The sequence below is a fragment of the Rhodococcus sp. KBS0724 genome (genome assembly GCF_005938745.2).
In the GTDB taxonomy this organism is placed as follows: Bacteria; Actinomycetota; Actinomycetes; order Mycobacteriales; family Mycobacteriaceae; genus Rhodococcus_F.
Genome location: NZ_VCBX02000001.1, coordinates 115,343 through 229,883 on the forward strand (window position 1 = coordinate 115,343; position 114,541 = coordinate 229,883).

The 114,541-nt window shown below is 61.9% G+C and carries 107 protein-coding genes and 2 pseudogenes (2 of these 109 cut by a window edge); 61 read left to right on the forward strand and 48 right to left on the reverse strand.

Annotated elements, in window-relative coordinates; all coding sequences use genetic code 11:
• Both FFI94_RS00500 and FFI94_RS00505 read right to left on the reverse strand, forming a co-directional pair.
• Window positions 1–184, reverse strand: the 5' portion of a protein-coding gene (locus tag FFI94_RS00500; RefSeq protein WP_138871270.1) for a Glu/Leu/Phe/Val dehydrogenase. 1,076 nt of this gene lie to the left of the window's left edge; the window shows 184 of its 1,260 coding nt (coding positions 1–184); its start codon is at window positions 182–184; its stop codon lies beyond the left edge, outside the window.
• Window positions 181–1,533, reverse strand: a complete 1,353-nt coding sequence (locus FFI94_RS00505; protein WP_138871271.1) for an aspartate aminotransferase family protein — start codon at window positions 1,531–1,533, stop codon at window positions 181–183. The genes FFI94_RS00500 and FFI94_RS00505 overlap by 4 nt, the downstream gene beginning before the upstream one ends.
• A gap of 311 nt (window positions 1,534–1,844) precedes the next feature.
• Here FFI94_RS00505 and FFI94_RS00510 point away from each other — a divergent pair, with 311 nt between their 5' ends.
• The 5 genes from FFI94_RS00510 to FFI94_RS00530 all read left to right on the forward strand — a co-directional run bounded on the left by FFI94_RS00510 (window position 1,845) and on the right by FFI94_RS00530 (window position 6,641).
• On the forward strand, window positions 1,845–2,582 hold the full coding sequence (locus tag FFI94_RS00510; RefSeq protein WP_138871272.1) for an SDR family NAD(P)-dependent oxidoreductase: 738 nt from the start codon (window positions 1,845–1,847) through the stop codon (window positions 2,580–2,582).
• Entirely contained in the window at window positions 2,579–3,481 is a 903-nt protein-coding gene (locus FFI94_RS00515) for an ABC transporter permease (protein ID WP_138871273.1), read from the forward strand. The genes FFI94_RS00510 and FFI94_RS00515 overlap by 4 nt, the downstream gene beginning before the upstream one ends.
• A 29-nt stretch (window positions 3,482–3,510) precedes the next feature.
• On the forward strand, window positions 3,511–4,548 hold the full coding sequence (locus FFI94_RS00520) for an ABC transporter substrate-binding protein (RefSeq protein WP_260683760.1): 1,038 nt from the start codon (window positions 3,511–3,513) through the stop codon (window positions 4,546–4,548).
• Window positions 4,545–5,369 carry an ABC transporter ATP-binding protein gene (locus FFI94_RS00525; protein ID WP_138871275.1) on the forward strand — a complete coding sequence of 275 codons (825 nt, stop codon included), beginning with the start codon at window positions 4,545–4,547 and terminating at the stop codon, window positions 5,367–5,369. Before FFI94_RS00520 ends, FFI94_RS00525 begins: the two co-directional genes overlap by 4 nt.
• Window positions 5,370–5,453: 84 nt before the next feature.
• Complete coding sequence (locus FFI94_RS00530) at window positions 5,454–6,641, forward strand: lipase family protein (RefSeq protein ID WP_397495548.1); 1,188 nt, start codon at window positions 5,454–5,456, stop codon at window positions 6,639–6,641.
• Between the two features lie 22 nt (window positions 6,642–6,663).
• Here FFI94_RS00530 and FFI94_RS00535 read toward each other — a convergent pair.
• Window positions 6,664–6,939: pseudogene (locus tag FFI94_RS00535) on the reverse strand (long-chain fatty acid--CoA ligase); the annotation flags it as partial.
• A 177-nt stretch (window positions 6,940–7,116) separates the two neighbouring features.
• On the opposite strand from FFI94_RS00535, the pseudogene FFI94_RS00540 reads away from it, so the two are divergent.
• A pseudogene (locus FFI94_RS00540) lies at window positions 7,117–7,506 on the forward strand (oleate hydratase).
• Between the two features lie 14 nt (window positions 7,507–7,520).
• Here the strand turns inward: FFI94_RS00540 and FFI94_RS00545 are convergent.
• Window positions 7,521–7,898: a DUF5313 family protein gene (locus tag FFI94_RS00545; RefSeq protein WP_138871276.1), complete on the reverse strand. Its 378-nt coding sequence runs from the start codon at window positions 7,896–7,898 to the stop codon at window positions 7,521–7,523.
• Window positions 7,899–7,929: 31 nt separating this feature from the next.
• Entirely contained in the window at window positions 7,930–8,901 is a 972-nt protein-coding gene (locus tag FFI94_RS00550) for a GlxA family transcriptional regulator (RefSeq protein WP_138871277.1), read from the reverse strand.
• A gap of 70 nt (window positions 8,902–8,971) precedes the next feature.
• Between FFI94_RS00550 and FFI94_RS00555 the strand changes: the two genes are divergently transcribed.
• The 4 genes from FFI94_RS00555 (at window position 8,972) to FFI94_RS33520 (ending at window position 12,861) form a co-directional block, all read left to right on the forward strand.
• The gene (locus tag FFI94_RS00555; RefSeq protein ID WP_138871278.1) at window positions 8,972–10,297 is read left to right on the forward strand and encodes an MFS transporter; all 1,326 of its coding nucleotides are present in this window, start codon (window positions 8,972–8,974) and stop codon (window positions 10,295–10,297) included.
• A 33-nt stretch (window positions 10,298–10,330) separates the two neighbouring features.
• Entirely contained in the window at window positions 10,331–11,884 is a 1,554-nt protein-coding gene (locus FFI94_RS00560; RefSeq protein WP_138871279.1) for a succinic semialdehyde dehydrogenase, read from the forward strand.
• Between the two features lie 8 nt (window positions 11,885–11,892).
• A complete protein-coding gene (locus FFI94_RS00565; RefSeq protein WP_138871280.1) occupies window positions 11,893–12,354 on the forward strand; it encodes an SRPBCC family protein in 462 nt (153 codons plus the stop codon).
• Between the two features lie 201 nt (window positions 12,355–12,555).
• Window positions 12,556–12,861 (forward strand): hypothetical protein, encoded by a 306-nt coding sequence (locus FFI94_RS33520; protein WP_185993099.1) that lies wholly within the window; start codon window positions 12,556–12,558, stop codon window positions 12,859–12,861.
• Window positions 12,862–13,040: 179 nt separating this feature from the next.
• Here the strand turns inward: FFI94_RS33520 and FFI94_RS00575 are convergent, their stop codons facing one another.
• The 4 genes from FFI94_RS00575 to FFI94_RS00590 all read right to left on the reverse strand — a co-directional run bounded on the left by FFI94_RS00575 (window position 13,041) and on the right by FFI94_RS00590 (window position 17,152).
• Entirely contained in the window at window positions 13,041–13,856 is an 816-nt protein-coding gene (locus FFI94_RS00575; RefSeq protein WP_138871281.1) for a siderophore-interacting protein, read from the reverse strand.
• Window positions 13,857–13,936: 80 nt separating this feature from the next.
• Window positions 13,937–15,265, reverse strand: a complete 1,329-nt coding sequence (locus tag FFI94_RS00580) for an HNH endonuclease signature motif containing protein (protein ID WP_138871282.1) — start codon at window positions 15,263–15,265, stop codon at window positions 13,937–13,939.
• Between the two features lie 70 nt (window positions 15,266–15,335).
• Entirely contained in the window at window positions 15,336–15,953 is a 618-nt protein-coding gene (locus tag FFI94_RS00585) for a response regulator transcription factor (RefSeq protein WP_138871283.1), read from the reverse strand.
• Window positions 15,950–17,152, reverse strand: coding sequence for a sensor histidine kinase (locus FFI94_RS00590; RefSeq protein ID WP_138871284.1), 1,203 nt, complete (start codon window positions 17,150–17,152; stop codon window positions 15,950–15,952). Before FFI94_RS00590 ends, FFI94_RS00585 begins: the two co-directional genes overlap by 4 nt.
• 114 nt (window positions 17,153–17,266) lie before the next feature.
• Between FFI94_RS00590 and FFI94_RS00595 the strand changes: the two genes are divergently transcribed.
• The 3 genes from FFI94_RS00595 to FFI94_RS00605 all read left to right on the forward strand — a co-directional run bounded on the left by FFI94_RS00595 (window position 17,267) and on the right by FFI94_RS00605 (window position 19,600).
• Complete coding sequence (locus FFI94_RS00595; protein WP_185993100.1) at window positions 17,267–18,313, forward strand: ABC transporter permease; 1,047 nt, start codon at window positions 17,267–17,269, stop codon at window positions 18,311–18,313.
• Complete coding sequence (locus tag FFI94_RS00600; protein ID WP_138871286.1) at window positions 18,310–19,050, forward strand: ABC transporter ATP-binding protein; 741 nt, start codon at window positions 18,310–18,312, stop codon at window positions 19,048–19,050. Before FFI94_RS00595 ends, FFI94_RS00600 begins: the two co-directional genes overlap by 4 nt.
• A 94-nt stretch (window positions 19,051–19,144) precedes the next feature.
• Window positions 19,145–19,600: a PAS domain-containing protein gene (locus FFI94_RS00605; protein ID WP_260683764.1), complete on the forward strand. Its 456-nt coding sequence runs from the start codon at window positions 19,145–19,147 to the stop codon at window positions 19,598–19,600.
• 2 nt (window positions 19,601–19,602) lie between these two features.
• On the opposite strand, the gene FFI94_RS00610 is transcribed toward FFI94_RS00605, so the two are convergent.
• Entirely contained in the window at window positions 19,603–20,241 is a 639-nt protein-coding gene (locus FFI94_RS00610) for a TetR/AcrR family transcriptional regulator (RefSeq protein WP_138871287.1), read from the reverse strand.
• Window positions 20,242–20,294: 53 nt separating this feature from the next.
• On the opposite strand from FFI94_RS00610, the gene FFI94_RS00615 reads away from it, so the two are divergent.
• From FFI94_RS00615 to FFI94_RS00635, 5 genes are all read left to right on the forward strand, one after another.
• Window positions 20,295–21,227: a sugar nucleotide-binding protein gene (locus FFI94_RS00615; RefSeq protein ID WP_185993101.1), complete on the forward strand. Its 933-nt coding sequence runs from the start codon at window positions 20,295–20,297 to the stop codon at window positions 21,225–21,227.
• Between the two features lie 31 nt (window positions 21,228–21,258).
• Window positions 21,259–22,500 (forward strand): MFS transporter, encoded by a 1,242-nt coding sequence (locus FFI94_RS00620; protein ID WP_138871288.1) that lies wholly within the window; start codon window positions 21,259–21,261, stop codon window positions 22,498–22,500.
• A gap of 85 nt (window positions 22,501–22,585) precedes the next feature.
• Window positions 22,586–23,653 carry an iron ABC transporter permease gene (locus FFI94_RS00625; RefSeq protein WP_138871289.1) on the forward strand — a complete coding sequence of 356 codons (1,068 nt, stop codon included), beginning with the start codon at window positions 22,586–22,588 and terminating at the stop codon, window positions 23,651–23,653.
• Entirely contained in the window at window positions 23,650–24,444 is a 795-nt protein-coding gene (locus tag FFI94_RS00630) for an ABC transporter ATP-binding protein (protein WP_138871290.1), read from the forward strand. Before FFI94_RS00625 ends, FFI94_RS00630 begins: the two co-directional genes overlap by 4 nt.
• Complete coding sequence (locus tag FFI94_RS00635) at window positions 24,441–25,364, forward strand: ABC transporter substrate-binding protein (RefSeq protein ID WP_260683765.1); 924 nt, start codon at window positions 24,441–24,443, stop codon at window positions 25,362–25,364. The genes FFI94_RS00630 and FFI94_RS00635 overlap by 4 nt, the downstream gene beginning before the upstream one ends.
• Window positions 25,365–25,463: 99 nt before the next feature.
• On the opposite strand, the gene FFI94_RS00640 is transcribed toward FFI94_RS00635, so the two are convergent.
• The 3 genes from FFI94_RS00640 to FFI94_RS00650 all read right to left on the reverse strand — a co-directional run bounded on the left by FFI94_RS00640 (window position 25,464) and on the right by FFI94_RS00650 (window position 27,485).
• Window positions 25,464–25,754, reverse strand: a complete 291-nt coding sequence (locus FFI94_RS00640) for an SHOCT domain-containing protein (protein WP_138871291.1) — start codon at window positions 25,752–25,754, stop codon at window positions 25,464–25,466.
• Window positions 25,751–26,188 (reverse strand): DUF6325 family protein, encoded by a 438-nt coding sequence (locus tag FFI94_RS00645; protein ID WP_138871292.1) that lies wholly within the window; start codon window positions 26,186–26,188, stop codon window positions 25,751–25,753. Before FFI94_RS00645 ends, FFI94_RS00640 begins: the two co-directional genes overlap by 4 nt.
• Before the next feature lie 82 nt (window positions 26,189–26,270).
• Window positions 26,271–27,485: a hypothetical protein gene (locus tag FFI94_RS00650; RefSeq protein WP_260683766.1), complete on the reverse strand. Its 1,215-nt coding sequence runs from the start codon at window positions 27,483–27,485 to the stop codon at window positions 26,271–26,273.
• A 108-nt stretch (window positions 27,486–27,593) separates the two neighbouring features.
• On the opposite strand from FFI94_RS00650, the gene FFI94_RS00655 reads away from it, so the two are divergent.
• A complete protein-coding gene (locus FFI94_RS00655) occupies window positions 27,594–28,181 on the forward strand; it encodes a DinB family protein (protein ID WP_138871293.1) in 588 nt (195 codons plus the stop codon).
• Between the two features lie 7 nt (window positions 28,182–28,188).
• Here the strand turns inward: FFI94_RS00655 and FFI94_RS00660 are convergent, their stop codons facing one another.
• Both FFI94_RS00660 and FFI94_RS00665 read right to left on the reverse strand, forming a co-directional pair.
• Window positions 28,189–29,751 (reverse strand): YfcC family protein, encoded by a 1,563-nt coding sequence (locus FFI94_RS00660; protein ID WP_138871294.1) that lies wholly within the window; start codon window positions 29,749–29,751, stop codon window positions 28,189–28,191.
• Window positions 29,748–31,124, reverse strand: a complete 1,377-nt coding sequence (locus FFI94_RS00665) for a M20/M25/M40 family metallo-hydrolase (RefSeq protein ID WP_138871295.1) — start codon at window positions 31,122–31,124, stop codon at window positions 29,748–29,750. Before FFI94_RS00665 ends, FFI94_RS00660 begins: the two co-directional genes overlap by 4 nt.
• Before the next feature lie 607 nt (window positions 31,125–31,731).
• Between FFI94_RS00665 and FFI94_RS00670 the strand changes: the two genes are divergently transcribed.
• The 3 genes from FFI94_RS00670 (at window position 31,732) to FFI94_RS00680 (ending at window position 37,285) form a co-directional block, all read left to right on the forward strand.
• Window positions 31,732–33,207 (forward strand): hypothetical protein, encoded by a 1,476-nt coding sequence (locus tag FFI94_RS00670; RefSeq protein ID WP_138871296.1) that lies wholly within the window; start codon window positions 31,732–31,734, stop codon window positions 33,205–33,207.
• 93 nt (window positions 33,208–33,300) lie between these two features.
• Window positions 33,301–33,981, forward strand: coding sequence for a class F sortase (locus FFI94_RS00675; RefSeq protein ID WP_260683768.1), 681 nt, complete (start codon window positions 33,301–33,303; stop codon window positions 33,979–33,981).
• Between the two features lie 82 nt (window positions 33,982–34,063).
• Window positions 34,064–37,285: a carboxyl transferase domain-containing protein gene (locus FFI94_RS00680; RefSeq protein ID WP_138871297.1), complete on the forward strand. Its 3,222-nt coding sequence runs from the start codon at window positions 34,064–34,066 to the stop codon at window positions 37,283–37,285.
• Here the strand turns inward: FFI94_RS00680 and FFI94_RS00685 are convergent.
• From FFI94_RS00685 to FFI94_RS00705, 5 genes are read right to left on the reverse strand one after another with little or no spacing between them, the layout of a single operon-like run.
• Complete coding sequence (locus FFI94_RS00685) at window positions 37,236–38,177, reverse strand: CopD family protein (protein WP_138871298.1); 942 nt, start codon at window positions 38,175–38,177, stop codon at window positions 37,236–37,238. The two genes, FFI94_RS00680 and FFI94_RS00685, sit on opposite strands and share 50 nt — an antisense overlap.
• Window positions 38,178–38,181: 4 nt before the next feature.
• Window positions 38,182–38,730, reverse strand: coding sequence for a copper resistance CopC family protein (locus FFI94_RS00690; RefSeq protein ID WP_138871299.1), 549 nt, complete (start codon window positions 38,728–38,730; stop codon window positions 38,182–38,184).
• Window positions 38,727–39,395: a YcnI family protein gene (locus FFI94_RS00695; protein WP_138871300.1), complete on the reverse strand. Its 669-nt coding sequence runs from the start codon at window positions 39,393–39,395 to the stop codon at window positions 38,727–38,729. Before FFI94_RS00695 ends, FFI94_RS00690 begins: the two co-directional genes overlap by 4 nt.
• A 48-nt stretch (window positions 39,396–39,443) precedes the next feature.
• On the reverse strand, window positions 39,444–39,971 hold the full coding sequence (locus tag FFI94_RS00700) for a hypothetical protein (protein ID WP_138871301.1): 528 nt from the start codon (window positions 39,969–39,971) through the stop codon (window positions 39,444–39,446).
• A 10-nt stretch (window positions 39,972–39,981) separates the two neighbouring features.
• Window positions 39,982–40,635 (reverse strand): DUF6474 family protein, encoded by a 654-nt coding sequence (locus FFI94_RS00705; protein WP_138873531.1) that lies wholly within the window; start codon window positions 40,633–40,635, stop codon window positions 39,982–39,984.
• A 124-nt stretch (window positions 40,636–40,759) separates the two neighbouring features.
• Here FFI94_RS00705 and FFI94_RS00710 point away from each other — a divergent pair, with 124 nt between their 5' ends.
• Both FFI94_RS00710 and FFI94_RS00715 read left to right on the forward strand, forming a co-directional pair.
• Entirely contained in the window at window positions 40,760–42,316 is a 1,557-nt protein-coding gene (locus FFI94_RS00710; RefSeq protein WP_138873530.1) for a TM0106 family RecB-like putative nuclease, read from the forward strand.
• Window positions 42,317–42,484: 168 nt separating this feature from the next.
• On the forward strand, window positions 42,485–44,851 hold the full coding sequence (locus tag FFI94_RS00715; RefSeq protein WP_138871302.1) for a bifunctional diguanylate cyclase/phosphodiesterase: 2,367 nt from the start codon (window positions 42,485–42,487) through the stop codon (window positions 44,849–44,851).
• Here the strand turns inward: FFI94_RS00715 and FFI94_RS00720 are convergent.
• Window positions 44,799–45,566 (reverse strand): SDR family NAD(P)-dependent oxidoreductase, encoded by a 768-nt coding sequence (locus tag FFI94_RS00720; RefSeq protein WP_138871303.1) that lies wholly within the window; start codon window positions 45,564–45,566, stop codon window positions 44,799–44,801. The genes FFI94_RS00715 and FFI94_RS00720 overlap by 53 nt on opposite strands.
• 165 nt (window positions 45,567–45,731) lie before the next feature.
• Here FFI94_RS00720 and FFI94_RS00725 point away from each other — a divergent pair, with 165 nt between their 5' ends.
• From FFI94_RS00725 to FFI94_RS00735, 3 genes are all read left to right on the forward strand, one after another.
• Window positions 45,732–46,322, forward strand: a complete 591-nt coding sequence (locus tag FFI94_RS00725) for a hypothetical protein (protein ID WP_138871304.1) — start codon at window positions 45,732–45,734, stop codon at window positions 46,320–46,322.
• A complete protein-coding gene (locus FFI94_RS00730; RefSeq protein WP_138871305.1) occupies window positions 46,315–46,974 on the forward strand; it encodes a DUF6308 family protein in 660 nt (219 codons plus the stop codon). Before FFI94_RS00725 ends, FFI94_RS00730 begins: the two co-directional genes overlap by 8 nt.
• Before the next feature lie 121 nt (window positions 46,975–47,095).
• Window positions 47,096–48,334: an HNH endonuclease signature motif containing protein gene (locus tag FFI94_RS00735; protein WP_138871306.1), complete on the forward strand. Its 1,239-nt coding sequence runs from the start codon at window positions 47,096–47,098 to the stop codon at window positions 48,332–48,334.
• Window positions 48,335–48,385: 51 nt separating this feature from the next.
• On the opposite strand, the gene FFI94_RS00740 is transcribed toward FFI94_RS00735, so the two are convergent.
• Window positions 48,386–49,069 carry a TetR/AcrR family transcriptional regulator gene (locus tag FFI94_RS00740; RefSeq protein WP_138871307.1) on the reverse strand — a complete coding sequence of 228 codons (684 nt, stop codon included), beginning with the start codon at window positions 49,067–49,069 and terminating at the stop codon, window positions 48,386–48,388.
• Between the two features lie 102 nt (window positions 49,070–49,171).
• Between FFI94_RS00740 and FFI94_RS00745 the strand changes: the two genes are divergently transcribed.
• The 5 genes from FFI94_RS00745 to FFI94_RS00765 are packed head-to-tail and all read left to right on the forward strand — an operon-like array spanning window position 49,172 to window position 54,844.
• Complete coding sequence (locus tag FFI94_RS00745) at window positions 49,172–50,362, forward strand: lipid-transfer protein (RefSeq protein WP_138871308.1); 1,191 nt, start codon at window positions 49,172–49,174, stop codon at window positions 50,360–50,362.
• 42 nt (window positions 50,363–50,404) lie between these two features.
• A complete protein-coding gene (locus FFI94_RS00750; RefSeq protein WP_030535858.1) occupies window positions 50,405–50,836 on the forward strand; it encodes an SRPBCC family protein in 432 nt (143 codons plus the stop codon).
• A gap of 6 nt (window positions 50,837–50,842) precedes the next feature.
• Complete coding sequence (locus tag FFI94_RS00755; protein WP_138871309.1) at window positions 50,843–51,733, forward strand: MaoC/PaaZ C-terminal domain-containing protein; 891 nt, start codon at window positions 50,843–50,845, stop codon at window positions 51,731–51,733.
• A gap of 41 nt (window positions 51,734–51,774) precedes the next feature.
• On the forward strand, window positions 51,775–52,641 hold the full coding sequence (locus tag FFI94_RS00760) for an SDR family oxidoreductase (RefSeq protein ID WP_138871310.1): 867 nt from the start codon (window positions 51,775–51,777) through the stop codon (window positions 52,639–52,641).
• Window positions 52,642–52,645: 4 nt separating this feature from the next.
• Complete coding sequence (locus tag FFI94_RS00765) at window positions 52,646–54,844, forward strand: acyl-CoA dehydrogenase (protein ID WP_138871311.1); 2,199 nt, start codon at window positions 52,646–52,648, stop codon at window positions 54,842–54,844.
• Window positions 54,845–54,864: 20 nt separating this feature from the next.
• On the opposite strand, the gene FFI94_RS00770 is transcribed toward FFI94_RS00765, so the two are convergent.
• The 4 genes from FFI94_RS00770 to FFI94_RS00780 all read right to left on the reverse strand — a co-directional run bounded on the left by FFI94_RS00770 (window position 54,865) and on the right by FFI94_RS00780 (window position 58,051).
• Window positions 54,865–56,277 carry an amidase gene (locus FFI94_RS00770; RefSeq protein WP_138871312.1) on the reverse strand — a complete coding sequence of 471 codons (1,413 nt, stop codon included), beginning with the start codon at window positions 56,275–56,277 and terminating at the stop codon, window positions 54,865–54,867.
• Window positions 56,278–56,363: 86 nt separating this feature from the next.
• The gene (locus FFI94_RS33525) at window positions 56,364–56,537 is read right to left on the reverse strand and encodes a hypothetical protein (protein WP_185993102.1); all 174 of its coding nucleotides are present in this window, start codon (window positions 56,535–56,537) and stop codon (window positions 56,364–56,366) included.
• 144 nt (window positions 56,538–56,681) lie between these two features.
• The gene (locus tag FFI94_RS00775) at window positions 56,682–57,332 is read right to left on the reverse strand and encodes a sterol desaturase family protein (RefSeq protein ID WP_138871313.1); all 651 of its coding nucleotides are present in this window, start codon (window positions 57,330–57,332) and stop codon (window positions 56,682–56,684) included.
• Window positions 57,329–58,051 (reverse strand): FadR/GntR family transcriptional regulator, encoded by a 723-nt coding sequence (locus tag FFI94_RS00780; protein ID WP_138871314.1) that lies wholly within the window; start codon window positions 58,049–58,051, stop codon window positions 57,329–57,331. Before FFI94_RS00780 ends, FFI94_RS00775 begins: the two co-directional genes overlap by 4 nt.
• Window positions 58,052–58,189: 138 nt before the next feature.
• On the opposite strand from FFI94_RS00780, the gene FFI94_RS00785 reads away from it, so the two are divergent.
• Window positions 58,190–59,230, forward strand: coding sequence for an ABC transporter substrate-binding protein (locus FFI94_RS00785; protein WP_260683772.1), 1,041 nt, complete (start codon window positions 58,190–58,192; stop codon window positions 59,228–59,230).
• A complete protein-coding gene (locus tag FFI94_RS00790) occupies window positions 59,227–60,240 on the forward strand; it encodes an ABC transporter substrate-binding protein (protein WP_138871315.1) in 1,014 nt (337 codons plus the stop codon). The genes FFI94_RS00785 and FFI94_RS00790 overlap by 4 nt, the downstream gene beginning before the upstream one ends.
• On the opposite strand, the gene FFI94_RS00795 is transcribed toward FFI94_RS00790, so the two are convergent.
• Both FFI94_RS00795 and FFI94_RS00800 read right to left on the reverse strand, forming a co-directional pair.
• Complete coding sequence (locus tag FFI94_RS00795; RefSeq protein ID WP_260683773.1) at window positions 60,169–60,912, reverse strand: TMEM165/GDT1 family protein; 744 nt, start codon at window positions 60,910–60,912, stop codon at window positions 60,169–60,171. The genes FFI94_RS00790 and FFI94_RS00795 overlap by 72 nt on opposite strands.
• 294 nt (window positions 60,913–61,206) lie before the next feature.
• On the reverse strand, window positions 61,207–61,734 hold the full coding sequence (locus FFI94_RS00800; protein WP_138871316.1) for a peptidase: 528 nt from the start codon (window positions 61,732–61,734) through the stop codon (window positions 61,207–61,209).
• A 144-nt stretch (window positions 61,735–61,878) separates the two neighbouring features.
• Here FFI94_RS00800 and FFI94_RS00805 point away from each other — a divergent pair, with 144 nt between their 5' ends.
• From FFI94_RS00805 to FFI94_RS00835, 7 genes are all read left to right on the forward strand, one after another.
• Window positions 61,879–63,210, forward strand: a complete 1,332-nt coding sequence (locus FFI94_RS00805) for a DUF1254 domain-containing protein (RefSeq protein WP_138871317.1) — start codon at window positions 61,879–61,881, stop codon at window positions 63,208–63,210.
• 18 nt (window positions 63,211–63,228) lie between these two features.
• Window positions 63,229–63,801, forward strand: a complete 573-nt coding sequence (locus FFI94_RS00810) for an HdeD family acid-resistance protein (RefSeq protein WP_138871318.1) — start codon at window positions 63,229–63,231, stop codon at window positions 63,799–63,801.
• On the forward strand, window positions 63,791–64,981 hold the full coding sequence (locus FFI94_RS00815) for an AI-2E family transporter (protein ID WP_138871319.1): 1,191 nt from the start codon (window positions 63,791–63,793) through the stop codon (window positions 64,979–64,981). The genes FFI94_RS00810 and FFI94_RS00815 overlap by 11 nt, the downstream gene beginning before the upstream one ends.
• A gap of 72 nt (window positions 64,982–65,053) precedes the next feature.
• A complete protein-coding gene (locus tag FFI94_RS00820) occupies window positions 65,054–65,917 on the forward strand; it encodes a polyphosphate polymerase domain-containing protein (RefSeq protein ID WP_397495549.1) in 864 nt (287 codons plus the stop codon).
• The gene (locus FFI94_RS00825) at window positions 65,918–66,595 is read left to right on the forward strand and encodes a DUF4956 domain-containing protein (protein WP_138871321.1); all 678 of its coding nucleotides are present in this window, start codon (window positions 65,918–65,920) and stop codon (window positions 66,593–66,595) included.
• Complete coding sequence (locus FFI94_RS00830) at window positions 66,595–68,283, forward strand: CotH kinase family protein (RefSeq protein WP_138871322.1); 1,689 nt, start codon at window positions 66,595–66,597, stop codon at window positions 68,281–68,283. Before FFI94_RS00825 ends, FFI94_RS00830 begins: the two co-directional genes overlap by 1 nt.
• Before the next feature lie 46 nt (window positions 68,284–68,329).
• The gene (locus FFI94_RS00835; protein ID WP_138871323.1) at window positions 68,330–69,685 is read left to right on the forward strand and encodes a hypothetical protein; all 1,356 of its coding nucleotides are present in this window, start codon (window positions 68,330–68,332) and stop codon (window positions 69,683–69,685) included.
• Here the strand turns inward: FFI94_RS00835 and FFI94_RS00840 are convergent.
• The gene (locus FFI94_RS00840) at window positions 69,682–70,305 is read right to left on the reverse strand and encodes a superoxide dismutase (protein WP_138871324.1); all 624 of its coding nucleotides are present in this window, start codon (window positions 70,303–70,305) and stop codon (window positions 69,682–69,684) included. The two genes, FFI94_RS00835 and FFI94_RS00840, sit on opposite strands and share 4 nt — an antisense overlap.
• A 233-nt stretch (window positions 70,306–70,538) precedes the next feature.
• On the opposite strand from FFI94_RS00840, the gene FFI94_RS00845 reads away from it, so the two are divergent.
• The 3 genes from FFI94_RS00845 (at window position 70,539) to FFI94_RS00855 (ending at window position 73,070) form a co-directional block, all read left to right on the forward strand.
• Window positions 70,539–71,738: an acyltransferase gene (locus FFI94_RS00845; protein ID WP_185993103.1), complete on the forward strand. Its 1,200-nt coding sequence runs from the start codon at window positions 70,539–70,541 to the stop codon at window positions 71,736–71,738.
• Window positions 71,656–72,369, forward strand: coding sequence for a peptide-methionine (S)-S-oxide reductase MsrA (gene msrA / locus FFI94_RS00850; protein WP_138871325.1), 714 nt, complete (start codon window positions 71,656–71,658; stop codon window positions 72,367–72,369). The genes FFI94_RS00845 and msrA overlap by 83 nt, the downstream gene beginning before the upstream one ends.
• A gap of 107 nt (window positions 72,370–72,476) precedes the next feature.
• Window positions 72,477–73,070, forward strand: a complete 594-nt coding sequence (locus FFI94_RS00855; RefSeq protein ID WP_260683775.1) for a hypothetical protein — start codon at window positions 72,477–72,479, stop codon at window positions 73,068–73,070.
• A gap of 10 nt (window positions 73,071–73,080) precedes the next feature.
• Here the strand turns inward: FFI94_RS00855 and FFI94_RS00860 are convergent, their stop codons facing one another.
• Window positions 73,081–74,010, reverse strand: a complete 930-nt coding sequence (locus FFI94_RS00860) for an LLM class F420-dependent oxidoreductase (RefSeq protein WP_138871326.1) — start codon at window positions 74,008–74,010, stop codon at window positions 73,081–73,083.
• 26 nt (window positions 74,011–74,036) lie between these two features.
• Entirely contained in the window at window positions 74,037–75,809 is a 1,773-nt protein-coding gene (locus FFI94_RS00865) for a hypothetical protein (RefSeq protein WP_138871327.1), read from the reverse strand.
• Window positions 75,810–76,253: 444 nt separating this feature from the next.
• On the opposite strand from FFI94_RS00865, the gene FFI94_RS00870 reads away from it, so the two are divergent.
• The 4 genes from FFI94_RS00870 to FFI94_RS00885 are packed head-to-tail and all read left to right on the forward strand — an operon-like array spanning window position 76,254 to window position 79,655.
• Window positions 76,254–77,111: a DUF4328 domain-containing protein gene (locus FFI94_RS00870; protein ID WP_313905493.1), complete on the forward strand. Its 858-nt coding sequence runs from the start codon at window positions 76,254–76,256 to the stop codon at window positions 77,109–77,111.
• Entirely contained in the window at window positions 77,108–77,872 is a 765-nt protein-coding gene (locus tag FFI94_RS00875) for a glycerophosphodiester phosphodiesterase (RefSeq protein WP_138871329.1), read from the forward strand. Before FFI94_RS00870 ends, FFI94_RS00875 begins: the two co-directional genes overlap by 4 nt.
• A 30-nt stretch (window positions 77,873–77,902) precedes the next feature.
• Window positions 77,903–78,817 carry a DUF5926 family protein gene (locus FFI94_RS00880; RefSeq protein WP_138871330.1) on the forward strand — a complete coding sequence of 305 codons (915 nt, stop codon included), beginning with the start codon at window positions 77,903–77,905 and terminating at the stop codon, window positions 78,815–78,817.
• Between the two features lie 49 nt (window positions 78,818–78,866).
• Complete coding sequence (locus FFI94_RS00885) at window positions 78,867–79,655, forward strand: alpha/beta fold hydrolase (protein WP_138871331.1); 789 nt, start codon at window positions 78,867–78,869, stop codon at window positions 79,653–79,655.
• Here the strand turns inward: FFI94_RS00885 and FFI94_RS00890 are convergent.
• From FFI94_RS00890 to FFI94_RS00910, 5 genes are all read right to left on the reverse strand, one after another.
• Window positions 79,652–80,197 carry a ferritin gene (locus FFI94_RS00890; protein ID WP_138871332.1) on the reverse strand — a complete coding sequence of 182 codons (546 nt, stop codon included), beginning with the start codon at window positions 80,195–80,197 and terminating at the stop codon, window positions 79,652–79,654. The genes FFI94_RS00885 and FFI94_RS00890 overlap by 4 nt on opposite strands.
• Window positions 80,198–80,287: 90 nt before the next feature.
• A complete protein-coding gene (locus tag FFI94_RS00895) occupies window positions 80,288–80,833 on the reverse strand; it encodes a ferritin (RefSeq protein WP_138871333.1) in 546 nt (181 codons plus the stop codon).
• A gap of 46 nt (window positions 80,834–80,879) precedes the next feature.
• The gene (locus FFI94_RS00900) at window positions 80,880–82,139 is read right to left on the reverse strand and encodes an LCP family protein (protein ID WP_260684447.1); all 1,260 of its coding nucleotides are present in this window, start codon (window positions 82,137–82,139) and stop codon (window positions 80,880–80,882) included.
• A gap of 124 nt (window positions 82,140–82,263) precedes the next feature.
• A complete protein-coding gene (locus tag FFI94_RS00905) occupies window positions 82,264–83,118 on the reverse strand; it encodes a CPBP family intramembrane glutamic endopeptidase (RefSeq protein WP_378664588.1) in 855 nt (284 codons plus the stop codon).
• A complete protein-coding gene (locus FFI94_RS00910) occupies window positions 83,090–83,887 on the reverse strand; it encodes a DUF2470 domain-containing protein (RefSeq protein WP_138871335.1) in 798 nt (265 codons plus the stop codon). The genes FFI94_RS00905 and FFI94_RS00910 overlap by 29 nt, the downstream gene beginning before the upstream one ends.
• A 139-nt stretch (window positions 83,888–84,026) precedes the next feature.
• On the opposite strand from FFI94_RS00910, the gene FFI94_RS00915 reads away from it, so the two are divergent.
• Genes FFI94_RS00915 through FFI94_RS00925 form a run of 3 tightly spaced genes read left to right on the forward strand, consistent with a single transcriptional unit; the run spans window position 84,027 to window position 86,281 of the window.
• A complete protein-coding gene (locus FFI94_RS00915) occupies window positions 84,027–84,680 on the forward strand; it encodes a hypothetical protein (protein WP_138871336.1) in 654 nt (217 codons plus the stop codon).
• 21 nt (window positions 84,681–84,701) lie between these two features.
• Entirely contained in the window at window positions 84,702–85,616 is a 915-nt protein-coding gene (gene pheA / locus FFI94_RS00920) for a prephenate dehydratase (RefSeq protein WP_138871337.1), read from the forward strand.
• Window positions 85,613–86,281, forward strand: a complete 669-nt coding sequence (locus tag FFI94_RS00925; RefSeq protein ID WP_138871338.1) for a histidine phosphatase family protein — start codon at window positions 85,613–85,615, stop codon at window positions 86,279–86,281. Before pheA ends, FFI94_RS00925 begins: the two co-directional genes overlap by 4 nt.
• 9 nt (window positions 86,282–86,290) lie before the next feature.
• Here the strand turns inward: FFI94_RS00925 and FFI94_RS00930 are convergent, their stop codons facing one another.
• The 6 genes from FFI94_RS00930 to FFI94_RS00955 form a co-directional block, all read right to left on the reverse strand.
• Window positions 86,291–88,360: an acyltransferase family protein gene (locus FFI94_RS00930; protein ID WP_138871339.1), complete on the reverse strand. Its 2,070-nt coding sequence runs from the start codon at window positions 88,358–88,360 to the stop codon at window positions 86,291–86,293.
• 40 nt (window positions 88,361–88,400) lie between these two features.
• Window positions 88,401–89,228, reverse strand: coding sequence for an ESX secretion-associated protein EspG (locus FFI94_RS00935; RefSeq protein WP_138871340.1), 828 nt, complete (start codon window positions 89,226–89,228; stop codon window positions 88,401–88,403).
• Window positions 89,225–90,454, reverse strand: a complete 1,230-nt coding sequence (locus tag FFI94_RS00940; protein WP_138871341.1) for a PPE family protein — start codon at window positions 90,452–90,454, stop codon at window positions 89,225–89,227. Before FFI94_RS00940 ends, FFI94_RS00935 begins: the two co-directional genes overlap by 4 nt.
• A gap of 57 nt (window positions 90,455–90,511) precedes the next feature.
• Window positions 90,512–90,811: a PE domain-containing protein gene (locus tag FFI94_RS00945; RefSeq protein ID WP_138871342.1), complete on the reverse strand. Its 300-nt coding sequence runs from the start codon at window positions 90,809–90,811 to the stop codon at window positions 90,512–90,514.
• A 109-nt stretch (window positions 90,812–90,920) separates the two neighbouring features.
• Window positions 90,921–91,271, reverse strand: a complete 351-nt coding sequence (locus FFI94_RS00950) for a metallopeptidase family protein (protein WP_138871343.1) — start codon at window positions 91,269–91,271, stop codon at window positions 90,921–90,923.
• A gap of 3 nt (window positions 91,272–91,274) precedes the next feature.
• The gene (locus FFI94_RS00955) at window positions 91,275–92,381 is read right to left on the reverse strand and encodes a septum formation family protein (protein ID WP_138873536.1); all 1,107 of its coding nucleotides are present in this window, start codon (window positions 92,379–92,381) and stop codon (window positions 91,275–91,277) included.
• 70 nt (window positions 92,382–92,451) lie between these two features.
• Here FFI94_RS00955 and FFI94_RS00960 point away from each other — a divergent pair, with 70 nt between their 5' ends.
• Both FFI94_RS00960 and serS read left to right on the forward strand, forming a co-directional pair.
• Window positions 92,452–92,847, forward strand: coding sequence for an ankyrin repeat domain-containing protein (locus FFI94_RS00960; RefSeq protein WP_092805552.1), 396 nt, complete (start codon window positions 92,452–92,454; stop codon window positions 92,845–92,847).
• 67 nt (window positions 92,848–92,914) lie between these two features.
• Window positions 92,915–94,168 (forward strand): serine--tRNA ligase, encoded by a 1,254-nt coding sequence (gene serS, locus FFI94_RS00965; RefSeq protein WP_138871344.1) that lies wholly within the window; start codon window positions 92,915–92,917, stop codon window positions 94,166–94,168.
• A 378-nt stretch (window positions 94,169–94,546) separates the two neighbouring features.
• Here serS and FFI94_RS34100 read toward each other — a convergent pair whose 3' ends face one another.
• Entirely contained in the window at window positions 94,547–94,756 is a 210-nt protein-coding gene (locus FFI94_RS34100) for a hypothetical protein (protein ID WP_260683780.1), read from the reverse strand.
• A gap of 73 nt (window positions 94,757–94,829) precedes the next feature.
• Between FFI94_RS34100 and FFI94_RS00970 the strand changes: the two genes are divergently transcribed.
• Both FFI94_RS00970 and FFI94_RS00975 read left to right on the forward strand, forming a co-directional pair.
• Window positions 94,830–97,172 (forward strand): Ig-like domain-containing protein, encoded by a 2,343-nt coding sequence (locus tag FFI94_RS00970; RefSeq protein WP_260683781.1) that lies wholly within the window; start codon window positions 94,830–94,832, stop codon window positions 97,170–97,172.
• A 194-nt stretch (window positions 97,173–97,366) separates the two neighbouring features.
• Window positions 97,367–99,661, forward strand: a complete 2,295-nt coding sequence (locus tag FFI94_RS00975; RefSeq protein ID WP_138871346.1) for an Ig-like domain-containing protein — start codon at window positions 97,367–97,369, stop codon at window positions 99,659–99,661.
• An 85-nt stretch (window positions 99,662–99,746) separates the two neighbouring features.
• Here FFI94_RS00975 and FFI94_RS00980 read toward each other — a convergent pair whose 3' ends face one another.
• Window positions 99,747–101,294, reverse strand: a complete 1,548-nt coding sequence (locus FFI94_RS00980) for an MBL fold metallo-hydrolase (RefSeq protein ID WP_138871347.1) — start codon at window positions 101,292–101,294, stop codon at window positions 99,747–99,749.
• Window positions 101,295–101,461: 167 nt separating this feature from the next.
• On the opposite strand from FFI94_RS00980, the gene FFI94_RS00985 reads away from it, so the two are divergent.
• From FFI94_RS00985 to FFI94_RS00995, 3 genes are all read left to right on the forward strand, one after another.
• A complete protein-coding gene (locus FFI94_RS00985) occupies window positions 101,462–102,217 on the forward strand; it encodes a 1-acyl-sn-glycerol-3-phosphate acyltransferase (protein WP_138871348.1) in 756 nt (251 codons plus the stop codon).
• 4 nt (window positions 102,218–102,221) lie between these two features.
• Complete coding sequence (locus tag FFI94_RS00990) at window positions 102,222–102,956, forward strand: 1-acyl-sn-glycerol-3-phosphate acyltransferase (RefSeq protein ID WP_138871349.1); 735 nt, start codon at window positions 102,222–102,224, stop codon at window positions 102,954–102,956.
• Window positions 102,957–103,237: 281 nt separating this feature from the next.
• On the forward strand, window positions 103,238–104,422 hold the full coding sequence (locus FFI94_RS00995) for an IS30 family transposase (RefSeq protein ID WP_260684448.1): 1,185 nt from the start codon (window positions 103,238–103,240) through the stop codon (window positions 104,420–104,422).
• 221 nt (window positions 104,423–104,643) lie between these two features.
• Here the strand turns inward: FFI94_RS00995 and FFI94_RS01000 are convergent, their stop codons facing one another.
• Together FFI94_RS01000 and FFI94_RS01005 are read right to left on the reverse strand one after the other, a co-directional pair.
• On the reverse strand, window positions 104,644–105,729 hold the full coding sequence (locus FFI94_RS01000; RefSeq protein WP_138871350.1) for a UvrD-helicase domain-containing protein: 1,086 nt from the start codon (window positions 105,727–105,729) through the stop codon (window positions 104,644–104,646).
• Entirely contained in the window at window positions 105,716–107,329 is a 1,614-nt protein-coding gene (locus tag FFI94_RS01005) for an ATP-dependent endonuclease (protein WP_138871351.1), read from the reverse strand. Before FFI94_RS01005 ends, FFI94_RS01000 begins: the two co-directional genes overlap by 14 nt.
• Before the next feature lie 553 nt (window positions 107,330–107,882).
• Between FFI94_RS01005 and FFI94_RS01010 the strand changes: the two genes are divergently transcribed.
• A complete protein-coding gene (locus tag FFI94_RS01010; protein ID WP_138871352.1) occupies window positions 107,883–108,722 on the forward strand; it encodes an HAD family hydrolase in 840 nt (279 codons plus the stop codon).
• 33 nt (window positions 108,723–108,755) lie between these two features.
• Here the strand turns inward: FFI94_RS01010 and FFI94_RS01015 are convergent, their stop codons facing one another.
• Window positions 108,756–110,654, reverse strand: a complete 1,899-nt coding sequence (locus FFI94_RS01015; protein ID WP_138871353.1) for an N-acetylmuramoyl-L-alanine amidase — start codon at window positions 110,652–110,654, stop codon at window positions 108,756–108,758.
• A 331-nt stretch (window positions 110,655–110,985) separates the two neighbouring features.
• Between FFI94_RS01015 and FFI94_RS01020 the strand changes: the two genes are divergently transcribed.
• Window positions 110,986–112,539, forward strand: coding sequence for a SpoIID/LytB domain-containing protein (locus FFI94_RS01020; protein WP_138871354.1), 1,554 nt, complete (start codon window positions 110,986–110,988; stop codon window positions 112,537–112,539).
• Between the two features lie 95 nt (window positions 112,540–112,634).
• Here FFI94_RS01020 and FFI94_RS01025 read toward each other — a convergent pair whose 3' ends face one another.
• A complete protein-coding gene (locus FFI94_RS01025; RefSeq protein WP_138871355.1) occupies window positions 112,635–114,128 on the reverse strand; it encodes a PucR family transcriptional regulator in 1,494 nt (497 codons plus the stop codon).
• Window positions 114,129–114,283: 155 nt separating this feature from the next.
• Between FFI94_RS01025 and FFI94_RS01030 the strand changes: the two genes are divergently transcribed.
• On the forward strand, window positions 114,284–114,541 hold the 5' end (the start) of the coding sequence (locus tag FFI94_RS01030) for an amino acid permease (RefSeq protein ID WP_138871356.1). It continues 1,185 nt past the right edge of the window; only the first 258 of its 1,443 coding nucleotides appear in the window; it begins with the start codon at window positions 114,284–114,286; its stop codon lies beyond the right edge, outside the window.

Below are 114,541 nucleotides of genomic sequence, written 5' to 3' on the forward strand. Positions count from 1 at the left end.
GGTATCCGGTGAACACTTCTACGTCGCCGTTGTCGCGGACCAGGGGAACGCTGACGGTCGTCTCGCGTCTGGCGGACCCGAGGATGCGGTGCAGGCCATCCGGATACCCGAGGGCCGTCACCGCCTCCGCGAGTTGAGTGCGCGCATCGTCGAGCGCACTCGTGTGGACGGCCGACGCTGTCACCGGGGACCGTCGTAATAGGAATCGGCGACGTCGAGCGCTGTGTCGAGCATGGCAAGTGCGGCGTCGACCTGCGCCTCAGTCACAGTGCACGGCGGGACGACGTGGATGCGGTGGTAGTTGTTGAAGACGAGCAATCCGGCGTCGCGGGCGGCGGCCATCGTCTGGCCGATAGCGGCGTTGGTGCCGCCGTACGGTGACAGCGGCTCATGCGTCTCCCGGTTCGTGACAAGATCGAGTGCCCAGAAGACACCGAGACCGCGGACGTCCCCGATGCTCGGGTGCTTGTCCGCGAGGGCAGCCAGGCCCGGTCCGAGTGACGTGCGACCGATGAACTCGGCATTCTCCACAATGCGTTCCTCGTGCATCGTGGTGATGGTTGCGACGGCGGCGGCGCAGGCGAGCGGGTGGCCGGAGTACGTCATACCGCCGGGGTACGGACGCTCGGCAAACGAGTTGTAGATCTTCTCGCCGACGATGACTCCGCCGAGGGGCACGTAACCGGAGTTCACGCCCTTGGCAAACGTGATGAGGTCGGGGACGACGTCGTAGTGGTCGATTGCCAGCCACGCGCCGGTGCGACCGAAGCCGGACATGACTTCGTCACAGATCATGACGATGCCGTATCGATCGCAGATGTCGCGGACACCCTTCAGGTATCCGGGAGGCGGCGGCATGATTCCGGAGGTGCCGGGAACGGATTCGACGATGATCGCGGCAAACGCGGCCGGGCCTTCGAAGCGGATCAGGGTCTCGAGGTGTTCGAGAGCTCGCTCACATTCCTGTTCCTCTGTCTCGGAACGAAATTCGGATCGGTACAGAAACGGGCCGTGGAAGTGAACGGCACCCGAGTTGCCGTAGTCGTTCGGCCAACGACGGTGATCGCCCGACAGATTGATCGTCTCGGCGGTGGCGCCGTGGTAGGAGCGGTAGGCCGAGAGGACCTTGTACCGACCGGTATGCAAGCGCGCCATACGAATTGCGTGCTCGTTGGAGTCCGCGCCGCCGCTGGTGAAGAACACCCGATCCATACCTTCGGGAGAAATTTCGGCGATCAGGCGCGCTGCCTCCGACCGTGCCTCGTTTGCGTGCGCCGGCGCGATAGTGCAGAGCTTTGCAGCCTGCTCCTGTACTGCCGCGACAACCTTGGGGTGCTGGTGACCTACGTTCGTGTATACGAGCTGTGACGAGAAATCGAGGTATTCCTTGCCGTCGCCGTCCCACAGGTAGCAGCCGTCTGTGCGCTCGACCACCATGGGCTGCAACGACTTCTGTGCCGACCACGAGTGAAAGACGTGTGCGCGATCCAACTCGTACGTGCGTTGCGACGTGCTGATTGCGGGAGCTGCCATGGCAGAAACCTCCTGATCGAGGGTTGGAACTTCTTGAGTCCACTCAATGATGGGGAACCGTTGTGGTCCTGCGCCAGATCCAGATTCGAGGGCATCTCCTGGGGCCAGTTACACGATGGAACCTTCGCGTTAACACGAGACGGCTACGTTACGACTGGCCCGAGAAATTCACTACTCAGGTGGCACTGGAGTGGGTGCCAGATCGCGAGCACACTGGTGAGCAGTTCGTTCCATGCCATCGGGATCGTGGGTCTGCGGATCTCTCAGGGCCGAAACATCATTCATCGAGGAGTTCACAAACTATGTCCGTCATGAATACTCCAGTTGCCGTGGTTACCGGGGCCAGCAGTGGCATCGGTGCCGCTACGGTGCGCCACCTCGTCAAAGCGGGTTTCGACGTGGTGATGGGTGCACGCAGAATGGATCGCCTCGACGAGTTGGCCCGTGAAACAGGCGCTCGCGCTCTGCCTCTCGATGTGACGGACGTCGAATCAGTCGACGCCTTCTGCGCGGTGATCGAGCGCTGTGACGTTCTGGTCAACAATGCGGGCGGCGCTTTGGGTGCCGACAGTATCGCCGACACCGACGAAGCCGACTGGACTGCGATGTTCGACGTCAACGTGCTCGGTGTTCTGCGCGTCACACAGCGACTTCTCCCGCGCCTTCGCGAGAGCGGAAACGCGACTGTCGTCACCATCGGTTCGATTGCCGGACGCGAGCCCTATCTCGGCGGAGGTGGATACAACGCCGCGAAACACGCTGTGACAGCGCTCACTCGGGTTCTGCGCCTCGAACTGCTCGGTGAACCCATCCGCGTCTGCCAGATCGATCCCGGCATGGTGGAGACGGAGTTCAGTATGGTGCGCTTCGGTGGCGACAAGGATCGAGCCGACGCGGTGTACGCCGGCGCCGATCCGTTGACCGCGGACGACATTGCGGACTGCGTCGCCTGGGTAGCCACTCGCCCGAGTCGAGTCAACGTCGACTCGATGCTCGTACTGGCTCGCGACCAAACCTCAGCTCAGCGAGTGCACAGGAGGACCGCATGACCGCCACAGTTTCATCCAGCTCGACCGAAGCTGCGCCGATACCCCCTTCTCCACCCGCGGTGGCCGCGAAGAAACGCACACCGATCTTCACGCCGGAACGAGTGCGCTCCATCGGAGTCCGGATTGCGGCCCTGGTTGCGTTCCTCGTGGTGTGGTGGGGTATTACCGCAGCCGGTGTTATCGACGAATTATTCCTTCCTTCACCAGATTTGGTGTGGGATGCGTTCATTCGCGCCAACACCTGGCATCAGGTGGCGCCCGGCGTCGACCGCGAGGTACTCGGCGAACAGAACTACTTTCTCTGGGAACACCTGATCGCCAGCGGTCAGCGCATAGCGGCCGGCGTCGGCGCGGCCGTTATCGTGGGCCCGCTGATCGGTTTTGCGATGGGAATGTCGGTTCCGATCAGAACCTTCGTGGAGCCGTACCTGAACTTCCTGCGTGCGTTGCCGCCGCTCGGATACATCGGCCTGCTGATCGTCTGGTTCGGAATCGGTGACACGTCCAAGATCTGGCTGCTGTTCCTCGCCGCCTTCCCGCCGATCGCGATCGCCACACTCAACGGCGTCACGTCGGTGAAGATCGATCAGATCAACGCCGCAAAAGCTCTGGGGGCGAGCAGAACCCAGGTACTGACCAATGTGGTCTTTCCGTCGACGCTGCCGGAAGTGATCAACGGTATTCGAATCGCAGTCGGATTTGCGTGGACCACCGTGGTGGCCGCGGAACTCAACAACGGCATCCCGGGAATCGGCGGGTTGGCGTATCTGGCCGGCACGCAGCTCAACACACCACTCACAATCGCATGCATCATCGTCATCGGTTGCGCCGCACTTGTTCTCGACTCCGCGATCAAGGCAATCGGAACACTCGTAGCGCCATGGAAGGGTAAAGCATGACCGGTCAGTCGAGGCGTATGGTAATCGCAGTGGTTTCCGCTGCAGCTTTGGGAACAACCTTGACCGCGTGTGTCGAAACGGGTCGTGGTGAGATGAGCCGTTCGATGGACAGTTCGGTGAGTTGCCCTGTCACAGTCGATGAGTCGGTGACGACGTCGGCCCGTATCGGGTATCAGGACATCCCCAACGGTGATCTGATCGTCAAGGATCAGGGACTGCTCGAAGCGTGCATGCCCAACGCGGACATCACGTGGAGCAAGTTCAGTTCCGGTCAGGATGTAGTGCAGGCCTTCGGTTCCGGAAGTCTGGATCTGGGGACCTTGGGTTCAAGTCCGGCGACAATGGCGTTGTCGGCACCGCTGAACATCCCGATGCAGGTCGTCTGGATTCAGGACGTGATCGGCGAAGCCGAATCGCTGGTTGTCAAAGACCCGTCGATCACCACATTGGAAGGGTTGCGGGGCAAGAAAATCGCGACACCCTTCGGCAGTACGTCGCACTACAGCTTGCTCGCTGCCCTCGGTGCGGCGAACATGGCCGCCGATGTCACCCTCATGAGTCTGAAACCGGACGCGATGCTCGGAGCGTGGCAGGGTGGACAGATCGACGCGGCATGGGTGTGGGATCCGACGCTGTCGAAGTTGACGGCCGACGGTCACATCATCATGAGCAGTGCCGATGTCGCGACACAGGGAGCTCCCACATTCGATCTCTCGGGTGCTACCACTGAATTCGTCTCGGCCAATCCGGAATTCATGCTCATGTGGACCAAATTGCAGGACTACGCGGCCGGTCGGATCAATGCCGATCCCACTGGTGCCGCAGTATCGATGTCCGCTCAACTCGGTATTGCCCCCGACGTCATCAAGCCGCAATTGGCGGGCTACACCTACCTCTCGGCAGCCGAGCAGGCCGGACCGGCTTTCCTCGGTGGCGAGTTCACCCAGAGCCTTTTCGGCACTGCTGAATTCCTTCTTCAGCAGGGAAACATCGACGCAGTAAGCCCCAGCAGTACGTACGCCGAGGGAATCTACACGGACGCAGTGACGAAGGTGGGCCAGTCATGACAACCGCAGCTACAGACCTCAGCACTCGCGTTGTACTCACCGAAGTTCGGAAGGAGTACGTCACCGCCGGTGAATCCGTACTTGCACTTGCCTCCACCAGTTTGACCTTTGAACCGGAAGAATTTGTCTGCGTCGTCGGACCGTCCGGTTGTGGCAAGACGACCCTCCTGCAGATGCTTGCCGGTTTTCAGGTGCCGACCGAGGGAACCATCATGGTCGGGAACACTCACATCAAGGGGCCGGACCCGGATCGCGGTGTCGTGTTTCAGCAGGCAAATCTGTACCCGTGGCTGTCGGTTCGAAAGAACGTCGAGTTCGGGCTGAAGATGCGGGGAGTTCCCCGCGCCGAGCGTGCCGCCGAAGCCGATCGGATGCTGGAAATGGTCGGTTTGAAGTTGTATGGTGACCGTAAGCCCTACGAGCTGTCCGGCGGCCAACAGCAGCGCTGCCAGATTGCCCGTGTTCTCATCACAGATCCGCGAATTATCTTGATGGACGAACCTTTTGGTGCACTCGATGCCATGACGCGTGAGAAGTTGCAGCTCGAGCTGCTCGACCTGTGGCGTGAGCGTCGTAAGACGGTCTTCTTCGTCACTCACAGTGTGGAGGAGGCGATCTTCCTCGGAACCCGAGTGATTGTGATGGGGGCTCGACCGGGTCGGGTCATCTACGACCGCAAGGTGTGGTTCAAGAGTGACAACCGCGAACCTGTCGACACCGCCATCCGTTCTACCCCCGAGTTCGTGGCCATGCGTGACGAAGTCGCAGCCAAGATCTACGAGGCGCAAGGCTTGATCGGCGCAACGGTTGCGTTGCACTGACTTTCAACCGAACTGACCTTCAACCGAACTGACTTTCAATCACATGGAGGAGTTTTCGTGAAGCTCGACCGCAAGAAGTGTTTGATCCGAGTATCCAGTGGAGCGCTGGCCCTGTGTGCGGCGGCATCGGTTGTGGCCTTTTCTGCCCCGGCGTCGGCCGAAGGGTCACTGTCCTTCGGGAACCCGCAGGCACCACAACTGTCGCCGGGAACGTTGATCACCGCGCACAACCTCACCGAATCTGCAGCACTGCCCAGTGCCGCGAAGAACGAACGCATCACCTACATGTCCCAAAGTGCGTCGGGCGAGCCAATTCTGGTGTCCGGAGTGGTCGCGATTCCCAAGACACCTGCCCCGGCGGGTGGTTGGCCGGTGATCAGTTGGGCGCACGGCACAACCGGTGTTGCCGACGCCTGTGCACCGTCGGCGGATACTCCCGCCGGTCCGGTGCACGACTATCTGTCGGTGGTCGACCAGACTCTCGACCAGTGGGTTAGCAGTGGATACGTCGTCGTCCAAACCGATTACGAGGGTCTCGGCACTCCCGGTGGGCATCCGTACATGAACGGGACCAGCGCAGCCAACACCGTGACCGACATCGTTCGAGCCGCTCGGCAGGTGGACGATCAGGTAGGCAAGGACTGGTTTGCGATGGGCCACAGCCAAGGTGGGCAGGCAGCGGCCTTTACATCGGCGATCGGCAAGGATCGGGCTCCGGAGCTGAATCTGAAGGGTGCAGTATCGATAGCCCCCGGAAACGGCACTGCGCAAATTCCGGCACTGGTCGCGTCGGGCAACGAGGCAATGGCCGGGGGAGTGCCATTTGTTCCGGTCATCCTTCTGGGCGTCCAGGCAGTTGATCCTTCGGTAGTTCCCGAAGACTTGCTGTCGGATCAGGCTCAGCCGCTTCTCGAGGCTGCTCGGACGGGGTGCCTTGCGGCAGTGCGTGCCGTCCCCACCGTCCCGGTCGCTCAGATCTTCCGTGAGGGTGCAGATCTGACGGCGTTGACGGCAAACCTGAACGAGCAGGAACTGTCCACGGTGACCCCGAAGGTGCCTACGCTGTTCGCGCAGGGAACCACGGATGTCCTTGTCTCGGTGGCAAGTACAACCGGTGCGGTCAAGGATTACTGCGCCAAGGGCTCGGACATCGAGTTTAAGACCTATGAGGGCGCCGATCACCGCGGGGCGATTGCGGCGTCCTACAACGACGCGATGGACTTCACGACAAGAATGCTCGCCGGCGGAGAGGTGAACCCCGGGGCGTGCTGACCGGTATCTCGAGTCGTCGTGATCAGGTGGTTGTACGTAGTTCCCGACGCAGAATCTTCCCGGTTACGGTTTTGGGTAGTTCTTCCACGAGCACTACGGAACGCGGATACTTGTACGCCGCCATTCGTTTCTTGCAGTGGTCGATGAGGTCGTCCGGGGTGACGGAAGCGCCTGCAACGAGGCTGACAAACGCCTTCACGGTCTCGCCTCGGTACTCGTCGGCGATCCCCACGACAGCCGCCTCACGCACTGCCGGGTGTTCGGCAGGAACGTCCTCGACCTCGCGGGGCCACACCTCCCGGAAATGCGCTCAACACGTTCGTCGATTCGAACGTCCTTCTGTCGATCGTGGTGCACCACCAGCCGCACTGTCACGGGCAGAAAGAGAACGGAGGGGTCTTCTGGGGGTACTGTCTGTTCCCGCGCATTGTTCCCGCGCAAAAACGGCGACTACGTGAAGAAGCCGTTCATCGAGATGACCGGCCGGGAAATGTTGGAAGAGACGCTCGGGCATCTCGAAGCGCTGGACGAGAGCGGTGGGCTGGCCGAGCGCAGGCAAGAGATCATGGACAGCGTCGTCAACTCGATACCCAGCTAAATGCCCTATGCCAGTGCATTGTTCAACAGGCGAGCAGTCGGAGACCGGCCGTTGGTCGTCCCGAAGCACTCGAAGAATCTGGCGTTCGTCAGTCAGTTCGCCGAATTGCCGTTCGACATGGTCTTCACCGAGCAGTATTCGGTGCGCTGTGCCCAAGTGGCGGTTTACACGTTCCTGGGAATCCCGGAAGACAAGCTCACCAAGATGCACCACTACGAGAAGGACCCGAAGGTTCTCGCCAAGGCTGCCGTGACGATGTTCCGCTGAGTGATGCTGCGTGCTCAGCGACCGTGACGCTTCTCGTAGTCCTCACGAGTGCGATCGGCGCGGCGCTGGGCTTTCTCGTTCATCAGTTCGGGATCGAGGCCGTGGCTCTGAAGGCGGTGACGGCGGTAGATGTTGCCAAGCGCCACGACAAAATAGGCCAGCGGGATGAGGAGTAGCGCCATCATGGCGAGGGGAATCCAAATCGGCCCCGGAATCAGAAGAAACAGCAGGAGGATGAGCGCCGCCGGCACCGTGAAACGAACTATGTAGCGAACCTGCGCGCCAGGACCGACAAGATCGTTGCGAACCCAATCCTGGTACCTGTCGGGGAGTGTTTTACCCAGAAGGTATCCGCAGTACTGGAAAAAATTCGGGCGGGTCGATTCAGCCATACCTCCAGGATAGTTGCCGGTAGTGCCCGATTTACCCCGGTGCCTGGAAAGTGCGACGGTAGGTGCTCGGTGAGACGCCGAGTGCATCGCTGAGGTGTTGACGCATCGAGGTGGCGGTTCCGAATCCGCAGCGGGCCGCGATCGTGTCGATCGAGAGATCGGTTTCTTCGAGCAGTTCGCGGGCGCGATCGATCCGCCGAGCAGTGAGCCAACGGCCCGGGGTTGTCCCGACCTCGTCGCGGAATCTGCGGCTGAAGGTGCGCACGCTCATGTTGGCGCCGTTCGCCAGGTCCGTAAGGGTGATCGGTTCCCCGAGATGCTCAAGTGCCCAATGTCGGGCCACGGCAGTAGATTCGGAAGGCTTGTCGGCCAGTGGGCGCCGAATGTACTGGGCTTGCCCACCGTCACGCCACGGCGGTACGACGCACCGCCGGGCGACGGTGTTCGCCACTTCCATGCCGTGATCGCGCCGCACGATGTGTAGGCACAGGTCCACGCCCGAGGCCACACCGGCGGAGGTCAGGATGTGGCCCTCGTCGACGAACAGGACGTCGGGGTCCACTTTCACCTTGGGGTAGATGCGCTGGAAGTGATCCGTGTTGCGCCAGTGAGTGGTGGCTCTCAAGCCGTCGAGCAGGCCGGCCGCGGCCAGGATGTACGAGCCCGTGCAGATCGACACGAGTCGGGTCCCAGGGCGAATGTATTCGAAAGCCGCCGCCAACTCCAGGGAGAGGTGGCCGTCCTCGTAGGCGGGACCAAGTTCGTACGACGCCGGAATGACGACGGTGTCCGCAGTGGCGAGCAGTTCACTGCCGTGGTCGACAGTGATGCTGAAATCGGCGTCCGTTCGCACGGGCCGGCCATCGATGGTGCAGGTGAGGATCTCGTACAACGGCTGGTCCTGCGCGTCGATCGCACGTCCGAAGATGCGCGCCGGGATGCCGAGTTCGAAGGGAATGACGCCGTCGAGGGCGAGGACGACAACTCGATGCGGTCCGCTCATGGCCTGATTCTTTCATATATTGGCAATCTGGCCACTGTCGCGGACCGGCGAGGTACAGCAGAATCCTCTTGTGACTTCTGAGATCGCTCTCCCCGAATCGGGTGCACAGCGGGTGCGCCCGCCGCGCTTTCACCGTGCCTGGTCGGTGGCGATCGTGGCCTTCCTGGCGTTGGTCGGTGCTGCCAGTTTCCGCGCGGCGCCGTCCATTCTGATCGACCCGTTGCACGAGGATTTCGGCTGGTCACGTGCCAGTATCTCGGCTGCGGTGTCGGTGAACCTGGTCCTGTACGGACTCACCTCGCCGTTCGCGGCGGCGCTGATGGAGCGCTTCGGTATCCGCGCTGTTGTCACCTCGGCGTTGGCGTTGATCTCGCTCGGCAGTGGTTTGACGATTTTCATGACATCGAGTTGGCAGCTGATCCTGCTATGGGGCGTTTTTGTCGGCTTGGGCACCGGATCGATGGCGCTGGCCTTCGTCGCCACCGTCGTCGACCGTTGGTTTGTCGAGAAGCGTGGGCTCGTCACCGGCATCCTGACAGCCGGCGGCGCGGCCGGTCAGTTGGTGTTTCTGCCCGTTCTGGCAAAGATCGCCGAAACCTACGACTGGAAGAGCGTCGCCTTCACGGTCTCCTTTGCAGCCTTGGCCGTCGTACCGTTTGTGCTGCTGTTCCTGCGTAACTACCCCTCGGACGTCGGGACGACGCCATACGGAGCACCTGCCGATTACGTCGCGCCCGCTGCGCCGGTTCATCAGCGTGGCGGTGCTGGGGGCCGCGCAATTTCCGTGCTGGTCATGGCTTCGAAGACCAAGGTGTTCTGGCTCCTCGCCGGCACATTTGCGATCTGCGGCGCGAGCACCAACGGCCTTGTCGGTACGCACTTCGTTCCGGCGTCGCACGATCACGGCATGCCGATCACCACCGCCGCGTCTCTGCTGGCGTTGATCGGAATTCTCGACATGGTCGGAACCATCGCGTCGGGGTGGTTCACCGACCGGGTCGATTCACGCAAACTGCTCGGCATCTACTACCTGTTCCGCGGAATCTCGCTGCTCTTCCTGCCGTTGCTCCTTGCGAACACGGTCAACCCGCCGATGATCGCGTTTGTCATCTTCTACGGGCTCGATTGGGTGGCGACGGTTCCGCCGACCGTCGCGCTGTGCCGTCAGCACTTCGGCGCCGACGCTCCCATCGTGTTCGGCTGGGTTCTGGCGTCGCACCAGATCGGTGCGGGACTGGTGGCATTCCTCGCGGGTCTGGTCCGCGATCAGATCGGCTCGTACGACGCGGCTTTCTACGTGGCAGGCGCCCTGTGCGCGATTGCCGCCGTAATGTCTCTGATGATTGCAAAAAGGCGCACTGTGATCGGTACCACCGAAGAGGTAAGTTATACGTAACTCCAAGAACTACTCACCAGTAGGGGTACCGAAATGCCAGCTCCGTCCGCTGCGACCTTCTCGCGGCTCGCCGAACTGATCGCCATCGACAACGCTGCCGATCGCCCGACGAAGTCCATCACCGAGGTGTTCACCGGCAAGGAGCTGGCGACCATCCCCGTGGGCACCGCCGACGACGCTCGTGCCGCCATCGCTCGAGCCCGCGTCGCACAGAAGGAGTGGGCAAAGCGTCCCGTCCTCGAGCGAGCTGCGATTTTTCATCGCTACCGCGACCTCATCCTCGAGAACCGCGACGCACTCATGGACATGGCTCAGGCCGAGACCGGTAAGTCGCGTGCGGCTGCGCAGGAAGAAGTGCTCGACATTTCGATGACGGCACGCCACTACGCGCGCGTCGCCCCGAAGCTGCTGCGTCCGCGCCGGGTATCGGGCATGCTCCCCGGCCTGACCAAGACAGTTGTGCGGTACCAGCCCAAGGGTGTTGTCGGCGTCATCTCGCCGTGGAACTACCCGATGACGCTGGCGGTGTCCGACGCTATTGCCGCGCTCCTCGCCGGTAACGGTGTTGTTCTCAAGCCCGACAGCCAGACGCCGTACTGCGCTCTTGCCTGCGTCGAATTGCTGTACAAGGCAGGTCTTCCCCGCGATCTGTTCGCCGTAGTTCCCGGGCCGGGTGGCGTTGTCGGAACAACGCTGGTCGAGAACACCGACTACCTCATGTTCACTGGCTCCACCGCAACCGGGCAGTTGCTCGGCGAGCAGGCCGGCCGTCGCCTCATCGGGTTCTCCGCAGAACTCGGTGGCAAGAACCCGATGATCGTTCTTGCCGGGGCAGATCTGCGTGAGGTCACCGACGCAGCTGTGCGCGCGTGCTTCTCCAACTCCGGCCAGTTGTGTATTTCCATCGAGCGCATCTACGTCGAAGAGTCCATCGCACCCGAGTTCACCCGGATGTTCGGTGACCGCGTCAGGAAGATGAACATCGGCGCCGGGTACGAATTCGGAATCGAGATGGGCAGCCTCGTCTCCGAAGCCCAGGTCAAGGCCATTTCCTCGCATGTCGACGACGCCGTGGTGAAGGGCGCCACCGTCATTGCCGGCGGCAAGGCCCGCCCGGATATCGGACCGCTGTTCTACGAGCCCACGCTCCTCACCGGTGTGCCCGAGGACGCGGAGTGCTACCGCGACGAGACCTTCGGCCCCCTCGTTTCGATCTACCCCGTCAAGGACGCCGAAGAGGCAATCGCCGCCGCAAACGACACCGAGTACGGTCTCAACGCCAGTGTGTGGGCGGGAAGCAAGGCCGCTGGCGAAGCGATTGCCGCGCGAGTGCGCGCCGGAACCGTCAACGTCGACGAGGGTTACGCCCCCACTTGGGGCAGCACCGCTGCGCCGATGGGCGGCATGGGAGTCTCGGGCGTCGGACGCCGTCACGGTGCCGAAGGTCTGATCAAGTACACCGAACCGCAGACAGTTGCGACCACCAGGGTCATGAATCTTGGTGGACCACGCGGAGTTCCGGCCAAGTTGTGGGCCAAGATCATGCCCCACGCCATCAAGATCATGTCCTGGGTTCCGGGCCGGTAGGGGTGCGAGTGGATCGCTCGAGCGCGTACATCGAAGCCGCGCCTGACGCTGTTTGGGCTTTGGTCAGCGATCTAGAGGGAATCGGTCGTTTCAGTCCCGAAAATACCGGTGGTGCATGGACTTCCGGTAAACCAGGCACGGTGGGTGCAACATTCAAGGGCACCAACAAGCATGGTCTGGTGCGGTGGAGCACGCACTGCACCGTCACCGAAGTTGTTGGTGGGCAGAAGTTCTCCTTCGAAGTGGACGAGTCGAAGGCGCGATGGAGCTTTCTCGTGGAGCCGTCGGGAACGGGAACTCTGCTCACCGAGACTCGTGAAATCTTTGCGACGGCACCCCTGTATGTGCGGATCCTGTCCGGTAGCGGAGTTCTCGGCCGCGACCGCGATCAGATCATCCAGGCCGGGATCGACACCACCCTGGCGCGAATCAAGATGCATCTCGAGCAGTCGGCGCATCTCGGAAAGTAAGACACGGTAGATAACGGGGCAGCACTCGACACGAGTGCTGCCCCGCTTTGGCGTCTCCGGGAATTTTTCTTCAAACCCTTGCGTTCGATCTATTGACGATATATCGTCGATACGTCAAACAAACACAGACAGTCCAGGAGGACAACATGTACGCCCCATACAACAACCCAGAAATGCAAGAACGTCGCGAAGGCGGCGGACGTGGACAGCGCCGCGGATTCGGTGAAGGCCGCTTCGAAGGTCAATTTGGAGGTCGCCCAGAAGGCTGGCCTGAAGGAAGCCCCGAAGGCCGATCTGAACGCCGACGCGGCGGAAATCCCGAAGGCCGACGCGGCCGTGGTGGCCCTGATCGTCGAGGTCACGGCGGCTCCGAAGGCCGCGGAGAATTCGGTGGCCGCGGAAGCCGTGGTGGATTTGGAGGACGCGGAGGCCGTGGTGGTCGCCCGGAGTTCACCGAGGCAAGTGCAGCACTTCGCACCGAGACGGGCCTCCTTCGAGGCGCCGTAGTTGCGGTAGCCACTGGCGGAACACCCGAGCAGGTAGCTCAGGCTGAGGCGATTCTCGCCGAAGCGCGGCGCGCGCTGTTCGAACTGCTGGCCCAGAAGCCGGCTGAAGCGCCCGCTGAAGAGGTAACCGGTGAGTCCACCGAAAATCCTGCCGAGACTTCAGCAGAGTGATCACCGCGCTCAGGCGCCGACGGTAACGTCCTCGCTGTTCATGCCGGACACGTGACCGTCGGCGCCTTCTCTCCAGTACCCGACAACATTGTGCTTGTCGCGGGCGATTCCACGAACTTCCCTCAGATGCTTACGAATTCGACGGCTTGTTGCGCTCTCGCACGCCACCCAGGCGTAGGTATTCTCTGAATCGGAGTCTGGGAACTCCACCTTCTCCACAGCATCGAAAAGTGCGCTCGGCGCCTTTCCGAGACCACTCCCCGTGAGCCACGTGTATGTGACTTCGCCGCGAGTGACTAATTCCTGTCGATCCTCTTCCGATTCGACCTCGATGATCGCGTGCGCGACATCGCCTTCACGGAGTTCTTCGACAATTCTGCCCAGACCCGGGAGACCCGTTGCGTCTGCGACGAGCAGTTGCCAGCGGGGGCCTGCGGGAGCTTGGTAATGGGAGCGCGAACTATCTGACCAGAAGACACCGAGTAGGTGTCCGGGTTGCGCGCGCAAAGCCCAATCCGCAGCAATACCGCCAGGGTGCACGACGAAGTCGATGTCGAGACGTCGACCACCGTCGTGCACTTTGCGCACTGTGTAGTGCCGCCACGGCGGTTCGGTTCCGAGGTCGGCCTTGCCGTAGTCGGGATTGTTGAAGAACTCGTAGTTGGCTTCTGTCTCACCGGGTTTCGGAAAGGCGAGGTCGATTCGCTCGTCTCCCTGCCCGCCGGTCGGCCAATGCCAGTCACCTTCTGCTTCGATGCTGATCCGTCGCATGTGGGGGGTCAAGGACAGCACGGATACGACGCGGGCAGGCTCGCAGAAAGACATGCGTCGACCATACGGTTTCGGCCTGTCGATGTGGGGACAGATGCTGTCGCAAGGAGGACACAGTCCGGCGCCTATCGGATTCAGTCTCGGTGGACGGGGCCTTGGCGGGTGGTGGAGCGTCGGCGTCGTTGTTTCGGGTCGATCGCCGACGGTGGGATGAACCAGGGTTTGTGATCATCGCCCATCTTGATTTTCCAGATACCGCGGAACCCACTGGTGCTGTGCATCAACGTGTGGTGACTCCGACAGAGCAACGTGAGGTTGTCCATGACCGTCAAACCGCCCGTTGACCACGGTTTTATATGGTGCGCGTCGCACCACGCCGGTACGGCATCGCAGTTGGGGAAGGCACAGCCTTTGTCTCGGGCGATCAACGCGATGCGTTGTTCGGCTGTGACGAGGCGTTTGAGTGGGGTCGCATCCAGCGGTGCGCCTTTGCCGTCCATCAGAACGGTCGAGAGCATGCAGTCACACGCCAGCATCCGGGTTTTACTGACGCTGAGCGGCCCCATCCACGGCATGTACCCGACATCGAGATCCTCGAAATCGGGTTCATCGTTGTCAGCCTGTGTGGTGACGCATTCGCGATGCTCCGCAAGGTCTTTCGCAGTAATGTGCACATTCACATGCGGACGCTGACCACCATCCACACCGGTGACAGCGTTATCGAGATATCGGCGGATGAGTTCTGCGAACGCATCGGCGGTGCGTTTAGCTGCCGGCCGCGCATCCGGCATCCCGTCCGCAGCCGGTTTCGGCATCGACAACCCCGACAGCGCCGATAACAGCATCTCGCCGGTGAGTGCATCGAAATCGCCCTTGATGATGACCCGACCATTCAGCGTCGGCGCGATCCGCAACACATTCAGATCATTATCCTCACCGGGCGGGGGCTCGTCGGATTCGAAAATCCGCTCCAGAACCGCAATCGCATACCGCACCTTGACAGTCGTAGCCTCTACTCCGGATGCGGCGGCGAGAAGGGTTTTCATACTTGGCATTAACGCGATGTCCGGCATCCCTTTTGGCGGGGATTTACAGAACGCGGCGATCAATGCCGCATGGTCGAGCGAGAGATCACCGGCCTCGAACTGCGCAGCAATATCGGGGAACGATCGCAGTGCGGCACCGAGGGCAGCGATCTTGTTGCCGGCCGAGTTCTGCAGCATTGTATTGGCCGCCAACCACCGACCCACACCGCGGTAGCAGAGCACCTGCTCGTCCGGATTGAGTGCCGGCTCGTCGACCGCGGCAACTCGAATCGCTTCCAACCGAAGAATTTCCGCGGACACCGACACTGCAACATCGCGAACCTCGGCCGGACGTAACCGCCACAACCTGCCGCGCACACCCACAGCCGAACCGGCTACAACATCCCCCACCGCAATTGAATCGCTAACTATGGTCATCAAGGCCTCCCCACCCGTGACCCCAATTATACTCGAACATTCATTCGATTCAAGGTGCATATCGGACAGGTTAGATCGAGCCCAACTCCCGTGCCCGCGCGACGGCAGAGGTTCGTGACTTCACACCCAGCTTGCCGAAAATATGGACCAGGTGAGATTTCACCGTGGTCTCGCTGAGGAACAATTCCTTGCCGATTTCACGGTTCGATTTTCCGGCCGCCACCAGCTTCAGAACCTCGATTTCTCTTGGGCTGAGGCTGGTTTCGGGTTTTCTGACGCGGGTCATCAACTTGGATGCGATTGCGGGCGAGAGCACGCTGTCACCCGCAGCGGCCGAGCGCACGGCCGCAAGGAGTTCTGGTGGCGGAGTGTCCTTGAGTAGGTATCCGCTGGCTCCGGCTTCGACGGCGCTGAGGATATCCGCATCGGTGTCGTAATTAGTCACCACGAGAACGTGTGGTGGGTGCGGCAATGCGCAGACAGCTCGGGTGGCGTCGACTCCGGATTTTCCGGGCCCGAACCGTAAATCCATGAGTACCAAGTCGACTGGTGTGGTCGCGCAGAATGCGATGGCCTCTTCGGCGGTTCCTGCTTCGCCGATCACTTCGATGTCGGGTTCGCTCTCGAGAAGAGCGCGCAGGCCGGCTCGCACGATGGCGTGGTCGTCGGCCAGGAGTAAACGGATCATTCGTCGCCGATCTCGAGGGGGAAGGTCACGGTGACTGCAGTGTGCCCTGGTTCCGACTCGATGTCGAAGGTGCCGCCCTGCAATTGGACGCGTCGCCGAATCGCGTTGAGTCCAAAAGATTCGGCGGGCCCGTGGTCAAGGACCGAGATGTCGAAGCCGACACCGTTGTCGACGATGTCGAGGCTGACGGTGTCCGTGGAATACGTGAGTGTCACGGCCATTCGAGTGGCGTGGGCGTGGCGCAAAACATTTGCCACCGCTCCCTGAGCGATCCGGACGAGGGTTGCCTCGAGTGGCATCGGAAGTGCGATCGGTTCGCCTTCGACTACGGAGCGGGCTTCGAGGTGAGCGCTGGACGCGCGTTCGCAGATTCGGCCGAGGGCGTCGGAGAGTGACTGACCGTCGAGTGCCGCTGGTGTCAATTCCGCTATCAGTTGCCGGGTTTCGGCAAGGCTGTCTGCTGCGGTTTCGCGCGCAAGGCTGATCTGACGCACGGCGGGACTGTTCGGATCGGCGCGTTCTGCTGCATGCAGCAGCATCTGGATGCTCGAAAGGCCTTGTGCAACAGTGTCGTGAATTTCGGCGGCCAGTCGCTCGCGTTCGGCAAGCTTGCCGGCATCTCGTGACGTCGACGCCAATTCCTCACGGGTGTTCATCAACTCGTCGATCAGACGACCGCGCTCGGCGGCTTCCCGGTACAGCGCTTGATAGCCGAATCCGATGGCAACCGCGACAGCGGCGCCGATCATCGGACCGATTGCCCCCGCGATGGACCATCCCCGGTGCAGACCCGTTCCGACCACCGCGACCGCAGTCGCGCTCACTACCGCAACCAGGCTCCATGGGCGTCGTAGCAGGTGAACGTAGAGGAAGAACAGACCGAAAACGAGGTAGGCGGCCTCGGCGGACAACGCCATCAGCACTATCCACACCAATGTCAGCAAGCCGAGCCACCAGCGCGCGGTTTTTCCGCGTAGGCGCTTGAGCACGCCGAACAGGTAGATCGCGGTGAAGATCACCGTCAGGACGATGATGTACGGCGTCGCCGCTGTTTCGTCGACGATCGCCCTCAGGAAAACGACGCCGGCCAGCGCAACAACCAGTATGTGCAGGCCGAGTTGGAGGCCGGCAAAGACGGGTGTGAGCGGTGATCGGTGCATCTCGCCCAGCTTAACCAGGTTCGGCGCCTGGCCATCCATCAAAAGTTGTAATCGGGGATCGTACTTCGGTTGGTCGCGATGTCCGTCCGAGGTGCGATGGAAAGTGCGTGTATCAGCGGGAGTGTAGAGGCAAGCACAGGAAAGGAATTCACAGTGTTTGTCGCAATGAGGGACTTACGGGCAGCGCGGGGTCGTTTCGCGCTGATCTCGACGGTGGTTCTGTTGGTTGCACTTCTGGTCAGTTTTCTCAGCGGTTTGACCGCCGGGCTGCGTCATCAGAATGTTTCTGCCATCGAATCGATGAAGGCGGATACCGTCGTGTTCGCCGATACCGGGGCTGGTGCGTCGTTCGACGAATCGGCACTCACCGCTGATCAACTCGCAGCCTGGACGGCAGGCGCCCAGACTGTGGATCCTGTTGGCATCGGCCGCGGTAAAGCCGGTGTGGTGGGCTCGAATCAGAAGTCGGTGGCGCTGTTCGGCGCTGACGGCGGTTTCGGTGATCTGACACCGGCTGCCCCCGGAACGGTGGTCCTCAGTGAAGGCGCAGCTCGTGACCTGGGCGCAGCTTCCGGGGACCGAGTCAGTGTCGGATCCGGGGAGTTCACGGTCAGCGCAGTTCGCGGCGACGACTGGTACAGCCACACTCCCGTCGTCTGGATGACCCTCGCGGATTGGCAGGATCTGAATCCGCGCGGCGGGGTGGCAACCATCCTCGCTGTATCCGGAACATCGGATGCGTCGTCGATCAACGACGCGGCAGCAACCACGTCGACGACGGTGACCGGCTCGCTCGATGCCATCGGGTCGTACAAGTCCGAGAACGGGTCGTTGACCTTGATGACAGTGATGCTTCTGGCGATCTCGGCTCTCGTGATCGGAGCTTTCTTCACGGTGTGGACGATCCAGCGCATGCCGGATATCGCAACGTTGAAAGCGCTCGGCGCCACATCGGGTTCCTTGGTCCGCGACGCCCTTGGCCAGGCGTTCATCGTGCTGGTCGTCGGAGTGTCACTGGGAATCGGCTTGACCGCCATCGCCGGCTCGGTGATCGGTGATTCGATGCCGTTCGTCCTGGACGCGTCGACGACTCTGACGCCCGCAGTGGCGCTCATCGGGCTTGGCCTGCTCGGCGCCGCGTTTGCTCTTCGATTCCTCTTCACCACTGATCCGCTCACAGCACTAGGGAGTTCGCGATGACCTCTGCAGCCGGAAGCACCGTTCTCGACATCCAAAACGTCAACCTCACGTTCCCTGACGGACAATCCCGCGTCACAGCCCTCGATGACGTGTCCTTGCGGCTTGATCGCGGGGAGATTGCCGCGATCACCGGCCCGTCGGGTTCGGGCAAGTCCAGCCTGCTCGCGGTGGCGTCGACGCTTATTCGGCCGGACTCCGGCCACGTGTACCTGCGTACCGGCGGCGAGGCCACGGATCTTGCGACACTCAGTCGCCGGGACGCGTCCGAGCTTCGACGCACGTCCATCGGCATCGTGTTCCAGCAGTCCAATCTGGTGTCGTCGTTGACCGCACTCGAACAGCTCGAGGTGATGGCGCATCTGGGGCAGTCCGTGTTCACGTCGCGGGCGCGTCGTAAAGCTGCGAAAGAGAAAGCGATGGATTTGCTCGATGCGGTTGGATTGGCAGATCACAGCGGGAAGCGGCCAGGGCAACTGTCCGGTGGTCAGCGTCAGCGGGTGAATCTCGCGCGCGCCTTGATGAACGATCCGCAGCTGTTGGTGGTGGACGAGCCGACGAGCGCGCTCGATCAGGAGCGCGGCGCGGCGGTCATGGATTTGATCATCGGAGTCGTGCGAGAACACAATGCTGCAACTCTTCTCGTGACACACGACCGCGGACACCTGCATCGGATGGATAATGTCTATCGTGTGGTTGATGGATCCTTGACAGTCGATCGGGAGGCATTCGCGGCCTGACTGCGGGGGCGTGGTCTCCAGTGACCGTCGAAACTCTCGAACCGGAAGTCAACCGACGATTTGCTGGGACGCTAGACTGTTGCGACTGGGCAACATGAGAGGACGTGTTATGGAACGCCGCCGCAATGTTGCGCCGCCGACGCAATCACCGATCGCAGATCTCGAGCAGATGCCGCCGTTGATCCTGCTGGACAGGTTGCCGGTTCCGGTGGTGGCCGTACACCGTGACGGCAGCATTGTTTTTGCCAACCCGTCCTTTGCCGACATGCTCGGTTACCCGAAGAAAGCCGTCGCGGCACTGCGTCTGCAGGACATCCTGTACGACAAGGACGCCGACGACGTCAGCGCGGAGCAGGCTCACCGCGAGTTGAGTTCCGAGCCGGGTTCGATCAAGGAATTTGTTCACGCCGACAGCACTTTGGTTCGCGCGACTGTCAGTCAATCGTTGCTTCGCCGTGACGACGACACGATCACTCTGGCAGTTTTCCACGACCTGACAGAGCGACTGTGGAACAACCCGCGTCACACCCTCGACAAACCTAAAGCCTGAGCTCACCCGCGGCGCGGCCTGGACTTCTTCGCCTGGTCCAGGCCGAGAGTGGAGGCGAGTGTGCCGACCACCCATTCCTCGTATTGCTCTCCGGTCCACCCCGACTCGACGACGAGATCGGTGTAGGTTTCGGCACTCGTCAAAGTGAGCGCGACGTTGATCGCGGTCTCGAGATCGACCGACGGATCTTTCTCCACGAGCCCGATCATGAGGTGCTGCTGCACGGTTCGCCGCTGAGCGAGATTGGTTTGCCACAGCAATGCTGCGTCCTCGTCCGCGGAGGCGGCAGCCCGCAAGGCCAGCAGGATATCTGCGGTTCGTTCGAGAATCAGCCGAGCATGGTGAATCTGAATGCGCAGTTGCCCCAGCGGATGCGGGGCGCCGAGTGCGGCCGCCACCCACGGCCGGTCCAGAGTGCTCACGCGGGCTTCGTCACCGGCTACCGCGACATCCAGTAGTGCCGACAGCACGCTCGGTTTGTTGCCGAACACGAAGTACACGCTTTGCACGGAAACGTTGGCCGCCTCGGCCAGCTGCTTGATGGTCGCTGCCGCATAACCAGGATTTACGAAGACGCGTCGTGCTGCTTCGATGATCTTGGATCGCGCGGACACATCTGCCACTTTTTCTACCCCCACCATGGACTGAAGTTTAGCTCTAGAGTGAAGCTCTAGCGACTTGGAGGGTAACAAACATGAAGGTGCTGGTTCTCGGCGGTTATGGCGCAGTGGGGATTCCACTGATGGAGCAGTTCAGCACAGACTCCACGGTGTCCGCGTTCTCCGCGGGGCGCAACGCCGCTCGGGCTGACGTGGCCGTCGATCTGACTGACCTCGGCACCTACACTCGGGCCGTGTCGGGCTACGACGTAGTGGTCAACGCATCAGGATTCGAAGACATCCGGTTGGCGCAGCAGGCAGTGCGCAGTGGAGCCACTTTTGTGGATGTCACCGCAACGTCGTCGTATTGCGATGCATTGGAAAAAGTCGACGGCCCCGTGCTGCTGGGTGTCGGATTGGCGCCGGGATTGACCAGTGTTCTTGCAGTGGAAGCACATCGACTCGGCAGCGGTGCGGTGGACATCATGGTGGGTCTTGGCGGCGGCGAACTTCACGGCCCCGCGGCCACGGCGTGGACGTACGGAATGCTGGGTACCCGGTTTCGGGATCCGAGCGGTGAACTTGTCCGCAACTACACCGGAATGAAAGTCTTCGACGTCCCGGCCGAGGTGCCCGGCTACCGCAAGGGTCCGGCCGTGCGCGCGGACTTCTCCGATCAACACGCTTTGACGCGTGATCTCGGTGTGCCGGTGAGAACCTACTTGCGTCTGGATACGTCGGCGGCGACGCTCGGTTTGGCTGCGATGACATGGGCCCCGCCTTTGCAGAAAGTGGTACCCAAGAAGATGTGGGGTTCGGATCGCTGGATTGCCATGGCCCGAACTGAAACTGGGCCGACATTGTGGGCAACGGGTCGAGGCCAATCAGTGGCGACAGCAATGATTGCTGCACGTGCCGTGAACGTAATCCGGCAATCGCCGATTGTGCGGCCGACGTGGCTTCATTCGTTGGAATCCGTGGAGTCGCTGCAATCGGCTGTTCCCGCATTGGAGGTCCGGAAGACATAGTAATGGAAATGATTTCCATTACTATGTCACTGTGCATACCTCTGACACGCACCCACATGTATTTCGAGACAGATCATTTCGGCTGTTCTTCGCTGCCCGCACCGTTGCAGTTGCGGGTGCCGCGGTCACAGGCGTAGCGATGCCTGTTCTGGTGTACGACATCAGTCGATCACCGTTCCTCACGTCGCTCTCTGCCGCCGGAACCGTCCTGCCCTATCTCGTGTTCGGTTTGGTGGCGGGGGCTGTGGCGGATCGAGTCAACCGCCGTACCGTCATCTTGTGTGCGCAAGCCGTCGCGGCGATCGCCTTGGCGAGCATTCCTGCCGCACAGGCGCTCGGCGTGCTGACGGCGTGGCATGCCGTCGGCGTATCGATCTGCATCGGAACATGTTTCGTGTGGTTCGACGCCGCCGCATTCGGGACATTGCCTGCTCTGGTGGGTCGGCAGGGGATCCAATCGGCCAACAGTGCGCTGTGGACGGCCGCCACCCTGATCGACGTGGCGTTCCCGGCGATTGCCGGAGTGCTCGTGGCGTCGATCGGCCCCGCCTACGCACTGGGCGCAGACGCGCTGGCCTATGTGTTGGCCGGACTTGCCATGGCGTCGATCGGAGTATCGTTCTCGGTCACCCCTGTGGCGCAGAAGAAGCCGGAATCCGGAATTGCCCGAGACGTCCGTGAGGGGCTCGCCTTCCTCTGGCACTCGCCGCTGCTGCGAGCCTTGGCCGGCATCGGTTTCATGAATTCTCTGACGCAGGGCGCTGTTACGGCTCTCCTGGTCGTCTACGCGTCCGAGAGATTGGGGATTTCGACGTCGAGTCCGGCAATCGGCGCGCTGTGGACGGCCGTCTCCGTCGGTGGTGTGGTCGGTGCTGTCGTGCTCCCACGCCTACCGGCGCGGTGGCCGGTCGGGGCGATCACCATCGGCGCGTTGACTATTGCCCCGGTGGTGTTGCTCGTGGTGGCGACCACCGAGAATGCCGCAGTTGCGATTGCTTCGCTGGCCGCTTATTCGGGTTGTGCGACGGTCACCATCCTCAATGGCATCGGGGCACGTCAGCGCCTGACTCCCGATCATCTTCAGGGGCGCGTGAATACGACGGCGAGGATGGTGGCCTGGGGTGGTTCGCCGGTAGGTGCATTGGTTGTCGGAGCTGTTGCGGGCCGCTGGGACGTTGGTGTGGCGTACCTCGTTGTATCTGCGTGTGCGCTGGTCTCGGCGTTGTTTGCGTGGTTGGGCGCCTTGCGCACCGATCCGTATCCGCATAGATAAACACTTCACTATTAATGAAAACGACTGTCGTTATGGTTAGATTCGGGTGTCCATGACCACGTACCTCGATGACTGAAGGAGTGCGATGACGCTGACCAGCGAAGCGCCGCCGCGCACGCCGCCGCGTCCGCATCCCGTCGACTCTCGGGGGTACGTCCCATTTCTCGTGGCCACGGCTGTTTTTCTCGCCGTGGTCTCCGTCGTCGCGGTGTGGTCGGGCGCCGCGTCGGTATCGTTCGGTGATGTCTTCGCGGTGCTTCGTGCGCGCATCGGTGGTCCGCCCGTCGATCCGCTGCTCGATCGGATCGTCTGGGGACTGCGGGTTCCACGCGTTCTGATTGCGGCGCTGGCCGGCGCGGGGTTGTCACTGGCCGGGGCCGTTCTACAAGCGTTGGTGCGCAACCCGATTGCGGATCCGTACATTATGGGTGTCGGTTCAGGGGCTTCCTTCGGCGCTGTGCTGATCATGACGACCGGCATCGGTACGGGACTCTCGCTCGGTGTTCCGGCCGCGGCCTTCTTGGGGGCCATGGTCTCCTTGATCGCCGTCCTGATTTTGGGACGACGCGAGGGGATGCTTGTTCCACTGCGCATGGTCTTGGCTGGCGTCGCTATCGGTTATCTACTCTCGGCTGCAACAAGTTTCGTTCAACTGCGCGCCGACCCGAGTCAGCTTTCGGGAGTGCTCTTCTGGTTGCTCGGTTCGGTGAGCGGGGCCAGTTGGTCGGACCTGGGTGTACCCGCGGCCGTGATCGCGCTCTGTGGTGCGGTGCTGTTGACCCAATCGCGACACCTCAACGCCTTGGCGATGGGAGACGAGAGTGCTCAGTCGGTAGGTGTAGACGTGCGCCGAACGCGTCTACTTCTGCTCGCGATCGCGTCGTTGCTGACTGCGGTGGTCGTATCCGTTGCCGGTGGAATCGGTTTCGTGGGTTTGCTCGTGCCACACGCAGTGCGCCTTCTTGTCGGATCGGATCACCGTAGGCTTCTCCCGGCCACGGCGCTCGTGGGGGCGGCGTTCCTGGTAGCCGTCGATCTTGCGGCTCGCATGGTGGATGCTCCCAACGAATTGCCGCTCGGAATCATCACTGCCGGATTGGGCGCCCCATTCTTCCTTTGGCTGCTTCGACGGGACGGAGGTGCGCGGTCATGAGGTTGTCGGCCAGCGGTATTCACGTGGAAAGAGGTGGGCGCCTGGTAGTTGCGGGGGTTGATCTCGAAGTGCCGGCCGGAAGCGTAGTCGGACTCGTCGGACCGAACGGAAGTGGGAAGTCCTCACTGCTGCGTGCGTTGTACCGCGGGAGTAAACCGCGAAGCGGAATCGTGAAGGTGGACGAGGTAAACGTGTGGAGCGATCTCTCGCCCCGATCTTCAGCACGAATTATCGGCGTTGTGGGACAAGAACATTCCTCGGATTTTTCATTCAGCGTTCGAGAGGTAGTCGCGACCGGCCGGACTCCACACCACAGCGCGTTCTCCCGACTCGGTGAGATCGACCGGGACATCGTAACCGGGGCACTCGTGCGAACAGGAATGTACGGCTTCGGATCACGGCTCTTCGCCGAGTTGTCTGGCGGTGAGAAGCAACGGGTGATGTTGGCCAGGGCGATTGCTCAGCAGCCTTCGGTGCTGGTGCTGGATGAACCGACCAACCATCTTGATATCCGCGCTCAACTCGAATTGATGGAGTTGGTAGTCGAACTCGGTACCACGACGGTGGTCGCTATCCACGAACTCGCTTTGGCCGCGGCGTATTGCGACTTCGTGTGTCTGCTCGCGGGCGGAACCGTCGTCGCTTCCGGACCCACGGCCGAGGTGCTCACCGCGGACCTGTTGTCCGAGGTATTCGGTGTTCAGGTCCATCTCGGCACGCACCCGTTGACGGGGCGTCCGTTGCTCTCGTTCGCCCCTTCACTCACACAGACGAAAGAAGCAGTGTCATGAAGACTTCGATAGGTACTGCCGCACTGTGGTGCTCGGCCGTCGCCGCTACAGCCGCGCTGACCGCTTGCGCAAACTCCTCGGTGGATTCCGCCACTGCGTCATCCGACGCGATCACGGTTTCCAATTGCGATCGGGAGATCGTGTTGCCCCATACGGCGGAAAGAATTGTCTCGCTGTATCCGTCGATGACCGAACTGCTGATTCAGCTGGGTGCTGCCGACCGCATTGTCGGACAATCCAATACCGATCTCTCGCCGCCCAGTCCGAACCTTGCGCAGGAGTACGCGGCCGTGCCGGTACTGAGTTCCGGAGTTCCTTCGAGGGAAGCCTTGCTCGACGCGCGTCCAGATCTGATCGTCTCCGACGGGGAGTATTGGTTCGACGGTGACCGGTTGCAGACGATGGACGAACTGCAGGACCTCGGTATCCCGATCTTCGTGAACAGCGGCTACTGCCACAAGGCAGTCACCGAAGGACGGATCGACGATGTCTGGTCCGACGTCGACGGACTCGGTGCCCTCACCGGAACCGCCGACGAGGCAGCAACCCTCCTGGCAGATGGCAAGAAGTCGCTGGCAGCAACCGAGGCATCCCTTGCCGGAAAGGTGCCTGTCCCCACGGTTATGGTTCAGGTCTCAGAGGGACAGTCGTACGCATTGGCGAGGGGCCTGTACAGCAGCGTGCTCGACGCGGCCGGCGGTAGCAATCTCTTCGAGAACGACTTACCCGACGGCAAGTACTTCGGCCAGGTGGCCACCGAGTCGGTACTCGCGAAGTTGCCGCAGGCGATCTTGGTCGTCTACTCCACCGAGTCGAGTAGGCAACCGACGCTGGATGCGGCTCGCGCGGCGTTTGCGGGCACTCCGGCTGCGCTGTCGGACTCGATTTTTTGCGGTTCCCGAGGCGTGGTTTGCCGGTGAACTGGCGTCGATCGACGGGGCTGCCGAGGTTGCCCGCCTCCTGCACTCCTGACGTGCAGTGCTCATCCCTGCAATTGGCGGGGATGAGCACGATGTCGCTCAGTTCCCGAGAATCCGGGCCTTCTGGGAGTCGAACTCGGCGTCGGTGAGAACGCCGGCAGCTTTGAGCTCACCGAGTTTGGTGAGCTGTTCGATCTTCGCGTCCATCGACGGCGCGGGTGCAGTCTGGGGCGGCAGTGGCGGTAGATCCGGAATCGGCGGAGCAGCTTGTGCTGCCTGTGCCGCCTTGGCCTGGTCTTCGGCGGCCCAGCGAGTTCGCTGGCGGCGCTGAACATTTCCGTGGATGGAGCTCGCGACAGCTACGCGGCTGGCCCGCCTCAAGAAGCTCATTCGTTGTTCTCCGTCTCGTTCAATGCTGATTCCAGCTCGTCGAGTGAAATGTGACCTTTGGTGATTACTCGGGCACCGCTGCGAACCCATGCATCCAGAACGGGGAGCACAGCTAGCTCCTCGTAGACGAGAACCGCTGCAACACTTCCGGCCGCGATATCCTCGCCCACGGCAGCGATGTCGCCGGCGTCGAGCAGGCCGGATGCGGCACCGTCGAACTGGGACAGATCAAAATCTGCGAGGTCGAATGTGGATGCCGGAACCACGCGCAGCGAGTTGTCCGCAGCTTTGACAACAAACTCGAGATCGAGAATGCGGATGGTTCCGTTGTCGACGGTCTCGAGCAACTGCTCGAAACCATCGGCAGTTACTGTGCCGTCGGGGAACTCGACGGCAACATATTCGATAGGACCGAACTGGTCTTGACTGGCCATCAGGTCTCTTGTTCCTTCTTCGAGGCCGGTGTTCCGGCCTGGTGAAATGATCATCTGCAACGATAGTCCGACTGTCTGGTTTCTACGCTTTCACGGTTTCGTCAGTGCCGCGGTAGACGATCATCTCGCGCTGCAACGCGCGCCGGAACCGTGGCTGCTCGGCGAGCAGCACCGCCAGTACCGTCAGGAGTAACCACGTCGCGGCGGCACTCGCAACCAGCATGAGCACCGGAATCCACGGCCCGCCCATCTGCTCGAGGAGCGTCGTCTTGGCCCAAACGCGCCAGTACAGCATGAGATTGACGACCAATCCGACACCGTACGAGATGGCGAAGGAGAGCATGAAGGGTTTCCACGTACCGTCGTAGCGACGTTGGAGAATCGGTTCGGCGCGCAACGGCAAGCTCACCGACATGACGTTGGCGACTCCGAGCCACAGCAGGATCATCGTCAGAACCTGGCCGCAGGCTTTCAGCAATTCGGTGCTGTCTCCGGCTCGCCATGACAGAACGACGCTGAGAACGAAGCCGGCGGCACCGACGAGGATCAGCATCACGATGTTCTTGGCGACCAGCACGTGCCACAGGCGGGTGCCGCCGGACAGTGCGGCGCGCACTCGGCCGGCGTCGAAGCTCAGAGCATTGGTGCAGACAACACTGCCGATGACGCCCGACAGGGCATACAGAGCCAGGTAGGGCAGGCGGTCTTCCTTGCTGTCCCACTGGAAGAATCGGATGAACGCGAGGTACGCGAACCCGAGCCCGAGGCTCAATCCCAGGCGGAACGCAATGGATCGAGGTTTCCCGTTGAATACGTGTCGGAATTCCTCGCGAATACGGCTGCTGAGATCCTGCAGATGCCGCACCGCGGGGTTTCCGGCTGCGAGCGGAACGTAGCCGCGGATGGCGGCGGCAACGTCGTCGCTGTCGCCGGCATCGAGTGCGGCGACACGAGCTTCGAGAACTGCGAGATGCGCTGCTTCGAGCGCAATCCGGGCAGTGGTGACCGCCGCTACCGCATCGGCTTCGGCTTGAGCTGCAGCGCCGATGCTGGCGTCGGCGGGTAGCGGTGGCTGAAGGCGGGTGATCAGTTCGAGTTGGCGGGCCATGTGCGGTGACGGCGAGAGTCCGCTGTACGTCGGTTGGCTCAGCGCCGCTCGATCCTTGTCCAACAAATTCCGGGCAGCGATCGCCGCCTTCTCGACCGCCGTTCGGCTTTGCCATCGGACCGAACGCACCTCGGTTTCGGCTGCCAGGGCGCGCGACGCCACTTCGGTCAGATCTTCGACCGCGGTCAACTGCTCACTCCACTCGGTAGTTGATGTAGGGGTAGTTGATATAGGGGAAATCAGCTCTCCTGCTCACTATCTCACGGGAGAGCGGGTGTCGGTGCAACACTGACAGGCATGACAAGTGCGCACGACAAGAACGATCTGCAGCGCTACCTTCAGTCGGCTCGGGACGCCTTGCTCTGGAAGCTCGAAGGACTGTCGGAGTACAATATCCGGCGGCCGATGACGCCCACCGGCACCAACCTGCTGGGATTGGTCAAGCACATGATCGGCGTAGAACTCGGGTACTTCGGCCCGGTGTTCGGACGCCGGGTGCCTGACCTGCCGCAGTGGTTGCGTTCGGACGAGCCCAATGTCGATATGTGGGCCCGCGCAGACGAATCCAGGGATTACATACTCGAAACGTATCGTCGCACGTGGGCATTTTCGGATGCCACGATCAGTGATCTCGATTTGGATGCCCCGGGTGAGGTGAAGACGTGGCCGCCGGAGCGTCGCGAGGTCACCTTGCACCAGGTACTCGTGCACGTCGTCACGGAAATTCACCGTCATGTCGGCCACGCCGACATCGTGCGCGAAATGATCGACGGTGCTGCAGGTCTGCGATCCGACAACGCCAACGTGGCACCGGGTGATCAGGCGTGGTGGGCCGGGTATCGAGACCGCCTCGAGGAGGCAGCTCGCAGCGCCGACCACGCCTGACCCGTTGCTACTCGAGAACCGCGGCGGCGCCGATCACGACAACCACGATCACGAAGTTGATCAACAACAGTGGCCACACGAAGCGCAGGAACTTGTCGTAGCCGACTTTTGCCATCGCGAGTCCACCGACAACGACGACGTTGGTGGGTGCAACCATCAGCATCAGGCCGTGGCCCATCTGGAAGGCCGTGATCACCAAAGATCTACTGACCCCGGCAAAATCGCCCAGTGGTGCCAACAACGGCATCGCGAGGGTGGCGTGTCCGGAGCTGGACGGAATCAGGAATGCCAGCGGAATGTTGACGAGCATCACGAGGATCGCGAACACACCCGCGGACGCGCCGGAGACCAACTGCTCCATCGCATTGAGGATGGTGTCGAGGGTTTCGGTGTTGGTCATGATGACGGAGACGCCGCGAGCGAGCAGGATGACAATGGCGGGCCCGACCATGTCGCCGGCGCCACGGGTGATCAGTGAGACGGTCTTCTTCTCACCCATCTTGGCGACGATGCCGACGAGGACGGCCGCGAGGATGAACAGCATCGCCAGTTGCGGGAACCACCAGTTCAATTCGAACCAGTATGGCTCGGTGGCGGTGACGTGGTACGCGTCGTACTCGGCGGGTCCGGTGGTACCGCCGAAGATGCTCGACCACGGGATAACGGAGAAGATCATCAAACCGAAGGTGAGTCCGGTGATGACGAGGACCAGTTTCTGAATTCCGGTCAGCTTGCTGTCGATGTCGACCGGTGGCGGCGCTTCCTCTTCGTCCTCGTCGTCGATGTCGAATCCGACGAGCGAGGTGGCCGGGTCCTTCTTCACCTTGGCGGCGTAGCGGAGTACGAATACCACTGCCACTGCGGTCAATACGATCCACAGGATCACGCGCAGGACGATGCCGTCGCCGATGGAGACGCCGGCTTCACCTGACGCGACGCCGATCGAGAACGGGTTGACCGTCGACGCCATGTTGCCGACGAGTGCGCCGAGGATGATCATCGTCGCCGCGACCATGCGGTCGTAACCGAGAGCCGTCATCAGGGGGATGAGGAGTGCGTAGAAGCCGAACGTCTCGACCGAGAAGCCCATGGTCGAACCGAGCAGTGAGAACAGCACCATGATGACGGTGATGAGCAGCCAGCCCTTGTCGCTGAGCTTGGTGGCTAGTTGTGAGACAGCGGTTTCGAGGCTGCGGGTGGCGAAGCTGACGGAGATGAATGCGCCGAGAGCCATGATGAACAGCACCACACCGACGGAACCGAAGAGCCGTCCGATGTTGTCGGTGTCGACAAATCCGGTGAGCGAATCCTGGACGCCGTAGAGACCGTTGACAGGGGAGAGAATCAGCTGCTGAATTCGTTCCCAGAACGTCAGCGGGGAAGTGACGGTTTCGAAGCTACCGGGGACGGGCGACCCGTCGACGTCGACACCGAAGCGTCCGGCCGGAATGAACAGTGCGGCAACCCATACCAGTACCGTGACGATGGCAAGCATCGTGACGGCGCCGGGAAACTCGAACTTCTTCTTCGCCGGGGTTTGCGCGGCGCCTTCTTCGGTCTTGGTGCTCATTTCTTTCCTTCGAATGTGCGGGCGTACTCCTGAAAGAACAGAGCTTTGGCGACAACGGCTTTTTCGAATTCGTCGAGAAGCACACGCTCGTTGGGGCCGTGAATGTTTGCGTACCCGTCTGTTGCGCCGAAGAGCAGTTTCTCGGCGGTGGGCACGGCCGTGTCGAGAGCCATCACGATCGGGATGGAACCGCCGCCGGCCATCTGACCGGCTTCGCCGTCCCATGACTGTGAGAGCGCGAACATGGCGGCGTCGAATGCGGGGCCACCCTGTTCTGCGGCAAAGCCGTCCCCGGTTTCACCGGCTTTGACGTCGAGTTCGAGGCCGAACGGGCGTAGTGCCTGCAGGTGCCGGACCAGTGCTGCCTGCGCTTCGGATGCAGGCTGACGAGGATGCACGCGCAGGTTGATCACGGCGCGTGCGGTGCTCGCGACGGCGTTGACTGCGCCGTCGACGGGCGGTGCGTCGATTCCGGTGACGGTGATTGCGGGCCCGGACCAGATCCGTTCACCGATGCCGCCGGTGCCGAGGAGGGGGAGTCCGTCGCGTACTTCGGCGAGGGTGCGGAATTCTTCCTCGGTGTAGCTGCTTCCGGTCCATTCCTCGCGCAGCAGGCCGTCGACGGCGACGTCACCGTTGTCGTCATGCAGCGATGCCAGGGCGCGGATGAGCGCGAGGCGGGCGTCGGGAGCGGCGCCGCCGTAGAGGCCGTTGTGTTTGTCGGCTCCGAGAGTGGTCAGTTCCACGATCACCTGGGCGGATCCGCGCAGTGCGACGGTCAGGGTGGGTGAGCCGGGGCGAACACTTCCCACATCGGCGATCACCATGGCGTCTGACTGGAAGAGTTCCGGGGCTTCGGGAGGATAGTTGTCGAAGGGGCTGCCGAATTCTTCCTGACCTTCGATGACGAGTTTGACTGTCACCGGCGGTTTTCCGTCGAAGACGCGAAGGGCGCCGATCATGCCGATTACGTTTGCCTTGGAATCCGCCGTGCCGCGGCCGTAGAGCGCGCCGTCGCGTTCGGTGGGCTCGAAGGGCGGTGTGTCCCACAGCTCGAGGTCTTCGGCGGGAACGACGTCGTAGTGCGAGTACATGAGAACCGTGGGCGCCCCAACCGGTCCGGGAATGGTCGCCAGGATCACCGGGGCTGTCTTCCCCGGAATCTCGAGTCGATCGATCTGGGTGACCCCGGATTTCTCCAAGAGCGACACGATGTAGTCGTGAGCTTCGAAGAGCGGTGCTGCGGGGTAGCCGTCGGTTGCGACCGACGGTATCCGTACCAGTTCGATCAGTTCCGAACGAAGCGCAGGCATCAAATCTGCCGCAGCGTTCTTGATCTGAAGAGGCGTCATCGGCCCAGCGTTTTCGGGCATCGCTTGATCTCCTTCTGGAGCAAAGTGGACAGCAGGTGCCGAGCTCTGCAACTTGTGAGCTGAGCACCCTTCAGACCGGTCAGTCCTTAGTCGGAAAGATTACGGTTGTCTGGTTGATTTCGTGTGGTCGGTGTGGACATTGCGCCCCGAAGGACCCACGCACAGCGCACCTCGGCGCCAGCCCCAGAGGGGCGAATAGTGCGGGTTGAATTGCGCTACTTCGTTCATTCGCGTGTTAGCCAGCAGGGTCGTGCGTAGTCGATTCGTCTCCGAATGGCTACCTGAGGGCACAGCTATCGAGGTGTAACTGTGCTGATTGTTGAATTTGTGACGATTTTTTACGTGGCCGGCGAAAGACTGCTGGACGTCTCCGGACTTGTGGATAAACATGCAGGGTATCGCCTGTTTGTCCAAGTGCCTCGGACAGGGTGTCACGTAACAAACCTTTTGGCTGTTTTGCATCTGTATGTACGTTTTCCACCGAATAGTGACGTTTGACAGCAAGCGCACAGCAAGTTTCAATCATCGAACTGTGTTGGCAATCACGTGGCTAATGCCATGTTGGCCTGCTGGGTGCCCCAACTGTTACGTCTCGAGGAGATCGTCCATGAACACATCGTCATCAGCCGTAGTGCGGCGGAAAAAAATCGGGTTGGCATCCGTGTCCGCCGTGTCGACGCTTGCCCTTGTCGGTGGAATTGTCGCCGGATTAGCCGGGCCGGCAACCGCGGCGCCGGCGTCGGCGGCTTTCACTGCACCGATGTGCGAAGGCACGCAGACATCGGCGGGTTACCCCTTCGCGGACGACATGGTTATCGATCGTGTGCGCCTGGATTACTACAACGCCGGAAATGTGGTGCCGTTGTACTACAACAACGACCAGCGGTCACCGGCACCCATTTGTGGTGTGCGAGACGTCGCCGACGCCAGCGGTCCACAGTCGGAGTGGATGTACTGCACCGACATGAAGGAAGAGACGTGCGATGAAATCTCGCCGGACGGTGAACCCGGATACGCAGAAGACGGGCAGTTCAACGCAGTAGGGCCGACGCTTCCGGTCGGCGGCAACGACCGTCTGACTCAGGAACAGGAACTGCTCATCAGTTATCTGATTCAGAATCCCCACCCGTTCACCCCGGGTGGTGTCGCTGACGATTCGACGGCTCAGAACAGGGCGAATCGTCAGCTGCTGATCTGGTGCGTCTCGGACAAGGACTATCTGGAGGGAACCGACGCCGTAGTCGATTGCGACGCCGATCTCGGCCCCGCTGAGCGGGCTCGGATTCTCGGGATCATGAATGTGACACCCACCCTGAACATCTCGCTCACAGACCCTGCCAGTGGCACGCTTGCCAGCGGCGGCAAGGCCACATTCACGGTGTCCACCAACATGTACGGAAAGCCGCTCACCGTGAGCGCACCCGCAGGCGCGACTCTGGAACTGTGTGAGCCAAGTGCACATGCGAAGCTGACCGGAAACACCCTCGTTGTCAGCGGCGAGGGCAATGATCCCACCAGCGTGGCACTGTGCGTCACGTCCTCGGGCACAGGCGAGGTCAAGGTATCCGTCTCCGGCGCACCCAGCTCGTTCGAGAGCATCCACTGGAACAACGCCGGCGCCGAGTGCCAGGTTTTTGCGACGTTCAATACCGTCACCCCGGCCAGGCTCAAGGGTGATGCGAGCGTGACCTTTGATGCGGCGCCGACCACCACGCCGTCCACGACCGTCCCGACGACGACGCCCTCCACGACCGTCCCGACCACGACGCCGTCTACGACCGTTCCGACGACGACCAAGCCCAACGTGACCATTCCCGTTATTCCGATCATTCCGATTATCCCGATCATTCCGGTGATCCCCGGAGTGCCGGTTACCCCTGCTCCGACCACGGTTCCGGTAGCCACCCCACGTGTGGTCACGCAGACGACCCCGAAGGCTCCGACGGGTCAGCGTCCGACGTCCATCGACGGTGGCGCAGCTGACGAGACTGCAGGTCCGCACGCCGGAATTGCGATTGCGGGACTCGGCCTGATCGGGCTGGCTGCAGGCGGAGCGATCGCCGTCCGACGCCGCCGCTCGTAACTCGATCGAGCATCGTCCGGTGCCGACTCTCCCCGTCGGCACCGGACGATGCTCGTTCACGACATTTCACGTTCACACGAAGGAACATCTCTGATGACGTCGATGAATCCGAATCCCGCACCGGACGAGTCCGGCAGCAGCTTCGCGGAACCTGCAGGAAGGCGCAAGTCTCGCGTATTTGCCACTGCCGCAATAATTGTGGCAGTGACTGTGGGCCTGTTCATGACATATCTCGGCACTCGGTCGGACGAGAGTACGGCGATACCGCCGGCGCCGACGGTCGGCCAATCAGCACCGGCGGTCGTCGCTGCTGCGGACGCACACATGGCGCCCGGTATCCTGTCCCTCGATCCGCTCGGGGTGCAGGCACCGATCCTCGACGCGAGCGTCATCGACGGAGCCTTGACCCCTCCGGACGACGTCAGCGAGGTCGGGATCTGGTTGGACGGTGCGCCATTGGATTCGTCGACGGGCACAACACTGATCGCCGGGCACGTGAATCTTGCCGGTCAGGGCAACGGTGCGTTGTTCGACCTCGGGACGGTCGAGCCTGGGCAGGAGATTCGCACGTCCGATGCCGCCGGCAACAGCACCCGGTGGCGGGTCACCTCGGTGGTGTCGCGTGCGAAGGCAGACGGAATCGAGGAGAGCGTTCTGGCGGGGCCGGACGGTCCGCGCAAGCTTGCTGTGGTGACGTGTGGTGGCGAACTGGATTTCACAGATGGGGTTGGTAACTACCAGGACAACGTTTATCTGTATGCCGACGTGATCTAGTGGCGCGGGTGATCGCGCATGTTTTGACATTGACGTCAACGTCAAAACACACTGTGGCGGTGACTGACTGCGAAACCTCGACATGAGACTGCTGATCGCCAATCGAGGCGAGATTGCTCTGCGAATCATTCGAACGGCCCGCGAGCTCGGGATCGACACCGTGTCCGTCTATGCCGCCGATGACGCAGCAAGCCCGCATGTCGAAGCGGCGACGGAGTCGTTTCCACTGCAGGGCAGCGGCGCATCCGCGTATCTGGATCAAGACACGCTGTTGTCGATCGCGCTCGATTCCGCAGTCACGCATATCCACCCCGGATACGGATTCCTCAGTGAGAATCCGGAATTCGCGCGGGCCTGTGCCGGCGCCGGTCTTGTATTCGTGGGTCCGAGCGCTGAGGTGCTTCACGTCTTCGGGGACAAGTCGCGCGCGCGTACCGCTGCTGACCGGTCCGGGATTCCGGTGCTGCCCGCGACGGCGGGCGATGCAAGTCTCGACGAGGTGCGGGAGTTCTTTGCGCGCCATTCGCGAGGGATCATGATCAAGGCACTTGCGGGCGGCGGCGGACGAGGGATGCGGGTGGTACGCGATCTACCTTCGCTCGACGACGCCTACCGCGCGTGTGCTGCGGAGGCTCAGGCGGGCTTCGGGAGTGCCGCACTGTTTGCCGAGGTGCTCAGTGAACGTGCTCGCCATATCGAGGTCCAGGTTGCCTCGGCGCCCGGCGCGGCGGGTATCTGTGCACTGGCCCTGGGTGATCGCGATTGCAGTGTTCAACGCAGGCATCAAAAGCTTGTCGAAGTTGCTCCTGCGCAGGGTCTTTCGGAACCGCTTCGCGATCGTTTGCATTCCGCCGCGGCAAGATTGTGCGCGGAGGCCGGATATCGTGGGATCGCAACCGTGGAGTTTCTCGTGGAAGAGCGGGGATTCGTTTTCCTCGAGGTCAATCCGCGTATTCAAGTGGAACACACCGTCACCGAAGAGGTGAGTGGCGTCGATCTTGTCGCCGTGCAGTTGATGATCGCCGACGGCGTCAGTTTCGAATCATTGGGTCTTCCGGACGGGATTTCCTGTGTAGCAGGGGTTCCTGGGCACCGGGGAACGGTTGCGACGGCGTCGGGTATAGCAATTCAGGTGCGGGTCAACATGGAAACCATGACGCGCGACGGCGGTGCGCGTTCGGAAACAGGAACGCTCGACGTGTTTGCGCCGCCGAGCGGCCCGGGCGTGCGCGTCGACACCTTCGGTGCGCCGGGCTTGTCGCCGAGTGCCCGCTACGACTCCTTGCTGGCGAAGGTGATCACACACACCCGTCGGGCAGATTTTGCTGCGGCCGTGCGCAAGTCGATTGCCGCGCTCGACGAATTTGCGGTAGACGGGGTGGCGACCAACCTTCTTTTCCTGCGAGCGATTCTGTCGGAGAAGGATTTCTGTGACGGCGCCGTCGATGTCGAGTGGCTGGAGGGACGGATTGCGGACCTGGTCCCGGCAGCCGAGGTGTCCCCAATCGCGCCCAACCCTGTTGCTGTGCAGGGTGAGATGGTGGTGCGCGCGCAGATGGCCGGAATAGTTGTCGAGATCGCGGCCGTCGGCGATGCCGTTCACGAGGGCGGTCAGGCCGCCGTACTCGAAGCGATGAAGATGCAGCATGTCCTCGCTGCCGAGTCCGATGTCGAGGTGATTCGGATACTGCGCGGCATCGGCAAAGCCGTAGTTGCCGGCGAACCGCTCATGGTGGTGCGGGATGCCGCAGCGACTGAGAGAGTGGGGCCTTCCGAGGCCGTCGACCTCGATCTGGTGCGCCGCGATCTCGCGGAAATCCTTGCCCGACATGAAGTGACATTGGATGCGGCGAGACCGGAAGCGGTGGCCAAACGGCACAAGCTGGGTCGTCGGACAGCCCGCGAAAATGTCGACGACCTGATCGACGACGGCAGCTTTGTCGAATACGGCGCGTTGACTGTGGCGGCTCAGCGTAGTCGTCGGAGTGAAGAAGACCTCATCGCGAACACTCCCGCAGACGGATTGATCGGTGGTGTGGCGACGATCAACGGCGCCGAGAGCGTTGTCATTTCGTACGATTACTCGGTTCTTGCCGGTACGCAAGGCATGCGCAATCATGCCAAGACGGACCGACTGCTAGCACTCTCCGCCCGTAAGCGCGTTCCCGTGGTGCTGTTCGCGGAGGGCGGTGGCGGCAGACCCGGTGATACGGATGCGGGAGCAGGGTCGGGACTCGAATTGGGTACCTTCCGGGCGATGGCGGCCTTGCGCGGCCGAGTCCCGTTGGTGGCCGTCGTATCCGGTCGCTGTTTTGCGGGCAATGCGGCATTGGCGGGTGCGTGCGATGTTCTGATCGCCACGCCGGACGCGACTATCGGAATGGGTGGCCCGGCAATGGTCGAGGGCGGTGGACTGGGGACCTTCCGTCCCGAGGACATCGGGCCGATCGACGTTCAACGGCGGAACGGTGTTGTGCACGTGGTTGCCGAGAACGACGCTGAGGCAGTCGAATTGGCAAAGAAGTATCTCGGCTATTTCCAGGGTGCGACGCAGCAGTGGGCTGCGCCGGATCCTCGGCTGGCTCGGCACGTGGTGCCGGAGAACCGGCTTCGCTCGTACGACGTGCGGCGCGCCGTCGAGGCGATAGCCGACGTCGATTCGGTGCTGGAGTTGCGGCGCGATTACGGCCGCGGCGTCGTGACGGCGTTGATCCGGGTGGAAGGCGCCGCTGTTGCCGTGCTCGCCAACAGTAGCGAGCATCTGGGCGGGGCAATCGATGCGGAAGCGGCAGACAAGGCGTCGGACTTCCTGGAACTGTGCGAGGCGCATCGGATTCCACTGGTTACGCTCTGCGACACTCCGGGATTCATGGTGGGCCCGGATTCCGAGGAACAGGCCACGGTACGGCGGTTCGGCCGCTTCTTCGTGGCCGGTGCGAGGCTCACGGTGCCGTTCGGGACGGTGATTCTTCGTAAGGGTTACGGTCTCGGAGCCATGGCAATGGCCGGTGGGTCGTTCCACGCGCCCGAGTTCACGGTGGCGTGGCCGACAGGTGAGATCGGGCCGATGGGGCTCGAAGGCGCTGTACGACTGGGCTTCCGGAAGGAACTCGAATCAGTTGAGGATCCGGCGGCGCGGGAAACCCTGTTCGGTCAGTTCGTCGAACTGGCCTACGCACAGGGCAAGGCGCTGATGGCGGCAACGATATTCGAGTTGGACGACGTCATCGATCCGGCGGATACCAGGAAGTGGATCAGGCAGTTGTCGCCAACGCCGCAGCCAGACCGAAAGCCACTGCCATGAGCATAACTTCGCCGATTGCGCGGCGTAGCGATCCCTCGGCGCTCATGCGGTGGGCGGCACTCGCGACCACCCATGTACGACGCCACCACCACCCCAACCCGAGGAGCAGGGCAACGGCAACGAGCTTGGCGAGGACGACGCGGCCGTAGGCGGTGTCGTAGAAGGCCGACAGCGATTCGAGTCGTACGGCCGCGTTGACGGTTCCCGTGATGACCAGTGCGAGAACACATCGCCAGGCGAGGGCAGAGTATTTCGGCAGCCACAGTGCCCACGCACCGCGGGCGGGCATGGCGAGCGCGAGCGCGGCGAGAACACCGAACCACAGGCCTGCGGCGAGTACGTGGATGGCGTCGAGGATGGAACCGAAGCTCTGCTGCGCCATGTGGCCGGTGATGGGGCGGGTGGCGAGAGCAAGTGCGGTGACAACCAATGCCGGTGCAACGGGCACTGTTTCAGGGTTCTTGAATCCGTACACGCCGTAGCAGACGACGGCAAAAGCGCAGACGATGATGGCTGCTCCCACCCGGCCGACATTGACTTCGCCGACAAAAGTAGCGAAGTGGCCGACGGTCAGAGCCGTGATCGGCTGTCCGTCGGCGGCCGCGGCACTCAGTGCGAGCAAAGCGATTTCGGCAACCAACCAGACTGCGGCGATGGCGGTGAGTTGAGTCCACATCGCGGCGTTGGGGGAAGCCGGCCGGCGTTCGCCTCGGCCCATCCAGGCAAGTGTGGCGATTCCCAGTGTCACGGAACCACATCCGATGGCGAGGACACGTACCGTGCTGGACGCTTCGGGGCCGGCTGGGCTTGCCAATCCCCAGGCGATCAGCACTCCCAGAAGTGCCGTGGGTACGGCAAACAGCAACCACCATCTGTTTGCCGTACCGCTCACGGGATCAGCTCGACTTCGGCTTGCGCAGCACGAAGAACAGCGCGCCACCGAAGACGACAACACCGGCGAGGATGAATCCCCAGACCGGGATGCTGCTCGACGACTCGGACGACGAACTGTCACTAGCCGACGCGGCCGGGGTGACCGGTGTGCCGGGACCGGCCTCGGTGAGTGTGAAGTTCAGCGTTCCCTGGACGGGGTGACCGTCGGCGGACGTGACGCGATACGCGATCGTGTACACACCGGCAGGTCCCAGATCTCCCAGGTCCACACTCACGGTTGCGCCCTCGACGGAGGGCTCACCCTTGGACCATTGGTCACGGCTGTCCCCGGGCCCCGTAACGGTCAACGCCGCGAACTGCGCTTGCAGGGCTTCGTTGAAACTGACGGAAACGTTGTCCGGGGGAACCTGGATGGACGCGCCGTTCTCGGGGTTCGACCCGACCACAGCGGAGTGCGCGCCGGCCGTGCCCACCCCGAGCATCGACGCGAGCATGGCAAGTAGGCCGACAGTGACGACCTTCAATCCGGTACTCGAGATCCGTGTGCTCATGAACGCTTGCTCCTCACCAGTGCGCCCAGGCCCAGTGCAGCGCCGAGCGCGCCGAGAACCAGTCCGGCTCCTCCGAGCCAGCGGGCGGTGTTGTCGTTCGATGATTCTGTCGCAGATGTCTCGTTCGCGGCGTGGGTATCGGTGGTGCTCCCGTGCGCGTCACCCGTGGCGGCCGCCAAGGTCAGGGACGGAGCCGGCTTGTCCGGCTCACTGCCGTCGGCGAGGGCTGCCTGATCCCAGTTGACGACGTTGCCGTCGCTGTACGTCTGCACCGCATTGAACGAGACCTCGTCCTGCGTTGGCAGCGGTCCGGCGGAGAGAACGAACTGTTGGAACTGGCCGGGGCCGACGCCGACGCCGGGATCTGCCGTCCAGGTCACGGACTTGGCAACCAACGACGTCGGATCCTTCTCGACGACGGCCGTCCAACCTGGCATCGGTTCGGTGCGCGCGGACTTGAGGTCGGGCAGCGCCACCGTCACCTTGGTGGTCGACGCGGTGTCGGATTCAGTGGGCACGCGGAAGGTCAAAACGCTGTACCCGCCCTGAGTCGCTCCTGGAGCTACGACGCTGACGTGCGCTGACGCGATTCCACCGGCAAGCAGGATGGCTCCGCCGGTTGCTGTTGCCGTGATGAGCGCACGCGAAATCAGGGTGTTCTTCATTGTGAATGTGTCCTCTTGGTCTGGTGAAGGGTTGTGAGTGCGAGTTCTTCAAACCAGAGCGGGAGGTCCACGCGGCGAAATGCCGGCGCGAAGGAGAGTGTCGACGGGGCCGCGGTGGTGCGTCGTCGGGAATCGCCGGATTCGGGCTGCAACGGGCGTCGCCGGCGCTGACAGCACTACTCGCACGACGTGGGTGATTACGCGGAACAGTCGCTCGGCAGCCAATACGAGGGTCGCGCAGACGAGCGTGGCGACTATGTGTGCTCCCAGCATCGCCAGCCCTGGAGAACGGGCCGGAGAAGGGGAATGAGAATGCATGGAGAGCGCCATGGTGGTGTGCGCTGCCAGTTGGCCGGCGCCGAGAGCCGCGATGAGTGGCAGTGGTCCGCGCGCCAGAACGGGGAGTGTTCCGGTGATGGCACCGATAGCCGAACACACGGCTATCAGCAGTGTCAGCGACGACGCCGGCGGTACGTCGCCGCCGGCCAGGCCGTGCGCTGCGATGGCAAGAGCGGTCGACACAGCCCCGACAGCACTACCCCGAAGGAGTGCTGTCGTGGGCGCGTCGGTGGACACTCGAGCAGGTCTAGCGGACGCCGAGGCGTGCGAGCAGATCAGCCTCTACGCCGTCGAGTTCAGTGGAAATAGCGTGGTGGGCGGCCTTGCGGCGAGCCTGCGGCATCTGCTCGGCTGCCCGCACTGCGGTGCTCAGATCGCTCAGACGCTCACGGATGGCCGCGGCAAAACGCTGCGTTTCGGCGTCGTTCGGCTTGTGGCTGAGGATCTCGGTGACCGAGCTTTCCGCTCCCGCAATGCGGGCGCTCAGCTTGGCGCCGTGGCCCGTGTAGTCGCCCAATTGGTCGACGGCGATGCCCATTTTCTGAGCGCGCGCGGTGTCCAACTGACCCCGAACTGCGGTTGCGGCCCGATAGATGATCGGCAGCAGAACCGGAGCCAACAGGCGAGCGACACCCAGGTACTTGCGCACCTTGGCAACGGTCAGACCCTGATTCGCAGCGGCCTTTTCCTGGGCCTTCAAGGTAGCGATCTGCGCCTTTTCGATCTTGTGCGTCGAATCGATCTCAGCCTTCTCCAGCTTCTTGATCGACTTGGTCTCGACCTTGTCGCGCTTGCGTTGGCTCTTGGCGTTGAGTTTCGCCTCGACCTCGGCCTTGTGCTTGAGAGCCTTCGCCTCCGCCTTGCGGGTGGCACGAGACTTTCGCTTCTTGAACAACCCCATCGAAAAGGACCCCGTTTCCAGGTGTTTGTGCGCTGCCAGGTACCTGCGCTTCGGCTTCAGCCTAGGGGAGCACATAATCTTCGTCATCGTGTGTTCCGATAAAAGCCCCGCGCCCTCGCTCCCTCTGATCGATTCAGGGGCGCTGACGCGTTGCCGTCATCGGGTGCGTCTCGACGGATTGTTTCCGGGCAAATGGGCGTCGGAGCCTCTCGACACGGGCATCAAACAGCGTCAGGAATCGGCAACCGCCAAGCGCGCGGAGATCGCGGAGCTGGTGATCGGTGCCGCTCCTGATCGCTGGGTGCGGATCAACGCTGATCAGTCGACGGCGACGCAAGCTCGCGACACCCTGGCCGCCTGTGAAGCCGGCGCCGACCGCATCTGGGGCGCCGTGTTGCCCGTCGAACGCGACACCGGCCGCAAAGGTCGATGCGAAATGCTGATCCGCGATACCGAGGGCGGCGGCTATATCCCGGTGATCGTCGTCAACCACAAGGTCACCGACCCGGGGCAGGGCGCGATCACATCGGGACTGTTCGAGTGGGAGCCTGCAGTCGATCCGAAGCGCAAGGTACGAGGCCAGGTTCGTGACCAGATGCGCGTCGCGCAGGTTTACCGGATGCTCGAGCGCCGGGGACTGGCAAGTCCGTCGTTGCAGGCGGGTGCGATCGGTTACAACGGCGACTGCATCCTCGTTCACGACCTGAGTGCGATTCTCGAGGATTACGACGAGCGCTACGACGACAGGATTGCCGTGGCGCGCGGTGAGGTGCTGACGTCGCCCTCACAGGTCAGTGAGTGCAAATCGTGCCCGTGGTGGACCGAGTGCAAGGAAGAGTTGGTCCGCAACCGCGACGTCAGCCTCGTCGCCGTCGGATCGCGGGCCGAGCTTCTGCGTGACGCCGGATGCAACACCATCGATCAGCTTGCGGCCTGGGAGGGCGAGCCGCTCGAGGATTGGCCGCACGGAAACTTCGAGGACGCCGTCGTAATCGCGAAGGCGTGGCTGGCGGGCGCTCCGTTGGTACGACGCTTCGAGAAGATCTCGGTGACGCGGGCGGACATCGAGATCGACGTCGACATGGAGAGTTACCAGGAGCACGGCGCTTATCTGTGGGGAACTTTGCTCAATGTCGGCGGCTTCTCGATGTATCGGGGATTTGCGACGTGGGATCCGTTGCCGACGCGTGACGAGGCGCGATCGTTCGCGGAGTTCTGGGGTTGGCTGATGGCAGAGCGCGCGGCCGCAGCCGTATCCGGCAAAACTTTTGCTGCCTACTGCTATTCACGTTCCGCGGAAGACAAGTGGCTTCTGGATTCTGCTCGCCGATTTGCCGGCGAACCGGGTATTCCGACCAAAGAGGAGATCCGCGAGTTCATCGACAGTCCGCAGTGGGTCGACATCTACCAAGCTGTCAGCGACCAGTTCATCTGCCCGGATGGCAAGGGGCTCAAAAAGATTGCGCCCGTTGCCGGATTCCATTGGCGCGACGCCGAAGCCGGTGGTGAAGCCTCGATGGCGTGGTACCGCGAGGCGGTCGGCTACGACGGTGAGCCGGACGAGACACAACGGACACGGATCCTGCAGTACAACGAGGATGATGTCATCGCCACCAAGGTCTTACGTGAGTGGATGACGGACCGCGCGGAGAAGGAAATTCCGCTCGCCTCCGAGCTGTAATCCGGCGTAATCGACCGGCGTACTCGACAAAGCTGGTTACTGTTATGTCCTAAAAGTATGGAATGCCGGATTTAACAAGAAGTTTCACAACCTAATTACCTTCCATGGTGTGTCTCGACCTCGCGCACGCGCTACCGTCATCTGGTGGCTCCATGACGGGGGTGTCGAATGCTGCGCACAGTGGCTGGGCGTCGGAATGACTCCGAACTGTCTGATCTCGAACGGCGTGACGTCTTCGCGCGGCAAATTCTGCAGGTGACGACAGTCGCGCCGCTGGCCAACTTGGTCAATGTGCTCAGCATGTGCGCGTTGCTCGCCTACGTCGTACCCCCGGGGCACGACGAGTTTCGGTTGATCTGGGGTACCGCCGCCCTCCTCGTGGTTCTCAATTCGGTGCGAGTGTGGATACCCCGGGTCATTCTGAAGGACCGATACCGGCCCAAGCACACGACGCGCTACGACTACTGGGCTCTGATGCTCGAGGTAATCCTGCTGGGCCTGCTGGTTGTCATTCTCGCTGCCGCAATGCTTCCTGTGATCGACAGTTCGCGGAAGCTGGTGCTGATCGCGACATTCGCCGGCGTGATGGGCGCCGGCGCCGTGGCATTGTCGACGGTTCGCTCGATAGCTGTGGTCTGGATTCTGGTGCACAGCATCGGATTACTTGCCGTGATTCTTCCCAAGGGGACAACCGAATACACCGTCCTCTCGTATCAATTAGTCGTGTACACGGTCACGTTGGTGATCGGTGTCGTATACCTCTGGGCTTCGTTCCGCAGTCGATGCCTAGCCGAGTTCGCGGCCGCCGCTGAGCGTCAGACCGTCAGCTTGCTTCTCGACGACTTCGAAGGTGGAACTCGTGACTGGCTGTGGGATGTCGACAACACCGGAACGCTGTCGCATACGTCTATTCGTCTGTCGCAGATATCGGGTATTGCAGTCTCCGAGTTGAGGGTGCTGTCGCTTCGAGGCTTGCTGGATCGGCTCGAGGTCGGCTCGACGAAGAGTGGGCGAACTGCGCTCGCTGTGATCGACGATCATCTCGAGCGGCTGATGCCATTTCGCGAGGTGGTTGTCCCGGTTCGTGCCGGAGGCGTCGACCGATGGTGGTCTTTGTCGGGACAACCCAGAGTTACCGAGACATCCGAATTTCTCGGCTGGCGCGGTGTCGGGTCGGACGTCACCGAGAAGTACAACTACGAACGGCGGATACTGCGGCTTGCTGCAACAGACGGCCTGACCGGGCTACCCAATCGACGGACATTCGGCACCGAACTCGTTGCCGCACTTGGTTCGCTTCGCCCCGAAGAGCAGGTATTTGTCGGGATCCTCGATCTGGACAATTTCAAGTCCGTGAATGACACGCTTGGGCATCCGGTGGGTGACAAATTGCTGATTTCCGTAGCGGCACGATTGAACCGAGCGAGTGCAGGTGTGATCTGCGCCCGCATCGGTGGTGACGAATTCGGGCTGATCGTTCGCGAATCACGCGAGCGGGACGGCTATGCGATGTTGGCGCACTATTTGGAGGCGTTGCGCGAGCCGTTCTACGTCAACGGCAACCGGATCGAGATCCGAGCGTCGATTGGATATGCCAGTGCCCCTGCCGATTCCGATGACGCCGATACTCTGGTCATGTCGGCGGATCTGGCTCTCTACGCGGCCAAATCCGCGGGAAAGAACCGGGTTGGGCGATATTCTCCGGCACTACACATACAGGCGAGTGAGCGCGCATCTGCGTTGCAGGAACTCGGGAGTGCAATCGAAGCCCGACAGTTCGAGCTGTATTACCAACCTCAGGTTCTGGCGGAGAACGGTCGTGTCGAGGGATTCGAAGCACTTCTTCGTTGGAATCATCCCGTGCGTGGATTACTCACGCCGCGCCATTTCATCGATGTGGCAGAGGAAACAGGACTGATAGTCCCGCTCGGGCTGCAGGTGCTGCAGATGGCATGCACCGAAGCGGCAACGTGGCCCGAGTCCACTTATGTCACGGTGAATGTTTCTCCAGCGCAACTTATTTCGACTGGATTCGGAGAACGGGTACTGGACGCTCTCGAATTGTCCGGACTGCCGAGTAAGCGCCTGCAGCTGGAAATCACCGAAACGGGAACAGTCGACGGTCTCGGTGTCGCCGAATTGGACCGTCTTCGCGCGACCGGGATCGCAATTGCATTGGACGACTTCGGAACCGGATACTCGTCTTTCGAGAGTTTGAAGAAACTGCCCGTGGACATTCTCAAAATCGACAGATCATTCATCACCGAGCTGAGAGAAGGTGATTCGGCGGTCGTCACGTCCATTGTCGAAGTTGCCAAAGCGCTCGGGATGCAGTCACTGGCAGAGGGCGTGGAGACGGCGGAACAACTGCGTCTTCTACGCGGCGCCGGTTGCGAGCTGGTTCAGGGTTACTACATCAGCGAGCCGCTACCGGCAGCGGAAGTGACCGAATACCTCAAAGGCGCACAAGGCAAAGCACAACCTACCGCGGTGTCATGCGGAGTGCGCCGTCCATGCGGATGGTCTCGCCGTTGAGGTAATCGTGCTCGACGATCATCTGAGCGAGCTGCGCGTACTCGGACGGCTGGCCCAGACGAGACGGGAACGGAACGCCGGCTTCGAGGCCCTTGCGGTACTCGTCGGTGACGCCGGCGAGCATCGGGGTGTCGATGATGCCGGGAGCGATCGTGTTGACGCGGATGCCGAACTGAGCCAGGTCGCGGGCAGCCGGAACCGTCATCCCGTGCACGCCGCCCTTGGATGCCGAGTAGGCGATCTGGCCGATCTGGCCTTCGAAGGCGGCAACAGATGCGGTGTTGATGACAACGCCGCGCTGGCCGGACTCGTCGACGGCATCGGTCTTGGAGATGGCGTCGGCTGCCAGACGCATGACGTTGAACGTGCCGAGCAGGTTCACGGTGATGACCGTGCGGAACAGTTCGAGGTCGTGCGGACCGTTCTTGGACAGGATGCGTCCAGCCCAGCCGACTCCGGCGCAGTTGACGACGATACGCAGCGGAGAGCCGGATTCGACGATCTGGTTGATCGCAGCTTCGACCTCTTCGCCGCTGGTCACATCGGTGGGGATGAGGGTGACACCGGCGGGGACGTTGTCGCCGGCACGCTCGATCGATGCGGGCAGATCCAGGCCGAAGACGGTGGCGCCGGCGTCGGCGAGGCGCTTGGCCGTAGCTGCACCAAGTCCGGAAGCTGCTCCGGTGACCAGTGCTGCGGTTCCCTTGATTTCCACTTCGTATGCTCCTCGAGTTAGCGATCGGTAAGGCAGTGGTACGTGGTGAGAACCATAACGCGGCGCTCTATGTGAGGGCGAACGCGCGACGGCTCCACTGCGCTGGGTACCTTTGATGCGAGGTGAGACGTCAGGTTTCAGCCTCATCGGACGAGAGGGGCTGCGGTGAGCAAAGCATCTGTGCGCCCCGCCGCCTCCGTCGAGAACTTCGAGCGGTTGCAGCGCGACCCACTCTTCGAGGATCTCGCCGAACTGATTGCCGAGGTTCTCTCGTACGCGTTCGACGCGCCGGCGGCAGTCGAGATCGAGCAGTGGACAATCAGTTGCCTGCCGTCGACCAACCGATCCGCGGAGCGCCATCGATTGTTCACCCTCAACATCGGCCCGATGGAAGTGCTCAGCGTCGAGTGCCATCTTTCCGGCGGGCAACCGATCGAACACGTCATGTCGGTCTTCGTGTCGAGTTCGGCATTGGAATCCCGAACCGGTTGCAGTATCGAGGAACTCGCCGCGAAACACGATTTACTCGGCATCCGGCGAACCGAACTGGCTTCAGCCGACGGCGACGGGACCATGATCGACTGCAGCCTCGAGGACTCGGATGCGTTGGAGCAGTTCGCCGAACTGCCCGTCGACGCGTCGACCGTTCGGCCGCTTGCAGACCATCTCGTAGCCAAGGGCAAAGGGCCTTTCCGGCAATACCACAACCCCGGGTTTGCCAAGTACGTACTCGAAAGGTCGGTCGATCATGGCTGAGCAAGTGTCCATCCGCCTGCCACGTGTGCTGCGAGACGGTGACGACGCCGGTGCACTGGACGTATTGCAGGAATACTTCACCCGCAAGGTTGCGAAGACGGGCTACTTACGGACCGGTGCCCTGTGGGATACCTGGGATCCGAGTGGCAATCGTGATCGCGACGTTGACCGCTTCACTGCGGAAGATCTTGTCGCAGTGACACTTCTCGCGGTTCAGGTTCCGGCCCAGGGTGCATTGTTCCTGCTGGGGGAGAGTAACGCTTCATTGAATGGTCTCCTGGCCGACGTCGGTCCAGATCGTGATCTGGCCGGCGAAGCTGATCCTTTGACGCCGGAATCTCCGGTGTGGCGGCTGGAGACAGCGCTCCGCGACATCCACGGTGTCGGCCGCACAATGGCGTCCAAACTCATTGCTCGCAAACGCCCGCGGCTCTTCCCGATTTACGACGACGTCGTCGGCCGGGAACTCGGGACCAAGACGGCTCATTTGGAGCCGGTGCGATTCTCACTGCATGCTCGCAACGGAGAACTCCATGATCGGTTGTCGGACCTGCGTGATCGTGCGGGTTTGAGTGATGTAGTGCCGGCGGTGCGGATCCTGGATGTGCTGGCCTGGATGCAGGGCAAGGGTTACAAGCCGGCTTCGGTGTAGTCGGTGGCAGGTGATGTATCGTTGAATGAGCTTGTATATCAACAAGTCTCGAGCTTGGACTCGTGAAAACCTGTCCGATATGTCCCTAGGAATCGAAATCCTGTTCGACTAAAATTAGTGCATGAACAGTCGGGAAGCGTGGCAATACGACGGCGAGGGCCTCAAGACCGAGGTGCTCGACCTCGCCCGCGCCCGGCACGAGATGGCTTCCCGCATGATTGTGATGATCACCGAAATGTTCACCCGCGACACACTCGGCGGCGGAGGATTCCGCGCCATCGCGCAGTGGCTGCACCAGTCCACAAACCTCGAGATCGGCGAATGCAGCCGGCTGGTCAGCCTGGCGAGGTTGTTCATGCTCGAACCTGTTGTCGGGCAATCTTTTCACGACGGTGATATCGATGCGTCGAAGGCGCGTCAGGTTGCGCAGTTCTGTCAGCACCCGCCCAAGAACATGAGTCTCGTCGACGTCGAGAAGGCCCGCGACATCCTCCTGACCCTCGCCTCGAGGAACGTCGCCGACTGCGATTCCGTCCGCGCGGCGATCCGGCGGATCCAGAAGCAGTACGGCAACCGCGCCGACGGCGTACCAGCCGGTGAAGATTCCGAACTCAACGAGTTCTATGCTTCCCGTGGCCTGTACGGGCGAGTCAGCGTCAAAGGTGACCTCGACGCCGTCAACGGTGCCCGTCTCATCGCGCTACTGTCCGCCCTGTCGGCGCCCACGCCGGAGAAGGACGGCGTGAAAGACGAACGCACCCCGGCGCTTCGACGCGCCGACGGATTCTGTGAACTGCTGCGCCGCTACGAAGCCGCCGGTCTCGGTCCCGTCGAAGGTGGCGTCAAACCGCACCTGACGATCACCGCCACCGCAAAAGACCTCACCGATCTGCAGGCACTGAAAGACCTGTTGCCCTCCACCGAAGAACTCGGTTACGCGATCACCAACTGGGCCGGCCCCATCAGTCTCGACACCGCCCGCATGCTGGCCTGCGACTGCGAGGTCACCCGAATCCTTCTCGATAGCAACGGTGTACCCCTCAACCACGGCATGAAAGCGCGGCTAGCGACCGTCCCACAGCGGCGAGCCCTCACGGTACGAGACGGCGGCTGCGCCTTCCCCGGTTGCGGAACCCCACCGGGCTGGTGCGACGCCCACCATCTGATTCACTGGCTCGACGACGGCCCCACAGATCTCGATAATCTGATCTTGCTGTGCGGTCATCATCATCGGATGATGCATCACACCGAGTGGAGAGTCGACATCGGAAACGACCGGAAAACCCGGTTCTATCCACCGATGTCGGTGGACCCGTATCAAGTTCCTGTTCCCGGGAACACACCACCAACAGCAGCCTGAAAATCTAGCGTGTGCACCGGGGATCAAACATGCCCCGGTGTACATTGCCGACTACAGTTCCGAAATTGGCGTTTCCAAGGTGATATCCACACCCATCCGTCGAAGGTTACCGTCGAGAACCTGCCAGATGGAAAGCTCGAGGAACTCGGCTAATTCAGTGCCGGACACGTCGGATCCTGGTTGGCTGAGCCAACGGTTGACGCTGACATCGACCAATCCGATCACACCGAAAGCCAAGGGCTCCGCCATCTTCGACGGTTTGCCGCGGCTGGTGAGGATCGCGCCCAACAGGTTTCCCAACTGGACGGCGATGGCCGTCTTGGTTCCCGTCACCACTTTCGAACCGGTTGCCCGCGTACTCGGTGAGCCTTTGCCCAGAAAGTGGTGCAGTCGTGGGTATTTCACGATCCAGCGAAGATAAGTGTCGACGGCCCGCGAGATGGCCTCGCCGACGGTACCCTGCGGCGTGAGGGTGGGCGTCAGGTCGGTCATCATCATGTCGAGGATGCGGACCCGCAGTTGCTCGTCGAGGTCGGCGCGATCCTTGAAGATCCGGTAGACAACGGAACGGGGGACGTCGGCGCGCTCGGCGATCTGCTGGACGCCGACATCGGCGCCACCTTCGTTGACTGCGTCGAGGGCCGCGTCGAGGATGCGTGCTTTGCGCTGCTCCTTGTGATCGTTCCAGCGAGTGCTGCGCCCGTCGGGCTGCGCCGACTCGGCTGTGTTCGTCATGAATCGAACGATACTCACCCGGGCATTGACTGGACAAGATGTCTCACATACTTTGGTGGGACAGCGTGTCACACACAGATACCGTTCTCTTCAGGAGTGGCAATGAGTAACAGGGTTTTTGTCGTCGGCGTCGGCATGACGAAATTCGAGAAGCCGGGAGCCCGTGAGTGGGACTACCCCGACATGGCACGCGAGTCGGGTACCAAGGCTCTCGAAGATGCGGGGATCGACTACTCCGAGGTCGAGCAGGCATACGTCGGCTACGTCTACGGCGAGTCCACCGCAGGTCAGCGGGCTGTCTACGAGCTCGGTCTGACGGGTATCCCCATCGTCAACGTGAACAACAACTGTTCGACGGGATCGACCGCGCTCTACCTCGCCACGCAGGCGGTCAAGAGCGGTCAGGCCGACTGCGCACTGGCGCTGGGCTTCGAGAAGATGCAGTCCGGGTCGCTCGGATCCACCTACGACGACCGCGAACAGCCCCTCATGCGGCACCTCCTCGCTCTCGCCGAGCTGCAGGAGTTCGCGATGCCGCCGGCTCCGTACATGTTCGGCGCGGCCGGCGTCGAGCACATGGAACGCTTCGGAACCACTGCCGAGCAGTTCGCGAAGATCGCCGTCAAGAACCACAAGCACTCGCTGAATAACCCGTACGCCCAGTTCCAGGACGAATACACCCTCGAGCAGATCCTCGAAGCACGCCAGATTCACGGGCCGCTCACCAAGCTCCAGTGCTCGCCCACCTCGGACGGATCCGGCGCGGCGATCATCGCCAGCGAAGCATTCGTCGAGAAGCACGGCCTCGCTGCTCAGGCGATCGAGATCGTCGGACAGGCCATGGTCACCGACATGAACAGCACTTTCGAGGACAAGAGCGCCATCAGCCTCGTCGGCGCAGACATGACCCGTAAGGCCGCCGAGAAGGTATACGCGCAGGCCGGGATCACCGCCGCCGACGTCGACGTCATCGAACTCCACGACTGCTTCTCCACCAACGAGTTGCTGACCTACGAGGCGCTCGGACTGTGCGCCGAAGGTGACGGTGGCAAGCTCGTCGACGCCGACGACACCACCTACGGCGGACGCTGGGTGGTCAATCCGTCCGGTGGCCTCATCTCGAAGGGCCACCCCCTCGGAGCAACGGGCCTCGCACAGTGCGCCGAACTCACCTGGCAGCTCCGCGGAACCGCCGACAAGCGTCAGGTCGACGGCGCAAAGGTTGCTCTCCAGCACAACATCGGCCTCGGCGGCGCAGTTGTCGTGACCGCATACAAGCCCTACGCACGCTGAATCACACCCTCAACCCGCTAGCTACCCACTAGGAGTTTCATCATGGCTTCCGTTTCCGTCTCCGCCGTACTGCCCGCGTCCCCCGAGAAGACCTGGGATGCGCTCTCCGATCTGTCTCGCTGGGAAGAGTGGCTCACCATTCACCAGGGCTGGAAGAGTGAACTCCCCACGGAGGTTGCGCTGGGCGCCAAGTTCACCGAGGTCGTCTCCGTGATGGGTATGGCCAACAAGATCGAATGGACCGTCGAAGAGGTCGAGGTTCCGAAGATGGTCAAGATCGCCGGAACCGGAATGGCCGGTGTCACCGTCGAATTCATCCTCTCGGTCGAGGCCGACGGTGCGGGCTCGAAGGCAACCGTCGACGCCAGCTTCAAGGGCACCATGATTGTCGGGCCGATCGGCAAGGCAGTCGCCAAGAACGCCAAGGCTGACCTCGAGGCTTCGCTGGCGAAGTTCGCCGAGCTGGTCGGATAACGCTCGATGACGACACCGAAGACGACAACACCGAAGACCAATGCGGTCGAATTCGATACTTCCGGGCTGGACGTCTGGACCGATCCGGAGCACTTCGAGGTGACAGCCGAGCGCATCGCGGAATACGCCGCTGCCACCAACGATCCCATCGAGCGGCATCTGTTGGGCGAGATCGCTCCGCCGGTCTTCGCGGTGGTACCCGTCTTCATGTCGATGGCACCCGCTGCGCTGTCGGTGGCACCGGTGGAACTGCTAATGAAGCTCGTTCACGGTGAGCAGGATTTCCTGTTCCACCGTCCGATCTACCCCGGTGACCATCTGGTGGCCCGGGCTAAGCCCATCGGGTTCGAGGGTCGCGACAACGGTTCCACCGTCGTCATCTACGTCGAAACCAAAACCGACAAGGGCGAATTGGTCAACGAGCAGTGGATGACGGCGTTCTTCCGCAAGGTCGACGCGGGTCCCGGCCTGGGTGAGAAGGCTCCCGAACACCGATTCGACGACGCTCTTCGTGCGGGCAGTCCGGCAGCGGTGGTGAATCAGCACATCGACGAGGACCAGACGTTCCGGTACTCGCCGGCGTCCGGTGATCCGATGCCGATCCACCTCGACGAAGAGATCGCTCGAATGTCCGGTCTCCCCGGAATTATCAACCACGGACTGTGCACGATGGCGTTCACGTCGTGGGGAGCCCTGACCGAACTGGCGGGCGGCGAGACCGAGCGGTTGCGCCGTCTCGCAGTGCGATTCGCGAAGCCCGTACTCCCGACCCAGGACATCGAGACGGTGTTCTACAAGTCGGGTTCGGCAGACGGAGCCACGTCGTACTCGTACGAAACCAGCGCGGTCGGTGACCTGGTCATCAAGGACGGCCTTGCTGTCATCACCGACAACTGAGTCTTCATGTCCGACAACTGAACTGATGGGAATCTGAACTGATGGGAAGTCTCGACGGTCGCGTAGCGATCATCACCGGAGCAGGACGCGGCATCGGCCGTGAGCATGCGCTGCTCTTCGCTCGCGAGGGTGCGAGCGTCGTGGTCAACGATCTCGGCGGAGCAAACGACGGTTCCGGTGCAGATGCCGGCCCCGCGCAGCAGGTAGTCGACGAGATCGTCGCCGCAGGCGGCAAGGCCGTCGCCAACACCGACAACATCGCCACCTGGGACGGCGCCGAGGGCCTCGTCAAGCAGGCCGTCAGTGAGTTCGGGCGACTCGACGTACTGGTCAACAACGCCGGCATCCTTCGCGACGCCTTCATTGCCGGCATGGACGAGAGCCAGTGGGACGCAGTCATTGCCGTGCATCTCAAGGGGCACGCAGCGACGCTGCACCACGCTGCCGCCTACTGGAAGGACCAGAGCAAGGCAGGAGAAACCGTCAATGCTTCGGTCATCAACACTGCTTCGGCTTCGGGTACCTTCATGCCGAATGCGGGCCAGGCGAACTACGGCGCAGCCAAGGCAGGCATTGCAGCCCTGACCCTGGTGGCGGCGGACGAACTCGATCGATACGGCGTGCGCGTCAACGCCATTGCGCCGATCGCGCGTACTCGACTGACGCTGGCGACACCCGGTATGGGTGCGCTCTTCGCGGCCGAGGTCCCCGAGGGTGAGTTCGACGCGTTTGCGCCGTCCAACATCTCGCCGCTCGTGGCCTATCTCGCGGCGGCGGACTGCAAGCTCACCGGCAAGGTGTATGCCGTTCAGGGTGGGGCCATCACGGAACTCGCCGGCTGGCACGGTGTGAACACCATCGAGAGCGAGGGTCCCTGGACCACCGCCGACCTCGCAGAACGTCTGTAAGCGCATGGCACGCAACGCATACGAACTCGGTCTCGGGCTGAGTGAGGAGCACACCGCGCTTGCAGATTCGGTGCGCTCCTTCGCCGAGCGCACCATCACCACCGAGCAGGTGCGCGCGGCCGTGGAGTCGCGGACCGAGGACAAGTTCCCCCAGTTCTGGACGGCACTCGTCGGGCAGGACCTTCTCGGGCTCGCGGTTCCGGAAGAGCAGGGTGGCCACGGCGCCGGCCTGCTGACCTTGGCAGTGGCACTGGAAGCATTGGGCCGCACAGTCTCTCCCGGCCCGTTTGTTCCGACGGTATTGGCAAGCGCCGTTCTCGGTGCCGCCGATTCCAAGGCGGGACTCGAGTACCTGCCCGGTCTGATCGACGGAAGCCGAACGGCAGCAGTCGCCTTGGGTGCACCGTTGGCAACTGAGGCATCGGACGGCGGGTACACGGTCACGGGCGCACTCGACGGTGTGCTCGGCGGCGAACATGCCGACGTGCTGCTGGTCCCGGTCCAGTTGCCCGAGGGCGTTCGCTACGCGGTGCTCGAGAGCAGCGCTGTCTCGATCACCGTGCAGGACAGCATCGACGTACTGCGCGGCAGTGCGCGAATCGAAGCCGACAATGTTCAGATCAGCGCCGAACGGGTACTCGACGGTCTCACCGAGGCGCGGGTACGGTCCATTGCCGCAGTAGTTCTCGGCGCCGAAGACGTCGGCGTCATGTCCTGGTGCGTCTCCACCGCGTCGGAGTATGCCAAGACGCGTGTGCAGTTCGGACGACCCATCGGTCAGTTCCAGGGTGTCAAGCACAAGTGCGCGCAGATGGGCATTGCGCTCGAGCAGGCCCGCGCCGTGGTGTGGGATGCGGCAAGCGCATTGGACAAGGGCGACGACACAGCAGATTTTGCCGCCGACATCGCCGCCGTCATCGTGCCGGACGCCGCAGTACAGGTAGCGCAGGACTGCGTGCAGGTTCACGGCGGCATCGGATTCACGTGGGAGCACGACGCACACCTGTACTACCGCCGCACGCTCTCGATCCGTGGCATTCTCGGCACCCGCGAGGATCGTGCCAATCGTGTTGCGCAGCAGGCACTCGACGGTGTCAGCCGGGCCTCGGTTCTCGAACTACCGCCAGAGGCGGAGAAGATCCGCGGCGGCATCGCAGCTGAGCTGGCCACGTTGGTCGATCTCGACGAGGACGACCAGCTCATTGCACTCGGCGACGGAGGCTGGGTTCAGCCGCACCTGCCGAAGCCGTACGGGCGCAGCGCCGCTCCGCTCGAGCAGATCGTCATTTCCCAGGAGATCAAGGCTGCCGGTATCTCGATGCCGCAGCTCCTCATGGGTGGCTGGGCGGTGCAGGCGGTTGTCGCTCACGGCACGGACAAGCAGAAGCAAGAACTGGCGGTGCCGACGCTGCAGGGCGAGCTGGTGTGGTGCCAGCTCTTCAGTGAGCCCGGTGCTGGTTCCGACCTCGCGTCACTGTCGACGAAGGCCGAAAAGGTCGACGGTGGTTGGAAGATCACCGGTCAGAAGATCTGGACCACGGTTGCTCAGTTCTCCGACTGGGCAATGCTGATCGCCCGCACGGACGCCACCAAGCCGAAGCATCAGGGCATCACCTACTTCGTCCTGGACATGTCGACACCGGGCATCACCGTCCGGCCGCTGCGTGAGATGACAGGTTCGGCGCTGTTCAACGAAGTGTTCCTCGACGACGTTTTCATCCCCGACGAGAACGTGGTCGGCGAGGTCAATGACGGCTGGAACGTCGCCCGCACGACGCTGGCCGGCGAGCGCGTCGCGCTGAGCCAGAAGATGGAGGCGTACGCTTCGGACTCCGATCTGCTGAAGTTCGCGAAGTCAGCAGATCTGAGCGCGATCGGTCGCTACCGTGTCGGCGAGCTGGTGGCCGAGAGCCAGGCGATCGACCTCATCGGCTCCCGCGTTGTGCTCAAGCAACTTTCGGGAATCGACGTGAGTACCACATCGAGCGTCGGCAAGCTGTTGGCGATGAAGATCAGCCAGTCGATCGCCGAATTCGTCGTCGCCGAACTGGGTGCTGCCGGAGCGGTCAGCATCCCAGGTCAGCCCAGCGACAAGGCGATGGAGCAGCTCATTTCGGGCCGTGCCACCACCATCTACGGTGGCACGACCGAGGTGCAGCTCAACGTTATCGGTGAGCGCATGCTCGGGTTGCCGCGAGACTGACAGTTTCTACCGGGTGGGGCTCAGTCCTGGATTCGTCTCCAGGGCTGAGCCTCTTCCAGTTCGAAGGCCAATTCGAGGAGCGTGCGCTCGTCGCCGAGATCGGCGGAGAAATGCGAAGCCAACGGCAAACCGTTGCTGGTCTGGTGCAGCGGTAGCGAAATCGCCGGACCGCCGGAGATGTTGTTCAGTGGCGTGAACGACGTGTACGCGATCAGCTTGTCGAAGAGTTCCTCGAAAGGCTGCGCGGGGGAGAGGTATCCGAGCTCGGGGGTGGTGTGACCAAGTACCGGCGAGAGTACGACGTCGTACTTCAAGAACATGGCGCTGTACTGCTGCTGGAGGCGTCGCAAGCGGTAGAGCACGCGCGGCGTCTTCGCGAGGTTCTTCCGGTACAGCGTGTAGAGGCCCTTGGTGAGATTGTCGGTGCCGGACTTGTCGAAGTCGGGTCCGAGCATCTGTTTACCACCGGTGGAGATGGCAAAAGACAGGAAACCCCAGTAGATGCTGAAGTCGTTGATGAATTCCGGGCCGACGGGCAATGCGGCATCCTCGACGTGATGGCCAAGGCTTGCAAGGAGTTCCGCAGTCGCCTCGACGGACTTACGCGTCTCGTCGTCCGTCTTGGTGACGGTCACGGAATCGGTGATGACGCCGACGCGCAATCGGGTTGAGCTGGGTCCTTCGATCAGGCGAACCGGCGCGAGTCGTGGATTGCGGTAATAGCTTTCAGCCGCTGACATCCACCTGGCGGTGTCGCGAACTGTTCGGGTGACGGCGCCCTGTGCGATCAGCCGGATCGGCATCGACTTGTCGGCCGGATCGGCGACGGTACGTCCGCGAGTGGGTTTGAGTCCGACCAGTCCGCAGGCAGCAGCGGGAATACGAATTGACCCACCGCCGTCGTTGGCGTGCGCGATCGGGAGTACGCCGGCAGCAACAAGCGCGGCCGCGCCACCCGAGGAAGCCCCCGGCGAGTACGCCGGATTCCACGGGTTGTGTACGGGTTCTTCCGTCATGTACTCGGTGGACGCGCTGAATCCGAACTCGGGCAGCCGAGATTTGCCGATCGAATTGGCCCCGGTGGAGAGGAACTGCTTCGCGAAATCGCTGTCAGCCTTGGCGGGGACCGCGGTGAAGGCCTTGCTGCCCTGCTGGGTGGGAAGGCCGGCGCTGTCGGTGTTGTCCTTGATCGCGGTGGGAACTCCGGCAAAGGCGCCCTTGGCTGGCCGGTTGCTCCTGGCGAGGGCACGATCGAAATCAGTACAGGCCAGGGCGTTCAATTGCCCTTGAACAGCCTCGGCGCGCGCGATCGACGCCTCCAGGACTTCCCGTGCGGTCACCTCACCCGATTCGATCCGGGCGGCGACGCCAGTGGCGTCGAGGTCGCCCAGGGCGTCGTCGGTGAAGGCGTGGACTTGGGGGTTGGCGCTCATGGGGAATCCTTGATAGACGGCGGCAGGTCGCCCGTCCAGAGTATTGGACGAGCGACCTGCATGGTGCCGATATCGAGATGTAAGTGTCAGCTTCCGAAGATGTTCGTGACGTGCTCGGCCGCCTGAGGTGCCTGCTGCGGAAGGAACTGCTGCGGGATGAACTGCTGGAGCGTGCCCTGCGGGATGAACTGGCCCGGACCGCCCTGCTGGAAGTTCGTGACCATCGGGTGGATGACGTTGTTGAATACATCGTTGAACATGTGTTGTGTCCTTTGGTAACAGCGTTTTTCGAACTTCTGACTCCATTGACACTAAGCACGGTTCGAGCGAGTTTCAACGAAAATTGCTGATACACAGTCAAGTTCAAGTTCATTGCCAGCTGGGGGCCAGGAACCGTCATTTCTTCACAGCTTCGAGGCGGTACCATGCAGGTTCTTCGCGGTCTTGGACGTTTCGACTGATGTGGGATCGGGGTAGGTGCCCAGCACGCGATCGGCGGTTCCCGCGGTAGTGACTGTGAACCAGTAGTGCTCGTTCTTGAAGTGGTGGTTGCGATGATTGCGCCAAACCGACCGGTAGAGTGCAGTTTTCGGTTTGTAGTCACTGTGGATGAGGAAGTGAGTCCACTCGTAGACAAGGCCCAGCACGGAAATGCAGGTCAGGAACGTGAGGCCGAGTTCGATGCGGGGAAACGCCAGGAAGGCGACTGCCGTCAGGACGGGAATCACGATCAGAAGTGTCTGCCACGGAATGAAGATGAGTGAGACGGTTCGCGGGGAAAAATGGTGTTCCCGATGGCTGCGGGCCAGCCGTGAATCGAGCGTGACGCCGGCAATAGTACGTGGCTTCCAGTGCAGTACGAAGACGTGAATGATCCACTCCACGAACGGAAACGCGGCGATCATCACGAGCGGAACGAGTGCGTCGGTGATCTGCCAGTTGCCCAGCGTAATGCGCGTCGCCGCCGCAGCCAGCAGCATGGTTCCGATCATCCACGGCGTCGGTGACTTGCGGAACGTCTGTGCGGCATCGGCGAGAGTGACGGGCTTGCTCATGGATCCAGTCCTTCCAGGAAGGTGAGAGCGTCGCCAACGGCTGTGGTGCCGGTGTGGAGCAGCTTCGCTGCCAGTGTTTCGGCGGTGGGCTCGTCGTGTGAAGTGATGGCGGAGGCCAGTTTTCGATACAGTTCGGTCTGACCGACTTCGGCAACCATGACGGCGGCGAGTGCCGTCATGGCCGGTTCGTACGCTGTGCGCAGGCTGTTGAAGATCAACCGGAAGGCAATGGAATCCGCGCTGTCGACAACGATGTCCCAGAACGTTAACGCGAGGTCTTGCAGTTCTACCGGATCTTCTTTGGCGCCAAGATGTTCCACGGCCACGTCGAGTTCTGCGGCTGATTCCGCGGAGATGCGACGGGCGGCCAGCACTGCGATCTGCGGCCCCATCAACTCGCGAGTCTCGAGAACGCTGCGCACCACGGTCAGGTCGGGGACGCCGTCGCGCACCAGCAATTGGGGGAGAAGTTCCGGTCCGGCCTGGCGTCGGAAATCGCGCACCGACGTGGACTCGCCCTGCCGGACCTCGACGAGTCCTGCCTGGGCGAGCTTCTGAATTGCCTCTCGGACCGCGGGCCTCGAGACCCCGAATGCTTCGGCAAGCTTGCGCTCACTCGGGAGGTTTTCGCCCGCCGCAAGTTCTCCGGCCAGCACTTTCACCGAAATCTGATCGAACACTGCGCCGGAGGCCGAGGTACGTGCAACGGGTTGGAACATGTACTGACGATAGGCTGCGCACTGGCAAGAGGTCAAGTGGTCAGACCAGTTGTGGTTGGCGTGAAAGAAACAGCGCTTGGCCAACAAGCTTCACCGTAACGCCGCAGGTGAGCGTAATTTTAGGCGACCCTAATTCGAATGACCGTCAGGAAGCCGATGACACCACTTCTCTTGCCGACTCTCGATACCGATGCCGAGTTCGCTCGCATCACTGCAGCCTTGACGCGTCGCGGCTTTCTCAGCGGAAGCGCCGCCGCACTGTCCATGCTCGCTCTTGCCGGGTGTAGCAGCGGAGAAGACAGCGGCGGTCCGGACGGCGAAACTCGGACGGTGCAGACGCACTACGGCCCCGTGGGCGTCCCCGTCGATCCGCAGCGCATCGTCGCGGTCTCCTACAACACGCCGTGGCAGTTGCAGGCCGTCGGAGCGCAACCAGTTGCGACGTTGGACTACAGCGCATACATCGACCAGTTCACGCCGGCGCAGCAGACTTTTGTCAACGGATTGTCCACCGTTGGCGTCTTCCTCCAGGTCAATCGCGAAGCCGTTGTTGCTGCGGCCCCCGACCTCATCGTTGGCGATGCGTACGAGATCGACGAGGACATGTTCCGCGAGCTCTCGAAAATCGCTCCCACAGCAGTGTATTCGGGCACGAACCGTTCGGACTGGCGCACTGTCGCCGAAGGCGTGGCAGACGCGGTCAACAAGGGTTCACCGCTGACATCGAACCGCGAGAAGTATCAGGCGATGCAGGAGCGACTCCGCACCGACTACGCAGACCAGCTTCGTGACAACCGTTGGGCCCAGGTTGCCATCGGAGGTTCGGAAGGACTCTTCTCGATCCTGTACCCGACCGGTGTCACGGGAGCGATGCTCACCGACCTCGACGTCACCCGCGGCGAGTTCATTCCGGATCTGCGCCCATCCACCGGGTTCGAAGCCTTCCCGCTCGAACAACTCGAAATGCTGCGGGACGTCACCGTCGTCGTCTACCCCAAGCAACCCGACGGAACCGATTCTGCGGGAATGAAATCTATCTTCGCCAGCCCGCTGTGGAGCCGCATCCCCGCGGTCGCGTCCGGGCAGTCTTTCGGAATCAGCACTCAGGTCACCGATTACGGCACGGCAATCAATTGGCTCAGCGAACTCGAATCCGGCGCGTTGGAGGCACTGTCATGACATCACTTCTCCGGCCGACTCTCGATACCGATGCCGAGTTCGCTCGCATCACTGCCGCGCTTACCCGTCGTGGATTCCTCGGGGCGGGCGCATTGGCCGGGATCGGGCTGCTCACGTCCTGCGGTACCAGCTCCGGTGAACCGGCAGCGGGAGAAATGCGCACGATCACCACTGTGAACGGCCAGGTGGAGGTGCCCGTAAACCCGCAGCGGGTGGTCAGCGCCGATTACTACACCGGCCCCGCGATGGTCGACGCCGGTTTCACCCCCGTCGGACTGCCGGTGGACTACGAAAACACCGACGGCATCCCCGAGCCGTATGCGTCTGCTCTGCAGTCTCTGCCGAAGGTCGGGCGCTGGTACGGGCCCAACGCCGAGGCGATCGCGGCGCTCTCGCCCGATTTGATCGTGATGACCGACCGTCTTGCGGAGACCAGCCCGGATCTTTACGAGCAGATCCGGTCGATAGCTCCGACCGCGGTCTTTGCCGAAGAAGGGCAGTACGCGTGGAAAGATCGTGCCCGCGGTGTCGCGGATGCGCTCAACCAGAGCGCGAAGGTCGAAGAGCTGGCCGATAGGTACGAAGCGCGGATTGCCAAGTTCCGCAGCGACAATGCCGACGTGCTGAGCAAGGTGAAGGTGGTGTACACCACGTACTTCGAGGAGAGTGGCTTCTCGCTGTACTCGCCGACCAAGTATCAGACGACTGTCATCAGCGAGGCCGGATTCCAGTTCAACGACCGCTCGCTCGCACTCCCTGCCGGCACCAACGAGTGGTTCCCGAAAGAGCAGCTGGAGCTACTCGACGAAGCCGACGTCATCATTACCAACAGCGGCAAGGGTCCCATCAACGAGAAGTTGGCCGGCGACACCATCTTCGAGCGTCTGCGCGCCGTCAAGAACGGGCAGGTGTACTCGTTCGACTACGAGGGCGTCGCCTCATTCGGTTGGGCTCTTACCTTCCTCGAGCAGTTCCAGCCGATCGTTGGAAAGATCAGAGCCAAGCTCTGAAGGCGGCTTCGGGTGGGTGCGCTTCCAGATCATCCGGGCCAGCGCACCCGCCACGGACACTGAGAGGACGATTCCGCCGCCGATGATGCCGGCAGACGACTCGGGGAAGATACCTTCGAGCAGCAGCCAGACGCCGAAGACGAAGAACAGCACTGCCGCACCGATCTTGATGAATCCCTCCGGAAGGTGCTTGCCCAGCACCGAGCCCACGATGATGGCCAACGCGTCGGCCGCCACCATGCCGACGGTGGATCCGATCCAGATGCCGACCCAGTCGTTGTCGGCCGCGAGAGTGATGGTGGCGAGCATCGTCTTGTCGCCGAGTTCTGCCAGGAAGAACGCCGACGCGACGGCGATGAAGGCGGACCGGGTGACGCGTCCGGCCTTGTTCTGCTCGTCCTCGGTGAGATCGTCACCGCGTAGGGTCCAGAGGCCGAAGATCAGGAACGCGATACCGCCGACGATGGAAATTGCCGCGGTGGGAAGCGCGACGCCGAGGTAGTGGCCGACAGCGACCGAAACCAGGTGAACAAGGGTGGTGGCGACGGTGATACCGCCGAGAACAACCCACCAGCGATAGCGCAAGGCAAATGTCATTGCCATCAGTTGCGACTTGTCGCCGAGTTCGGCGACGAAGATGACGCCGAAACTCAAAAGTATTGCGGCAAGCAAGGTTTACTCCTCCGGTCGGTGTAGGTCGGAGGAAAAATGCGAGCCTCCGGCCTGGGCAGACGCAACGGGTGCGCTTGTCCGGCCGAAGGTCTCGCCCACCGAGGCCGCAGGACCTTCGGTTCGCCAGGCCGGGTGCTTCGCGATTCGCACCCGGCGGAACGCGTCGAACCAGTATGTCGACACAGGCGATTGGGGGCTACTCCCCTTCGTTGTTACCGAGGGTAGCCTGTGTTGCGCGAATTGGCAAAGCGCACAGCAAGTTTGGGAGACCGAACTTATCGCTTACCGTTACCGTCAGCAGGCGAGGAGCATTGCCAAAACTGCGGTGTCGGGATCGCTGATCGGATCGATGCCCACTCGGCTGATCATCGAGACAACCGTCCCGTCCGCCTCGGCTTCCACCCACGCGGCCCGGTGGTCCAAGCCGAGGTACGGCAGGCCAGGAAGGAGGACGCACCCAGAGGCGCTGCCCTCACATTCCGGCAGGCTGGGCGTCGTTTCGGAGGGCGGGTGCAGCATGATCAGCGCCGGCGGTTGATGCTCGGAAAAACGCCCGGGTGGCAGAGCAAAATCTCCGAGAACCGGTCCTTCGGCCATCACCAACCCCACAGTGCCCGGTTGTGGATCATCCGGGACATCCTCGTGCACGCCGAATACCGTCGTGGTGGGCAACAAGCCGGGGAGTGACGCGACCCGCACAGCCAAGGCGAGCAGTTGCGCCCATTCTTTGGTGGTATCGGGCCAACGCCCCGAAATGACAAATCCCTGCAACGCTCCGGCTCGCTGGAACGGTGAGATGCCTATCGCTTCATTTCTATTCATCTCTGTTCCTCCCCGAGGTGATGACACGTAAGTCCGGCACACATCGTTGGGTAGCTAAAATATGCGCCTAACCACCGCTGGCACACAAGAGTGGGTGAGTGCCAGTGTGGTTTGCGCAGGTGAGGGCGGTGGTATTCACCAGGCATGACTGCCTCGAAGCGCTCGTCGTTGGATGATCTGGCAACGCAGGCCTGGATATTCGGATATCCACTGTTGATAGCGGCGGTTTCACGGGACGTGATGACGGCAACGGAGACTCCCCGAGGCATGAAAGCCCCGCTCAACCAGTTTGCGTATGCGCGGGAAACCCCGGACGCGTCGTTCACGGATGTGGTCTCACCCAACGCGGACACTCTGTACTCGTCGGCGTGGTTGGACCTACGGACCGAACCGCAGGTCTTGACCTTGCCGGACTTCGGGACGAGGTACTGGCTGGTCCCGATCCTCGACGCGTGGAGCGATGTCTTCACCGTGCCCGGTTCACGAACAGTCGGTCGCACCGGCGGACCGTACGTCGTGGCAGGTCCGAAATGGAATGGCGAAGTGCCGAGAGGTATGACGCTTCTCCGCTCGCCGACTGCGATGAATTGGATAGTGGCGCGCTACGCCACATCGGGTGGCACCGACCTCGCCGCAGTGCACACGTTGCAGGACGGAACCCGGCTGACACCCCTGTCGCAGTGGACGGACAACAAGGAGGGGTACACGGCGCCACTAGGCGCCGTCGATCCCACTGTCGACTCCTTCACGCCCCCGGTCGACCAGGTTGCCGCGATGGATGGACAAGCGTTCTTCACCGCACTCGACGCGTTGCTCGACGACAATCCACCGCGTCCCGAGGATTCCGAGATCATGAATCAACTCGGCGACATCGGCATCGGGTCGGGACTCGCGTGGGCGTCGCGGCCACCCGAAGTTCGTGACGCTTTGGACCGCGCCGCTCGCAGCGGCATGGACGTGCTGCGCAAGATTGCGGTCGATGCCGAAAGCTCCCCGAAAAACGGCTGGACCATGCACCGCGGGTTGGGGCATTACGGAACACATTATGCGCAGCGGGCTTTGATCGTGTGGCTGGGATTCGGCGCCAACCTCGACGCGGACGCCGTGTATCCGCATGCCACCACCGACATCGACGGCAATGCGCTGACCGGGGAGAAGAACTACGTCCTGCACTTCGATGAGGACGAGTTGCCGCCGGTCGAAGGTTTCTGGTCTCTGACGATGATGAACGAGCGACAGTTCTTCGTGGACAATCCGATTGATCGCTACGCCATCGGTGACCGAAGTGACTTCGAGTACGAGGACGACGGTTCCCTGAATATCTACATTCAACATGAGTCTCCGGGCGGCGAGAAGGAAAAGAACTGGTTACCCAGCCCGGCAGACGGATTCAACGTATTCTTGCGACTGTATTGGCCCAAGGCTTCGGTGCTCTCGGGATCGTGGACGGCACCGGGTATTCGTCCGACGAACTGAAATGCTCGGAGGCTACTGATGGTCGCAACGAACCCGTTCGTGTTGTACGGCAAAGAGATCTGGTGGATGATCCTGGTCCGCGGAATCTTCGGCGTGATTTTCGGCATCATCGCCCTGGTGTGGCCGGGAATTACCGTGGTGGCCTTGGTCTTCCTGTTCGGTATCTACTCCATCGTGGACGGCGTGGTCACCTTGGTGCGGGCAATCCGCGACCGCGCCCATCTCAGTTCGTGGGGATGGTTCGTCTTCACCGGCGTAGTGTCTGTGGCCGCCGGTGTTGTTGCACTGGTGTGGCCCGGAATCACAGCAGTTGTCCTGCTGTACATCATCGCGTTCTACGCGATCCTGTTCGGAATCCTCGGCGTTGTTGGATCTTTCAAGCTCAAGGGATTGCCGGGCTCCGGGTGGGGATGGCTACTCGCGGCGTCGGTGCTGGCCGTGATCTTCGGAGTAATACTGCTCATCTTCCCTGGTGAAGGCATCATCGGCTTGACCTGGTTGCTCGGTTGGTACGCAATATTCTTCGGCGTCTTGATGATCGTCGGTGCGTTCCAGATCAGGAGTCGGGCAAAGGAAGCTGGTGTTCTCTAAGCGGGCACCCGCTCCCGTTCCCGTCCTCGCTCCGACACCAACCGTTACCGGCAGCGAACATTGGTCGATTCCGCGCGGGCTGATCGTGCTGCTCGGCGCTGCCGCGACCGTGGTTGCGGTGGCCGGGATGAAGGGGTTCAGCGGGATCCTCGGCCCCGTCTTTCTTGCGCTGATGCTCACCATTGCCGTTCAACCGATTCAGGATTGGGCGCAGAAGCACGGATGGCCGAAGTGGCTCGGCATGCTCGGCGCTCTGGTCACGGTGTATCTGATCCTGATCGGGCTGGCTGCGTCGTTGGTTGTGTCGACGGCTCAGCTGGCCACCATCCTGCCGGAATACTCCGACAAGATGGGCGAGCTCCTGGATCAGGGTCGAAGCAGCCTGGCAGACTTCGGAGTTGATACCGAGCAGATCCAAAACACGGTGAGCAGCGTTGATCTCACAAAACTACTGGGTGTCGTCGAAACAGCGCTCGAAGGACTACTCGGGGTGCTTTCCGACCTCGTGTTCATTCTCGCGTTGCTGCTGTTCATGGCTTTCGACGGCATGAGCATCCGGTCGAGGTTGCATATCCTGGCCGAAGAGCGCCCCGAAATCTCGTACGCTCTCTCCACTTTTGCGAAGGGGACTCGCAAGTATCTGGTGGTGTCCACGGTTTTCGGACTCATCGTCGCAGTGCTCGACGGCGGCGCCCTGTGGTTGATGGGGATTCAACTGCCGGTGCTGTGGGCGTTGTTGTCGTTCATCACCAATTACATCCCGAACATCGGATTTGTGATCGGAGTGATTCCGCCGGCGCTTCTGGGACTGCTTCAGGGCGGGCCCTGGCTGGCGGTGTGGGTAATTGTCGTCTACTCCGTCATCAACTTCGTTATCCAATCCATCATTCAACCCAAGTTTGTCGGTGACGCAGTTGGCCTGTCGGTCACGATGACCTTCCTCTCGCTCATCTTCTGGTCCTGGGTGCTGGGAGCACTCGGCGCATTGCTCGCCATACCGCTCTCACTCTTGGTGAAAGCCGTCCTGCTCGACATCGATCCGGCAACCCGGTGGGCAGACATCCTGATCAGTGGTCCCAAAGAGGTCAAAGCGATAGCTGATCCGGTGGCCGAACCGGAGTTGGACGAGAAACCGCCGGAAGAAAAGCCCAGTGTGAATAGCGAGCAAACTCCAGATTGACGCAGTCTGGCTTTCAGATTGACAGGAGACTGCCAGCTTTACTCCAGAATTACCAAAGCTTGATGGAGTGAACTGTCTTCCAGTCGACGAAGAAAGGCCACGTCATTGGGAACGCCTGAACGATCTCTGCACACTGCCAGTTCGCTCCATGCGTTCAACCGGTATGAAATCAAGTATCTAGCTCACGAACGTGACGTTCCGGCATTGCGCGAGGAACTGAACGCGCACATGGACTCCGATGTGAATTCGCCGATCGGTGGATACCCGGTAACCAGCCTGTACTACGACACACAGAGCCTGCGCTTCTACTGGGAAAAGATCGAGGGTCTGAAGTTTCGCCGCAAACTCAGAATCCGCCTGTACGGGCGCCCGTCCGATGCTGTTGACGAGACACCCGTGTACGTCGAGATCAAACAACGGGTCAATCGTGTGACGCAGAAGCGGCGCATCCAGGTTCCGTACGGCGTTGCGAGGCAACTGTGTGACACACGCAGCGACATCGACGTCGACACATCGGCGCAGCCATTTGTCAACGAAGTGTCCACACTGGTCGGCAATCTCGACCTTCGGCCGTCGGTCACCACCGGCTATCTGCGCGAGGCGTTTGTCGGTGTCGACGCCGATCTCGGCTTGCGGGTGACTATCGACCACAAGATCCACGGCCGAGACCGCGACTTCCACTTCGCGTCCGAGTCCGAGAACCGGTTCATCATCCCGCCGCACCTGTGCATCGTGGAGATCAAAGCCAATGAACGTGTGCCCTATTGGGTTACGGACATGGCGGCGCGTCGGGACATGTCCGTCGTGCGAATCTCCAAGTACTGCCAGAGCATCGAGGCCTTCGGAATGGCACCACGTTCCCGCCTGCACGCCCGTGAAGAAATGCTCACGCCCTCGAACGCTTTCGAGAGCTCCCTCGTGAAAACAGGACAGTAAATGAATTTCGATCTACAAGATCTCAGCGGCACTTTTTCGACCTTCGACATCATTGTCTCGCTTGCACTTTCGTTCGTGCTGTCCGCGATCATCGGCTACGTGTACCGATTGACGCACAAGAACGTTTCGTACAGTCAGTCGTACGTGCAGACCCTCGTGATGGTGGGCATGATCATCAGCCTCATCATGCTGGTTGTCGGCTCCAACGTCGCACGCGCATTTGCGCTCGTCGGCGCACTCTCCGTCGTACGATTCCGCAACGCCATCAAGGAAACGCGCGACGTAGGCTTCATCTTCCTCGTCATGGCAATCGGAATGACAACGGGTACAAGATTTTACCTCCTGGCAATTGCTGCGACAGTCGCGATCTGCCTCGTCTTGGTACTGATGAGCAAATTCAACATGTTCAAGCTCGACGTGCAGCGTCAGGTTGTGAAGGTGCAAGTTCCCCCGGAGCCCGGCTACACCGCGCTGGTCGAAGACATCCTGATCGATTTCACCAAGGAATTCGAACTCGTTTCCACCGAATCGGTACGTTCAGGCGCTCTGACCGAGCTGTACTACACCGCGCAGCTGAAGCCGGGTAAGAAACCCGCAGAACTGATCTCGGCACTCAGTGGTGTCAACTCCGGCCAGCGAGTCACAGTCCTGACCGGTTACGACCAGACTGATATCTGATGGGCGAGAATGTGGCGCCCACCCCGACGGCTACGCCGCCGCGCAAACGGCTGGTGCACCGACTGCCGACGCCCCTGCGTCAGCATTGGAAATTGGCTGCTACGTTCATCGCGTTTGTGGCTGTGCTTGCCATAGTCTTCGGCGACAGCAGGGTTCGTCCGTACATCACCGGTGACGCCACCGTCATCGCGTCGCAGGTCACCGAAAATGTCACAGGCACTGTGGATTTCTTCGACACGTCGGTCGAGCACACCTTCGAGGTCGAATTCACGCAGGCCGACTACGACAAGATGATCGAAGCCTATGAAACCGATGGTGACAAGGAGTGGATCACCGCAGACCTGACTATCGACGGCACACTTGTCGCCGACGTCGGAGTGCGACTCAAAGGCAATTCCACGCTGAGGGGCTTGCAGAACAACACATCCGGCGAGGGCGGTATGCAACCGCCGGAAGGGATGGAACTACCGGATGGCGTGGAACTACCGGATGGCATGGAACTGCCGGACGCCGCAGCTACGACAGAAGGTGGCGCGCCGGGCGGTATGGGTGGACGAGGTGGCATGGTGACACTCTCGGCCGACGATCCTGCTTCGTTGCCGTTGCTGATCAGCTTTGACAAGTACGTCTCCGGCCGTGCTTACCAGGGTATGACGCAACTGTCGGTCCGGCCAGGAAGTCCGGTGCTGAACGAGGCGATGGCGTTGTCCCTGACAGCTGAAAGTGGTCAGCCCACACAGCGATACAGCTACGCGGTCTATTCGGTCAACGGGTCCGAAACCCAGACGCGGTTGATACTCGAGCATCCGGACGACGGCTACGCGAACTCCCTGTTCGACAGTGACGGAGTGCTGTACAAGGCCGACGCCAACTCGAGTTTCACCTACCAAGGTGACGACCAGACGACCTATGTCGACCAGTTCAAGCAGATCAACGGTGAAGGGTCACAAGACCTCCAGCCGATCATCAGCTTCCTGAAGTGGCTCGATTCCGCGTCGGACGAGCAGTTCGATGCCGAACTGGCCGATTGGGTGGATGTCGATTCCTTTGCCAGATACGTTGCGACGCAGAATCTTCTGGTGAACAGTGACGACATGGCAGGGCCGGGCAAGAACTACTACCTGTGGTACGACCTCGACTCGAAGAAGATCTCCGTGGTGTCCTGGGATCTGAACCTTGCGCTGAGTGGTAATTCCGAAGCGGGACCACACGATTCGATCAGCATGGGCGGCGGCGGTGGTTTCGGCGCAGCGCAGCAGGGCGCCACGACAGAAGGTGCTGAACCGCAGGGCGCCGCACCGCAGGGCGGCGGGGCACGAGGTGGGCGCATGAGGCCGCAAGCGGCTGCACCCACCGACGGCACTGCACCCACCGACGGCACAGCAGCAGCCGGCGGCGCTGGGGGCATGGGTGGCGGAATGGGTGGCGGAATGGGAGGCAACCAACTCAAGGAACGGTTCCTCGCGTCGACGGCATTCACCGAGACCTATGACTCCGCGTACCGCGAACTGTACGAGCAGCTCTTCTCGAGTGGGCGCGCGCTGGAAGTTCTGGACGACGTCGCGGCATCGATTCCGCTCAGTGACGGGTTGACCGAACAGGCTCTTGCCACCGAGGTGGAGACCATGAGGGCGCGGTTGCAGGCCAGGACGGATGCACTGGCAGACGATCCGGTGATGGCCGGCTGAGGCCACTCTCAGTATTTCTACAAGATCGCCCTCTATCGTCTCGGCCATGAGCACCGCGAACAGCACCGAGAACACTCACCGCCAGCCGTCGCTACTTGGTCGACGGCTGGCGGTGGGCGGTTTGGCAGCTGTTGTGGTGGGCGCGGTGGGCGGTACGGGCTGGGTGTGGTTCTCGGGCGGCGAGAACAGTTCGCGGACAGTGGCGATAGTCAACACCGACGCTGGGACCGTGCTGGACGGCGAGGAACTGCGCGCCGGTGACACGCTGGTCGAGACGCTGAGTGCGAGCGAGGATTTTGACTTCTCCGTTGTCGACAGTCCCAGCGGCAACTACTTTGCGACGCTCACCGTGCCCGAAAATTTCAGTGAGTCGGTTGCCTCGATGCTCGGCCCGGATCCGCAGCAGGCGAGCATCGACCTCGATGTTCAGGGCACTGACGGAGCGCAGGCGGTCGCGCTGACGCGCGCCGTATCGGCGCAGGTCAGCGCCGACGGTATCAAGGGTTTGATGTCGCAGACGTCAGCTGCTCGCCGGGCATTCGATCAGAATCTCGTGACCGCGCAGATGTTGGTGGCGGGAACAGCGGGCGCCGAGAAGTCGATCGACCAGGTGAAGGCCGGGGCAGACACGATCCTGCCGTATCTGGAGACGGCCCGTGCGGGTTCGTTGGAGCTGACGAGCGTTGCTGAGCAGGTGTCCGGCGTCGTGAATCAGGCAGCTGGGTCGGCGGAGGAGTTGGCTACGCGCGCAGACTCGCTCGGTCTGACGTTGGGGGAGGCGTCGTCGTCCACCGCAGATCTCAAGGTGCGTATCGACTCGTTGACAGGTGCGTTGAACAGATTGCCGGTGCCGCAGGAGATTACGGCGCAGTTGGCTGGTGTGAGCACCGACTTGGGAGCGGTGACAGCACAATTGAACGCTGTCCCGTCGATGCTGGGTGGGTCGGTAGGACCCGATACGGCACTCGGTGATCTGGTGCGAACTGCCGTCGGTCAATTGCAGGGCGCAAGTGCTCAATTGAACAGCGCTGCCGGTCAATTGAGTGACGGCTTGATTCCGATCGCGGATCAGGCTCCGCAGATGCTGGACGACGTGACCGCTCAGATCACCCAGGGGTTCGGGACTCTCAAGTCGGTTGCGACGTCGTTGGTGACCGGGTTGGACACTGCAAAATCCGGGTTGCCGGCGATGACCACTCCGCAGCAGGTTCAGCTGATGTCGGTGCTGTCCGATCCGGTGGCGGTGAATCAAACCAGTGGGGCCGCAGGTGGATCGGATTCGCGCACAATTGCTTTGGTGTTCGGTACGGCAACAGCCCTTCTTGCGGGGGCATTGCTGATGCAAACGGCGGCGCCCCTGGTGCAGGAGCGCCGCCGCGTGAAGCAGGAAGTACGTGACTAGACGATCAGACCTGCGGTCTGCGTACGAGCGCGCTCGAAGCGTGCCGTGACGTCGTTCCAGTTGACGATGTTCCAGAATGCCTTGACGTAGTCGCCCTTGACGTTCTGGTAGTCGAGGTAGAAAGCGTGCTCCCACATGTCCAGCATCAGCAGCGGCGTGAGGCCGATGGAGATGTTGCCCTGCTGATCGTAGAGCTGGACGATGATCAGACGCTGTCCGATCGAGTCCCACGCGAGGATGGACCAGCCGGAGCCCTGGATGGCGTTGGCGTTTGCGGAGAAGTGAGCGCGGAAGAGATCGAACGAACCGAAGTTGTCGTCGATCGCTGCGGCGAGTTCGCCTTCGGGCTTGTCGCCACCGTCAGCGCTGAGGTTGTTCCAGAAGACGGTGTGGTTGGTGTGGCCACCGAGGTGGAAAGCCAGGTTCTTCTCGAGCAGGTTGGCCTGCGCGGCGATGGTGTCGTTCTCGCGAGCCTCGGCCAGCTTCTCGAGTGCAGCGTTGGCGCCGGCTACGTATGCCGCGTGGTGCTTGTCGTGGTGCAGCTCCATGATCTTGCCCGAGATGTGCGGCTCGAGGGCTGCGTAGTCGTAGGGGAGTTCCGGCAGCGTGTAAACAGACACGAGGGTCCCTTCTTTGCGGGCTCCGTGAGCCCTGCTTCTTCGAGAGTATGGTGCTTGGATTGCGGATCAATCTTGGGTATCCACCCAATAACATTCGTACACGGTCTGCAACAGTTAAGCTCAGGTAGTCATCACCTGAAAATAAAGTTCGGTGACCCAAAAACTGCGTGATCTCGGTCAATGGTGCCTTCGGAAATTCGTCGTAAAGGTGAACGGAACCTTAAACTTGCTCGATGCCCGCACCAGTTTTCCTCCCGGAGTCATCAGAGGCAGCACCGCCTCGGGTGCACCTTCCGGGCGCTGACCTGCTGCGCGCACTCGCTGTGGCGGCGGTGATCTACTCCCACATCTCGTTCTACGTCATCGACGATCTCGGCTCCGGTTGGTGGCTGATCGACGTCGTATACGGCGCATTGATCGAGCCCGCCCAGCTGAATCAGCACTTGTCGTTTGTCGGCGTCGCGACGTTCATGATGTTGACCGGCGCCCTGGTGACGCGGTCCGCGATACGCGATCGGCCCGGCAAATTCCTGACCAACAGATTGAGTCGGCTGGTACCGGCTTTCTGGGTGGCGATTGCGATAGCCATCCTGCTGGTTCGACTCGGCATCAACGGCATGTTCAGCGGTCAGGACGGTATTTCGAATACCCAAGCGCTGATGAGCTTCTTCCTCGGCGGGTTCTTCCTCACACCCGAAGTGGCTGTTCTCGGCGTGACCTGGACGTTGACCGTCCAATTCCTCTTCTACCTTGCCTGCGTCGCGATGCGGCCGATTCTGCGGATGCGGCCGATCATCATGCCGCTCGGCGGGGCCGCGCTGTGCTCGCTGGTGTTGCTCTACAACATTTACGTACCGATGCCGTACACCGTTCCGATGCTCTCGAAGATCGCGGCGACACTCCCGGCAGTCTTCCTCGGACAGATCATGTACCTCGCGTGGGCGCGACTGGCGCCTGGGCGCTGGCTGATCGTCGCTGTTCTGGCACAGATTCACGTAATCCTCGTGGCCACCGAGTTCCGCGTCTACTGGGCCGGCGAAAACTACTTGTGGACCATCACGGTCGTCGCCGCCGCCGTGGTCCTCATCGGCCGCTACGACGGTGCTCCGACGCGCTGGGCCGTCGTGAAATGGTTGTCGACACGCAGCTACATCATCTATCTCGTCCACACGCTGATCCTGTATCGCGTCGTCGAGAACACGACCCCACACGTCGGCCCCACACTCGCCTTCGGCCTGTTCGTTGTTGTCACCGCTGTCGTCGCGGAATTCGGATATCGGTGGGTCGAGCTGCCCGGTGCGCGAACCATCACCGGATGGCGAAACAAGTACTCACGCGTAGAATCAAAGAATGAGCTGGTACGACGACATTCTGGGGCGAGCGTCCGCACAATCCACCCTGATCAGTCCGCAGGACGCACTGCCAGGACGTGAGACGGCAATGCCGGTGCCAGCGGCGCATTACGTGAACGGACATCCGCTCACGCCGCCGTTCCCCGAAGGAATGCAGACCGTCGTAGTCGGTATGGGTTGTTTCTGGGGTGCTGAGAAGGAGTTCTGGCAGCTTCCGGGCGTCTACAGCACCGCCGCCGGATACGCGGGCGGCTTCACTCCCAATCCCACGTACGAGGAAACCTGCTCGGGACGCACCGGGCACACCGAAGTAGTGCTGGTTGTCTTCGACCCGGCCGTCATTTCGTACGAGCAGATCCTGGCCCATTTCTGGGAGAACCACGATCCGACGCAGGGGATGCGTCAAGGAAATGACCAGGGTTCACAGTATCGATCCGCAATTTTCACGACATCCGAGGATCAGGAGCGAATCGCGCACGCGTCTGCTCTGGCATTTGGTAAACGATTGACTGATGCCGGATATGGCGCAATTACGACGGAAATAGGTCCGCTGCGTGATTTCTTCTACGCCGAGGACTATCACCAGCAATATCTTGCAAAAAACCCCGGCGGATATTGCCCGGTCCATGCCACGGGAGTCAGCTGCCCGGTAGGACTATTGCGCCAAGATCAGGTGCCGGCACAGACCGATATTCTTCCGCCGCACGAATAGTTGGTGTTGGAGGACACATGTGATTCCGATCGTTAATACTTGCAACTAGATCGAAATAAAGGGAATCTCGATAGCAAGAGTGTCTTGTCGAGAGAACTGAGCGCATCATGTCCGCTAGTACGCGAGCAACAGCGTCGTTGCTCCGACGCACCATTCATGTCGGCCACGATCCGATGGTCAGGCGTAGTGATCGCATCGAAGGATTCATGTCCTTCGGCTTGATCGTTCTTGCGATTCTGCTGGTGCCGTTTGCCATCTGGGCAGGCGGCGCAACGGCAGCAAGCCAGAATGCCCTGATCGCCGAACAGGCCAGAAACACCCACTCCATTGCCGCCGTCACGACGGGGGACTCGGTCACGTCCAGCATCGCGACCGCCGACTACATTCCTACGAACACCGAAACCGCACCAGCTCAATGGAACTGGAACGGGCAGGTGCACCGCGAAGACATCACCGTCGACGCCACCACACCGGCAGGCACTTCCGTCGACATCTACGTCGACAACAACGGTGACAGAACCATCGCCCCCATCACGGAGAGCGCGGCCGACGTGGCTGCGGTCGTGACCGGAATCTTCACGTGGTTCAGCATCATGTCGCTGCTGACCATCGGTTTCATGCTGATTCGGGTGTGGCTCGACCGCAGCCGCGACGCGCAGTGGGATCGGGATCTGCGCGCGTTCCTCGACGCACACGGCTAGAGGCGAAGGCCTACGCGATCTGAGGCATGACCTCGCTCGCCACCAATTCGAGGTGGTCGAGATCACTCAGGTCGAGCGTCTGCAGGTACATGCGCTCCGAACCGGCCTCGGCAAATGCTCCGAGCTTGTCCACCAGTTCCGACGGCGTTCCCGCCAAGCCGTTTTCACGCAGTTCGTCGACATCTCGCCCGATGGCAGCGGCTCGCTTGGCGATCTCCGCCTCGTTGCGTCCACAGCACAAGATCAGTGCGTTGGAATACGTCAGCTCGTTCGGGTCCCGGTCGATATCGGTGCAAGCCTGACGAACACCGTCGAAGAGCTCCTTGGTCGCGCCGACCGACTGGAACGGGAGATTGAACTCACTGGCAAATCGCGCAGCCAAAGCCGGAGTCTTCTTCTTACCGACACCGCCCATCAGAATGGGCGGCCCGCCGTCCTGGTACGGCTTCGGCAACGCCGGAGAATTCTTGATCTGCACGTGCTTACCGTCGTAGTCGAACTGCTCGCCGACGGGAGTGCGCCACAAGCCCGTCACGACGTCGAGAGTTTCCTCGAGCAGTTCGAAGCGGTCCTTCAGCGTCGGAAACGGAATCCCGTACGCCTCATGCTCCTTTTCGTACCAGCCGGCGCCGATACCGAAGTCGACGCGGCCACCACTCATCTGGTCCACCTGCGCGACGGAGATGGCGAGCGGGCCGGCGTACCGGAACGTTGCCGACGTGACGAGCGTGCCGAGGCGGATAGTCGACGTCTCGCGGGCAATACCGGCAAGCGTGATCCAGGCGTCGGTCGGTCCGGGAAGTCCGTCGGAATTCATCGCCAGATAGTGATCGGAACGGAAGAACGCTCCGTACCCGAGCTTTTCGGCCGTCTGGGCCACTGCCAGTAGTTGTTCGTAAGTAGCGCCCTGTTGGGGTTCGGTGAAGATTCGCAGATCCATGTGCTCACTCTGCCACTGGCGGTGCGTCAGGGCTGTGTGGGGACAACCACTCCTACCTGCCCGGCGGCCAGGCACAGTGACAGTCCTGGGGTCCGCGGTGTGACCTTGACGGACTGGCCGTCGCCGACAACCTGCACAAATACCGAGTGCAGCCCCGCCTTCACAGGGACGGAAACGGCGTCGCCAGTGGTCAAGGACACGTCGATTATTCCGTCTGTGCTCGCGAGGTAGTTGAGCTGAACTGTCCAATCCCAGACGGCCAATGGGCCGTCCAACGTCAGTTCTGTCGGCCCGTCGACGCGTGTTCCGCACTGCGGATCTGTGCCTTCGGGGATCCGTCTGGTGAAGGTGACTTCGCCGTCGATGACATTGCCGCTGTCGTTGATCAGTCGGAGAATCGGTGTGCTGGAGGAAAATTCAGGTCGATCTGGCAGTGGGCCCAGCACGCTTGATGCCATGTTGTTCGGGTAGGTGACGGGGAGGAGCACCCAGATCGAGACCGGCTGATCGAGCAGCGGCGCATCCGTGTTCTGCGCCAACGACGCTCGTGCATTCTGCAGGTAGTCACGCGTTGGGCTCTCTCGCCAGAGCGCTACGAACGAGAAAGTCGAGACCAGCGAACTGGCGACAAACAGAACTGAAAGCCCCACTGCCAGCGACGCAACAGGCACTGTCGTGCGAGGTGCGGCGCGTCGCGGCGCCGCGAAGTAGAGCGCAATCGCGAGAGCGAACACCGTGGCCGAATCCGTGAAATATCGCAGGGTCTGCGCCAATTCGTACGTGGTGCCCTCGGCGGTGCGGGTGGCCGTCATCGCAACCACCGACGCCAGGAAATACGCGGCGGCGCAGATCCAGATCCAGACCGCGCCGTGTCGGGAGCGCACGGTCACCGCTATCGCCGTCAGGAGCATGACCCAGGCGGCAACAACCAGGAACATCGGGGGATCGGCCCACGCAGGCCCCGGAATCCATCGCTCCCACTGCCACGGCCCACCCAACAATGTCGGAAGCATTCCCAGGGAGGTGCCGTGGTGAAGCAGCGCCGTAGACATGCTGCGACCGTTGCCTGTCACCGGCGATTCGACGGTCAGCAGGTACACCGGAATCCAGATCGCGAGCACAACGGCACTCGGAATCCACAGCGCCTTGGCTTTTTTCACAGCTGTGCGAATCGGCGCCGCATCGGACTGCGTGCGCAAGTACAAGAAAATGAACGCGAAGGCCACGAACGGCACCACCGCCGACTTCTCGAAGAACAGCAGAGCCACCACAAAAACAGCTGTCCCGGACACGGCATAGCGTCGTCGGCCCGTCCGCACGAGTTGAATCGCGTCGCCGCACACCCACGCGAGAGCAATCTGCAGGGGAAGTGCGTTGAGCGCCGCAGCCCACCAGGCAAAAGCAGGCAAGGTGAGCGGAATGAACAGATATCCGAGCAACGGAATCAGCAGCGCCGGGCGCCATCCGAGTACCAGTCGGAGCGTGCGAAGCAGCGCGAGTGATGCCAATGCCTGACCGAGCACGAGCAGCGTCACTGGAAGAGCCCACTGATACGGGGCAATTCGCGTCACGAGGCCAGTGAGGAAGAAGGCTGCCGGCATGAAATGACCGTCGTGGTCGTAGAGCAGCAGTTCGCTCGAGAAGAGGGGGAAGCGCGCTCCACGTCCGATCAGGATGAGATCGTCCCAGTAGAAGTAGTTCGCCGACGCGACCCACGTGCGAACACCGAGTGCAATCGCGATCGACGCGAGTGCGGTCGGCAGCACGTACCGGGTGGGGCGCGGCATCGGAGGAGTCATCGCCTGGCAATGCTGCCAGGCGCCGGGTCGGACTGGATTCTCCGGTGGACGCCAGTCGCGAATTCACAGGGAATTCGCCCACTTGTCAAATTCATCCTCGAGCCTGTGCATCGTTCGCTAACACCTGTCAGTAAACCCACAACCCATGAGCCCTGACCTGTGGATAAAGGCCCGTGGATTCATCCCAAGCTGGGGATGAACCTGTGGATAGTGTGGATAACTCGAGTTTTTCGGTGTCGCAGGTCACATTATCGGCACAAAGTCGTACCTGGAGATGAAGTTCAGGTTACGGAACAGCTGCGAAACCATTTGCTGCCGTTACCGATACGGCGTGACAGAATCGAGCGTGTGAACCAGGTACAGGTCTGCGCACGGTGCGCCGCACGATGGCCCGTCGTCGGTCCCGCGGGCAGATGGTGTCCCCGCTGCAGCGGTGTCCTCCTCATGCCGGTCCGAACCGACGTGTATCTGCCACCCTCCCGTCGAGGCTTCCGGTGGATCGCCCGCAACCCCGGCGAACCACGCGGCGTCGGAGATCCGAGCCCGCCCCGCGCAGACCCGTCGACGCCCCGATACGACGCCGTTCCGGCGTGGGGACTCACCGATATCGTCGACACCGGCTCCGCCGAGGAGTCACGCGCCGACCGGATGGCCGATCGCGTCGGCTCGCTGCTCACGATTGCGACAGTCCTGTATGCGTTGGCGGTCTTCGCAGAACTCGGCCGCTACGCGATCCTGGTGTACAACCAAACCCGTCTGGTCCCACAACTGCTGTTGACGCTGTCCGACGCCGCTGTCTACTTCACCCAACTCGGAGGGTTGTTTACGGCCGTAGCGGCTGCCGTGGCCGCGGTGTGCTGGCTGTTGCGTGCCCGCCGCGAGTTGTACGCGCGGGAAATGTGCACCGACCCACGCTCGCGAGGTGAAATCCTGGTCGGCTGCGCAGTGCCGGTCCTGAATCTCGTGATGGCGCCCGTATATCTGCTCGAACTCGTGCGCCGCGATCCGCGTGGGATCCGGCTGGTCAAGATCTGGTGGGGATTCTGGGCCTTCAGTGGGTTCCTCCTGGTCGTAAATGCGTACTGGCGCTCGCGGCCCGGCCTCCAGGCAATGGCGGACGGAGTGCTCCTCTCGGCCTTCATCGCCTTGATTGCCGCTGCCACCGCCGCGCTCCTGCTGGTGGTGATTCGGCGCATCGAGCACAAGGACTGGCGAGGCGAACCGGACACCACGACAAGATGGGTGCCGGTTCCACGATCGGTACTGGAAAATTCGGCACCCGAAAAAGCGGCTGCTCGGTGAGCCCGGATCGTCGAGGCCCGCTCGTCGTAGCCCATCGCGGCGCGTCGGCCGCGCGGCCCGAACACACACTTGCCGCCTACGAATTGGCCCTCGAAGAAGGCGCAGACGGGCTCGAGTGCGACGTCCGGCTGACCCGCGACGGCCACCTCGTCTGTGTCCACGACCGCAAGGTGGACCGCACCTCCAGCGGCACAGGCATCGTCAGCGAGATGACCCTCGATTCCCTGAACGCACTCGACTTCGGATCAACCGGTGAGCCCGCCGATCTGCTGACCCTGACCGAACTCATCACCTTGGCGCTGGACTTCTCGCGACCGGTGAAACTGTTCATCGAAACCAAACACCCTGTGCGATACGGCGGACTGGTCGAAGCGAAGCTCCTCGCCGAACTGCACCGCTTCGGCATCGCGTCGCCGCCGTCCGCGGATCATTCGCGGGCCGTCGTGATGTCCTTCTCCGCCAGCGCGGTGTGGCGGGTGCGCCGCGCTGCCCCGCTACTCCCGACGGTCCTTCTCGGCGACGCGTCGCGGTATCTTGGCGGCGGAGCGTCGACGGCTGTGGGGGCGACCGCGATCGGCCCGTCCGTCAAGGCTCTGCGTGAGCACCCCGATCTTGTGGACCGCGCCGCTGCGGCCGGACGCGCAACCTACTGCTGGACCGTCGACGACAAGGCGGATGTGGATCTGTGCCGTGAACTCGGGGTCAGTTGGGTGGCCACAAACCATCCCGGCCGCACGAAGCAATGGCTGGGGAGTGCCTAAACGTGCGGGACGCCGTGTAGTTTTGCCCTCGTGGCTAAGAAGAGCAAGAGAAACAGTGGACCGAAGGTAGACAGTGGGCGCGCAGCGAAGCTCGCCGCCCGCCAAGCAGAGCGCGACGCCGCGTCAGGCGCGGTCAACCGCCCGTTCGAAGGCCTCGCGGCAGAGTGCGACCTGGTTGCCATGCGCGAATTCGTTCCTTCGGCCACGGCCCCGCTGCCCGTCATCGGCTCGGATCGCCCCGTCACCGTCGCGACGGTTCTCCCCGGCGCTGTTGCCGCACTCGTCCGCAACGAGGGTGAGACCGCAACCGGATTTGTCGGTGTTCAGGTTCAGGCGCACTCCGCCGATCTGGGTGCAGACCTCGCCGCGTCCGTGACCTGGGTTGCCGACGCAGCTCCCGGCGACGCGCTCCCCGCTGCTGATCCCGCTGAGGACACTCCGGCCGTCACCGCCGTCGTCGATCCCGCGGCACTGCTCGACATCACGGTCTACCAGGACTTCAACTGGTGGATCCCCGAAGGAACCGAAACGGATGCCCAGGTCAAGGCCACCGTCGAGCAGGCCAACGCGGCAATCATGCCGTCGGCTCGCCTCGAAGGTGACGGCCTCGTCGCAGCGTGGTGGGTGGACGCCGGTGAGAAGGCGCACCTGCGTTGGGTTCGTCCCGAAAGCGAAGACGACCTGATGCTTGCACTGGCTCGTGTTCACGCTGCCGGTGGACTGAACCTGGGTGAGGGTTCGCGTTACGCGGGATCTTTCCGCACCCACGGTCTGCTGGTTCCGGTCTTCGACCTGGACCCGGAGAAGCACGCAAACGAGTGGGTTGCGGCAACCGTCGAGTTCGGTGAACGTCTGGCGCAGGCCCTGGCCGTCGACGCGCCTTTGACGTCGGCAGAACTGCGTTCGCGTGACGGACTGCGTGGGCGTCAGGTCACGCTGCGCTGATAACGCTCCACCTATAGACGTTACGCAGAGTCACGTATAAAGTTTAGAAATGACTCTGGCGCACGACATTTCCGGTAGCGGTCCCACGCTTGTGCTCGTCCATGGCATTGTCCATCGACGTCAGGCGTGGGATTCGCTTTTGGATCAGTTGACGCCGTATCGGCGGGTCGTCACTGTCGATCTCCCCGGTCACGGGGACTCTGCGCTGCCCGAACTCGGTTCCGACGTCATGGGTCAGTTGATCGACGATGTCAGTGACTTCATCGCAGAGGTGACGCCGGCCGGCGAGCGCGCCCACGTCGCCGGTAACTCTCTCGGCGGGTGGATCTCGCTCTGTCTCGCGGCCCGCGGCGACGTTGCGTCGGCAACCGCGCTCTCGCCCGCCGGATTCTTTGTCAATCACCTGGATCAGTTGCGTGCGATCGGCACGTTTCAGGCCCTCCGCGGCACTGCCAAACTTTTCGGCGAGGGGCTGCCGCACGCGTTGCGGTACAAGCTGATTCGCTACCCGGCGCTTGCCGCATTCTTCGCGCATCCGAGCCGTGTCGGCTACTCGGCGGCCCTGGCCGACTGTCGCTCGCTTGTGTCCAACGAACTGGTCGATCTCGGAGCCGAACTCGATTTCGTGTTGCCGCCGATTGTGAATCCCGCTGTGCCCGTGACAGTTGCGTGGGGCCGACGCGATCTCATCCTGCCGGTCTATCAGGCCCAGCGCGTGAAAAAGCCCTTCCCGCAAGCAAAACTCATAGTTTTGCCTGGGGTCGGGCATGTTCCGATGACCGACTCACCCGATCTGATCAGCTCGATCCTGCTGGCCGGTAGTGAGGTGCGGCGTTAGACAGCTCCACCGGCAACGGCGGGTGCTCCCGAAGAATCGCCGACGACGCTCATCTCGCGAGAGACAAAGTCTTCGATGTCGAACAGGTTGGTGCCCGCACGATCCGCAATGGTGAGAAGTGTTGTCATGCTGGCAACTTCCTCGACCTGCTCCTTGAGGAACCACTGCATGAACTGCTCGCCCAAGTAGTCGCCCTCCTCACGAGCGGTGCTCGCGAGCTGAACGATCTGCTCGGTGACCGACTTCTCCTGGGTGAGCGCAAGCGCAATGGCTTCCCGGACATCCGTGAAGTCGGACTTGGCGCCGTCGACACCCGTGAGTTCGACGTTGATGCTGCGATCGAGGAAGTACTGGACGATCATCATCGCGTGATTGCGCTCTTCTACGGCCTGCTTGTAGAAGTGCTTGGCAAGCTGCGGAAGATCGGCGTAGTCGAAATAAACAGCAGTTGCCGTGTACTGGTGCGAGGCGTTGAATTCGTTGCGAATCTGGTCTCGGAGTAGCGCATGGAATTTAGTCATGTGTGTGTCACCAGAAGTCATGAACCCCAAGATAGTGCAGGTCAGAGGCCCTGTCATCCCAGTGCAGCCTTATTGTGGTAAGCGTTTCCAAACTAATGGAGACCTAATTCTTCAGGCTCCGGAACCCGCAATTTTCGGAACCGTGGAATCGGCTGTGGGCGGATTGTTCATCTCGCGTGCCACAAAGTTTTCCAAGTGGAAAAGATTATTTCCGGCCCGATCCACGATCGACAACAACGTGGTCATACTCGCCACTTCCTCGACCTGCTCCTTGAGGAACCACTGCATGAACTGCTCGCCCAAATAGTCTCCGGTGTCCCGAGCAGTGCGAGCCAGACGAGTGATCTGAGCCGTGACGGTGTGCTCCTGCTCGAGCGCCAATTCCACAGGTCCGCGCACGTTTTCGAACTTCGTGACAACCTCGTCGATCCCGGGAACGTCGACGTCGAGATCATTGTCCAGCAAGTACTGGATCATCATCATCGCGTGTCCACGTTCTTCGCTCGCCTGGTTGTAGAAGCGCGTCGCCATCTGCGGCAGATCGTGCGAATCGAAGTACACGGCAACCGCGACGTACTGCTGGGACGCCGTGAACTCGTTGCGGATCTGCTCACGCAGAAGAAGGGTGAATTCGCTCGAGTTCTTCGCCTGTGTCATACCTCCAGGTTACTGCGTGAGCGCTGCTGTCCGGCAGCTACGTCGCTCAGCCGGTTGTGATCAATTCCGCAGGAATCTGCTGATCATTGGCGAGCGCGTCGAAGAATTGTGATGCTTTGGTCTTGTCCCACAGCAGAACGTCACCCGAGCCGTCGACATAGTCGAAACCGCCGACGGGAACCGTTGTGGTTGTCATGCCGCCGCGCAGTGCCCAGGCAAGTGACGCCAGATTCCAGATGTGGTCACCGTTGTCGACCTGAAGAGACTTCGCCGTGTCGGTGGCCAGGGACCACAACCGGAACGGATTGAGGAACGTCGTAGGACTGGTGGCCTTCGAGAGCAGTGCCGACATGAACTTGCGCTGATTGTTCATCCGGTCCAGATCGGCCATCGCCGTCGCGCGGGTACGCACGAATCCGAGCGCCTCCGAACCCGTCAGATCCTGACACCCGGCCGGCAAGTTGATACCGGCAAGCGGATCGTCGATCGGGGAATCGAGGCACACGTTGACGCCGCCGACGGCATCGACGATTCCCGCGAAACCGCTGAACCCGATTTCCGCATAGTGGTCGATCCGCAAACCCGTTGCTTCTTCGACGGTCTGCACCAGCAACGGCGCTCCGCCCCACGCGAAAGCGGCATTGATCTTGTCGGAGCCTTCACCAGGAATCGGTACGTACGAGTCACGCGGAATGCTGACCATCGTGGTTTTCCCACTCTTGGGCACATGGACCAGCATGATCGTGTCGGTGCGCTTGGGTCCGGTGTCGCCACCGGTAGCGAGCGCCTGCTCCTGCTCCGGAGTGAGACCGTCGCGGCTGTCCGAACCCACGATCAACCAGTTCGTGCCAGGAGTATCCGCGACCCGGCCGGCGTAGTCGGGAAGAGCGTCGATCCGATTCAACGAATTGTCGACGTAGAAAACCGCGCCGACAAACGCGAGCAGCAGCACCAGCACCGTGATGCCGATGCGCTTGCCCCAATTCTTGCGTCGACGAGGCGCCGACGGCTGCTGCTGACGCGGCGGTGGCTGGCGGGGTGGTTGGTTCGGCGGTGTCCTTCGCGGCGGGGGCGGGGGAGCTTGACGGTATTGCTGTTCTTGACGGTATTGCTGCGGCTGCCGATTTTGCTGTGTTTGCCGATTCTGCTGTGGGTCCCGATACGGCTGTGGTTGCTGCGGCGGGGCCCAGCTGTTGCCACTCTGCTGCGTATTGCGATTCTGCGGCGGCGGGGCTTGAGACCACGCCCGGTTCTGCGGCGGGTTCTGGGGTGGCTGGTTCTGGGGTGGCCGGCCGTCACGGCGGATGACCTGAGTTCCCTCGGGCGGGCGCGGCGGCTGTCGCCGCGGCGGCGGACCCTGAGGCGGAGGACCCGGTCGCGGCGGGCGCTGAGGATTTCGGGAGTCGCCGGTCACCAGTTCACGGTACCGGTCACGGCAACCAACCCACATGATCGCGAAGGAGGGCATAACCGATGAACGCCACCATGTCGATGAGCGCGTGGGCGATGATCAACGGCCACAATCGGCCCGTTCGCTGCCAGTACCGACCGAAGATCAGTCCCATGACGACGTTGCCGACACCACCACCGAACCCTTGGTACAGGTGATAGCTGCCCCGCAGAAGGGAAGACGCGAGCAACGACGAGTTCTCGCTCCACCCGAGCATGCGCAGCCTGCTGATCAGATAGGCGACAACTAGAACTTCCTCGGCGCTCGAGTTCGCGATCGCCGACAGAATGAGAATCGGGACGCGCCACCAGTGATCGTCGAGGGCACTCGCCTGCACGGTCAGATTGATGTTCAGCGCCTGCGCCGCGAGATAGAACAGCAGGCCGGGCAGGCCGATCAAAGCGGCAAGTCCCAAGCCGGGCGCGATGTCGCGTCGTAGTTTCGGTTTGGGAGGAAGCCCGGCCGCGCTCGGGCCGATTCCCGCCCGCCAGAGCAAGTACAGGCCAAGTGCAGCCCACGCGAACAGTCTTGCCACACTCAGCAATTGGCGGGCCAGATCGATCCAGTCGATAGCTGCCCGCGACGGATTGAGAGCCACCGTCTGATCGGACAGGGCGACCGGCGTCGCAAGAGATTCGAGGAGCGACAATATGCCGGACAGGCCACTGAGGCCGAAGGTGACCAGCAGGACGATCGTGATCTCGATCCACACACCGCGGCGCTCGGATGCATCGAGAGCGGGTCCGGCGGGAGCGGGTGGGTTCAACCACGAGCGGACGGTTTGGCGGGCATTCACCCGCGCAACGCTATCCGTTGGTGGCGCCGCCCGTGACATGTGAACCGCCGGGGCGCAGTCCGTTGAGGAACGGGCAGCCGACCAGAATGCGGATCGCGCGAGACAGGGAGATGGCGTCGTCGACGGGGTTGGCAAACGGCATCCAGACGTCCCGGTCGCCGGCGTGGTCCTCGACGCGCAGATGTAGTCCGTACCGATTGATTCCGAGGGGGCGTACCCGTCCGGTGCGCAGGTACGAGGGAAGTTTGCGTGTGAGCATCTCCACAAGGTCGCTGTGATCTTCGTCGAGGTGCTGCAACCATGCCGTTTCCATTTCGCAGAATGGATCGGGGCGCGCTGCGAGCAGGTCTTCCACGGCGACGGGTTCGGCTCCGGACGAGTCTGCGACAACGGCCGACGCGAGGCTCAATCTCAGCAGTACCGACGTGTGACCGAGGTCGAGGAGTCCGGGGTGCGGGTGTTCGGAGGCGACGTCGTCGGCCAGTACCCGCGATTCGTAGTCGGGCACCGCGTGCAGTGTGCCGCGCAACCAGACGAGTGAGCGGACAGGTTCGCGTAGGGCCAGCGGCGCATGGTCGGTGAGCTCCAGCACCGCAGGTAGTCCGCCGTTTCCGGCGCTCCAGGCGAGTGCTGTTGCTGCGGACGAGGAGGGTACGGCCACGACGATGTCGCCATTGGATCGCAGGTGGTGCACTGACGTGACGGTTGGTTCGCTGCCTTCGATGGCGAGCACCGCGTCCTGGGCTCGGGCGCAGGCGCTACGTACTCGTTCGGCGGTGGATGGACCGGTGCTCGTTTTCGTAGCCATGCTGCCCCCTCGGTGGGTGTTTCCGATTACCTCATCAGCTGATGAGGTAACCCTAACCTAAGCTGCTGTGGTGTGAATCGCAAGACTTTTGCGCAACTCGCCTGAAATCCCCAACTCCACCCGCTACTACGGTGGAGCAGTGGCCATACCTCTCTCCCTCGGGTTGCCCCCGAAAAGTTCCCGCGGATTACTCGACGGACTCCTGCTCGGCGCTCCTGGCGAACCCCGTGTTGTCCCCGCATCGGCGCTGCTCGGAGCCGAATCCGCTGGACGCGTCGTAGTTCTCCTCGACATCGACCCGACGCGGCTGCGAGCTGACGCCGACGCGTCGTACGAAGCGGTGCGCTTCGATTTGGAGTGCACAACCGAACAGATCGGCGACGCCATCGCGCTGCGAGTGCCCGCCCCACTCGCGGTGTACGTCGACGGCGGCGACGAGGTTCTGTCTCCGGCCGAATCTGCTGCGCTGCTCTGCGAAGGTGGCCGCATTCCTGGCCTCGACTCGGGGCGCTCACCTGCAGAAATCGCCGATTTCCTGGCAGTGCTGGCACACGAATCGGTGGGATTTGTCGCGCGCGCAGCCGACGCGGACGAGGTCATCGGACTGCTGTGCGGAACCATGGCGGCCCTGCGCGGCGACGATGCCCGCGCTGCGATCCTCGACCCGCAACCGGCAAAACTGGCTGCGCTGATCCCCGAAGCCCAGTCCGCGTTGCGCGAGGTTCTCCTCACGATCGAGGTATCCGACCCGAGTTCGGTGGAAACGGCACTACGTGCGGCAGGTTTGAGCTGATCGTTGCGTAACCTTTGAGGCGTGCCAAAAATCGCGTATTTCGGTCCGTCGGGAACCTTCACGGAGATAGCGCTCGCCCAGTTCGAGGCAGCGGGCGTCTTCGACGAGCTGGTCGAACGGGTGCCTGCCGGTAGCCCACCCTCGACGCTCGACCTGGTTCGTGACGGCGTTGTCGACGGCGCCGTGGTGCCGTTCGAGAACTCGGTGGAAGGCGGTGTCGCGCCGACGCTGGACTCTCTCGCCTTGGGTTCGCCGCTGCAGATCGTGGCCGAGACCGAGATCGAGGTGAGCTTCTCCATCCTCGTTCGTGACGGCGTCACCGCGGATCAGGTGCGCACTATCGGCGCCTACCCGCACGCAAGCGCTCAGGTCCGCGGATGGATCGCGGCCAATCTCCCCAACGCGGAAGTTGTGATTTCCTCATCCAATGCCGGTGCCGCGCTGGACGTGCAGGCCGGAACCGTCGACGCCGGTGTGTCCACCGCCTTGGCCGGGCAGATGCTCGGATTGGCAAGCCTCGCCGACAATGTCGCAGACGTAGGCGGCGCCGTGACGCGATTCGTGCTGGTCACCAAACCTGCGCCGGTACCGGCCAGGACCGGCGCAGACCGCACCGCGTTGGTGCTCCACCTGGACAACGCTCCCGGATCGCTGGTTCAGGCGCTCTCCGAATTTGCCGCTCGCGGAATCGATTTGACGCGAATCGAATCCCGTCCGATGCGCACGGAGCTCGGAACCTACCGATTCTTCGTCGACTGTGTCGGACACATCGAGGACTCGCTGGTGGCCGAAGCGATGCGCGCGTTGTATCGAAAATCCGGAGTCCGCTTCCTGGGATCGTGGGCGACCGCGAATTCGACCGGACCCCAACCGCCTTCGGATGACAAGGCAATAGCGTGGATCGAAGACATCAAGAGCGGAGAGGGAGAACGATGACCGGCAGGCTCATCCTCGTTCGGCACGGCCAGACCGAAGCCAACGTCGCCAAGCGACTCGACACCGCATTGCCCGGAGCTAAACTCACTCCAGAAGGGCTGGCGCAGGCCGAAGTTCTCGGCAAGGGGCTGGCCGTCGCACCGCCACTGGCCTTGGTGTCGTCCTTGGCGTTGCGAGCCAGGCAGACAGCGGGATTCGTGGAACAAGCGTCCGGGGTCTCGCTGGACGTGCGAGACGGTTTGCACGAAGTGCAGGCAGGTGACCTCGAAGATCGCACCGACGAAGACGCCCACCGGTTGTTTGTCGAAACCTTCCATCACTGGCACACCGGCAACCTCGGTGCCCGCATACCCGGTGGTGAAACCGGCTACGACGTGTTGGAACGGTATGTCCCCGTGGTCAACTCGCTGCGTGACGAGTTCCTCGAAGGATCGCCGGGGGCCGGCGATATTGTCGTTGTGAGCCACGGCGCCGCCATCAGGCTTGTTGCAGCCCAGCTCGCGGGCATCCCGGGACTGTTCGCGGCGAACAATCACCTCGCGAACACCGAAAGCGTCGAACTGCTGCCGCGCGCCGACGGCGGTTGGGAATGTCTGCGCTGGGGGACGGTGAACCCACCGTTCGAGCACCGGCTCATCCCGGGTGCCGACGACGTGATGGGCTGACGCGCCAGCTCACCACCAGGTTGTCGCTGATCCCAACTGACGGCCGAGCTCCGGCTCCAAGGTACGGACGTAGCTTGCCGTCAGGTGGTGGGAATCGTGGTACAGCAACACATTTCCCTCGACCACTCGGCACAGGTCGGGGCCGCAGACGCCGTCGCTCAGATCCAGTAGTCGTACGTTGGACAGCTCCGCAATTGCATCCCACGCCGGGTTGATGTCACTGAGCATGTCTGCCCGCGGCAAGGCACAATGATCCGCTGAGGTAGCGGTTGCGAGGCAGTCGATGGCACGATACGGAACACCGTCGTGGTGCAGCCACGGAGTATCGCGGATGGCCAGAACCTGAACGCCGTTCTGCTCCAGCTCCTGCCACACGTCGACATAGGCTTCGGGCGTCACGTCGCCGGGACCGTCCGGACTGGGCCGACTGGCTGTGGTGAACACGAAATCGGGTGTGGTGGCGGCAAGTCGGTCGAGGACCGCGCTCGACCACGGCGCACAATCCGGTACGTCGCTGACGTCGGGGCTCTCACCCGCGACCAGTGGACAACCCATCTTCAGATACGTGTCGACCCGAAAACCATTGCTGCGGCCCAGTTCGTCGAGTGCGGTGATCCAGTGTTCGGAATGGGATCCGCCGGCCAGGGCAATCGTGCGCTCGGCGGTCACGTCGCCGTACGTGCAGGTCACGATGTCGATCTGCTGGAAATCCGAGATGCAGCCGTCGAGTGTCGTTATCGGAAGATCCAGTGGCGCATCGAAAATGGACGGAACCATCGACGCTTTCGGGGCCGAGACGCCGTCGGTCAACGTCAATGCGCCGGGGTGGGTGGGGATGTCGAGGGTATCGGCGGCGCGCTGACCCGTGCTCTGGCTTCCCACGTAGGCCTGCCAACCGAACATCCCGGTGACGATGACCGCGGCACCAACCACGGACGCCAACAGGATCGGCCTCCGTGCCGGAGCGTTGCGTTCGATCGGTACCTCGACAGCCATCCGCAAGCCGTAGGCCAGCGCGAGTGATGTGGCGATAATCAATGTCCCGCCGACAAATCCGGCTTCCGGGCGACCCGTGACGACCAGGGCGAACACCAGGATCGGCCAGTGCACCAGGTACAGCGTGAAGGCGAAGGAACCCAACTGCGAGAGGGCGGGGTGCGCGAGAATCTGTGCGGTCCAGGTCTTGTCGCCTTCGCCTGCCCCGCTGACGATCAGTGCGAGCGCCGCGGTGGTGGGCACCAGGGTCCACGGGCCGGGGAATTGCTCGGCGCCGTCGAGAAAGAACCCGCACAGCAGAATCGACGCCAGTCCGGCGATGCCGAGAGCTGTTCTCAGCGCAAGCGGCCAGGCCCCGACCCGCGTGATATTCCAGCGCGTCAGCATCAAAGCCGCGAGTGCGCCCACCGACGGCTCCCACAGCCGGGCTGCGGAGTCGTAGTAGTTCCAGGCTTGATCGTGGCCGGACATCACTGCGGCATAGGTAAACGACACGACGGCAAATGCGCCGAATACCAGCGTCAGTGTCGGCCGGAGAAGTTCTGGGCGAGTGCGTGATACGCACGACGCGACCACCAGCACCACTGAGATGGCCACCAGATAGAACTGACCCTGCACAGCCATCGACCACAGGTGTTGGAGCGGAGACACTGAACCGTCGGCCGCCAAATAGTCGCTCGACGTGAATGCAAGCTGCCAATTCTGGAAGAAGCCGAGAACAGCTGTCAGCTCGTCGGCGAGGCCGGCCCATCGGGTGCGAGGCAACAGCGCCAGGGCCGCTGCCGCAGTCAGGAACGTCACTGCCGCGATCGGCGGGAACAGTCTGACAAATACCCGTTTGAGCGCGGGCAGGGGATTGAGGGAGCCACCGGCCTCGGCGCGGCGAACCAGTGAACCGACAAAGAAGTAGCCGGACAGAACCAGGAAGACGTCGACCCCGCCGGACACCTTGCCGAACCACACATGGAAGACCACCACCAAGGCGATAGCGAGTCCCCGAAGCCCGTTCAGGTCTTCGCGGTACTGCCGTGTTTTCGGTTTGTGCGGTGACTCGACGGTGGTGGCGGGGGTGGGCAAAGGCATGCTGGGTGAAGGCTCCGGGCGTCTAGGGGATCGCTCTAGGCTACCGGGAGATGGACGCGGGTGATTCGGACAGCAGTTCTATCAGCGAATTCACCGCCTGACGGAGCCGTTGGGGTGTGCCGGAACTGATCGAACTCCACTGCGTGCCGTCGGCCGACGTACTTGACGACGCGACAATTCGGCCACGAGCGGTGTTGAAGACCGACACCACTCCGGCGGGAAGGTTCTCGGTGCCGATGCCACGCGGGATGCCGACAATTTCGGTGAAGGACGTACAGGTGACAATCGCACTGCCAAGTTGACCCGCCTCGGCGGGTGGTACGCCGGCCTGAGTCAGAGCGGCGCCGACGGTGTCTACGTCGGGTCCGGCATTCAGTGCGGCGCTCAGCAGGTCGGTGGGTGCGTTGATCACGGCAATCGGCATGGCGTCTGACGGGCCGAGTACGCGCACAACCGCATCTGCCGGATTCAGGCCTCTGCTCAGTGTGAGTGATCTGCTTGTGTCGTTGAAAGATGCTTCCACGCACAGTGATTCGTCGGCGGCGACGCACACCCGGGTAAGTGTTCCTTGGTTGTGGCTGCGGAGCGCAAGTTCCCATACGGGACGAGTCAGGGTGCGCAGTGCCGTGGCAACGCCATGATGAATCTCGCCACCGGGGAGGAGATCGCGCGCGGTCAAAGATGTTGCTGCACTATGCATTGCGGCATCACGTTCGCTGACCGAACCCCAGAGGGCGGTGCCACCGAGCACCACCGGGAGCACATCGAGGCCAAGACGCTCGCGGGCGTACTCGACCTCCTCCGGCGTCAGGTCGACGGAAGGGAAAGCGTCTGTGTTGGTGGCTATTCCGAGATCAAGGGCACTCATAGGTGTGCGTCCAGACCGGCGGCGCCGATCACCGCGGTGATGACGGTGCGTCCATCGGCAAAATGCTCGAAGTGCTTGAGATAGTCGGGGGTGTCGTGGAAATTGGTGTCGTCGTCTGCCGCAGCATGGCGACCACTGGCGACGGGGCCGGTTCCGGAACTCGGCGTAGCGCGGACTGCGTCGGTGCGAACGGAGTCGGAGCGGATGGCGTCGGAGATAGCCGGGTTCACTGCTCCCGATGCCGCGCGCGGCGTGATCTGGCCGTCAGAACTGCCCGAACTCCCCGACAGCCCTGCGCTGGCCGACTGTGCGCCGACGGGTGTTGTGGCCGCCGCTGCGGTGGTGGCTGCCGCATGCCGCCCGGCGCTGTTGCCCCCGGTCAGTGCGGTCCTGGTAGCCGCCGATACTGGCGAACTCAGGAGTGATGTTGCGCCCGCGCCCAGTCCGCCGCCTGCGCCGAGGGCCGCCGATACGGCGCCAGCCGCTGCGGTAGCCGTTGTTGCGGCTGCCGTCGTTGTGGAGGTGGCTCCGCCCAATACGGCGCCGAGATGAGAGGCGGCCGCGGTGACAGCAGGATTGGAGAGCACGGAGGTGATTGCGGCCGCGGCAGTGCGGACCGGCTCGATAAATGCGTTGACGGTCTGTTCGGCGACGGTGACATTCCGCTGGGAGCCTTGGCCGGTGACATCGGACATGGTGATGGACGGCGGTGGCTCGAACTCGTCCCGCACGGAGAGGGGAGCGGTAGCGGAATCGTAGGTTTCCATGGCCGCCGCAGCGCGAAGTTTGAGCTGCTCTGCAGCCAGTTCAGCCACCGCAGCCGATCCGGTGAGGGCGCCGCCGAGCGTGTACGCGGCCAGCTTTGCTGATTCGACGGCCGCGATTTCCGGTAGCGACGGCATGGCGATAGCCGCGACGGTGTACGTCGCCGACTGAACCTGTGCTTTGCCGCCGGTCTTCTGGGCGAGCATGGAAGAGCGTGCTGCCCACTCCTCGAACGGCTTGAACTTGGCGAGAGCGGCATCGGCGGCCTCGCCCGTCCAGCCGGTTCGCAGATTTGCCATCACTCGGCTGACCGTCGACGCCGTGTCTGCGAGTCCGGCCGACACTGCCGTCCAGGCCCCGCCCGCGACGCTGAGTGGGACTGGGCCCGCGCCGGCGATCAACGCAGCCGAATTGGGTGCTGCGCCGCGTGGATACCAGATGACGCCGGTGATGCCGACCATTGTTCTTCCCCCCAGAAGTGAAAATGTGCGAAGTAGTGACGTGCCTGCGGACGAGAATCAGATGGGCGCCGAAGCCAGATCCGCCTGCGTCCGGTTGTCCTCGAATTCATAGACGGCGGCATAGCGTCGTAGCGCAGCGGCTGCGTCCTCGAGTTCGACAACAGCGCGGTCGGCTGACGATGCCAAGCTCTCGGACGTCGAATTGAAACTGCTCGCGGCGCTGGTGGACACTTCGTCGGAGCCGGAAGGCAGGACTTGCCGGGCCGGTTTGGTGGACGCGACGACTCCGCGCAGCCGTGCGGCTCCGGCTTCGAGTTCGAGTGCAGCGGTAATGAGGGCGTGAGGATCGACGTGCATGTGCCGAACTCCTAGGTGACCAGGTCGAATGAGGTACGGGGTCAAACTCCCCGCACCTACTTTGATGCCTGGCGGCGGCTATCGGTTCCCTCGAAAACGGACTGGTTTCTCAACCCCACCCGAGTTCGTGCAGGCGGTCCTCTTCGATTCCGAAATAGTGAGCGATCTCGTGGATGACCGTGACCGCAACCTCGTGCACGACCTCTTCTTCGGAGTCGCAGATGTCGAGGATCGCGTCGCGGTAGATGGTCACCGTGTCCGGCAGGTATCCGCCGTACTGAGAATCGCGCTCGGTGAGGGCAATGCCCTGGTACAGCCCGAGAAGACCCGGTTCCTCGGGGTCACGAGGTTCGACAAGGACAACAACATTGTCGATGGCTTTTGCCAATTCCGGCGGAATGAGATCGAGTGCCTCGCCGACCAGGTCTTCGAACCGGTCGTCGTTCATGGTTACCGTCATGGCTTACGACGGCGGGGACGCGCCGGGCAACGGTGTCGGCACTGACCGACCTTCCGGTGCGGCTGGCGGCGGGACCGGAGCCGCACCGTTGATCAGGATCTCGCCTTTGGCGCTGCCGGTGATGGTCGCGAACCCGCCCGTGTCGACTTCCTTGCCGACCGAGCAGTTGACGCGCCGGCTGCCGGCCAGCCAGCTTTCCAGGGCGATGTTGTCCCAGAACAGTGTCAGCGTCTTGTCGCGCAACGCGTCCGCCGTACCCAGGTATTCGTTGGCGGCCTGTGTGCAGACCCCTTCGAGATAGGCGTCCTGATCCTCTACCGACGGCATACCGGCGGGAAACTGTGTGCCCAGGTCGATCACCGAGATGACCTCGTACGCGTGGGGGTTCGCGCAACTCACGGGGTCGGTCGGAAGATTCTGGTTGATGCCGATGCAGGTTCCGACGTCCCAGACATTCGACTGATCCTGATCGGCTACCCGGCCGGTGAACGGCAGAAGTTCGCCGGTTGTGGTCGAGAACTGCAGGCCACAGCGCAACGAACGGTCACCCGACGTCCAGGAAGATTCGCTCGGGAACATCAGTCCGACGCTGAACTTGCCCTTCGGATCGAACCGCGAGCCGAGGTAGGAGTTCACGATCGGAGTGCAGTGCTCGTCGCGCAGTTCCGCGAACCGCAGCGCGCCCGGGTACCGCGATCCCGGGCCGAACTCCGCGCCCGGGAACACCGACAAATCGAGTGGGCCGGCAACCTCGAAGCGGTGCTCGGTATCGCACGAGACGATGGACATGTCGGTGCGATCACCACCGGATGCCGTCGCGGGCGTCCAGTTCAGGCAATCGCCCGCACCGGCAGACGTGAAGGCGTTTTCTTCGACCGATTTGGTCGACTGAGAGCCGATTCCGCCGACCGTGGCAGCCGGCTTGTCGCCACTGTTCATGCCGCCGGAAATCGCGATCGTCGCGATGGCAGCAACAACCGCGCCCACCGCAACAGCAGCCAGAACGCGTCTGGTGCGGTTCGCTGAGACGGTCTTCTTCCCCGGAGAGGCCGTCGGGCCCGCCGGATCGGACGGCTTCTCGATCTTGTCTTCAGACATCGATCCCATCATGCCTGTTTTCCATGCCATACCGAACCTTCACGGCAAAACGTTTACGTCCGAAGCAGGTATTTTATGGACTATGACCGAAGAATCCGGGCTCGAACCCGAAGCCGTCGAACTCGCCGGACGTCTCTTCGACATGGCGCGGACCGGCGACGCAGCGTCTCTGGCGTCGTACATCGACGCCGGAATTCCGGTGGATCTGACCAACAGCAGCGGCGACACGCTGGTGATGTTGGCCGCATATCACGGCCACGTTGATGCCGTCGTTGCTCTGATCGAGCGTGGCGCCGACGTCAATCGGGCCAACGACAAGAACCAGACACCTCTTGCCGGTGCCGTCTTCAAGGGTGAGGACGCCGTCGTAAAAGCACTGGTGAGCGGGGGAGCTGACCCACGCGGCGGGCATCCGAGCGCTATCGACGCGGCCCGGATGTTCGGACGCGAGGATTATCTTTCGCTGCTGGAATCCTGAGCGTCGCCCGGAGCCGCCCTGGACGTGACCGTTGGCGACCTGGGGAGAGTGGGTAAAGTTCCTAGTCGTGATTGACCTCAAGTTCCTCCGCGAGAATCCCGAAATCGTCCGCGAGTCGCAGCGCACCCGTGGAGAAGATCCCGGACTGGTCGACGCTCTGCTCGAAGCTGACGCGTCCCGACGCGCCGCTGTGCTGACCGGAGACAACCTCCGCGCCGAGCAAAAGGCGTTCGGCAAGAAGGTCGGAGCGGCATCTCCGGAGGAGCGTCCCGCACTGCTCGCGGGGTCCAAGGAACTTGCCGCCAAGGTCAAGGAAGCCGAAGCCGCGCAGCACGAGGCGCAGGCCGCGCTCGACGCCGCGCATCGCGCGATCTCCAACGTCGTGCAGGAAGGCGCTCCGGCCGGCGGTGAAGACGACTACATCGTCCTCGAGACTGTCGGCGACATTCCGTCGTTCGACTTCGAGCCGAAGGATCACCTCGAGCTTGGTGAGTCGCTGAACCTCATCGACATGGAGCGTGGCGCGAAGGTCTCGGGCTCGCGTTTCTACTTCATGACCGGGTACGGCGCGATGCTTCAGCTCGGCCTGCTGCAGCTCGCCGCGCAGAAGGCGATTGCCAACGGTTTCACGATGATGATCCCGCCGGTGCTCGTGCGTCCCGAGATCATGGCCGGTACCGGCTTCCTCGGCGCTCACTCCGACGAGATCTACCACCTCGAGGAAGACGACCTCTACCTCGTCGGCACCTCCGAGGTTCCGATGGCCGGTTACCACTCGGGTGAAATTCTCGAACTCAACGAAGGCCCGAAGCGCTACGCCGGCTGGTCCTCGTGCTTCCGTCGTGAAGCAGGCAGCTACGGCAAGGACACCCGCGGCATCATCCGCGTCCACCAGTTCGACAAGGTCGAAATGTTTACTTACTGCCGACCGGAGGACGCCGACGCCGAGCATCAGCGTCTCCTGCGCTGGGAGCGGGACATGTTGGACGCCATGGAGATTCCGTACCGCGTTATCGACGTTGCCGGTGGTGACCTCGGTTCCTCGGCCGCCCGTAAGTTCGACTGCGAAGCATGGGTTCCGACGCAGCAGGCGTACCGCGAGCTGACGTCGACGTCCAACTGCACCACGTTCCAGGCGCGACGGTTGAGTGTTCGGTACCGCGACGAGAACGGCAAGCCGCAGACGGCCGCCACCCTCAACGGCACCCTCGCCACGACGCGCTGGATCGTGTCGATCCTCGAAAACCACCAGCAGGCCGACGGCACCGTTCGCGTGCCGGCAGCACTGGTTCCGTTTGTCGGCACGGACGTGCTTCGCTGACGCGCTGAGACCATCAGAACAGGGCCGCGACGGACTTCGTCGCGGCCCTTTCTCATACTTTCGGATGAGTTAGTTGAAAATTTTCTCCGAAATATTGACGATCCAAAAATTTTTGTCAGAGGCTAGAAGCGCAACCAAATTTGTTGTTGCAAAGCCATTTTAGTGGCTGTTTTTCTCCGAAGTACGGCTATTGGTCTCAATTTTCCAGTCGGCGTTCGCTGATTGGAGGGTGGGTTTCGGGGTGAATTGGACATGTGTCCTGCCAAAAGTAGTACACGTACTAGTTTCTTCGCTATGTTGTGACGGCGCGCACACGTTATGTCCGAATCCACTGCTCATGTTTGCCCTTCCGAAGGAAGTGCCCATGTCCCAAATCTCTCAGTTGCGGCGATTCGCCGTGCCCATAACCGGAACCGCAATGGTGGCCGGAATGCTGCTGGTCGGCGCGCCGGCGTCAGCGGCTCCTGTTACGACGAGCTTTTCTACTGCGTGCGAGGCAAAGGCTTCACTTGCAACGGTCGACAAGATGACGGCCAGTTCGGTCACTGTCGATGCGCCTACTACCGTATTGCCCGGCGAGACATTCACTTTCAGAATGCAGACGAATGGGCAGTCCTATCCGAATTCCGATTCGGGGGCGACGACGACAAACTTGTCGAGATTGAAGAACGACTTCAAGATCCCCGACAACGCGACGTTTGTCAGTGCCGCAATTGTTGCCGGCACGTCGTTCAACCTGGACCTTGTTGCGCCAAGCGTAATCCGAATCAACGATGCGGGCAGTCCAGATGCTGCCGGGCCGTACCTGAGGATCTCGGGTAATAACGAGGTGATCGGCAACGCGCCGAATTCGAAGAACAATTCCGAGGGCGGTATCCGTGCGCCCAAGACCAAGAAAAATCTTGACGGGACGACCAACGCGAACGGTGACAGCTGGCTCCGTATGCCGGCAATTGACGTGACGATGGTCGCGGGTCCGTCGGGCGTGATTCAGCCGAAGGTCAGGACAGACGGTGACGCGGCAAATTACGGCAATGACAAGAACTTCAGTACACAGTTGGCTCAGGCCAGTGTGCCGCTCTTTGGCAAGCAATGGGCGGCTACAAGGTGCAGTCCGCGCGATGCAAAGGGAAATGCGACCCTGAACGCGGGCGCAGGTCCGTTGGCCACCATCACTATTGAGTCTGCTGCGGTCGATATCGAGACGACGACGTCACTCTCGGTTCCGGCTACTGCAATTACGGGTACTGCTGTTGATTTGACTGCGACGGTTGCTCCTTCGGATGCTGTTGGCAGCGTGCAGTTCAAGTCGAATGGTGTGGCGATCGGTTCTCCGGTGACTGTTGCCGGTGGGTCTGCTGTGCTGTCGCATGCGTTCGATGCTGCTGGTGCGCAGAGCATTACGGCTGACTTCACTGCCGGTGCAGGGTTTGTGAGTTCGTCGGCGTCGGCTCAGACGGTGACTGTTTCGGATCCGGCTCCGGTGGATGTGGAGACCACGACGTCACTCTCGGTTCCTGCCACGGCGATTACGGGTACGGCTGTTGATTTGACTGCGACGGTTGCTCCTTCGGATGCTGTGGGCACGGTGCAGTTCAAGTCGAATGGTGTGGCGATTGGTTCTCCGGTGGCTGTGTCTGCTGGTGTTGCGACGTTGAATCATGCGTTCGATGCTGCTGGTGCGCAGAGCATTACGGCTGATTTCACTGCCGGTGCAGGGTTTGTCGGTTCCTCGGCGTCGGCTCAGATGGTGACTGTGTCTGATCCGGATCCGGTGGATGTGGAGACGACGACGTCACTCTCGGTTCCTGCTACTGCGATTACGGGTGCGGCGGTTGATTTGACTGCGACGGTTGCGCCTTCGGATGCTGTGGGCAGTGTGCAGTTCAAGTCGAATGGTGTGGCGATTGGTTCTCCGGTGGCTGTGTCTGCTGGTGTTGCGACGTTGAATCATGCGTTCGATGCTGCTGGTGCGCAGAGTATTACGGCTGACTTCACTGCCGGTGCAGGGTTTGTGAGTTCCTCGGCGTCGGCTCAGACGGTGACTGTCTCGGATCCGGCTCCGGTGGATGTGGAGACGACGACGTCACTCTCGGTTCCTGCTACTGCGATTACGGGTGCGGCGGTTGATTTGACTGCGACGGTTGCGCCTTCGGATGCTGTGGGCAGTGTGCAGTTCAAGTCGAATGGTGTGGCGATTGGTTCTCCGGTGGCTGTGTCTGCTGGTGTTGCGACGTTGAATCATGCGTTCGATGCTGCTGGTGCGCAGAGTATTACGGCTGACTTCACCGCGGGTGCAGGGTTTGTGAGTTCCTCGGCGTCGGCTCAGACGGTGACTGTTTCTGATCCGGCTCCGGTGGAGAAGGCAACGAAGACAGTTCTGAGTGTTCAGGGTGAAGCCAAGGTTGGACTCCCCGTGGATCTCTTCGCGACGGTGTCCGAGGATCCCTCGAATGACGTTGTGCCGTCCGGCGGAACTGTTCAGTTCAAGATCGGTGGAGTCGATCAGGGCGCCCCGGTTGCAGTTGTTGACGGAGTTGCCAAGCTGCCGCACGTATTCGGAGCAGAAGGCACCTTTGCAGTCTCGGCCGTATTCAGCGGCTCCGGAGTGTTCACTTCATCCACTGCTGAGTCCGTCGACGTCAATGTGACGGTTCCGACGGTCTCGGATGTCGAGAGCTCGACGTCGTTGACGGCGCCGTCTTCGGCAAAGGTCGGCACCTCGGTGCAGCTGAAGGCTGTGGTCAGTTCTTCCGGCGCGACGTCGGGAACCGTCCAGTTCTTCGACGGAACTACTCCGATCGGAATGGCGGTTGATGTTGTGGGTGGGCAGGCCGTGCTGAGCCACACCTTCACCACGACCGGCAACCATTCGATCACCGCGGTGTACAGCGGAGCCCAGGGCGTTACGGGTTCCACGTCGACCGCATCGGTTGTGAACGTCGGTAACGGGGGCGGTGACTTCGGTTCGCTCGGATCGCTGTCGCTGCCGTTCGGTTCCTGATTCCCCGATGATGTGATGCCCCTTGCGCCTATAGGTGCAAGGGGCATTGCCCGGCGCGCTGGGTGGCCGCTCCCCCGACTCTTGATCACCCTCTGCTGCACAGCAGATTCGGCTCTAACTCAACTGCTGTTGTGGCACTGGCTGCGGTGGTTGTTCCGTTCAGTCAGTGCATCGCACAGAGAGGCTCGAAATCTATGAAAAACAAGAAGTTACGTCGGCTGTTAGCCGCCGCCAGCACCGCCGCGATAGCGGTGGGTTTCGCCACGTCGTTCGGCGTCATGGCCGCATCCGCTGCGCCCGTGAGCGCATCGACGACATCCGGCAGTTGGACATTCAACCGCACGATCAGCAACGGTACGCCCGTCCCTGGCGACACAATCACCGTCACGAACAACATTCGCTGGAACGGTGGTCTCGCTCCGACCATCAGCGCCTTCAAGGACATTCACCCGGATTGCCTCACCTACGTCGCGGATTCGTCACGAGTCAGCGGTAAGGGTGTCACCACGGATTCGACCAACTCCACCTATGTACGCATGACAGGATCGTGGATCCGCAGCGCCGTCGATCGGAACATCGACTACACGGTGACGTATACCGTCGGCCAGAACTGCGCCCGCGACGTCGCACTGATAACGGGAGCCGGCATCAGTGCGAACCAGAGTTTGGGCTCTGAAACCGCCAATGCCGGTCCGTCCATCACAGTTGCAAAAGCTGCGACGCAGACCAGCCTCGCCGTAGCGCCTGCGCCGCAAGCTAATCGGTCCTCGACCCTGACGGCCACCGTCACAACAGGTGCCACCGGAAACGTCGACTTTTTCAACGGCGGCAACCTCCTAGGTACTGGCACGATCGCTAACGGGACAGCTACCTACGCGTGGACCCCGACCGGCGCGGACGCCGGCCAGCCGTACGCGATCACCGCGAAGTACCTCAGCGACGCCACCAATGCGGTATCGACCTCGGCCCCGCAAACCGGAACTGTGGCAGCTGCGCCGACCGTACCGGCTGCCCCGACTGAAGTCACGGTGAACCCGGCTTCTGTCGTTGTCGGCGGAACTGTGACGGTTTCCGGTAAGGCTGAGGCCAATTCGGAGGTCACTGTCATAGCTGGTGACAAGACGTGCAAGGTTACTGCAAATGCTGCCGGGGCTTTCAGCTGTGACATCACCACCAGCGAGCCCGGCACTCTGACCGTGACTGCTGTTGCGGCCAATACTGTTGGTGTCGGGCCGATCTCGGCCCCAGTCACTGTTGAAGTGTCGGCCCCGGCTGATGTTGATACGACGCTTGGTTTGATGGTTCCGTCTGTTGCGACGACGGGTGTTGCTGTTGATTTGACGGCGACGGTTGCTCCGGCGAACGCGGTGGGTACGGTGCAGTTCCAGGACAACGGTGTCGATATTGGTTCGGCGGTGAGTGTTGTCGGTGGTGTCGGGACTCTCTCGCATGCGTTCGGTTCTGCTGGTGCGCATTCGATTACGGCGAGTTTCACTGCGGGTGCGGGTTTCAATGATTCGGTTGCTACTGAGAAGACGGTGACGGTTTCTGATCCTGTTGCGGTTGATGTTGATACGACGCTTGGTTTGACGGTTCCGCCTGTTGCGACGACGGGTGTTGCTGTTGATCTGACGGCGGCTGTGACTCCGGCTTCAGCTGCGGGTTCGGTGTCGTTCAAGGTTGCGGGTGCCGAGGTTGGTACTGCTTCTGTGTCGAATGGTGTTGCGACGCTTTCGCACACGTTTGCTGTTGCGGGCGTGCAGTCGGTGACGGCGGATTTCTCGGGTGCGGGTTTTGTGGCCTCGAGTGCGGGCCCGTCGCCGGTGACGGTTTCTGATGCAGCGGTGGTCGACACGAGTTCGACAACGGTGCTCAGTGTTGCCGGTGAAGCGAAGGTCGGTGTGGAACTGGATCTTTCCGCTGCTGTTGCCGGTCAGCCTTCAGGTGATCCGGCTCCGTCGGGCGGCACGGTCGCCTTCAAGGTTGACGGTGTCAGCGTCGGTTCGGTTCCTGTGGTTAACGGTGTGGCGACGATGCCGCACACGTTCAACGCCGTCGGCACGGTTACGGTGACTGCTGTGTACAGCGGTTCCGGTACGTTGGCTGGCTCGACATCGAACGCGGCGACGGTCAATGTGACTGTCGAGGCGCCGACTGACGTGGATACGACAACAACGTTGAATGCTCCGGCATCTGGCGTTGTAGGTGAAAATGTTCAGTTGAAGGCCAACGTGTCTCCGCTGGGCAGTGTCGGTACGGTGCAGTTCTTCGAGGGCAATGTGCCGTTGGGCGCGGCGGTGGATGTGGTCAACGGTGTCGCTGTTCTTGATCACGCCTTCGCCACTGCGGGTAATCATTCGATCACGGCGGTGTTCAGCGGTGGTCCCGGGATGAAGGCGTCGGAATCTGCCGGGGCGACGATCAACGTGACCGAAGCGGAGACGGGAACCGGTGGATCGGGTTCTCTGGGTAGTATCTTCGGCTCGTAGGCAGAAGGTGATCGTTCTTCGCCCGTAACATGAAGTGGGGCTGCAGGTCTGATGACCTGCAGCCCCACTCTCGGCTATGTCGGGGTTAGAGCTTTCGGGTGCGCAGCTCGTGTCCCTTGGACGTCTTGCATGCGCCGGTCTCGAGATCCCACTGCCAGCCGTGCAGGTTGCACGTGAGCTTGTTGCCTTCCACCACACCGAATTTGGTGAGATCGGCCTTCAGGTGCGGGCAACGACGCTGAATCTCGTAGCCGCCCAGTTCGATGGACGCGGTGTCGTCGTGTGCTTCGGAGAACCAGCCGTCGGCGTAGACGATGCGCTCGTCGGTGAGGCACTTGAAGAACGTGTAGAGGAACTCGTTGTACCCGCCTACACGCCACGCCTGGAAGCGGGTGGAGAGGAAGATGGTGTTGACCCAGTCGGGTTCGTCGTCGCGCAGGACTGTGCGAACCAACTCGGGTGCAATACGGAATCCGTAGCGGTACTTGCCTTCACCCTCGATGGGCTCGCGGACCAGGCGCTTCGGGAAGTCGAGAACTACCGTCTCGTCACCCATGACAAGTCCGACCGGGTAGCCGATACCGTCGCAGATGACGTCCGATTGCGCCATGATGGGCTCGAACTTCGCCTTGATCGCTTCGAGGAGCGGTTCGCCCTCGGCCGGCGCCCACGACGCCTTCTCGGCGGCGAGCACGGGAGCCATCTTCTTGGCCATGTTCTCGATGTACTCGGCCTTGTTCGAGAAAATCTTGTCGACCTCGTCATCCGGAATCGGATGGGACAGAACAGCTTCGCTGCCATGAATGTCCACCACGGAACCGGGGATCATCAGCAGACCACCGTTGTTGCCGTGGATGCGCATCTGCTCGAGGAACACGATCTGGTCGGGGAAGATGTTTCCCTCGTCGTCGTGATCGTCGTTGAGGTCACGCAGAGCGTCGTCGAGGAAAACCGGCGGGCCGGCCGACGGGACGACCCAGGTGGCGTCGACCTGCTCGATGTAGCTACGGCAGCGGTCCATGCCGCGCTGACGCTTCTGCTTGCCGAAGTTGCGCTTGGTGCCCTTCGGGATGTCGTAGACCATCGGGTACCAGATGGCGCCCGAGTACTGCAGAAGGTGGATGTCGATCTTGCCGAACTGCTCGCCGAGGACGTCCATGTCGACCGGGCGCGCGTCGTTCATGTTGAAGCACGTGGTCTCGCCGTCGGAAATCACGATGCCTGAATCGCCGATCGGGCCGTCGGCCGGGGCGCGCAGGGCGATGATCATGATCTCCAGGTCACCCTTGGGGCCCGAGACGGTGTGCTTGACGGAATCCTCGGTTTCGAAGAACTTGTGGAAACCGAGCTTCTCGAGCTCACGCTTGAGGTCCGGGACCGGGTAGTCCGGCAGCAGCACCGTGGCGTCCTTGTTGACGTGCTTGCTCAGGTTTTCGGGATCGAAATGATCCTTGTGAAGGTGCGAGACGTACAGGTAATCGCAATTACCGATGGCGTCCCAATCCAACTCCGAGTTATCCGGGAACGGGAACCACGACGCAAAATACGCGGGGTTGACCCACGGATCGCACAGGATCGAGCCTGCGGTCGTCTGAATGTGGAATCCGGCGTGACCGACGCTGGTGACCTGCACTGGTATGCCTCCTGAAAATGTGCTGAGCGACGGTACCAGGGTAGGCCCTCCGCGCAGCGGGTTCGATCAGGCAACCCCTCAGCACCGCAGATAACCCGACGTCACCACGGGAAACACGCGCCCACGCGGTGGGTCAGATCACGGGTTCACCGATAGGCTGGGAACCTGTGGACCCCGTATACAGAACAGTCATCGGCATCGCCCGTACCGTCTTCGCGTTCGAAGGCCTGAAGTTCTCGGTTCAAGGCGATCGGAATATCCCCGCTACCGGTGGAGCGGTGATCGCGATCAACCACACCGGGTACATGGACTTCACCTACGCGGGTCTGCCGGCGCGCACCCCGAAGCGGTACATCCGGTTCATGGCCAAGAAGGAAGTTTTCGACAACAAGATTTCCGGGCCCATCATGCGAGCCCTCAAGCACATCCCCGTCGACCGCGGCGCGGGTGCTGATTCCTACAAGGCAGCCGTCGACTTCCTCAAGCGCGGAGAACTGGTTGGCGTGTATCCCGAGGCCACGATCAGCCGGAGCTTCGAGATCAAGGAATTCAAGTCCGGTGCGGCCCGCATGGCGATCGAGGCGGGTGTCCCGATCATCCCCGTCGCGATCTGGGGCGCGCAGCGCGTGTGGACCAAGGGGTATCCGAAGCGGCTGGGCCGCACCAATACTCCGATCTCCATCGCTGTCGGTGAGCCCATCCAGCCTTTCGAGCCGGCTAGCGAGCTGACGGCCAAGCTGCGCACGACGATGCAGGAACTGCTGCTCGAAGCTCAGAAGGGTTACGAGCATCCCGCCGGCGAGTACTGGGTACCCGCACGATTGGGTGGCAGCGCTCCCACCCTCGAACAGGCAGACAAGATGGACGCCGAAGAAGCCGAGGCCAAGGCAAAAGCACGCGAGGCCCGCAAGTCGGAAGGCTGAGCCCGTGACCGCCGAACCCGTGTACACGGCAGTCGAGACCACCGCGCGTGTTCTCTGCTGTCTACAGGGTCTGGCGGTCACCCGAACCGGCACCGAGAACGTTCCGCATACCGGCGGAGCGGTGATCGCGATCAACCACACGAGCTACCTGGACTTCATCCACGCGGCCCTTGCCGTGCGCGAGTCGAAGCGGAAGCTTCGGGTGATGGCCAAAACGGAATTGGCGAACAACAAGGTTCTCGCGTTCCTCATGCGGGGGTGTGGCGTCATCGAAGTGGATCGCTCGGCGGGTGCATCGGCCTTCCAGGCAGGGGTCGACGCATTGCGCCGTGGCGAATTGGTTGGCGTGTATCCCGAGGCGACAATCAGTCGGAGTTTCGAGATCAAGGAATTCAAGTCCGGTGCTGCCCGGATGGCCATCGAAGCGAAGGCGCCGATCATTCCGGTGATTGTCTGGGGTGCACAGCGGGTGGTGACAAAGGGTGGTCCGAAGAATCTGGGCCGCAACCACTTTCCCATTTCCGTGGAGGTTGGTACGCCAATTGATCCGGTAGAGCCGGCAGACGCACTCACCGAGATTCTGCGGATTGAGATGGACGCCATCTTGCGTCACGCTCAGGATGGGTTTGCCCATGAGCCGGGTGCGTACTGGGTCCCGCGTCGGCTCGGTGGAGGAGCGCCCACTCCGGAGGAAGCTGCCGCGATGGATGCAGCGGAGCGGGCGAAGCGGGCTGGATGATTCAAACCGCGATTGAATTGTCACGCAGACATCTTTGATGTCACTTGGCGCGGCTACTCCGGATCAGATCCGACTGCAAATCGATCGTCAGCGCGAGTGCGCCGATGAACATCAAGGTCTCCGGAAACTCCGGTGCGATTCAGGGGTCAATATTGAAGTGGGCGGTTTCTATCGGTCGTCGCAACACTTCTCCCTAGAATCTGGAGTTTGTGTTGTCGTCATCTCGTCGTGTGAAGAAGGGGCCGGGGCGTCGTCCGCAGTCGGCCAAGCGTCAGCGGTTCATGGAGCTCCGCGGCCGCGGGTGGAGCATTCTCGCGGCTGCCCGTGAGGTCGGTGTATCCCGAACCACCGGAAACAACTGGTCGCGCGGCTACAAGACCTACCGCAACGGTGCGGCCGTGGGGTTCGTACCTGCTTTGGAGCGGCTGGCGGTACGTGAGATCAGTGCCCGGTTTCTGTCCCAAGACGAACGCATCGAGATCGCCGATCTACGCCGTGCGGGACTGAGTATCCGAGCGATCGCAGGCCGGTTGGGGCGGTCGCCCTCGACGATCTCGCGCGAACTTCGCCGGAACGCAGTCACGGGCAACGATTATCGGCCGTTCGAGGCCCACCGACGTGCCACGGCCCGACGAGCCCGGCGGCATCGGCGACGTCTGGAGATCACACCAGAATTACAGCGGGTCGTGGCGGAACTGTTGTCGCAGCGGTGGAGTCCGCAGCAGATCAGCCGGCATCTGCGGGCGCGATTCCCGGACGAGCCGCGGATGTGGTTGTGCCACGAGAGCATCTATCGGGCCATCTACCAGCCCGGATCGCTTTTACTGCGGCCCTCTCCGCTGGCCCCGCAGCGGCGGTCACCGCTGCGCACCGGCCGTGATCACCGGCGTGCTCAGCGGCGCGGAGAGCTACGCCGCCCGCGATTCGAGCAGCCGATGCTCACCATTCATCAACGGCCATTCCCTCCCGAGGACCGTTCGCAAGCTGGGCACTGGGAAGGTGACTTAATCACCGGCGCCCACAACCAATCCGCGATCGGCACGCTCGTCGAGCGCCAGACACGGATGGTTCGGTTGCTGCATCTTCCCTTCCGCGACGGCGATTCTCTCCATGCGGCGCTGACCGCGCGGATGCGCGATCTGCCGGCGGCGTTACTGCGGTCGATCACCTGGGATCAGGGCTCCGAAATGGCCCGTCACACTACGATCGCGCGATCGCTGGGCGCACCGGTCTACTTCTGCGATTCACGTTCCCCGTGGCAGCGCGGTTCGAACGAGAACGCCAACGGACTGTTGCGTGACTACTTCCCGAAGGGAACAGACCTCGCCATCCACTCGCCGGAGCATCTGCTGGCCGTTGAGAACGAACTCAACAGCCGTCCCAGGGTCGTCCTCCAAGACCGTTGTCCGACAGAGTTGTTCACGGCTCTACTAGAGTCACAGAATCCGTCGGTGTTGCGACGTTGACTAGAACCCAAGGTGCCGTACTTTGATCAGTTTTCACCTGCCGTCGACAGGGGTTCGACACCGTCCTCTGAAAAGTTCTGCTGTGATGGTCGCCGTAGCGCGAAGCACGGCCCTGCCGATGCAGCCCAGATCGCGGGACACTCAGCGTCTCATGCCAATCCGCGAGGGTTGTCCGCCCTCGGCATTGGACGTGTCGCCGTACGTGGATTCCTCCCAATCCTTCATGGAACCCAGACCGGGTAGGGGCTCTGTCCAGGGGTATCGAGGATGATCCCGACGCTTTGCTCCGCGCGAGTCACCGCCACGTAGAAGTTGGCTGCTTGCTGATGTTTGAGGACGGTCCCTTTCTGGAGGAACTGAGTGATCGGGCCGGTCGGGTAGATCAGCACGCGTTCGCGTCCGAGCCCCTTGGCTTTGCCGAAGTTCATGAATCCCAGGTGCTCGAACGACTTGCCTGTCCCGGCAGAGTGCCGCAACGGGAGCGGTGAGTACCTCTCCATGTAGACATCGACATGCTCAGATTTGATGAGAAAAATTCCGTCATGCCCGGTCGCCCGCTCGTTCATCGAGATTGTGGGCTCGAATCCCCATTCTTCTTCGAACATGGAATCGGCCAGCGATGCGATTGCCGACGAGCACCGCCATGTCTGGCATCGTTGGTCTATTTTTAGTCGCCTGGATTTTTCATCGGCTTTGAACTTTTTCCAGATCCCCATGTACATGAACTTCTTGTTCTTGCGTTCACGTTCGTTCGTTGCCAAGATGGCTTGTCTGATATCTCCCACCATGTTGACCGGGATACTCGACTTCATCAGCAGGTTCAGTATCTCCAGGTCGTAACCGCACAGGTCTTGAACTTCGTCGATGAAGATCCGGTCGTAGATTCGTGCAAGCCTGCGGATACCTGCGCCAGCTGATGCCTCTTCAACACGGACCGCCAATTGTGGGAGGTGGACCTTTCTCGCTTCTCCGTGCTCGTTGAAGTATCGTGGCCAGTCCTCGACTTTGGAGTACTGCTGCGGCGGACTGTTGAAGTCGAATCCTTTGCTGCGTGCCCCTTCGTAGAGAAAGGGCAGGAAGGGGCGAACGAAGTTGCCTAGGAGGAACGAAAACCATCCACTGACTTCGATATTGGGATGGTCGCCGGCAAATCGTGCCAGACGATCGCGTAACTCAGTCTGGTTAACGGAGGTATAAGTGAGGATCAAGATGCGCTCAGCCCGATCCGCGGCCGCGCACTCGTCCACGATTCCCTGGGTCTTACGCGATCCAGCCACCGCGAGGGTGAGGTGATTATTCGCTGCCATGAATGAACTCGATCGCCTCCGTGAAGTACTTTGGCGGTGCCAGGACATCATCGCTCTCAGCGATTCGCAGCGCAGCCTCAGTCTTGTTGTTGGTCATCCAGGTCTCCAGGTTCGCCCTGTCCGTCACACCCAGCACCTTTCGCATCCGACTTTCGTCTGGGTTCGCAGTTAGCACTTGGGGCTCGAGCGTATGGCCCAGTGATACATCGCCGATGAACACGCGCCGCGAAACTTCGTCGGTGAGATAGCTGATTTCGTCGAGGAGTTCGGCAGGGTCACTGCCGTCGTTGTCTCGGAGTGCGGCGCAGCGCTTGTCGAGAGCTTTGGCAAGTTCGAGACAGCGTTTGAGTGCGAGGCCTCGCATGCTGATGACGTCTACGCCGTCTTCAATCGGCCGCTGGCCACGGGCGTCCAGGTAGAATTTCTCGAACAGTATTTCGTCCGAAGGGCCCTCCACCAGTACAAAGCGATCGGCGAGCACCATCCGGAGAGTGTCGTACCCCGGGAGTTTCTTGTAGTAGGCCACGGTATCGTCGGGGAGCTCGTCCAACGAAATAGCTCGACCGTCGGAGATGAACATGAGCCCGTTCAAACCGAGGCGATTCAGCACAAACGAACTGTGGGTGGTGACGAACAGTTGCTGACCGTCACTGGCGAGCGTTTCAATTCGACGCAGGAGCGCGTTCAGGCTGGTATGCGATAGATGATTCTCCGGCTCCTCGATCATCACTACGTGCGCCGAGCTAGCTTGATTTCCCATCGCGAGCGCGATTTTGATTGCTGCTTGTTGCCCTTGGCCGGCCATCCCGAAGGGGAGCTCAGCAACGTGCGGGACGACGCTGGTGTCCCAGGAACCTCGTGCGGACTGGTCCATCGCCAGAGAAAGGCGCTTGTCGCCAAGCGCACCCTCGAGCTGCGAGATCTTGTCATTTACTTCTTGCAGATGTTCGACCGTCATAGTTTCCTTGACGGAGCGGAAGGCGAGGGAAACGGCAGCTTTCTGCTGTGTCTCTAAGTGGTCGCTGAGGATTTGTCGCAGATGGAAATCGACCCCGTTGCTTGACCGAATCGTCCGGGAATCGATGATTGCAGTGGTCAGTTCCTTCGGGCGCGTAGTGAGCACGACGTCACCGAAAGAGCGCCAATCCACCATGTAGTACTCAACAGGCAGTATCGAACTGTCGGACTTGAGATGAGCCTCAGTCTCCATGGAATACTCCGGATTTGGCGCTACTCGAAGGCAGACGCCCGCGCACTCCCGTGTGGGCACCTCAGAGTTGTTCGCCCCGAACAACTTACGTTGGAAATCATCTCGATCACACAGAAAGACCTCGATGGTGATCTCCGGTGGCGCAACAGGTTTACCTTCTTCTCGAGCGCGGAAGAACTCGATGACATCTTGTTGGTTGAACCAGAAGGGGTTCAGTTCCTCTGCAGCAGTTCGACCGTTGACGCGGCCGGTCAGTGCTAGACCGATGGCCTCCAGCAGGGTCGATTTCCCGGACTCGTTCTCACCTACAAGAATGTTGAAGCGAGGGTGTGGTGCGAACGTGAATTCGCGGAACTTGCGGTATCCGCTGATGCGAATCTTTTCGATCACGACGCCAGATCCCTATCGGATTCGATGGGATGTCCGTAATTGCGGACTGATTCGACTTGGGGGTGAAACGAGATGACTTGGAGCGTGGCCATGCTGCCGTTATCTCCTCTTCACACCGAGGTGTGTTCGCAGGTTTATTTACAAGCTCGCGTTGAACTTAGCGTTGCCCTCCGACACGACCGGCTGGGATCGGCGGGCGGGCTGTCGGTGGACCTGCAGCTAGCGAAATTTCAGTATCCGCGCGCAGTGATTCTCGAAGAATCACGGAACGGAGACCGTGAGTCACTGGAAAACTAGCTCTGCTCATCAAATGTCGAGCTAAACGTGCCGAGCCTTGCGGATTCGAAGACGGGCCGTCGACAAACCATCGGTTTTCGACACCCGGACAGTCGATGCAATCGTGCACGTCGATTCAGTCGGCAACTCGTGTCGAAAATCTATGTCGGATTACCGCGTTAATAACCATTTCCGACAGATTCGATCAAAAATCGTCGGAGTGTCCGATGAGGAGGCGCTGAGCGAGACCGTCGTACCTCACAGGCACAATGGCGGGGTGAGCCCAGAGCGTCCGACCAGCCCAGCCCGCCCAACTCTTGTCGCGACAGATGTCGACGGCACGTTGATCAACGAGGATGAGTTGGTCAGTGCTCGCACCCGCGAAGTGATTCATGCCGTCGTGGAATCGGGAACACCGTTTCTGCTGGCAACCGGTCGTCCGCCGCGCTGGATTTCACCGGTCGTCGAAAGCCTGGGATACGCACCTTTGGCGGTCTGCGCTAACGGCGCAGTTGTCTACGACAGTTACGCAGACCGCGTGCTCAGCGCCGCAACTCTGTCGGTGGAGGCGCTCATCGAACTTTCGGGGCTGGCGCTCAGCGTGCTTCCCGGTGCCGGCCTGGCAGCCGAACGAGTGGGGGAGAGCGCCCACGACGCGGCTACCCCACAATTTGTCAGCTCCCCGGACTACGAACATGCGTGGCTCAACCCCGACAACACGGAGATGTCCGAGGACGATGTCCTGGCGGTGCCCGCCGTGAAACTGCTGATCCGTCGGCCGGGAATGACAAGCACCGCAATGTACGACGCCCTCGCCCCGCACGTCGGATCGCTGGCAGACATGACGTACTCCACGGAGAACGGGCTGATCGAACTCTCGGCGCCGGGCATCACGAAGGCGTCGGGCCTCGTGGCCGCGGCGAAGCAGTTCGGGTTCGACTTGTCCGGATTGGTGGCGTTCGGCGATATGCCCAACGACATTCCGATGCTCGCGATGGCGGATCTGGGCGTCGCGATGGGCAACGCTCACCCCGAGGCGAAGGCAGCAGCCGACGAAGTTACCGAGACCAATTCGCAGCATGGGGTCGCAAAAGTCCTCGAGCGCTGGTGGTCGTAAAACCCACCAGCGCCCGAGGACTTGTCGCAGGATTTATCCCACGGCATTCAGAATCTGTGTGACTACACCGGTGATCTGGTTGAAGATCAGGGCGCCGTTCTCGAAGTCGCTGCGGAAGCCGTCCGGGATCGAGTATTCGTCCGAGATGGGGAGTCCGAGGGAACCGAGATCTGATCCGTAGCTCTGCCACGCCTTGAAGATCTCGCCGATCACGGTGTACACGCCTCCGTTGGGGGAGGTGTAGATCGCGCCGTTCTCGAACAACGCTCCCAGATTGCCGAACTTGGCCTGCAGTTCTCCGGTGAGCGCCTCACCGAGACGGCCGAGGTCGCCGCCTTCGGCGATCCACTTCTGTGCGAGCGGAGAATTGTCGGTCAACTTCAGAACCTGGTTGACCAGGTCCGTCACGGAAGATCCGGCGCCGGCCACGGTGTCGGCCGGTGTGGTCGGCTTGGGCTGCACAGGAGTGTTGACGGGATTGGCCGGCGCAGTTACTCCGTTGGCTGCATTGGCTGCGATCTGGCGGATTTCACCCATGCGGGAGTACCCGGCGTCACCCGGGCAGGCGGTGCTGCCGACGTCACGGTGAGCGAAGATGATCGGCAAATCGACTGCAGCACCCTGCGGGTACGGCGTGTACGGCGTGCCTTCGGAGTACATGGTGGTGCGTCCGAGCGGGTTGAGTCCGGCCAACTTGAGTCGCCACCCGAGGAACTGACCAACCGAATTCAGCATCGCCGACGACGGCTGAACGGTGGAGTAGTCACCCATCATCGCGATACCGACGGTGTTCTCGTTGAAACCACCGGCATGTGCACCCTGGACGGGCTTGTCCAGACCGCCTGCGCGGCCTTCGAAGATCTGGCCGTACTTGTCGACGAGGACGTTGTATCCGACGTCGCACCAGCCGAGTGTCTGTGCGTGGTAGGCGTAGATCGAACGGACGATCCCAGCCGACTCGGCCTTCGTGTAGTTGTTGACACCCGCGGTGTGGTGCACGGTGGCACCGCCGAGGCCGTCGTCGTACGTTGGGTTGCCGCAGCGCAAGCCTTCGTCCGCACCCCACTGCGCGCGAGTGATCACTGCGGGACCGCCGGTGGAGAACGGCGCCGCAACTGCCTGCAGATTGTCGTCCGACGGGCTTGTGCCCGGATCGATGAGCACGGCCGTGACCTCGTCAGCGGTGGTCTCGACCTGGCGAAGCGGCTTCGATACCGATGCCGGGGTGTAACCGAGTTCGCCTTCGGGAGCCGGGGCGGCCTCAGTGGTGGGCGCAACCTCTGCCGGTGCCGATGAGGCGGGCGCGGGTGCTGCATCGGTTGCCGGTGTGTCACGCGGCGTCAGGATCTGGATGGCCTTGGTGAGTCCGACGTAGAGGGGTTCGGTGGCGGAGAGAGTCTTTGTCGTTTGTTCGGCGTCGATGGCGTCGGGGGAGAACCACGGGCCCCAGATGCCGTCCTCGGACAGTGCGCGGATCTTGGACTGCGCCGAGTCGACGGTGTCCGAGGTCAACGCGACCATGCTGAACGGGGCGTCGCGAGTGAGTTGCTTGACCACAGCGCCGGGGAATTCCTCATTCTGAACAGGCGTTTCCGTCGGCGCGGCCGGATCGGCCGGTGCCGGCAGAAGCTCCGTCGGAATCGTGATTCCGGGAGGCAGCGCGATGTCGGTGGGGATCAGTGCCTTCAGATCGCCGAGGTTGATGTCGGGCAGATCGAGCCCCGTCAGTTCCTTGAGCGGAATGACGATGTCGGGAACCGACGCGAGCAGAACCTGCGAGATCTGGGTGGGCACCGCCACGGACGACGTTTCGTTTGCCGAGCGGACGTCAGGCGTGTCGTTGGTGAGGCCGTATACCGCAAAAGGACTTGCGACAGCCAGTGCGGCTACGGCCCCAAGTACGAATGAGGGCTTCGGTCGACGGTGTGGCAAGGGATGACTCCTCGGTTGTAGTTACTTACGAGCGAATTTCAGGGCCGGTAACGGCCTCGAACAGAATCGTCCGGAACTGGATCCGAGCAGGTCGGAGGCCATGTTGCGCGGATCAACTCCATCTTTCGGTCGCATATGTCTGCAACTCGTGATGCGGATGTGACTCGTGTGACTGGTGTTGCTAAGTCCAGGCACTCTTGCCACACTAGTCACAAGAGTCCATAACGCTCAACCTTAGGGTGAGACTTTAACTGAATCGTTGTGGACTGGACCGCGTGCGGAGAACCGACTTCGCAACCCCGTGAGTCCGGCGGTGTTGAGGAGAACGTGGATGGCGAAGAGCGAGCGAAGCGGAACTGCAGGTAAAATGCCTGTTAGACGCCGTTTCTTGGTGAGTGGCCCCGGTCGACGCCGTTCCGTGATGCGCATCTCCGTGATGGGACTGATTCCCGCTCTGGCGCTCGGAATTGCCGTCGGAGGTATCGGGACTCTCTACCAAGACGACCAGTCTGTTATGCCCGTAGTCTCCGCCGACACTCAATTCACACTCTCGGGCCACGGCAACGGCCACGGCCGCGGCATGGGCCAATGGGGCGCCTACGGCTACGCAAAAAACCAGGGTTGGTCCGGCGAGCGAATTCTCAGCCACTACTACGGCGGCACCGTCCTCGACTCCATGCCGGCCGCTCAGATGAGCGTTCGGCTGACGGCCCACGACGACGAGACCCTCGACGTGTACTCCGCCGCCGGCCTGGTCGTGAACGGGCAGCGCACCGCACCTGGTGAAGCCGCCCACCTGACCGCACTTCCCGGCGGCGGCGCCAGTGTCGTCGTCACCAGCGGCTGCGGCGGCGGTGTCGTCTGGGAAGCGGTCACGGACCATCCGTGGGTGGATCCGGTCGATTTGTCTCCGGACCGGCCGGCCGGCCAGTTCTTGACGATGTGCGACGACAACGCCCCGTATCGCGGCGCCCTTGGTGTCGTGCTCGACAACGGTGCGGCGCGCACGGTCAACCTGCTCGACATGGAGGACTACCTCCTCGGGGTCGTGCCGGTAGAGGCGAAGGCTGAATGGGCCGATTCCGGTGGGGCAGAGGCACTGCGGGCTCAAGCCGTCGCCGCGCGGTCGTATGCCGCCGTCGAGCATCGCAGCTCCTACGCCGACACGTGCGATACCCAGAACTGCCAGGTCTACGGCGGCGCAGGCAAGGAAGATCCGCGAACCACCGATGCCGTGCGCAGCACCACAGGCGCCGTTCTCTCACGCGACGGCGACATCGTTGCTACCGAATTCTCCTCGTCCACAGGCGGTTACAGCTCAGGTGGCGCCTTCCCGGCCGTGGCAGACGAAGGTGACACCATCTCGCCCAATCACGACTGGACGCAGATGTTTTCCGCGGGCGAGATCGCGGAGGCCTTCGGGGTCGGTGAATTGACGTCACTGAAGGTTCTCTCGCGAAACGGCCTCGGCGTCGACGGCGGCCGCGTCACCGCTCTCGAAGTTGTCGGAACAAAGGCAACTGTCGGTGTCACGGGAATGCAGGCAAGGGTGAAATTGGGGCTGAAATCCGACTGGTTCACTATCGGAGACGGCGCTGGTGTGGTAGAGAGTCCGGTATCGGAAACTGTAGCGCCAGAACTAAACTCGCAAATTACCGATTCGTCCGGTACGGTTGTCGAGACGCCGATCGAGGCAAAGTATCAGGAGTACGGTGGCGCCACCGGCACTCTCGGTGCCCCGGTCGGGCCGGAGATGCAATTGCCCTCCGAGGCAGGCACCTTCCGCGTCTTCGAAAACGGAACCATCATCTGGACCGAGATTTTGGGTGCGCAGGTAGTTGATGCCAACGTGCTCCGCGAGTGGATACCGACGGATATGAGCTAGGGGAAGATCGGTCGATATCCACCTCGCACAAAAACGATTCTGTCGGGCCTCGCCGCAATCCGGTGTAGGCCCGACAGGTCGTTTACGGCCGGAAATCAGATGGTGGGGGCGTCGCCGAGCAGTCGATATTCGAGCCACAGTTCGGCGCGTTCGGTCGGGGAGCTGAGATCGAGTTGCAGGAGGCTCTCGATGCGAGCGAGTCTGCTGCGCAACGTATGTCGATGAATGTTCAGTGCGGTAGCCGCGGTGTCGCCGACTCCGTTGTGGGCCAGCCACATGGCCAAGGTGCGGTAGAGGTCGCTGCCGCCCTTTGCTTCGAGTAGTGGCCGCAGATGGGCGGCCGCGAAAGCCGACGACCGATCCTGATCGAGAAACGCCGACAATCCACTTTCGGAGAGTTCCGCAAACCGCATCGACGGTAGGTTTCGCGCACTAGCCTCCGCCGCTGCCTGCGCGGCCTGCCGTCTGGCGCGCGAAAGATCGTCCCACCACAACATGTCCGACACGCCGACGGTTACGTCGATACCTTTGACGCGAGCGAGAATTCGGCCACTGTCCGTGGCCGAGACAACGGCGATGAGCGCGCCGTCGGTGATGCCGAAGGCCAAATCGCGGCTGAGGCCGTCGAGCAATGAGACGGACACGCTCTCGAGCAGGCCGACGGGGCCCGCGACGTGAAAGACCTGAAAGGGCTCGACCGGAAATCCGCCCCACAGTTCTCCGGAAATGTTGCGCGCGAGCGTATTCTGGCCCTCGAAGAGCTGATGCATCGCTACCGTGCGCAAGTGATTCATCGTCAGTTGCGCATCTCGGGTGCGGGCCGTCATCAATGTCAGCAGGGAAGCCGCGGCAATCACGATGCCCTGATTCAGTGATCCGACGGCGCCGGGGCAGCCGGCGACGAGGTATCCCATCAGCTTGCCCCGTGACGTAGTCAGCGGATGAGAGATGACGTCCTCGTTCTCGCTCGTGACAAAGCTGACCTCCATCGGGCGGGTATCGCGCTCGGGGGCGGTGCGCTCGATTCCCGCGGCCGCGGCGGTGTGCGATATCTCGACGGTGTGCCCTGCCGAGTCCAGCAGGGCTGCCCATCCTCCGATCAATTCCGCGACCCGGCGCACGACTGCCCGCGTTCCGTTGACCGTCACGGCGGCTTGGAGCAGTCGACGCACACTCTGATAGTTGTTGCGCAGGGCTTTCATGTCGTCCTCGGACTGCGCCCGAGACACCGTTTTTGTCAGTGCGATGAACGGCGTTCGCAAAGGGACGTCGAGAAGCGGCACGTTGAAACGGGTGGCCGCATCCACAAGAGCCTGCGGTACTTCCTCGTATCCGAGGCCGGTTCCGAAACCGATTCCCGCAATTCCGACGCCTACCAGGGTCCGCACGAATCGGGTCGTCCCGGCGGCCGTCATGGGTAGTGACACTCCGGTGATGAGGAGTAGTTCACCGCCGTCGAGGAAGGGCGTCGGGTCGGGTAGTTCGGAGACATGTGCCCAGGTCAGGGTGCGATCGAGCTGATCGTGTCCGGCCAGGACACGCAGGCCGAACTGTTCGGTCGCGCAGAGCTGACGCAGGGTGATCGGCATGGGTCCAGTCTGGCACCTTGTTCGCGCCACTATGTAGTGCCTGCGGTCACGTTTGTACAAAGTGGAGCCTGTCGCGACGGGGTTCGAGGTCCGACACTGACGCTAGCCAAAAAGCGTCACCCAAATCCCACCGAAGAATCCCACAAGGAGTTTCGATGTCCAGTACGGACCAACCCGCGCTTCAGCACACGCTGAAGAAGCGGCACCTGTCGATGATCGCGATCGCGGGCGTCATCGGGGCCGGACTGTTTGTCGGCTCCGGCGTGGCGATCCAGGAAACGGGCCCCGGCGTCCTGATTTCCTACGCACTTGCCGGCGTCGTTGTCATCCTCGTGATGCGCATGCTCGGCGAGATGTCGGCAGCATCCCCGGAAACCGGGTCGTTCTCCTCGTACGCAGACAAGGCCATCGGC

What these genes read in the sequence shown, in the direction of transcription:
- FFI94_RS00505 (WP_138871271.1), bottom strand. Translation starts at nt 1,533, where the DNA reads ATGGCAGCTCCCGCAATCAGCACGTCGCAACGCACGTACGAGTTGGAT.
- FFI94_RS00510 (WP_138871272.1), top strand. Translation starts at nt 1,845, where the DNA reads ATGAATACTCCAGTTGCCGTGGTTACCGGGGCCAGCAGTGGCATCGGT.
- FFI94_RS00515 (WP_138871273.1), top strand. Translation starts at nt 2,579, where the DNA reads ATGACCGCCACAGTTTCATCCAGCTCGACCGAAGCTGCGCCGATACCC.
- FFI94_RS00525 (WP_138871275.1), top strand. Translation starts at nt 4,545, where the DNA reads ATGACAACCGCAGCTACAGACCTCAGCACTCGCGTTGTACTCACCGAA.
- FFI94_RS00545 (WP_138871276.1), bottom strand. Translation starts at nt 7,898, where the DNA reads ATGGCTGAATCGACCCGCCCGAATTTTTTCCAGTACTGCGGATACCTT.
- FFI94_RS00550 (WP_138871277.1), bottom strand. Translation starts at nt 8,901, where the DNA reads ATGAGCGGACCGCATCGAGTTGTCGTCCTCGCCCTCGACGGCGTCATT.
- FFI94_RS00560 (WP_138871279.1), top strand. Translation starts at nt 10,331, where the DNA reads ATGCCAGCTCCGTCCGCTGCGACCTTCTCGCGGCTCGCCGAACTGATC.
- FFI94_RS00575 (WP_138871281.1), bottom strand. Translation starts at nt 13,856, where the DNA reads ATGTCTTTCTGCGAGCCTGCCCGCGTCGTATCCGTGCTGTCCTTGACC.
- FFI94_RS00580 (WP_138871282.1), bottom strand. Translation starts at nt 15,265, where the DNA reads ATGACCATAGTTAGCGATTCAATTGCGGTGGGGGATGTTGTAGCCGGT.
- FFI94_RS00585 (WP_138871283.1), bottom strand. Translation starts at nt 15,953, where the DNA reads ATGATCCGTTTACTCCTGGCCGACGACCACGCCATCGTGCGAGCCGGC.
- FFI94_RS00590 (WP_138871284.1), bottom strand. Translation starts at nt 17,152, where the DNA reads ATGGATGGCCAGGCGCCGAACCTGGTTAAGCTGGGCGAGATGCACCGA.
- FFI94_RS00600 (WP_138871286.1), top strand. Translation starts at nt 18,310, where the DNA reads ATGACCTCTGCAGCCGGAAGCACCGTTCTCGACATCCAAAACGTCAAC.
- FFI94_RS00605 (WP_260683764.1), top strand. Translation starts at nt 19,145, where the DNA reads ATGAGAGGACGTGTTATGGAACGCCGCCGCAATGTTGCGCCGCCGACG.
- FFI94_RS00610 (WP_138871287.1), bottom strand. Translation starts at nt 20,241, where the DNA reads ATGGTGGGGGTAGAAAAAGTGGCAGATGTGTCCGCGCGATCCAAGATC.
- FFI94_RS00615 (WP_185993101.1), top strand. Translation starts at nt 20,295, where the DNA reads ATGAAGGTGCTGGTTCTCGGCGGTTATGGCGCAGTGGGGATTCCACTG.
- FFI94_RS00625 (WP_138871289.1), top strand. Translation starts at nt 22,586, where the DNA reads ATGACGCTGACCAGCGAAGCGCCGCCGCGCACGCCGCCGCGTCCGCAT.
- FFI94_RS00630 (WP_138871290.1), top strand. Translation starts at nt 23,650, where the DNA reads ATGAGGTTGTCGGCCAGCGGTATTCACGTGGAAAGAGGTGGGCGCCTG.
- FFI94_RS00635 (WP_260683765.1), top strand. Translation starts at nt 24,441, where the DNA reads ATGAAGACTTCGATAGGTACTGCCGCACTGTGGTGCTCGGCCGTCGCC.
- FFI94_RS00640 (WP_138871291.1), bottom strand. Translation starts at nt 25,754, where the DNA reads ATGAGCTTCTTGAGGCGGGCCAGCCGCGTAGCTGTCGCGAGCTCCATC.
- FFI94_RS00645 (WP_138871292.1), bottom strand. Translation starts at nt 26,188, where the DNA reads ATGGCCAGTCAAGACCAGTTCGGTCCTATCGAATATGTTGCCGTCGAG.
- FFI94_RS00655 (WP_138871293.1), top strand. Translation starts at nt 27,594, where the DNA reads ATGACAAGTGCGCACGACAAGAACGATCTGCAGCGCTACCTTCAGTCG.
- FFI94_RS00660 (WP_138871294.1), bottom strand. Translation starts at nt 29,751, where the DNA reads ATGAGCACCAAGACCGAAGAAGGCGCCGCGCAAACCCCGGCGAAGAAG.
- FFI94_RS00665 (WP_138871295.1), bottom strand. Translation starts at nt 31,124, where the DNA reads ATGCCCGAAAACGCTGGGCCGATGACGCCTCTTCAGATCAAGAACGCT.
- FFI94_RS00670 (WP_138871296.1), top strand. Translation starts at nt 31,732, where the DNA reads ATGAACACATCGTCATCAGCCGTAGTGCGGCGGAAAAAAATCGGGTTG.
- FFI94_RS00675 (WP_260683768.1), top strand. Translation starts at nt 33,301, where the DNA reads ATGACGTCGATGAATCCGAATCCCGCACCGGACGAGTCCGGCAGCAGC.
- FFI94_RS00680 (WP_138871297.1), top strand. Translation starts at nt 34,064, where the DNA reads ATGAGACTGCTGATCGCCAATCGAGGCGAGATTGCTCTGCGAATCATT.
- FFI94_RS00690 (WP_138871299.1), bottom strand. Translation starts at nt 38,730, where the DNA reads ATGAGCACACGGATCTCGAGTACCGGATTGAAGGTCGTCACTGTCGGC.
- FFI94_RS00695 (WP_138871300.1), bottom strand. Translation starts at nt 39,395, where the DNA reads ATGAAGAACACCCTGATTTCGCGTGCGCTCATCACGGCAACAGCAACC.
- FFI94_RS00705 (WP_138873531.1), bottom strand. Translation starts at nt 40,635, where the DNA reads ATGGGGTTGTTCAAGAAGCGAAAGTCTCGTGCCACCCGCAAGGCGGAG.
- FFI94_RS00715 (WP_138871302.1), top strand. Translation starts at nt 42,485, where the DNA reads ATGCTGCGCACAGTGGCTGGGCGTCGGAATGACTCCGAACTGTCTGAT.
- FFI94_RS00730 (WP_138871305.1), top strand. Translation starts at nt 46,315, where the DNA reads ATGGCTGAGCAAGTGTCCATCCGCCTGCCACGTGTGCTGCGAGACGGT.
- FFI94_RS00735 (WP_138871306.1), top strand. Translation starts at nt 47,096, where the DNA reads ATGAACAGTCGGGAAGCGTGGCAATACGACGGCGAGGGCCTCAAGACC.
- FFI94_RS00740 (WP_138871307.1), bottom strand. Translation starts at nt 49,069, where the DNA reads ATGACGAACACAGCCGAGTCGGCGCAGCCCGACGGGCGCAGCACTCGC.
- FFI94_RS00745 (WP_138871308.1), top strand. Translation starts at nt 49,172, where the DNA reads ATGAGTAACAGGGTTTTTGTCGTCGGCGTCGGCATGACGAAATTCGAG.
- FFI94_RS00750 (WP_030535858.1), top strand. Translation starts at nt 50,405, where the DNA reads ATGGCTTCCGTTTCCGTCTCCGCCGTACTGCCCGCGTCCCCCGAGAAG.
- FFI94_RS00755 (WP_138871309.1), top strand. Translation starts at nt 50,843, where the DNA reads ATGACGACACCGAAGACGACAACACCGAAGACCAATGCGGTCGAATTC.
- FFI94_RS00760 (WP_138871310.1), top strand. Translation starts at nt 51,775, where the DNA reads ATGGGAAGTCTCGACGGTCGCGTAGCGATCATCACCGGAGCAGGACGC.
- FFI94_RS00765 (WP_138871311.1), top strand. Translation starts at nt 52,646, where the DNA reads ATGGCACGCAACGCATACGAACTCGGTCTCGGGCTGAGTGAGGAGCAC.
- FFI94_RS00770 (WP_138871312.1), bottom strand. Translation starts at nt 56,277, where the DNA reads ATGAGCGCCAACCCCCAAGTCCACGCCTTCACCGACGACGCCCTGGGC.
- FFI94_RS33525 (WP_185993102.1), bottom strand. Translation starts at nt 56,537, where the DNA reads ATGTTCAACGATGTATTCAACAACGTCATCCACCCGATGGTCACGAAC.
- FFI94_RS00775 (WP_138871313.1), bottom strand. Translation starts at nt 57,332, where the DNA reads ATGAGCAAGCCCGTCACTCTCGCCGATGCCGCACAGACGTTCCGCAAG.
- FFI94_RS00780 (WP_138871314.1), bottom strand. Translation starts at nt 58,051, where the DNA reads ATGTTCCAACCCGTTGCACGTACCTCGGCCTCCGGCGCAGTGTTCGAT.
- FFI94_RS00785 (WP_260683772.1), top strand. Translation starts at nt 58,190, where the DNA reads ATGACCGTCAGGAAGCCGATGACACCACTTCTCTTGCCGACTCTCGAT.
- FFI94_RS00790 (WP_138871315.1), top strand. Translation starts at nt 59,227, where the DNA reads ATGACATCACTTCTCCGGCCGACTCTCGATACCGATGCCGAGTTCGCT.
- FFI94_RS00800 (WP_138871316.1), bottom strand. Translation starts at nt 61,734, where the DNA reads ATGAATAGAAATGAAGCGATAGGCATCTCACCGTTCCAGCGAGCCGGA.
- FFI94_RS00805 (WP_138871317.1), top strand. Translation starts at nt 61,879, where the DNA reads ATGACTGCCTCGAAGCGCTCGTCGTTGGATGATCTGGCAACGCAGGCC.
- FFI94_RS00810 (WP_138871318.1), top strand. Translation starts at nt 63,229, where the DNA reads ATGGTCGCAACGAACCCGTTCGTGTTGTACGGCAAAGAGATCTGGTGG.
- FFI94_RS00825 (WP_138871321.1), top strand. Translation starts at nt 65,918, where the DNA reads ATGAATTTCGATCTACAAGATCTCAGCGGCACTTTTTCGACCTTCGAC.
- FFI94_RS00830 (WP_138871322.1), top strand. Translation starts at nt 66,595, where the DNA reads ATGGGCGAGAATGTGGCGCCCACCCCGACGGCTACGCCGCCGCGCAAA.
- FFI94_RS00835 (WP_138871323.1), top strand. Translation starts at nt 68,330, where the DNA reads ATGAGCACCGCGAACAGCACCGAGAACACTCACCGCCAGCCGTCGCTA.
- FFI94_RS00845 (WP_185993103.1), top strand. Translation starts at nt 70,539, where the DNA reads ATGCCCGCACCAGTTTTCCTCCCGGAGTCATCAGAGGCAGCACCGCCT.
- msrA (WP_138871325.1), top strand. Translation starts at nt 71,656, where the DNA reads ATGAGCTGGTACGACGACATTCTGGGGCGAGCGTCCGCACAATCCACC.
- FFI94_RS00855 (WP_260683775.1), top strand. Translation starts at nt 72,477, where the DNA reads ATGTCCGCTAGTACGCGAGCAACAGCGTCGTTGCTCCGACGCACCATT.
- FFI94_RS00860 (WP_138871326.1), bottom strand. Translation starts at nt 74,010, where the DNA reads ATGGATCTGCGAATCTTCACCGAACCCCAACAGGGCGCTACTTACGAA.
- FFI94_RS00865 (WP_138871327.1), bottom strand. Translation starts at nt 75,809, where the DNA reads ATGACTCCTCCGATGCCGCGCCCCACCCGGTACGTGCTGCCGACCGCA.
- FFI94_RS00870 (WP_313905493.1), top strand. Translation starts at nt 76,254, where the DNA reads ATGCCGGTCCGAACCGACGTGTATCTGCCACCCTCCCGTCGAGGCTTC.
- FFI94_RS00885 (WP_138871331.1), top strand. Translation starts at nt 78,867, where the DNA reads ATGACTCTGGCGCACGACATTTCCGGTAGCGGTCCCACGCTTGTGCTC.
- FFI94_RS00890 (WP_138871332.1), bottom strand. Translation starts at nt 80,197, where the DNA reads ATGACTTCTGGTGACACACACATGACTAAATTCCATGCGCTACTCCGA.
- FFI94_RS00895 (WP_138871333.1), bottom strand. Translation starts at nt 80,833, where the DNA reads ATGACACAGGCGAAGAACTCGAGCGAATTCACCCTTCTTCTGCGTGAG.
- FFI94_RS00905 (WP_378664588.1), bottom strand. Translation starts at nt 83,118, where the DNA reads ATGTCACGGGCGGCGCCACCAACGGATAGCGTTGCGCGGGTGAATGCC.
- FFI94_RS00910 (WP_138871335.1), bottom strand. Translation starts at nt 83,887, where the DNA reads ATGGCTACGAAAACGAGCACCGGTCCATCCACCGCCGAACGAGTACGT.
- FFI94_RS00925 (WP_138871338.1), top strand. Translation starts at nt 85,613, where the DNA reads ATGACCGGCAGGCTCATCCTCGTTCGGCACGGCCAGACCGAAGCCAAC.
- FFI94_RS00930 (WP_138871339.1), bottom strand. Translation starts at nt 88,360, where the DNA reads ATGCCTTTGCCCACCCCCGCCACCACCGTCGAGTCACCGCACAAACCG.
- FFI94_RS00935 (WP_138871340.1), bottom strand. Translation starts at nt 89,228, where the DNA reads ATGAGTGCCCTTGATCTCGGAATAGCCACCAACACAGACGCTTTCCCT.
- FFI94_RS00940 (WP_138871341.1), bottom strand. Translation starts at nt 90,454, where the DNA reads ATGGTCGGCATCACCGGCGTCATCTGGTATCCACGCGGCGCAGCACCC.
- FFI94_RS00945 (WP_138871342.1), bottom strand. Translation starts at nt 90,811, where the DNA reads ATGCACGTCGATCCTCACGCCCTCATTACCGCTGCACTCGAACTCGAA.
- FFI94_RS00950 (WP_138871343.1), bottom strand. Translation starts at nt 91,271, where the DNA reads ATGACGGTAACCATGAACGACGACCGGTTCGAAGACCTGGTCGGCGAG.
- FFI94_RS00955 (WP_138873536.1), bottom strand. Translation starts at nt 92,381, where the DNA reads ATGATGGGATCGATGTCTGAAGACAAGATCGAGAAGCCGTCCGATCCG.
- FFI94_RS00960 (WP_092805552.1), top strand. Translation starts at nt 92,452, where the DNA reads ATGACCGAAGAATCCGGGCTCGAACCCGAAGCCGTCGAACTCGCCGGA.
- FFI94_RS00975 (WP_138871346.1), top strand. Translation starts at nt 97,367, where the DNA reads ATGAAAAACAAGAAGTTACGTCGGCTGTTAGCCGCCGCCAGCACCGCC.
- FFI94_RS00995 (WP_260684448.1), top strand. Translation starts at nt 103,238, where the DNA reads ATGGAGCTCCGCGGCCGCGGGTGGAGCATTCTCGCGGCTGCCCGTGAG.
- FFI94_RS01000 (WP_138871350.1), bottom strand. Translation starts at nt 105,729, where the DNA reads ATGGCAGCGAATAATCACCTCACCCTCGCGGTGGCTGGATCGCGTAAG.
- FFI94_RS01020 (WP_138871354.1), top strand. Translation starts at nt 110,986, where the DNA reads ATGGCGAAGAGCGAGCGAAGCGGAACTGCAGGTAAAATGCCTGTTAGA.
- FFI94_RS01025 (WP_138871355.1), bottom strand. Translation starts at nt 114,128, where the DNA reads ATGCCGATCACCCTGCGTCAGCTCTGCGCGACCGAACAGTTCGGCCTG.